Annotated in this window: 88 protein-coding genes and 1 pseudogene (1 of these 89 running past the window's edge); 77 read left to right on the top strand and 12 right to left on the bottom strand. The window is 41.7% G+C overall.

Annotated elements, in window-relative coordinates; translation table 11 throughout:
- The 18 genes from DW650_RS07770 to pdxR all read left to right on the top strand — a co-directional run.
- A protein-coding gene (locus DW650_RS07770; RefSeq protein WP_118209541.1) for a restriction endonuclease subunit S crosses the window boundary here: on the top strand, positions 1-713 show its 3' portion. The gene continues 376 nt to the left of window position 1, outside the view; the window shows 713 of its 1089 coding nt (coding positions 377-1089); its start codon lies beyond the left edge, outside the window; its stop codon occupies positions 711-713.
- A 92-nt stretch (positions 714-805) separates the two neighbouring features.
- Positions 806-1921: a DUF4145 domain-containing protein gene (locus tag DW650_RS07765; RefSeq protein ID WP_243102894.1), complete on the top strand. Its 1116-nt coding sequence runs from the start codon at positions 806-808 to the stop codon at positions 1919-1921.
- A gap of 86 nt (positions 1922-2007) precedes the next feature.
- Positions 2008-2355, top strand: a complete 348-nt coding sequence (locus DW650_RS20015) for a transposase (protein ID WP_243102893.1) — start codon at positions 2008-2010, stop codon at positions 2353-2355.
- A complete protein-coding gene (locus DW650_RS07760) occupies positions 2345-3163 on the top strand; it encodes an IS3 family transposase (RefSeq protein WP_243102892.1) in 819 nt (272 codons plus the stop codon). Before DW650_RS20015 ends, DW650_RS07760 begins: the two co-directional genes overlap by 11 nt.
- A 115-nt stretch (positions 3164-3278) precedes the next feature.
- On the top strand, positions 3279-5522 hold the full coding sequence (locus DW650_RS07755) for a type I restriction endonuclease subunit R (RefSeq protein ID WP_118209540.1): 2244 nt from the start codon (positions 3279-3281) through the stop codon (positions 5520-5522).
- Positions 5523-5569: 47 nt separating this feature from the next.
- A complete protein-coding gene (locus DW650_RS07750) occupies positions 5570-8326 on the top strand; it encodes a M64 family metallopeptidase (protein ID WP_243102891.1) in 2757 nt (918 codons plus the stop codon).
- Positions 8327-8498: 172 nt separating this feature from the next.
- Complete coding sequence (locus DW650_RS07745; RefSeq protein WP_118209539.1) at positions 8499-9503, top strand: helix-turn-helix domain-containing protein; 1005 nt, start codon at positions 8499-8501, stop codon at positions 9501-9503.
- Between the two features lie 51 nt (positions 9504-9554).
- Entirely contained in the window at positions 9555-10484 is a 930-nt protein-coding gene (locus tag DW650_RS07740; protein WP_117919431.1) for a ketopantoate reductase family protein, read from the top strand.
- 402 nt (positions 10485-10886) lie between these two features.
- The gene (gene rho, locus DW650_RS07730; RefSeq protein ID WP_006859132.1) at positions 10887-12392 is read left to right on the top strand and encodes a transcription termination factor Rho; all 1506 of its coding nucleotides are present in this window, start codon (positions 10887-10889) and stop codon (positions 12390-12392) included.
- Positions 12393-12550: 158 nt separating this feature from the next.
- Complete coding sequence (rpmE, locus tag DW650_RS07725; RefSeq protein WP_006859131.1) at positions 12551-12754, top strand: 50S ribosomal protein L31; 204 nt, start codon at positions 12551-12553, stop codon at positions 12752-12754.
- Between the two features lie 75 nt (positions 12755-12829).
- Complete coding sequence (locus DW650_RS07720) at positions 12830-13810, top strand: DUF1385 domain-containing protein (RefSeq protein ID WP_117919427.1); 981 nt, start codon at positions 12830-12832, stop codon at positions 13808-13810.
- The gene (gene prmC, locus DW650_RS07715; RefSeq protein ID WP_117919425.1) at positions 13788-14615 is read left to right on the top strand and encodes a peptide chain release factor N(5)-glutamine methyltransferase; all 828 of its coding nucleotides are present in this window, start codon (positions 13788-13790) and stop codon (positions 14613-14615) included. The genes DW650_RS07720 and prmC overlap by 23 nt, the downstream gene beginning before the upstream one ends.
- 89 nt (positions 14616-14704) lie before the next feature.
- Positions 14705-15778 carry a peptide chain release factor 1 gene (prfA, locus tag DW650_RS07710; RefSeq protein ID WP_006859129.1) on the top strand — a complete coding sequence of 358 codons (1074 nt, stop codon included), beginning with the start codon at positions 14705-14707 and terminating at the stop codon, positions 15776-15778.
- A gap of 456 nt (positions 15779-16234) precedes the next feature.
- Complete coding sequence (locus tag DW650_RS20010; RefSeq protein ID WP_243102890.1) at positions 16235-16603, top strand: hypothetical protein; 369 nt, start codon at positions 16235-16237, stop codon at positions 16601-16603.
- Positions 16604-16931: 328 nt separating this feature from the next.
- Complete coding sequence (locus DW650_RS07695; RefSeq protein WP_118209568.1) at positions 16932-18368, top strand: AlbA family DNA-binding domain-containing protein; 1437 nt, start codon at positions 16932-16934, stop codon at positions 18366-18368.
- A gap of 227 nt (positions 18369-18595) precedes the next feature.
- Positions 18596-20284 (top strand): glutamine--tRNA ligase/YqeY domain fusion protein, encoded by a 1689-nt coding sequence (locus DW650_RS07690; RefSeq protein ID WP_118209538.1) that lies wholly within the window; start codon positions 18596-18598, stop codon positions 20282-20284.
- A gap of 70 nt (positions 20285-20354) precedes the next feature.
- Positions 20355-21206 carry a DUF2225 domain-containing protein gene (locus DW650_RS07685; protein ID WP_118209537.1) on the top strand — a complete coding sequence of 284 codons (852 nt, stop codon included), beginning with the start codon at positions 20355-20357 and terminating at the stop codon, positions 21204-21206.
- 11 nt (positions 21207-21217) lie between these two features.
- Positions 21218-22708, top strand: coding sequence for a MocR-like pyridoxine biosynthesis transcription factor PdxR (gene pdxR / locus DW650_RS07680; protein ID WP_118209536.1), 1491 nt, complete (start codon positions 21218-21220; stop codon positions 22706-22708).
- Here pdxR and DW650_RS07675 read toward each other — a convergent pair.
- Positions 22701-23342 carry a peptidase C39 gene (locus tag DW650_RS07675; RefSeq protein WP_118209535.1) on the bottom strand — a complete coding sequence of 214 codons (642 nt, stop codon included), beginning with the start codon at positions 23340-23342 and terminating at the stop codon, positions 22701-22703. The genes pdxR and DW650_RS07675 overlap by 8 nt on opposite strands.
- Positions 23343-23593: 251 nt before the next feature.
- On the opposite strand from DW650_RS07675, the gene DW650_RS07670 reads away from it, so the two are divergent.
- From DW650_RS07670 to DW650_RS07645, 6 genes are all read left to right on the top strand, one after another.
- Entirely contained in the window at positions 23594-25255 is a 1662-nt protein-coding gene (locus DW650_RS07670) for an ABC transporter substrate-binding protein (protein WP_118209534.1), read from the top strand.
- A gap of 15 nt (positions 25256-25270) precedes the next feature.
- Positions 25271-26239, top strand: coding sequence for an ABC transporter ATP-binding protein (locus DW650_RS07665; protein WP_118209533.1), 969 nt, complete (start codon positions 25271-25273; stop codon positions 26237-26239).
- A 5-nt stretch (positions 26240-26244) separates the two neighbouring features.
- Positions 26245-27252, top strand: coding sequence for an ABC transporter ATP-binding protein (locus DW650_RS07660; protein ID WP_118209532.1), 1008 nt, complete (start codon positions 26245-26247; stop codon positions 27250-27252).
- Between the two features lie 54 nt (positions 27253-27306).
- Complete coding sequence (locus DW650_RS07655) at positions 27307-28254, top strand: ABC transporter permease (RefSeq protein ID WP_117919500.1); 948 nt, start codon at positions 27307-27309, stop codon at positions 28252-28254.
- 15 nt (positions 28255-28269) lie between these two features.
- A complete protein-coding gene (locus DW650_RS07650) occupies positions 28270-29145 on the top strand; it encodes an ABC transporter permease (protein WP_118209531.1) in 876 nt (291 codons plus the stop codon).
- Between the two features lie 250 nt (positions 29146-29395).
- Positions 29396-30529: an amidohydrolase gene (locus DW650_RS07645; RefSeq protein ID WP_243102889.1), complete on the top strand. Its 1134-nt coding sequence runs from the start codon at positions 29396-29398 to the stop codon at positions 30527-30529.
- Positions 30530-30609: 80 nt separating this feature from the next.
- Here the strand turns inward: DW650_RS07645 and DW650_RS07640 are convergent, their stop codons facing one another.
- Positions 30610-31842, bottom strand: coding sequence for an argininosuccinate synthase (locus DW650_RS07640; RefSeq protein ID WP_117919406.1), 1233 nt, complete (start codon positions 31840-31842; stop codon positions 30610-30612).
- Positions 31843-32229: 387 nt separating this feature from the next.
- Between DW650_RS07640 and argC the strand changes: the two genes are divergently transcribed.
- The 12 genes from argC to holA all read left to right on the top strand — a co-directional run bounded on the left by argC (position 32230) and on the right by holA (position 46105).
- Positions 32230-33285, top strand: coding sequence for an N-acetyl-gamma-glutamyl-phosphate reductase (gene argC, locus DW650_RS07635; RefSeq protein ID WP_117919404.1), 1056 nt, complete (start codon positions 32230-32232; stop codon positions 33283-33285).
- Positions 33286-33380: 95 nt separating this feature from the next.
- Positions 33381-33842, top strand: a complete 462-nt coding sequence (locus DW650_RS07630) for a GNAT family N-acetyltransferase (RefSeq protein WP_118209529.1) — start codon at positions 33381-33383, stop codon at positions 33840-33842.
- A 100-nt stretch (positions 33843-33942) separates the two neighbouring features.
- Positions 33943-35166: a bifunctional glutamate N-acetyltransferase/amino-acid acetyltransferase ArgJ gene (gene argJ / locus DW650_RS07625; RefSeq protein WP_118209567.1), complete on the top strand. Its 1224-nt coding sequence runs from the start codon at positions 33943-33945 to the stop codon at positions 35164-35166.
- Between the two features lie 102 nt (positions 35167-35268).
- Positions 35269-36171 carry an acetylglutamate kinase gene (gene argB, locus DW650_RS07620; protein WP_117919400.1) on the top strand — a complete coding sequence of 301 codons (903 nt, stop codon included), beginning with the start codon at positions 35269-35271 and terminating at the stop codon, positions 36169-36171.
- Complete coding sequence (locus DW650_RS07615) at positions 36164-37357, top strand: aspartate aminotransferase family protein (RefSeq protein ID WP_117919398.1); 1194 nt, start codon at positions 36164-36166, stop codon at positions 37355-37357. The genes argB and DW650_RS07615 overlap by 8 nt, the downstream gene beginning before the upstream one ends.
- 109 nt (positions 37358-37466) lie before the next feature.
- Positions 37467-38672 carry a hypothetical protein gene (locus DW650_RS07610; protein ID WP_241070704.1) on the top strand — a complete coding sequence of 402 codons (1206 nt, stop codon included), beginning with the start codon at positions 37467-37469 and terminating at the stop codon, positions 38670-38672.
- Positions 38673-38789: 117 nt separating this feature from the next.
- Entirely contained in the window at positions 38790-39443 is a 654-nt protein-coding gene (locus DW650_RS07605) for a helix-hairpin-helix domain-containing protein (RefSeq protein ID WP_117919396.1), read from the top strand.
- A 1-nt stretch (position 39444) separates the two neighbouring features.
- Complete coding sequence (locus DW650_RS07600) at positions 39445-40137, top strand: response regulator transcription factor (protein ID WP_006858401.1); 693 nt, start codon at positions 39445-39447, stop codon at positions 40135-40137.
- Between the two features lie 12 nt (positions 40138-40149).
- The gene (locus DW650_RS07595; RefSeq protein WP_118209528.1) at positions 40150-41592 is read left to right on the top strand and encodes a sensor histidine kinase; all 1443 of its coding nucleotides are present in this window, start codon (positions 40150-40152) and stop codon (positions 41590-41592) included.
- A gap of 34 nt (positions 41593-41626) precedes the next feature.
- Positions 41627-42574: a GerMN domain-containing protein gene (locus tag DW650_RS07590; RefSeq protein WP_241070703.1), complete on the top strand. Its 948-nt coding sequence runs from the start codon at positions 41627-41629 to the stop codon at positions 42572-42574.
- A gap of 1 nt (position 42575) precedes the next feature.
- The gene (locus tag DW650_RS07585) at positions 42576-45068 is read left to right on the top strand and encodes a DNA internalization-related competence protein ComEC/Rec2 (protein WP_243102888.1); all 2493 of its coding nucleotides are present in this window, start codon (positions 42576-42578) and stop codon (positions 45066-45068) included.
- 50 nt (positions 45069-45118) lie between these two features.
- Positions 45119-46105, top strand: a complete 987-nt coding sequence (gene holA / locus DW650_RS07580) for a DNA polymerase III subunit delta (protein ID WP_118209527.1) — start codon at positions 45119-45121, stop codon at positions 46103-46105.
- An 89-nt stretch (positions 46106-46194) separates the two neighbouring features.
- Here holA and rpsT read toward each other — a convergent pair whose 3' ends face one another.
- Positions 46195-46458: a 30S ribosomal protein S20 gene (gene rpsT, locus DW650_RS07575; RefSeq protein ID WP_022112069.1), complete on the bottom strand. Its 264-nt coding sequence runs from the start codon at positions 46456-46458 to the stop codon at positions 46195-46197.
- A 230-nt stretch (positions 46459-46688) separates the two neighbouring features.
- Here rpsT and gpr point away from each other — a divergent pair, with 230 nt between their 5' ends.
- From gpr to DW650_RS07560, 3 genes are read left to right on the top strand one after another with little or no spacing between them, the layout of a single operon-like run.
- Positions 46689-47648: a GPR endopeptidase gene (gene gpr, locus DW650_RS07570; protein WP_118209526.1), complete on the top strand. Its 960-nt coding sequence runs from the start codon at positions 46689-46691 to the stop codon at positions 47646-47648.
- Positions 47649-47697: 49 nt separating this feature from the next.
- Entirely contained in the window at positions 47698-48999 is a 1302-nt protein-coding gene (gene spoIIP, locus DW650_RS07565) for a stage II sporulation protein P (RefSeq protein WP_118209525.1), read from the top strand.
- A gap of 48 nt (positions 49000-49047) precedes the next feature.
- On the top strand, positions 49048-49599 hold the full coding sequence (locus DW650_RS07560; RefSeq protein WP_117919384.1) for a phosphatase PAP2 family protein: 552 nt from the start codon (positions 49048-49050) through the stop codon (positions 49597-49599).
- A 68-nt stretch (positions 49600-49667) separates the two neighbouring features.
- Here DW650_RS07560 and asnB read toward each other — a convergent pair whose 3' ends face one another.
- On the bottom strand, positions 49668-51515 hold the full coding sequence (gene asnB, locus DW650_RS07555) for an asparagine synthase (glutamine-hydrolyzing) (protein ID WP_118209524.1): 1848 nt from the start codon (positions 51513-51515) through the stop codon (positions 49668-49670).
- 184 nt (positions 51516-51699) lie between these two features.
- On the opposite strand from asnB, the gene DW650_RS07550 reads away from it, so the two are divergent.
- The 5 genes from DW650_RS07550 to DW650_RS07530 all read left to right on the top strand — a co-directional run bounded on the left by DW650_RS07550 (position 51700) and on the right by DW650_RS07530 (position 57928).
- Complete coding sequence (locus DW650_RS07550; RefSeq protein WP_158576219.1) at positions 51700-54093, top strand: histidine kinase N-terminal 7TM domain-containing diguanylate cyclase/phosphohydrolase; 2394 nt, start codon at positions 51700-51702, stop codon at positions 54091-54093.
- A 139-nt stretch (positions 54094-54232) separates the two neighbouring features.
- The gene (locus tag DW650_RS07545; RefSeq protein ID WP_118209522.1) at positions 54233-54931 is read left to right on the top strand and encodes a DUF975 family protein; all 699 of its coding nucleotides are present in this window, start codon (positions 54233-54235) and stop codon (positions 54929-54931) included.
- A gap of 78 nt (positions 54932-55009) precedes the next feature.
- A complete protein-coding gene (locus tag DW650_RS07540; protein WP_118209521.1) occupies positions 55010-56848 on the top strand; it encodes a S8 family peptidase in 1839 nt (612 codons plus the stop codon).
- A gap of 28 nt (positions 56849-56876) precedes the next feature.
- Entirely contained in the window at positions 56877-57290 is a 414-nt protein-coding gene (locus tag DW650_RS07535; protein WP_243102887.1) for a DUF3592 domain-containing protein, read from the top strand.
- A 125-nt stretch (positions 57291-57415) separates the two neighbouring features.
- On the top strand, positions 57416-57928 hold the full coding sequence (locus DW650_RS07530; protein WP_186899160.1) for an NUDIX hydrolase: 513 nt from the start codon (positions 57416-57418) through the stop codon (positions 57926-57928).
- On the opposite strand, the gene DW650_RS07525 is transcribed toward DW650_RS07530, so the two are convergent.
- On the bottom strand, positions 57925-59280 hold the full coding sequence (locus tag DW650_RS07525; protein WP_118209519.1) for an MATE family efflux transporter: 1356 nt from the start codon (positions 59278-59280) through the stop codon (positions 57925-57927). The genes DW650_RS07530 and DW650_RS07525 overlap by 4 nt on opposite strands.
- A gap of 251 nt (positions 59281-59531) precedes the next feature.
- Here DW650_RS07525 and feoB point away from each other — a divergent pair, with 251 nt between their 5' ends.
- The 3 genes from feoB (at position 59532) to DW650_RS07510 (ending at position 63697) form a co-directional block, all read left to right on the top strand.
- A complete protein-coding gene (gene feoB / locus DW650_RS07520; RefSeq protein ID WP_118209518.1) occupies positions 59532-61868 on the top strand; it encodes a ferrous iron transport protein B in 2337 nt (778 codons plus the stop codon).
- 28 nt (positions 61869-61896) lie between these two features.
- The gene (locus DW650_RS07515) at positions 61897-62535 is read left to right on the top strand and encodes a polysaccharide deacetylase family protein (protein WP_118209517.1); all 639 of its coding nucleotides are present in this window, start codon (positions 61897-61899) and stop codon (positions 62533-62535) included.
- Between the two features lie 208 nt (positions 62536-62743).
- Positions 62744-63697: a DnaJ C-terminal domain-containing protein gene (locus DW650_RS07510; protein WP_118209564.1), complete on the top strand. Its 954-nt coding sequence runs from the start codon at positions 62744-62746 to the stop codon at positions 63695-63697.
- Positions 63698-63703: 6 nt separating this feature from the next.
- Here the strand turns inward: DW650_RS07510 and DW650_RS07505 are convergent, their stop codons facing one another.
- On the bottom strand, positions 63704-65041 hold the full coding sequence (locus DW650_RS07505; protein WP_117919363.1) for a polysaccharide biosynthesis protein: 1338 nt from the start codon (positions 65039-65041) through the stop codon (positions 63704-63706).
- A 71-nt stretch (positions 65042-65112) separates the two neighbouring features.
- Between DW650_RS07505 and DW650_RS07500 the strand changes: the two genes are divergently transcribed.
- From DW650_RS07500 to DW650_RS07490, 3 genes are all read left to right on the top strand, one after another.
- Complete coding sequence (locus DW650_RS07500; protein ID WP_118209516.1) at positions 65113-66273, top strand: cysteine desulfurase family protein; 1161 nt, start codon at positions 65113-65115, stop codon at positions 66271-66273.
- A gap of 219 nt (positions 66274-66492) precedes the next feature.
- The gene (locus DW650_RS07495; protein WP_118209515.1) at positions 66493-67143 is read left to right on the top strand and encodes an HAD family hydrolase; all 651 of its coding nucleotides are present in this window, start codon (positions 66493-66495) and stop codon (positions 67141-67143) included.
- A gap of 159 nt (positions 67144-67302) precedes the next feature.
- Entirely contained in the window at positions 67303-68172 is an 870-nt protein-coding gene (locus DW650_RS07490; protein WP_118209514.1) for a hypothetical protein, read from the top strand.
- Positions 68173-68223: 51 nt separating this feature from the next.
- Here the strand turns inward: DW650_RS07490 and DW650_RS07485 are convergent, their stop codons facing one another.
- The gene (locus DW650_RS07485; protein ID WP_117919354.1) at positions 68224-69864 is read right to left on the bottom strand and encodes an ABC-F family ATP-binding cassette domain-containing protein; all 1641 of its coding nucleotides are present in this window, start codon (positions 69862-69864) and stop codon (positions 68224-68226) included.
- A gap of 238 nt (positions 69865-70102) precedes the next feature.
- On the opposite strand from DW650_RS07485, the gene DW650_RS07480 reads away from it, so the two are divergent.
- The 9 genes from DW650_RS07480 (at position 70103) to DW650_RS07440 (ending at position 85369) form a co-directional block, all read left to right on the top strand.
- Positions 70103-73252 carry a bifunctional diguanylate cyclase/phosphodiesterase gene (locus DW650_RS07480; protein ID WP_118209563.1) on the top strand — a complete coding sequence of 1050 codons (3150 nt, stop codon included), beginning with the start codon at positions 70103-70105 and terminating at the stop codon, positions 73250-73252.
- Between the two features lie 163 nt (positions 73253-73415).
- A complete protein-coding gene (nifJ, locus tag DW650_RS07475) occupies positions 73416-76961 on the top strand; it encodes a pyruvate:ferredoxin (flavodoxin) oxidoreductase (protein WP_117919352.1) in 3546 nt (1181 codons plus the stop codon).
- Positions 76962-77376: 415 nt separating this feature from the next.
- Positions 77377-78990, top strand: coding sequence for a phosphoenolpyruvate--protein phosphotransferase (gene ptsP, locus DW650_RS07470; protein ID WP_117919350.1), 1614 nt, complete (start codon positions 77377-77379; stop codon positions 78988-78990).
- Positions 78991-79013: 23 nt separating this feature from the next.
- Complete coding sequence (locus DW650_RS07465; protein WP_117919348.1) at positions 79014-79271, top strand: HPr family phosphocarrier protein; 258 nt, start codon at positions 79014-79016, stop codon at positions 79269-79271.
- 237 nt (positions 79272-79508) lie between these two features.
- Positions 79509-80342, top strand: a complete 834-nt coding sequence (gene licT / locus DW650_RS07460) for a BglG family transcription antiterminator LicT (RefSeq protein WP_118209513.1) — start codon at positions 79509-79511, stop codon at positions 80340-80342.
- A 35-nt stretch (positions 80343-80377) separates the two neighbouring features.
- The gene (locus DW650_RS07455) at positions 80378-80860 is read left to right on the top strand and encodes a PTS sugar transporter subunit IIA (protein WP_022112008.1); all 483 of its coding nucleotides are present in this window, start codon (positions 80378-80380) and stop codon (positions 80858-80860) included.
- Between the two features lie 143 nt (positions 80861-81003).
- Entirely contained in the window at positions 81004-82473 is a 1470-nt protein-coding gene (gene nagE / locus DW650_RS07450) for an N-acetylglucosamine-specific PTS transporter subunit IIBC (RefSeq protein ID WP_334294384.1), read from the top strand.
- A 247-nt stretch (positions 82474-82720) separates the two neighbouring features.
- Positions 82721-83587 (top strand): hypothetical protein, encoded by an 867-nt coding sequence (locus DW650_RS07445; protein ID WP_118209512.1) that lies wholly within the window; start codon positions 82721-82723, stop codon positions 83585-83587.
- 123 nt (positions 83588-83710) lie between these two features.
- Positions 83711-85369, top strand: a complete 1659-nt coding sequence (locus tag DW650_RS07440; RefSeq protein ID WP_118209511.1) for a putative manganese-dependent inorganic diphosphatase — start codon at positions 83711-83713, stop codon at positions 85367-85369.
- A 66-nt stretch (positions 85370-85435) separates the two neighbouring features.
- Here DW650_RS07440 and DW650_RS07435 read toward each other — a convergent pair whose 3' ends face one another.
- Positions 85436-86284, bottom strand: coding sequence for a helix-turn-helix domain-containing protein (locus DW650_RS07435; protein ID WP_118209510.1), 849 nt, complete (start codon positions 86282-86284; stop codon positions 85436-85438).
- A 207-nt stretch (positions 86285-86491) separates the two neighbouring features.
- On the opposite strand from DW650_RS07435, the gene DW650_RS07430 reads away from it, so the two are divergent.
- The 9 genes from DW650_RS07430 (at position 86492) to DW650_RS07385 (ending at position 101296) form a co-directional block, all read left to right on the top strand.
- Positions 86492-87676, top strand: a complete 1185-nt coding sequence (locus DW650_RS07430) for a trans-sulfuration enzyme family protein (RefSeq protein WP_118209509.1) — start codon at positions 86492-86494, stop codon at positions 87674-87676.
- Positions 87677-87690: 14 nt separating this feature from the next.
- Positions 87691-88545 carry a diaminopimelate epimerase gene (gene dapF, locus DW650_RS07425; RefSeq protein WP_117919334.1) on the top strand — a complete coding sequence of 285 codons (855 nt, stop codon included), beginning with the start codon at positions 87691-87693 and terminating at the stop codon, positions 88543-88545.
- Between the two features lie 75 nt (positions 88546-88620).
- Positions 88621-90135, top strand: coding sequence for a UDP-N-acetylmuramoyl-L-alanyl-D-glutamate--2,6-diaminopimelate ligase (locus DW650_RS07420; protein ID WP_117919332.1), 1515 nt, complete (start codon positions 88621-88623; stop codon positions 90133-90135).
- 26 nt (positions 90136-90161) lie between these two features.
- Entirely contained in the window at positions 90162-91313 is a 1152-nt protein-coding gene (locus tag DW650_RS07415) for an ATP-binding protein (protein ID WP_118209508.1), read from the top strand.
- Positions 91314-91647: 334 nt separating this feature from the next.
- Positions 91648-93972 (top strand): endoglucanase, encoded by a 2325-nt coding sequence (locus tag DW650_RS07405; RefSeq protein WP_118209506.1) that lies wholly within the window; start codon positions 91648-91650, stop codon positions 93970-93972.
- A 150-nt stretch (positions 93973-94122) separates the two neighbouring features.
- A complete protein-coding gene (locus DW650_RS07400) occupies positions 94123-96192 on the top strand; it encodes a glycoside hydrolase family 31 protein (protein ID WP_118209505.1) in 2070 nt (689 codons plus the stop codon).
- Between the two features lie 300 nt (positions 96193-96492).
- Entirely contained in the window at positions 96493-98304 is a 1812-nt protein-coding gene (gene lepA / locus DW650_RS07395; RefSeq protein ID WP_117919324.1) for a translation elongation factor 4, read from the top strand.
- A 2-nt stretch (positions 98305-98306) separates the two neighbouring features.
- Positions 98307-99542, top strand: a complete 1236-nt coding sequence (gene hemW, locus DW650_RS07390; protein WP_118209504.1) for a radical SAM family heme chaperone HemW — start codon at positions 98307-98309, stop codon at positions 99540-99542.
- Between the two features lie 179 nt (positions 99543-99721).
- A complete protein-coding gene (locus DW650_RS07385) occupies positions 99722-101296 on the top strand; it encodes an N-acetylmuramoyl-L-alanine amidase (protein WP_243102886.1) in 1575 nt (524 codons plus the stop codon).
- 101 nt (positions 101297-101397) lie between these two features.
- On the opposite strand, the gene DW650_RS07380 is transcribed toward DW650_RS07385, so the two are convergent.
- Complete coding sequence (locus tag DW650_RS07380) at positions 101398-102126, bottom strand: alpha/beta hydrolase (protein ID WP_118209503.1); 729 nt, start codon at positions 102124-102126, stop codon at positions 101398-101400.
- A 111-nt stretch (positions 102127-102237) separates the two neighbouring features.
- Positions 102238-102642 carry an LptM family lipoprotein gene (locus DW650_RS07375; RefSeq protein WP_117613823.1) on the bottom strand — a complete coding sequence of 135 codons (405 nt, stop codon included), beginning with the start codon at positions 102640-102642 and terminating at the stop codon, positions 102238-102240.
- Positions 102643-102901: 259 nt separating this feature from the next.
- On the opposite strand from DW650_RS07375, the gene DW650_RS19715 reads away from it, so the two are divergent.
- From DW650_RS19715 to cbiB, 7 genes are all read left to right on the top strand, one after another.
- Complete coding sequence (locus DW650_RS19715; RefSeq protein ID WP_199654216.1) at positions 102902-103111, top strand: hypothetical protein; 210 nt, start codon at positions 102902-102904, stop codon at positions 103109-103111.
- Positions 103112-103355: 244 nt separating this feature from the next.
- The gene (locus DW650_RS07365) at positions 103356-103994 is read left to right on the top strand and encodes a class I SAM-dependent methyltransferase (RefSeq protein WP_118209502.1); all 639 of its coding nucleotides are present in this window, start codon (positions 103356-103358) and stop codon (positions 103992-103994) included.
- Positions 103995-104091: 97 nt separating this feature from the next.
- Complete coding sequence (locus DW650_RS07360) at positions 104092-105774, top strand: AAA family ATPase (RefSeq protein ID WP_118209501.1); 1683 nt, start codon at positions 104092-104094, stop codon at positions 105772-105774.
- A 333-nt stretch (positions 105775-106107) separates the two neighbouring features.
- Positions 106108-107361: an ATP-binding protein gene (locus DW650_RS07355; protein WP_118209500.1), complete on the top strand. Its 1254-nt coding sequence runs from the start codon at positions 106108-106110 to the stop codon at positions 107359-107361.
- Between the two features lie 21 nt (positions 107362-107382).
- Complete coding sequence (locus tag DW650_RS07350; protein WP_118209499.1) at positions 107383-107763, top strand: bifunctional adenosylcobinamide kinase/adenosylcobinamide-phosphate guanylyltransferase; 381 nt, start codon at positions 107383-107385, stop codon at positions 107761-107763.
- Positions 107736-108473, top strand: a complete 738-nt coding sequence (locus DW650_RS07345; protein ID WP_118209498.1) for a histidine phosphatase family protein — start codon at positions 107736-107738, stop codon at positions 108471-108473. The genes DW650_RS07350 and DW650_RS07345 overlap by 28 nt, the downstream gene beginning before the upstream one ends.
- Before the next feature lie 4 nt (positions 108474-108477).
- Positions 108478-109455: an adenosylcobinamide-phosphate synthase CbiB gene (gene cbiB, locus DW650_RS07340; RefSeq protein ID WP_118209497.1), complete on the top strand. Its 978-nt coding sequence runs from the start codon at positions 108478-108480 to the stop codon at positions 109453-109455.
- Between the two features lies 1 nt (position 109456).
- Here cbiB and DW650_RS07335 read toward each other — a convergent pair whose 3' ends face one another.
- Entirely contained in the window at positions 109457-109657 is a 201-nt protein-coding gene (locus DW650_RS07335) for a winged helix-turn-helix transcriptional regulator (RefSeq protein WP_330414611.1), read from the bottom strand.
- Positions 109658-109660: 3 nt separating this feature from the next.
- Here DW650_RS07335 and DW650_RS20600 point away from each other — a divergent pair.
- Positions 109661-110035: pseudogene (locus DW650_RS20600) on the top strand (ROK family protein); the annotation flags it as partial.
- 31 nt (positions 110036-110066) lie between these two features.
- Here the strand turns inward: DW650_RS20600 and DW650_RS07325 are convergent.
- Positions 110067-110420 carry a helix-turn-helix domain-containing protein gene (locus DW650_RS07325; protein ID WP_118209495.1) on the bottom strand — a complete coding sequence of 118 codons (354 nt, stop codon included), beginning with the start codon at positions 110418-110420 and terminating at the stop codon, positions 110067-110069.
- 151 nt (positions 110421-110571) lie between these two features.
- Here DW650_RS07325 and DW650_RS07320 point away from each other — a divergent pair.
- Positions 110572-115343 (top strand): leucine-rich repeat protein (locus DW650_RS07320; protein WP_147403009.1); only part of this gene is annotated, 4772 nt, incomplete at its 3' end.

Here is a 115343-nt window from a genome sequence, read left to right as displayed (position 1 = left end):
AAATTCCTTTACGAACATTAGAAGAGCAATCACATATTGTTGATGAATTGAATCGAATAGTAAAAATAAAGAAACTGCGGCAACTGGAATTGGAAATATTAGACAACCTCATCCAAGCCCGATTTGTCGAGATGTTTGGTGATCCAAAACTTAACGATAAGGGATGGAATGCGGGTATTATATCCGACTATTATGAAGTTAAAGGTGGTAAGCGTATTCCTAAAGGTATGGGATATGCTGATGGTGCAACTGCTCATCCATATCTGAGAGCAACAGATATGAAAAACGAGACTATTCTTGATGATGATATTCATTATATTGATGAAGAAGTGTATGAGCATATCAAAAGATATACGGTCAAAAGTGGCGATATTTATTTGACTAATGTTGGTGTAAATCTTGGTATGGCGGGAGTTATTCCAGAAAAGTATGATGGTGCAAATTTGACTGAAAATGCAGTTAAGTTAGTTCCTAAAACAGAGAAGGTCATAGATGGCGTTTTTTTTGCTCATTACATTAATTCACCAGGTATTCAGGATTACATTAACGAGAGAAAAATGTCTGTTGGTGTACCTAAGTTGGCTATTTTTAGAATAGAAACTATGCCTTTATTATTACCACCGATGGATATACAGATGCAGTTTATTGAGTTTCACAAACAAGTCAACAAATTGAAACTTGCAACCTCCCCACAAACCACTCTCGCTGCTTGATATTAAAATTGTAATACTAACATCATCATCCAACAATAAATAAACGAAAAAGGACTTAATCACTATCCACACAAGAAAAAGGAGCATCAGCCATGGAAACTAATTTTGATTATCTTTTAGAAAAAGAAGAGTATTCCGATTTTGCAAAACAGGCGATAGAGGCAGAAAAGAGCATCAGCATATCGCCTGCGACATGTGCGATTCTCTCCAGAAGAGCGTTAGAACTCGCGGTTCGATTTGTGTTTTCCTATGATGCGGAACTGACACTTCCGTATCGGGATAATGTGTCGAGTCTGATCCATGAGCCTACATTTCGCAGCATCATTGAACCAAGACTGTTTCCGATGCTGAAATATACGATCCATCTTGGAAATGTCGCAGTCCATACGAACAGTAATATCAAAAGAGATGAGGCAGTCATAGCCCTGCGTGATCTGTTTGAATTTTGTGACTGGATTGATTATTCCTATTCGAAAGAATATACGGAACGTTTTTTTGATGAGTCTATACTGCCATCCGGGGATGAAAAAAGGGTAAAAGCGGAGGAGTTAAGACGTTTATATGAGAGTCTGTCCAGCAAAGATAAAAAATTAGAAGAAATTTGCAGGGAAAATGAGCAGCTGCGAAAACAGATGCAGGCACAGCGTACACTTCACAGCCAGACCAGAGAGTTCCATGTAGATGAGATCAGCGAGGCAGAGACGCGAAAGAGATATATCGATGTGGAATTACAGAGAGCAGGATGGATTATGGGACGGAATTGTACGGAGGAGGAACCGGTTACCGGTATGCCCAATGCCTCAGGAAATGGCTTTGTGGATTATGTTTTATGGGGAAAAGACCATTTGCCGTTGGCAGTGGTAGAGGCAAAAAAAGCATCGGCAGATCCAATCGTTGGAAGCCAGCAGGCAAAATTATATGCGGACTGTCTGCAGAATCAGTATAAGCAGCGTCCACTGATTTTTACCACAAATGGATTCGAAATTTTTTATACAAATGATAATGAGGGATATCCAAGGCGTGAGGTGTCCGGTTTCTTTACGCAGGAAGAATTACAGATTGAGATAGACAGAAGAAAGTTAAGAACTCCGTTAGAAAACATTGAAATTCGGGATGATATTACAAACCGTCCTTATCAGAAAGAAGCGGTAACAGCAGTCTGTGATGCAATTGCAAAAAAGCATCGGAAGATGCTGATCGTGCTATAATGGTCTCATAAATTAAGACACTTTTCAGGACAGATTTTAATGAATCTGATATACTAAAACCAGTATGAAAGAGAGGATTCATTATCATGTCCAGACAAAGAAGAAATTTTAGTGCAAAATTCAAATCAGACCTTGTGATCGAACTGTTAAAGGGTGAGAAGGATCTCAATACCCTGGCAGTTGAAAATAATATTCAGCCAAATCTGCTCCGAAATTGGAAGAAAGAGTTCCTCGATAATGCATCCGTTGTGTTTGATGACAAGCGTGAGGAAAAACTTAAAGAAAAGCTTGCCGAAGAGCGCAAGGAAAAATCGGAGTATGCCAAAAAGGTTGGTCAGTTAACCATGCAGGTCGACTGGCTCAAAAAAAAATCTAAAGAAATTTGCGGATCTGACTACGAGAGTAAATTTAGTCCAAAACCTTTTGACGACTAAGGAATTACCCATTTCTGTCGGAGCAAAGCTGCTTGATATCAACCGTACAAGCATTTACTACAAGGGGATGCCTGTATCAGAAGCCGAACTTGCCTGCAAAGAGATTATTGATCATCTTCATACCTATAACCCTGCATGGGGTGCAAGACAGATGTCCGCACAGCTGAAGGCACGTGGTTATCATGTCGGTCGACGCAAAACCAGACGTTACATGAATGAAATGGATATTTATCCGATTTATCCAAAGATGAACCTTTCCAAGCGGATGCAACAGGCGAAGGTGTGTCCTTATCTTCTTCGTAATGCTGTCATTGACAAGCCGAATCAGGCATGGTCAATTGACATTACATATATTCCAATCAAGCGTGGATTTCTGTACCTGACCGCTGTGATTGACTGGTACAGCCGCTGTATCGTTGGTTGGGAAGTAGATGACACACTTGATACCAGAATGGTTATCAACGCTCTTAAAAAAGCTTTCAGAGTGGCAAAACCACAGATTCTGAATTCTGATCAGGGATGCCAGTTTACAAGCCAGCAGTACATTGACTTTGTAAAGGAAAATGGAATCCGTCAAAGCATGGATGGAAAAAGCCGCTGGGCGGACAACATCATGATTGAGCGCTGGTTCCGCAGCTTCAAATATGAGGAAGCTTATCTGACACAGTACAACAACATCAGGGAAGCCAGAACCGCCATTGGACAGTATATCCACACCTACAACTTTGAGCGGAGACACTCCGCACTTGACTATCAGACACCGGCTGAATGCTACTATCCAGCAATGCTGCTGCCATATGTAGCTTAGCATAAATGGTTCAGGGGAGAGTTACACTATCCTACCCATGTTCCCTTGTAACTTATCCACAATATCAGTTCATTATAAAAATCTTAGATTTTTGTCTTGACAACTGAGCCACTATATGCAGGCTACCGGTTCGGGAAAAACCAGAGTCAGCATCAGCATTGTGGATGTGCTGCGGAAACATAATTATGTAAAAAATATTTTGTTTCTTGCAGACCGGACGGCGTTGGTAAAGCAGGCGAAAAACAGTTATACAAATTTACTGGATGATTTATCCTGCTGTAACCTGGTAGAAGGAAAAGATGATCCGGAAGCCTGCCGCATGATTTTTTCCACTTATCCTACTATGATGAATGCAATTGATGAGACGAAAAATAAATATGGAGATCGTCTGTTTACACCGGGATATTTTGACCTGATCATCTGTGACGAGGTGCACCGCAGTATTTACAAAAAGTACCAGGAAATTTTTGAATATTTTGATGCAATGCTTCTTGGCATGACAGCAACGCCGAAAAATGAAATTGATAAAAATACATACGGGGTATTTGATCTTGAACGCGGCGTTCCGACATTTGCTTATGAATTAGAAAAGGCGGTAGAAGAGGGATATCTGGTCACTTACTCGACACTGGAATACAAAACGAAGATCATGGAAGAAGGAATCCATTATAATGAGTTATCTGAGGAAGAGAAGGAGAAGTTTGAGGAAACTTTCAAAGATGACGAGACGGTGGAGGAGGATATTTCCAATACCGCAGTTAATACATGGCTCTTTAATGACGACACGATTGATTTGGTATTAAAAGAGCTGATGGAGAAAGGCTTAAAGATCGAAGGTGGGGATAAAATTGGAAAAACGATTATTTTTGCAAAAAACACTCCTCATGCGAAAAAGATTGTGGAGCGTTTTAACACGTTATTTCCGGAATATTGTGGAGATTTTATCAAACAGGTCGATTATAGCATCAAATATGCAGATACACTGATTGATGATTTTGGCACAAAAGAACGAATGCCGCAGATTGCAGTATCTGTGGATATGCTGGATACGGGAATTGATGTTCCGGAGATTTTAAACCTTGTATTTTTTAAAAAGGTGCGCAGTTATGCAAAGTTCTGGCAGATGATAGGAAGAGGAACGCGTTTATGCAAAGATCTGCTGGGCGAGGGAATTGATAAAGAGCGTTTTCTGATTTTCGACTTCTGTAATAATTTTGAATACTTTCGGGTGAATAAAAATGGTTCTGAGAATGGAATTCAGGAATCACTTTGTGAAAAAATATATAATGCAAAGGCACAGATATGCAGGGAACTGCAGGCATCACAGTATGTCATGGATGCGGATTATGCAGTGTACCGAAAAGAGCTGGTAATGGGGCTGAATCAGGCAGTGATAGAATTAAATGATGACAGCTTTGTGGTAAAAAGGCATCTCAGATATGTAGAGATGTTTCGGAAGCTGTCAAGCTGGAATCAGTTAGAGACGATTGAAATATCCGAGATTAAAGAACATATCGCACCGTTAATGAAACCCAAAAAAGAAAATGAACTTGCCCGGAGATTTGATTATCTGATTTACAGCATTGATCTGGGATTATTACAGAGCAAAAGCGTCCAGAAACCAATTCAAATTGTGATGACAACAGCCGAACAGCTCTCGAAAGTATATCGGCTTCCACAGGTCGCAGCAAAAAAAGAAATGATTGAAAAAGTTCAGGAGACAAATTTCTGGGATGATGTAACGGTTGTGGAATTAGACAAAGTGAGGGAGGCTTTGCGTGATCTGCTTCAATATCTGGAACATGCAGGAAGAAGAATTTATTATACCGATTTTACGGATGAGATTACAGATAGGAACGAAGGAGAACCTATCTATGCAAGCGTGGATCTGAAAAATTACCGGAAAAAAGTGGAGTTTTACCTTCGGGATCACAAGGGTAAAATTTCAGTATTTAAACTGAGACATAATAAAAGACTTACAGAGGCTGATTTAAAAGAGTTAGAAGAAATTCTCTGGAAAGAACTGGGAACAAAAGCAGATTATGAAAAAGAGTATGGAGATACACCAGTTGGACGTCTGGTACGGCAGATTGTAGGAGTTGACAGGGAAGCAGTCAATGAAGCATTTAGTGAATTCCTGACAGAAGAGCGTTTAAATGTAAATCAGATCCGGTTTGTAAGGCTGATCGTTGACTATATTGTTGCAAATGGAAATATTGATGACAACAGGGTACTGATGGACGAACCGTTCCGGTCGGCGGGTAGTATCACAGCTTTGTTTAAAGATGATATGGATTCGGCAAGAAAGATTATGAGCATTGTGGACAGCATCAAGCGCAATTCCGAGGAAACTGCGTAAAAAATCTGATAGCAAAGAGAAAACTTATTCAACAAAAGGTGAAGTACATGAAAAGAAAAACAAAACGAATACAAGCAGTATGTATCTATATGATGTTATTGTTACTGCTGCTTTTGCCACAAACAGTAATGGCAAAAAATACAGAAAAATCCAAAACCACATTTCCGGTTCAGGTAATTCATAAGACTGGTGATGATAAAGAAAACTTTGTGATCGTGATCATGGGAGATGGCTATACCGCCGGTCAGCAGGATCAGTTTTTGGAAGATGCCACTCAAAAGGCGCGTGGAATGCTGACATGGTCACCATATAGGGAATATTCTGACCGTATTAATATTTACGCTGTGCAGGCAGTTTCTAACGAGTCAGGCATTGGAGTGTATGGCGGCAAGAGTCCGGATACATATTTTCATGTCAAAGTATATGGAAAGGCAGCCGGATTTACCAATGGCGGGGATGAAAGGGCGAAAGCGTTAAGAACGGAACTGGAAGAAAATTATCTGGATGAAGGCGCAAATGTTGGAACGATTCATATACTTTGTAATGATACAGGAAGCTATGGTGCATCAGTAAATCCATTATTTTCTTTTTCTACAAATTCTGAGGATAATAGTGATGGAATGGTTATGGCTCACGAGACTGCCCATAGTATAGGCGGACTCGGCGATGAATATGAGAGATATACCAACAAACCAAATATGTCCGACACTACTGATCCGGAGAAAATCAAATGGAGCAAAATGTTAGGATTTCGCGGGATCGGAATCACGAATGCGGGAACGGATACCGCATTTGCGCCCAGTCGTGAATGTATGATGCGGTGGCTCGGACAGCCGTTTTGTGAGGTCTGCAAAATGGAACTGGCAAGAAAGCTGAATAACACGGATTATGTCAGTAAACCGGCGGCTCTTTATATCAGTGATCCTGAAGTTTCTATTCCTCATAACAAAACCGCGACACTTGACAGAGACAGTGAAAAATACAGAATTACCGAGTCTAATATCACAAAAGCCAATGATCATGATTTGGAATTTCGCACGGTTGTACAAAATATGGTGAATAAAGAACAGCATCTTAAGATGAGTTTTCGCATTATCGGCGCAGATGGAATAACGGTAAAATATAGTGCAGAAAAAGAATTTACCATCCAAGCCCTTACAAATTTCTATGACCCGGATGCTGCAAGAGAGTCTCTTTCCGTTGTACTTAATGATGTGTATGGTCTGACAAACGGTGACAGACTGGATGGAAAAATCGTGGACATGGATACACAGGAAGTTTTAGCGACAGATAAAACAGGTAATCAGGCATGGAGTACCGTCAACATTCATTACCGGTTAAAGAACGAAGACGGAACAGAAACAGATATTCCGAATACAAAAGCATCGATTGTCCATGTACCACGCAATTCTACATATACCTTAAGAAATCCTGAGTTATCCGGTTATGCCTGTGTGGGAAACAGTGTGGATCAGGATAAGATGACGATCACGGAAGACAGCATGGACATTGTTTATTATTATCAGGAGAACAATGATTCCTCCGGAGACGAAGATCAGGAGATAGCAGAGTGTACGACAAGACCGGTTACAGTGCCGTATGATTCAAACAGGCATACATTTGACATTAGACCAGGGGAGGGTGTGAATCTTCGATACAGTATGAAGGAGGACGGACCTTATACAATAGAAGAACTTCCGGCTTATACAGACGCAGGTAAATATACAATTTATTTTGAAGCATCTTCTGATTCTGCAAAATCCTGTTATGGGCAGGCATTTTTGAAAATTACAAAGGCTGTTACAGAACTAAAGCTTCTTGCAACGCCCGCAGGATCAGAGGGTGCTGGCAGCGTAACACTTAAAGTTATAAAACAGGGAATCAGCGCAGATGAACCGGTGGATATTACTTGCAATGATTCCAGCATTACACTGGTTAAGAAGGAAAATGATCAGTGGACGGTATCACTTCCGAACAAGACAAAGACGTATCTATTTACTGCCAGATATAACGGTAATGCAAACTATGCGGGGAGTAAAGCTGCCTGTCAGGTTACTGTGAAAGAAAAGAAGTCACAAACTGGGGGAGGGACATTGATTCCCCCGGAAAAACCGACACCAGAAGAACCAACCCCGGAGAAACCGGCACCAGAAGAACCGACCCCGGAGAAACCGGCACCGGAGAAACCAACACCAGAAAAACCGGCACCAGAGAAGCCGAATCCGGGAGAAACAGAAGTGGTTCCAAATGTAACACCTGTGCCAGAACTTGAAAGCAAGACAGATAAAACAATAAAGAATAAGACCGTCACAATAAAATGTAAATCCAGGAAAGGGAAAAAACAGGTTTTAAAACTTGATAAATCAACGATTAATTACCTTATCAAAAAAGAGGCAAAAGCACTGCAATTGGAATTTGGAAATGTTGCAGTTATCATGGACCGCAATGCCTTAAAAGAAATAAAAAAACAGATGAATTCAGATGTGTATTTTCATGTTAAGAAATTAGATAAACGCATTCTTTCTTCAAAGGCAGGTAAAATTGTCAAAAAACGTCCAATGTATGAAATTTCGGTTACAGGTGCAAAGAAAAAAACGTTAGGAAAATTGAAAAAGGGAAAGGTTACCGTAAAGATCCATTATAAGATTTCTAAGAAAGAAAAAAAGAAAGATCTTTTTGCGTACACCATCAACAAAAAAGGAAATGTCAAAAAGATTTCAAAATCTTATTATGATTCTAAGAAACAGACAGTGAACTTTACAACAAAGAGCTTTTCTAAATTTGCAGTGGGCGGTCGTTTGTGAGAGTGATAAAAAGTTCCTGGATCAAAAAATACAGGAAAATGCTTAAATTGCGGGAATTGCAACCATCAATTGACAGATTGACAGGCACATTTGGTAGCCTGCAACCGGTCAAAATGGGTATGATGGAGGCGTAACAAAGATCACATCATTGAAAAAGAAAAGAGGATGAGTTATGATTTTAGCTGAAAAAATTATGGAAGAGCGAAAAAAGAACGGATGGTCGCAGGAAGAACTAGCAGAGAAACTTTCCGTCTCCAGACAGGCGGTATCAAAATGGGAGAGTGCCCAGTCAATACCGGATCTGCAGAGGGTGATCCAGCTGTCAGAGATTTTTGGGGTGAGTACAGACTACCTTTTAAAAGATGAATGTGAGACACCGCAGCCCATTGAGGGAGTGGAACCTTCCGACAAAGATTTTCCATTAAAAAAGGTTTCGGTGGAAGATGCAAATGATTTTATGGAAGTCCGGAAGAAAAATGCACCGAAGATCGCAGCTGCAGTTGCAGCCTGTATCGTCAGTCCGTCAGTTCTGATATTTTTGGCAGGATTATCGGAGGCGCAGATTGGAAATATTTCCGAGGGTGTGGCTGCATCGGTTGGACTGGTATGCCTGCTTGGATTTGTGGCTGCAGCGGTATTTACATTTATTTTCTGCGGTATGCAGACAAAAAGATTCGAGTTTCTGGAAAACGAATGTTTTGAAACCGCCTATGGGGTAGAAGGGCTTGCAAAGGAAAAATTAAAAAATTATGAGGGAACCTTTACCAGAGGAATCGCCGTTGGCGTGGTGCTCTGCATCGTTGCGGCAATCCCGCTTTTGGTGGCAGCATGTATGGATGCATCGGATGCTGTATGTACCAGCTTTGTATCGCTGCTTTTAATTCTGGTAGCATGTGGCGTGTATATGATAATCCGTGTCGGTATAATAAAAGGAAGTTATGATATTCTTTTGCAGGAGGGAGATTATACTATTTCAGAAAAGAAACTGAAAAAGAAGTTAGATGCATTTAGCGGAGCGTACTGGTGTATTGCCACTGCAATTTATCTGGGATGGAGTTTCTGGACAATGCGTTGGGATTTTACATGGATCATCTGGCCGGTGGCAGGGGTACTTTTCGCTGCAGCATCAGGTATTTTCCGTGCGGTCATGCAAAATGAAAAGAAAAAAATAGAATGAAAACAGGCTAGTGTGAAAAATAAGATTTTTCACACGCAGGAATGGAGTAAAATGAAATATCAGTCAGTTGCAATACTTGGAGCAGGAGCAGTAGGTTCCTACATCATCTGGGGACTTACCCAAAAGAAAGATATTGATCTGTGTGTGGTTGCGTCAGGAGAACGCAGAGCACGTTATGAAAAAGAAGGATTTTTTATCAATGATAAAAGATACGATCCAGTCATAAAAACACCTGAGGAGGCACACGGCGTAGATCTTTTGATCGTAGCAATGAAATACAATGCACTCCGCCCGGCATTAAAGGATATCCGGACGGTGGTGGGAGAGAAAACAACCGTTATCAGCCTGATGAACGGCGTGGACAGTGAGGAGATCATCTCAGAGGTGATCTCTTCTGATAAAATCGTACATTCACTGATCAAAGTGGCATCGGAGAGAGATGGCAACCATGTAAAATTTGAGCCGGAGACAACGATCGGCATTATCTACGGGGAAGCAGATCTTAGCAGAGGGACAGAGAGAGTTGAAGCATTAAATGATCTTTTTGTGGATACAGGGCTTCATTACAGGGCAACTGATGTGATCCTTACGGAAATCTGGAGCAAATTCCGGCTCAATGTGCCAAATAATCAGGCGCAGGCTATGGTTGGCTGTGGCGTCGGAGCCTATAAAGACAGCGAACATATGGCATTTTTGCGGGACAGACTCAGGGAGGAAGTGGATCTGATCGCAAAGGCAAAAGGAATTGATTTTGACAAATCGGATACATCCTCAACCTTTGGCAGCAAAGTCATGGACCGCGCTAGATATTCCACGCTTCAGGATCTTGATGCAAAGCGTCACACAGAGGTAGATATGTTTGCCGGTGCAGTCGTTCGTATGGGGAGAGAGTTAGGCATTCCTACACCGTATAATGAGTTTACTTATCATATGATCAAAGCCTTAGAAGAAAAGAACGACGGGAAATTTGATTACAAATAAGAAAACAGAATGGGAATAAAGTCAAATTGCGGTGCAGTGCTGCATTTCTTACAGCTTTCATTTTGATGTCATCTGCCTGTGTAAATGGATTAATCTACAAGAAAGTGGTATTTGACAAAGCCGGTTTTACAGACACGCCGAAATCGATCGATGAGTTTCTGGGCATTAAAGGCAGATTTTACTGTTTCCGGTTATTACAGTGTATATTATTATATGTAGGAACAGGGATTTGAACATTTTCGTAGTATCTGCTTTTTTGCGATTAGGGAGAAAAATCAAGAATTAGGACTTCCTATTTAGAAAAAGATGTAGTATAATAGCCACATCGAAAAATTCAATTGTCACATCAGACATCATTTCCGCAGACGATTCCAACAGGTGAAAAAAGTAAGGAGTTTATGAATGAGAGAAAAATATGAGAGTTTATCATTAGTCGTTTTGCGTGATCTGGCAAAGGCACGGGGACTGAAGAATATTTCTTCCATGAAGAAGAGCGATTTGGTCAATCGTATGCTTGAAGAAGATGCACGCAAACAAAAAGAGACGGAGAGTATGCAGACGCAGGAAGAGCGCGGGGAGCGTGTGAAAGCAAAAGAGGGCACAGAGCGTTCGAAAGATCATGCACAGCCGAAAGAATATTCCAGAAAAAGGACGGAATATGTACCAAGGGAACGCGGAACAGATGCAGATCGTCAGACAAAAGAAAAGGCAGAAGAGCCGGTAGAAACACAGGAAAATCAGACGGCATCTGCAGCGGCAGATGATACCATGATGAGTCTTGACAGTGGAATTACGGCAAATGGTATTTTAGAGGTTATGCCGGATGGATACGGATTTATCCGCTGTGAGAATTATCTTCCGGGTGAGCATGATGTGTATGTTTCACCATCACAGATCCGAAAGTTTAATTTAAAAACGGGAGATATTGTCTGTGGTAATACAAGAATCAAGACACAGCAGGAAAAGTTTTCGGCACTTTTATATGTGACTACAATTAACGGCTATCACCCGAGTGTAGCCCAGAAGAGAAAAAGTTTTGAAGATCTGACACCGATTTTTCCGAATGAGAGGATACGTTTAGAACGCCCGGGATGCAGTGTTGCGATGCGTATTGTAGATCTTGTTTCCCCAATTGGTAAGGGACAGCGTGGTATGATCGTTTCCCAGCCTAAGGCAGGAAAAACAACACTTTTAAAAGAAATCGCCAAATCAGTAACATCAGGAAATCCGAATATGCACCTGATCATCCTTCTGATCGATGAGAGACCGGAGGAGGTTACAGATATCAAGGAAGCCATTGCGGGCGATAATGTTGAGGTAATTTACTCTACTTTTGATGAACTCCCGGAACATCACAAACGTGTATCGGAGATGGTGCTTGGCCGTGCAAAACGTCTGGTAGAGCACGGCAAAGATGTCATGATCCTTCTTGACAGTATCACAAGACTTGCAAGGGCATATAACCTTACGGTTCCACCAAGTGGACGTACCTTATCCGGAGGTCTTGATCCGGCGGCACTCCATATGCCAAAAAGATTCTTTGGTGCAGCGAGAAATATGCGTGAGGGAGGAAGCCTTACAATCCTTGCGACAGCGCTGGTTGATACCGGAAGCAAGATGGATGATGTTGTATTTGAGGAATTTAAGGGAACCGGTAACATGGAACTCGTGCTCGACAGAAAACTTTCGGAAAAGCGTGTATTTCCGGCAATCGATATCGTGAAATCGGGAACCAGAAGAGAAGATCTGCTGCTTGATTCCGAAGAACAGGAAGCAGTTGACATCATGCGAAAAGCAATCAATGGAATGCGCAAAGATGATGCCGTGGAGAATATTTTGAATATGTTTGCACGTACCAAAAATAATCGCGAATATATTAATATGGTAAAAAAGAACAGAATTATTTAAAAATATCTTGATTTTTTTGAAATCGTATGTTACACTGATTAAGCTGTTTATCGGGACTTTCCTTTGGAGTAAGTACCATATGCGGATCGGGCATACGGGTATAAAAGGATTGAACAGGCGAAACTAAATAACGATAAGAACATAAAGAGGTGAAAATCATGAGAGAAGGAATCCATCCAGATTATTATCAGGCAACAGTTACATGTAACTGCGGTAACACATTCGTAACAGGTTCTACAAAAGAGGATATCCACGTAGAAATTTGTTCCAAATGCCATCCGTTCTACACAGGACAGCAGAAATCTGCAAGAACTGACGGACGTATCGATAAGTTCAACAAGAAGTACGGCATTAACAAATAGTACGCAAGTGAACATGGTTAAAGATAAGGTTGAGGTTTATTTAATCTCAACCTTTTTTTAGAGCAGAGGATTAGTATGAGGTATTCCGGTATTGGCGGGCAGGCAGTCATGGAAGGCGTAATGATGAAAAACCAGGAAAAATACGCCGTAGCTGTCAGAAAGCCTGATGGGGAAATCACACTTAAGATTTCCGAATATAAAGGTATAATAAAAAATAAGAAAATCAGAAACATGCCGATCTTACGCGGTGTGTTCAGTTTTATAGAGTCGTTGTATTTAGGCGTTTCAACATTGACATTTTCCGCTTCTTTTTTTGAGGAAGAGGAGCCGGAGCATGAAAAGAAGCAAACAAAAAAACGTGAAAAAAAGGCATTGACAGAAGAGCAGCAGAAAAGACAGGATAGCCTGATGATGGGTGGTACGGTTGCATTTTCCATCGTGCTGGCGGTTGCGATTTTTATGATCCTTCCGTATTATATATCTGTGTTTTTCCAGAAATTTACAGATTCCTATATGCTGATTGCTGTATTAGAAGGGATTATCCGCCTGGCGATCTTTATCGGGTATGTGGCAGCAATTTCATTGATGCCTGACATAAAAAGAGTTTATATGTATCATGGTGCGGAGCATAAGTGTATTAACTGTATTGAGCATGGAATGGATCTTACCGTTGAGAATGTGAGAAAAAGTTCCAGATTACATAAGCGCTGCGGGACCAGTTTTTTGTTGATCGTTATGATCATCAGTATTTTCTTTTTTATGTTTATCCATGTGGATTCGAGAGTATTAAGACTGGTACTTCGTCTTGTGCTGATCCCTGTGATCGCGGGGGTATCTTATGAATTTATAAGACTGGCAGGACGCAGTGATAATGCAGTTGTCAATCTGCTCAGCAAACCGGGACTTCTGTTGCAGCACATTACAACGAAAGAACCGGAGGATGACATGATCGAGGTGGGTATGGCATCTGTTGAGGCTGTGTTTGACTGGAAGGCTTATGTGAAAGAAATAAAGCAAGAGGACAGTAAGGAACATGACATATCGGGAAGCAATTAATCTCGGTGAGAAAGTTTTAAATATGGCAGATGTGGCAGATGCTAAAATCGATGCATGGCTGCTGTTAGAGATGGTCTGCAAGATTGACCGCAGTTTTTATTATCTGCATATGGAGGACGAGGTAGCTGAGGAACAGTTAAGTGAATATGAGATCGCACTGAGAAAACGCGCAGAACATGTGCCGTTACAGTATATTGTCGGTGAGGCTGAATTTATGGGATTGAAATTTAAAGTCAATTCCAATGTGCTCATTCCAAGGCAGGATACGGAAACTTTAGTGGAAGAAGCATTAAAAGTTGTAAAACCGGGAATGAATGTGCTTGACATGTGTACCGGTTCCGGCTGTATTATTGTCAGTATTGTGCATAATATACCGGAGGTGGAGGGAACAGCGACGGATATTTCCAAACAGGCGCTTCTTGTGGCGAAAGAAAATGCAAAGCTGAACCAGGTTTCGGTTACATTTGAACGCAGTGATCTGTTTGATAATGTGACAGGAACTTATGATGTGATCGTATCAAATCCACCTTATATAAGAACAGAAGAAGTACTTAAACTTATGCCGGAAGTACGGGATTTTGAACCGATGGAGGCATTGGATGGCAAAGAAGATGGTTTATATTTTTACCGGAAGATCATGGAGAAATGTCCATCGTATTTAAAACCGGAAGGGCACATTCTGTTCGAGATCGGTTATGACCAAGGCGAGGCGGTATCCGGGCTTTTAAGAGAGGCGGGATTTAAGAATGTGGCGGTCATCAAAGATTTAGCACAAAATGACCGTGTTGTGACAGGAATGCTTTAGCGTGGAATGTGGTGTGTTTGTTAGAAAGATGGTATGTGAAAACAGGGAATGTGTAAAGGTATTCTTTGATACACAGGAATGGAGGATTTATGTTTGATAAATTAGAGGATTTACTGATCCGTTTTGAAGAATTAATGAGTGAGTTAAGTGAGCCGGATGTTGCAAATGATCCGGTGCGTTTCCGTAAACTGATGAAAGAGCAGAGTGACCTGACTCCGATCGTAAACGCATACAAAGAGTACAAACAGTGCAAACAGAATATTGAAGATTCTCTTGCATTGCTTGAGGAAGAGTCAGACGAGGAAATGCGTGAGCTTGCAAAAGAAGAATTAAACGATTCTAAGGCAAGAGTGGAAGAGTTAGAAAAAGAGTTGAAAATTCTTTTACTTCCGAAAGACCCGAATGATGACAAAAATGTTATCGTTGAGATCCGTGCGGGCGCCGGTGGTGACGAGGCAGCTTTATTTGCAGCTGAGATCTATCGTATGTATCTGCATTATGCAGAAAGCAGAAACTGGAAGACAGAGATTATGGAAGCAGATGAGACAGGCATCGGCGGTATGAAGAGTGTTACTTTTATGCTGAGTGGTCAGGGCGCGTATTCTGTTATGAAATATGAGTCCGGTGTACATCGTGTACAGCGTGTGCCGGAGACAGAGTCCGGCGGACGTATCCATACTTCCACCATCACAGTTGCCGTGATGCCGGAGGCCGAGGAAGTGGATGTACAGATCGATGACAAAGATATCCGTATCGATGTCTGCCGTGCATCCGGTGCCGGTGGACAGTGTGTCAACACGACAGACTCTGCCGTGCGTCTGACACATATCCCAACCGGAATCGTGATCTACAGCCAGACAGAAAAATCACAGATCCAGAACAAGGCAAAGGCATTTGCCCTGCTGCGTACCAAATTATACGACTTAGAGCAGCAGAAAGCCCACGATGCGGAAGCAGAGCTTCGTAAGAGCCAGGTCGGAACAGGAGACCGTTCTGAGAAGATCCGTACCTACAACTTCCCACAGGGACGTGTGACAGATCACAGGATCAACCTCACACTTTACAAACTTGATAAGATCATGAACGGAGATATCCAGGAGATTATTGACGCATGTATCGCAGCAGACCAGGCAGCGAAACTTGCGAAGATGAATGAGAATTAAGGATAGATGTTGTAAATATAGTTGGTATTTTTCACCAGTTAGAGAATTATCAGAGTAAATTATAATATGATTAGAGTGGAGCAGAGTCAGTCGGAAGGCTGGCTCTGATTTTTGCCCTTTTTTGCAGACTGGTGTGAATAACGGTGTAGTTTATGTAACTTTCTACGAAGATTTCATTGTTTCTGATGTTTAAATGGAAAATGTAAAAATGTTCTTGATATGAGAACTGGAGTATGATATTTTATAAATAGAACGTGCGTTCGTGTTCGAGAATAGGGGAAACATAATTGACGAGTGGGGGAAGATAATGAAAATTGAAAACATTATGAAAATGTTAGAAGTGTTTTGACCAATTGCTATTGTAATTTATGGTTTTTTTATTTACAAATTTATTCCATATATGAAAACAAAAATTTTTATAAATGAATATCATAATTTTGAAGAATCATTTTTTTGATGGAATACGAATTAGTAGGAACTATTGTAGCACAGGTATTGGTTATATTTTTAATTGTAGCATTTGGAAAATCGACGTGGTCTAATATTATAATAAATGAATATTTTTTTGCTTTAAGTGTCATTGGATTAATATATAGTTTTGGTATAAGTTTAATTGTAAAATTAAAAACAAAAAAACAAAAAAAGAAATATGTCGTCAATATGTTTTTTGGAATAGTGGTTTACTTTGTAATTTCAATGCAAGGTTTAGCAATCTTAAAAAATTTATATAACAAACAGTATGATAGAGATATTTATTTTGTAGTTATTAGTTGCATTATTCTTCAAGTTTTGGCAAATATTAAGGCTGAAAAGTACGGAATGTAAAGTATATAGTTATAACACAAAAAGAAACATATAAAACATTATTTGAACCAGTAAAAAGAGGAAAGTATTATTTTATAAGGATTACAGATAAAAATGAAGTTGAGAAGAAAAGAGTACAGATAGCAGAAGAAAGAATTGAGAAAATAGAGTATATTATTGAAAAAGTAGAAGAGCATGAATAATAGAATGGTAACAAAAACATAGTGAAATTGAATGATATAGACTATGTAGAGATATCAGATATATTAGGAGAAGTTATGATACTATTAGCTAAATGATTTAAGGAAAGTCAGTGTAATGGATTTGGTCTTGGAAAGGTGGTATGCGTATGACAGCAGACGAGTTGAAAAAGATAATTCAGTCCGGCGAAAAAATAGATGTGGAATTCAAACAGTCAGAAAATGATCTGACAAAGGATGTGTATCAATCGGTCTGTTCGTTTAATAACCGCAATGGAGGACATATTGTTCTTGGTGTAGTTGATAAGACAAAAGAGATTCGGGGTGTTAATTTCCAAAAAGTAGATAAGATACTCAAAGATTTTACGACATCTATTAATAATGCAAATAAGCTGAATCCACCGATGTATCTTACACCAGAGGTTTTTGAGATAGATGGAAAGATACTTGTCTATATCTGGGTGCCTGAGGGAACACAGCTTAGACGTTTGAATGGCAGAATCTGGGATAGAACACATGAAGGTGATATTGATATAACAGACAATGCAGAATTAGTGTATAAGCTGTATGCGAGAAAGCAGAGCACTTATTTTGCGAATAAAGTTTATCCAAGACTTGGACTGGAGTATCTTGATCTTGACGTGATCCGAAGAGCGAAGCAGATGGCACTTTCAAGAGTAGACAATCACCCATGGGCAAATATGGATGAGAAAGAAATACTTGGAAGCACAGGACTTATTCTGACTGACCCGGATACGGGAAAGGAAGGAATAACACTTGCTGCGATTCTATTATTTGGAAAAGATAATACGATTATGTCTGTGTTGCCACAATATAAGACAGACGCTATTTATCGTGTGAAAAATCTGGACCGCTATGATGACCGCGAAGTTATTATCACGAATTTAATAGATAGCTACCGCAGATTGATGGATTTTGGAAAAAAACATTTGAATGATACTTTTGTGTTGGATGGAGATCAGAGCGTGAGTGCTAGAGATAAGATTTTGCGTGAAATTATATCAAATATTCTGGCACATCGGGATTATTCCAATGCATATACGGCACAATTTGTGATTGAAAGTAACCGAATCTATACGAAAAACAGTAATCTTCCACATGGTCATGGAGAACTGAAATTGAATCAGTTTGAGCCATTTCCAAAGAACCCGCCGATTTCGAAAGTGTTCCGGGAAATTGGATATGCGGATGAATTGGGCTCTGGGATGAGAAATACGAATAAATATACGAAATTATACTCTGGTGGAACCCCCATTTTTTTGGAAGACAATATTTTTCAAATAGTGATACCGATGGAATCCGTTGCTGATTTGCAAGTTGGACCAGACAACGTTAAAAAGGTGACTGAAAAGGTGACTGAAAAGGTGACTGAAAAGGTGACTGAAAAAGAGCAGGAGGTTCTTGCATTGCTATTAGAGAATGCAAATTATACCATGCCTCAACTTGCAGAAAAATTAAAGATAAGCAGAAAAACAATAGCGGTGCGGTTGAAGTCATTGAAGGAAAAAAAAGTGATAGAACGAGTGGGATCAGACAGAAAAGGTTATTGGAAAATAAATAAATGATACAGAAAAGTTTATATCAGGGGAACGAATCGAACGAAAAAATATTTTCTTACCCAAAACCGCTAATTCATGCTATATTATACTTGCACCCAAGCGGTGTATCATGTATGATATAATGAGCGTAAGTGAGTCAACATATTTGAATGATTGACGAGCGGCGAATGTTTATCATGTGCTGATTTTGCACATGATATAGCATGAGTTGTTATATGAGGAGGACAGACATCATGGAAAACGAGAATGTCTCAAAGAATTTTATCGAACAGTTTATTGATCAGGATATAGAGGAAGGACATTGCAAAACCGTCCATACAAGATTTCCACCGGAGCCGAACGGATATCTTCATATCGGACATGCCAAGTCCATACTTTTAAATTCAGGTCTTGCGCAGAAATATAATGGAAAATTCAATTTACGATTTGATGATACGAACCCGACAAAAGAGAAGACAGAGTTTGTTGAGGCAATCAAAGAGGATATCAAATGGCTTGGTGCTGACTGGGAGGACAGACTGTTCTTCGCATCCGACTATTTTGATCAGATGTATGAAGCAGCAGTAAAGCTGATCAAAAAAGGAAAAGCATACGTTTCTGATCTGAGTGCAGATGAGATCCGTGAGTACCGCGGTACACTGACAGAACCGGGAAAAGAAGATCCTGCGGGCAGCAGAAGTGTGGAAGAGAATCTTGCTTTATTTGAAGATATGAAAAACGGTAAATTTGCCGACGGAGAGAAAGTGCTCCGCGCAAGAATCGATATGACATCTTCAAACATCAATATGAGGGATCCGGTTATTTACCGTGTGGCGCATATGACACACCACAGAACCGGAGACAAATGGTGCATTTATCCGATGTACGATTTTGCACATCCATTAGAGGATGCCATCGAGGGAATTACCCATTCGATCTGTACACTTGAGTTTGAGGATCATAGACCGCTGTACAACTGGGTGATTGATGAGGTTGGCAAAGATATGATCCCTGACAAGGATGAGATGCCTCCAAGACAGATTGAGTTTGCAAAATTATATCTGACCAATGTTGTAACCGGAAAAAGATATATCAAACGTCTTGTAGAGGAAGGGATCGTAGACGGCTGGGATGATCCGCGTCTTGTATCGATCGCAGCACTCCGCAGAAGAGGATTTACACCGGAATCTTTAAAAATGTTCGTAGAACTCTGTGGTATTTCCAAGGCAAACAGTTCCGTGGATTATGCAATGTTAGAATACTGCATCCGTGAGGATCTAAAGATGAAACGTCCGCGTATGATGGCAATCTTAGATCCGGTCAAAGTGGTGATCGATAACTACCCGGAGGGAGAGACAGAGTATCTTGAGGTAGTTAATAACCTTGAGAACGAGGAACTTGGTGTGCGTAAAGTTCCATTTTCACGCGAACTTTATATTGACCGTGAAGATTTTATGGAAGAGCCGCCAAAGAAATATTTCCGTATGTTTCCGGGCAACGAAGTACGTCTGATGAACGCATACTTTGTGACCTGCAACAGTTTCGTAAAAGATGAAAACGGCGTGGTGACGGAGATCCACTGTACTTATGATCCGGCATCCAAAGGTGGAAACAGCCCGGACGGACGTAAAGTAAAAGGAACGATTCAGTGGGTATCGGCAGCACAGGCAGTTCCGGCTGAAATCCGTCTCTATGAAAATATTGTGGATGAGGATAAAGGCGTGTATAATGAAGACGGAAGTCTGAATCTGAATCCGAATTCCCTTACGATTTTGAAAAACTGTGTTGTTGAGGAAAACTTAAAAGATGCAAAAGCATATGACAGTTTCCAGTTTGTAAGACAGGGATTTTTCTGTGTGGATGCAAAGGATTCAACCGCAGATCATCTGGTATTTAACAGAATTGTGTCATTAAAGAGCTCATTTAAATTACCTAATGCATAAGCATTAGCTGCACCGGGATGGTGTATTTGCACCCGGAAACGGGCGTATCAGGAAAGGATATGAAATACATATGAATTTATTTGCAGGATTGGAAAAATTTGGTATCAAAGCGGATAACACAACGGATCTGTTTGAAGAAGAGAAAAAGCCGGCAGCATCTGCTAATGGAGGAAAAACAGAAGCTGCTCCGACAGAAGACAGTTTTCTGTTAGACAAAGCGATCCGCTGTACTGTATGTGATAAGGTATTTAAGACCAAAATGATTAAAAACGGACGAATCAAACGATTAGAGCCGGATCTGGATCTGCGTCCACGTTTTGAATATATTGATACATTAAAATATGATGTGGCATCCTGCCCGTATTGCGGATATACAGCGATGAACCGCTATTTTGAGCATGTAACATCAGGACAGATCAAACTGGTCAAAGAACAGGTTTGTGCGAACTTCAAACCAAGTGGTTCTGATGAACCAATGGTTTTAGACTATGACCAGGCGATTGAGCGTTATAAACTGGCACTGTTTAACACGATCGTGAAAAAAGGAAAGACGAGTGAGAAAGCATATACCTGTCTGAAACTTGCCTGGCTGTATCGTGGAAAAGGGGAAGAGTTAAAAGGAACTGATCCTGAAACATTAGGGAAGAAAAAAGAGGTAAAAGAGCAGGAAGAAGCATTTTACCAGCAGGCATATGAAGGATTTATGAAAGCAATGTCTACAGAGATGTTCCCGATGTGTGGAATGGATCAGTGTACCGTAGATTATCTTCTTGCAGCAATGGCATATCATTTTAAAAAATATGATGTGGCATCTAAGTGTATTTCAAGGATTCAGGCTGCGCCTTCCGCATCAAAGAAGATGAAAGACCGCGCATATGATTTAAAAGAAAAGATCGTTGCAGAAATCAAAAAAAGCAAATAGGCAAAATTATAATGATTGAAATAATGATTGATCTACAGGGGGGAGCGAAAGCTCCCCTCTATGAGAAAATATATGAGTATATCAAACGGGATGTCATTGCGGGAAAGATTCCCGTCGGGGAAAAACTTCCATCAACAAGACTTTTGTCAAAACATTTGTCTGTAAGCAGAAGTACCGTGGAAATGGCATATGAACAGCTCCTGGCAGAGGGATACATCAAAGCAGAACCTTGCAGGGGTTTTTTTGTATGCGATATTACGGAATTATATGAATTTGGTCATGCAGAAAAAGGATCAAAAGATATAGCTCCATTTGGGAAAAAGGGACAGAAAGAGAAAATGGGGGAAGATATCATTGACTTCTCACCATATGCGATCGATACCGAACATTTTCCATATAATGTGTGGAGAAAATTAAATAAAAATGTGCTGTTAGATGACCGGGAGGAATTGCTTTTATCCGGAGATGGACAGGGAGATTATGGACTCAGAAAGGCGATTGCGGCTTATCTTCATCAGGCGAGAGGGGTTAACTGTGAGCCGGATCAGTTGATTATCGGAGCCGGAAATGAATATCTTGAGATCTTACTGACACAGATTTTGGGCAGAAATAAGCGTGTCCTGATGGAGAATCCGACTTATCTGCAGGCATATCATACATTTTTAAATATGGGATACCAGATGTCACTGGTTATCGTGGAAGAAGATGGAATAGATCTCTGGAAAGTCAGAAAATATGATCCGGATATTGTCTACATTATGCCTTCCCATCAGTTTCCGCTAGGAACGGTCATGCCGTTAAAGCAGAGACTGGAGCTGCTGAAATGGGCTTCTGAAAAAGAAAACAGGTATCTGATCGAAGATGATCACGACAGTGAATACAGGTATCGTGGAAAGCCGATCCCGTCCCTGCAGAGTGTGGATCATTTTGATAAGGTTATTTATATTGGAACTTTTTCTAAGAGCATTGCACCGTCACTTCGAATCAGTTATATGGTGCTTCCGCCGGAATTGTTAAATCGTTATCATGAAAAATGTGGATTTTACTCTGCGACTGTTCCTAAAATCCAGCAGGAGGTATTGCGTGCGTTTATTGAAGAGGGACATTTTGAACGTCATCTGAATAAGATGAGAGGAATTTACCGTGCAAAACATGATTTCCTCCTTGCGGAACTAAAAAAGAGAAACTGGGTGGAAAAAGTTTACGGAGATCATGCAGGACTGCATGTTCTGGTGCAGATACGTACAGAAAAAAAAGAAGCGGAGATATGTGACCTTGCAGGAAAGCAGGGAATACGTATCTATGGAATCAGTGAATACGTTGTTCCGGAAATGGCTTCGAACGGATATGAGAATACAAAATACAGCAAGTATTCCATAGAAAGTGAAAAAATCGGATCTGCCGAAACTGCACCGGACAAACCGATTCTTTTACTTGGTTATGGAAGACTGTGTGAAGATGAGATCCGGAAAGGACTTTTGATATTAGATACAATTATATGATGTATTCAATACTGTTTTCGGGCGTTTTCCTGGTATTTGTGTTGAACAGGATCACAGCCTCACGTTCCTCATATGGTCCCATTTCATAAAAGCCGACACCGGTACTAGAAAGCCTGTCGATTGAAATCATGCGGTTAGCACGCTTTGGCTGATCGGTGATAAAGGTGATGCCATCTTCAAAGAATTCTTTGTCGAGTTCAGGGTCATCTATCTCTTCATAATATGGATCAAACACATAAATATCATTGTCCGAAACGCCAGTCAGCAGAATATAATGCGGTACTTCTAAGTAGACACGGAGCAAAACAGCACCACCCTGCTGCAGGGCACCGATAATACAGCTGTTTTGGGATAATACGACATCTTGTTTAGATAGAAAATTGCAGGAAATAGGAAAATTTTTCACTTGTCCAAACTGGGTGAGCCAGTTGCTTAAAAACATCATGGCAGATGCGGAAGTACCGCGTTTTCCTACCTCACCGGCTTCATTATAAGAATCGAGACAATAGAGCATAATATATTTGACAATATCAGGATAAATTTCTTCACGGTCAAACAGATATCGGATTGCATTTGTCAAGGTGGTCGGACCACAGTCATATTCAGTGGATTGATAGATTAACAGGTTTTTCATGTGTATTGCCTCTTTTCTTTATTCTAAGGAATACTATAATAAGCCGTAATTTTTTTGTCAATCTGAAAGATGCTAAGTTGTGAATCACCTTTTGACACCTGGATATTCTGAAAAAATGATTGACAATTTAAAAAAGAAAAAATATAATTTACCTAATTCCTAGTGGATTACTAGTAATAATGCGCAAAAAGTACTGGTTTATGTGCGAGAAGCGGGCATAATACAGTTTTTTGTCAGAAAGTGAGGAAATTATGAGAAAAGAAAGAAGATGGAAAAAAGTCCTGTCGGCGCTTATGCTTACGGCTGCGATGGGGATTACTGCTGTTGGATGCGGGACTTCTGGCGGCAATACAGGCAGTCGGCCGCAGGGGGAAAATGCTGCAGCAACAGAGATGGCAGAAGTTTCAGATGATATTGTAAACATTGGTGTTACGGATACACTTGGAACATTAAATCCGCTTTTGATGGATGGCGGTGAGATCAATAAATATGCGACCAGCCTGATGTTTCTTCCACTGGTGGAATTAAATTCCAAACTGGAATTTGAAGGTGAGATCGCTGATTCTGTCACAACGGAAGATAATAAAAATTTTATCGTGCATATCGATGAGAAAGCAACCTGGTCAGATGGCGAGAAGATCACTGCAGATGATGTGGTATATACAGCACTTCGTCTGACTTCCCCGGTTATTGGAAATACCTCCATGATGTATTATGTGTTTGAAGGTGTCGGAGATGACGGTTTTACGGAAGAGGGAGCGGAGAGTATCGACGGTATCAAAGCGATTGATGATGCAACAGTACAGTTTACTACAAAAGATGAGATGTCATTAACCACATTTGAAAATTCCTATGCACGTTATCTGATGACACTTCCAAAACATGTGATCGAGCAGTACAGTGAGGAAGAATTAAAGACGGCTGACTGGTTTAATCATCCGGATGTGGTCAGCGGACCATATATGGTGACGGATTTTGATGTCGATCATTATATTTCTTATAAAGCGAATGAAAATTACTGGAAAGGTGCACCAAAGATCGCGAAACTCAATATCAAGATCGTAAGCGGCAGTCAGCTTTATGCCGGATTACAGTCCGGGGAGATCGACATTACACAGCCGACAATGAGTGTTATCCCACAGGAAGATTATGACAGCATTGAAGGACTTTCCAATGTGAATGTTGTATACGGAGAACCGGTAACAAACCAGTCCGTGTTTATCCAGACAAAGAATGTTCCTGATGTGCGTGTGCGTCAGGCAATGTTATATGCAATTGACCGTAAGATGGTTTTAGAGCAGCTTTTAAAAGGAAAAGGTGAAGTTGTAGACGGATTTCTTTCTTCTGCAAGTCCTTTTTATGACGATGGCATCGTTCCGGTAGAACAGGATGTGGAGAAAGCGAAAGAACTTTTAGCAGAGGCCGGATGGGACGGATCACAGACTTTACGTTTTTATGTGAATTCCGGAGACGGCGCATTCGTAAATGCAGCAAATGTGTTTGTGGCACAGTGGGCTGCAGTTGGTATTAAGGTGGAAGTGCAGACAGTGGATTTTGCAACCCTGATGTCTGTAGCAGGTACAAATGATTATGATATTTTGGCGGTACAGTATACTTATGCGCCGGTTGATCCATACCCGGATGTAGCATGGCTTTTAGGTGGCGAGGAGAGCTGGACCGGATACGGAGATGACAGTGTAAATGAAGCACTTGCAAAGACACAGACGACAAGTGATATTGATGAGATCAAAGGTCTTTATTCAGTAGTGGATCAGAAAGTGCAGGAAGATGTGCCGATGTTCTCTGCTTATATTGTCAGTGCGCAGGCGGCTGTTAACAAACGTCTGGTAAATGCCACACCAAGTGTGTATGGTTTCTTTAATAATGTAGAACAGTGGGAAATTACGAAATAAGGAACGGGAAAATCAATGTCAAAATTATTACAGGTAAATGATCTGACGACAGCGTTTACCGGAGATTTTGGAAAAAAGATCAGTGTGGATCATGTCAGTTTTGAAGTTGCAGAAGGAGAAACGGTTTGTATCGTTGGTGAGTCCGGCTGTGGCAAGAGTGTGACATCACTGTCTATAATGGGATTATTAGGAAAGGGCGGAGCTGTTATTGACGGCTCTGTCCTCTTTACAAACAAAAATCTGCTAGATATGGATGAAAAGCAGTTAGATATGATCCGCGGAAATCAGATGACGATGGTTTTTCAGGACCCTTTAACGTCGTTAAATCCGGTGTTTACGATTGGAAGTCAGATTACGGAGAGTATACGCATCCATCTGCATCTTTCAAAAAAAGAAGCAAAAGAGAGGGCTGTTACGATTTTAGAGAAAGTCGGGATGCCGGATGCGCGTGCAGCAATGAAAAAATATCCGCATATGTTATCCGGAGGGATGCGTCAGCGTGTGATGATCGCGATGGCACTTTGCTGCAATCCAAAGCTTCTCATTGCGGATGAACCGACAACGGCGCTGGATGTGACGATTCAGGCTCAGATCATGGAGCTGATGAAAGAACTGCAAAAAGAGATTGGGATGTCAGTGATCCTGATCACACATGATATTGGACTTGTGGCGCAGATGGCGGATCGTGTGCTTGTTATGTATGCGGGACAGATTATAGAGATGGCATCAGTGAAAGATCTTTTTTATCATCCGGCACATCCGTATACGAAAGCACTGCTTGATACGGTTCCGGGTATTTATGATGAGAGTGGAAGGACACTTGCATCAATTCCGGGCATTGTACCGGAAAATTATGACCAGATCACAGGGTGCCGGTTTGCAGACCGCTGTGCATTTGCCGGAGAAGGCTGCGTGGAAAAGCAGGAGATGAAAGAGACAGAAAAGGATCATTTTGTACGCTGCCATAAGGCTTGCAGGAGTTAAATGGAATGGATAAAGAACTGATCAGAGTAGAAAAATTAAAAAAATATTATGACATCAAAGGTGGTATCATTACCCATACTGTCAGTCAGGTACAGGCAGTTGACGGTGTTGATTTTTCAATAAAAAAGGGCGAGACACTTGGTCTGGTTGGAGAGTCCGGATGTGGAAAATCCACGATCGGACAGCTTTTAGTCGGGCTGATTTCACCGACGGACGGAGCGATTTACTATCATGGAGAAAAAATCGCTGCAAAATCACTTACCCACAATGAAAAAAAGGCACGAAAACAGGCAGGAACCGGTCTTCAGATGATCTTTCAGGATTCCTATTCCTCTTTAAATCCCCGGAAACGTATCTATGATATTTTGGCACAGCCAATGTTATATCATGGAATTTCGGATAAGAGAACAATTGACACTGATATAAAACAGCTTTTAGATATGGTCGGACTGCCCCAGAGCACACTTTTAAAATATCCGCATGAATTTTCGGGTGGACAGAGACAGCGTATTGGAATAGCAAAAGCGTTGTCATTAAAACCGGAGTTCATCGTGTGTGATGAACCGGTCAGTGCACTTGATGTGTCGATACAGGCACAGATATTAAATCTGATCCGTGAGTTACAAAATGAACTGGGACTGACAAGTCTGTTTGTGGGGCATGGTCTTGGAGCTGTCCGTTACGTGAGTGACAGGATCGCGGTTATGTACCTTGGGAAGATCGTTGAGATCGCAGATGCCAGTGAAGTGTTCTTACATCCTGCACATCCGTATACAAAAGCGCTGACACATGCAGCACCGGTTGCAGATCCGGGACACCGGGAAGAAAAGCCTGCAGTTTTAAAAGGCGAGGTTGCTTCCGCGGTGCATCCTCCAAAAGGATGCCGGTTTCATCCGAGGTGTCCGTATGCGAGAGACGACTGCCGGCTGAGTGAGCCGGTGCTTTTACCGATTGCCGGAAAACCGGATCATCTGGTGGCATGTCCTTATTATGAGGGGACAGAAAATGCGTAAAATGCGGTGATGCACAAAAGCAGTGATGCAAAAGTGCAGGAAATGAGGAATCATATGACAAAATATATTATCAAACGTATCCTGATCGCGATTCCGGTATTGCTCGGTATTACTGTGATCGATTATGCGATCATGTGTATGGCGGGGAGTCCGCTTGAAATGCTGCAGGGACCGCGTGTTTCGGAAGCTGCAGTACAGGCAAAAGCAATAGCACTTGGACTCGACAAACCATTTTATGTGCAGTATTTTGTGTGGCTGGGACAGCTTCTGCATGGGAATATGGGATATTCCATTAAAAATTACCAGCCTGTTGCAGATATGATCGCAAGCCATCTGGGACCAACATTGCTTTTGATGGGGGTATCACTGTTTGTCAGTATATTGCTTGCTGTTCCGTCAGGAATTTACAGTGCAATCCATCAGTATTCAAAAGGTGATTATACGGTAGTGACATTATCATTTCTTGGCAGCAGTATTCCGGGATTTTTCCTTGCCATGCTTCTCATCTATCTGTTTACAGTCAAATTGGGCTGGCTGCCTTCCGGTGGAATGACAACGCTTGGCACGTCCGGTGGTGCAGCAGATGTGGCGGCACATATGGTTATGCCGGTCATTGTCCTTGCGGTGTCCATGGCAGGAACAAATATCCGCTATATCCGCAGTGCAGTGCTTGAAATCTTACAGCAGGATTATCTGCGTACAGCACGGGCAAAGGGAATCGGACATTTTCTTGTCATCAATAAACATGCACTGCGCAATGCCTTAGTTCCGATCGTGACGGTCATTGGAATGGAAATACCGGTATTGTTTGGAGGTTCTATTATTGTGGAGCAGGTATTTTCCTGGCCGGGACTTGGTCTTATGACGATGAGTGCGATCACAAACCGTGATTATCCGGTTATTATGGGAGTCTGTCTGCTCTCAGCGATCGTTGTACTGCTCGGTAATCTTCTGACAGATATTTTATATGCGGTAGTAGATCCGACGATAAAACTTCAGTAAAGAGGTTGAATTTGTATGATAAAAAAGAAAAAAGAAAACTTAAATGAAACATATATGCAGATGGTGCTGCGTCGTTTCCGTGCACATCATCTTGCAAAGATCAGCCTTGGGATACTGGTTGTTGTCGGACTGGCGGCATTGTTTGCACCGGTTGTTGCGCCTTATGACCCGGATGCAATTGTCGGAACGTTTAGTGGAGCACCGTGTAAAGAGTTTATTCTTGGAACAGATCAGATCGGCAGGGACGTATTCAGCAGGCTTTTATATGCAACAAGGATATCACTGCTTGTGGGAATCCTTGCTACAGCCATATCGACGGTGATTGGTGTGGTACTTGGCCTGATCGCGGGATATTTTGGCGGAGTGGCAGATATGATACTGATGCGTTTTACGGATATGGTCATGTCTTTTCCTTATATCCTTCTGGTACTTGTTGCAGCAGCGATCTTTAAACCGGGATTGTGGAGTATTATTCTGATTCTGGGATTTGTAGACTGGCCTGGGGTAGCAAGACTGGTACGTGGAAATGTGCTCAGCTTACGTGAAACAAATTTTGTCAAAGGAAATGTAGTAGCAGGCATGCCGCTTCGTCATATCCTGTTTTCCGAGATTTTGCCAAATACGGTTGCGCCGATCCTCGTATATGCAACTTCTGTTATGGCAATCTCCATGTTAGATGAGGCGGCGTTAAGTTTCCTTGGCATGGGTGTGCAGCCTCCAATGGCAAGCCTTGGAAATATGTTAAACGGAGCACAGTCTATTACGGTACTGACGTCACAGCCCTGGCTCTGGCTGCCTCCGGGGATCATGATCGTTGTGCTGGTTATTTCCATCAACTTTGTTGGGGATGCACTGCGTGATGCATTTGATCCGTCTGGTGGGCGCAGATAGGTGCCCATGGATCATGAACTTCCCTGTGTAGGGTGGTTCTGGAGGGTTACGATTGGCAAATTGCATCAAGCCGGGACTGTTTTGTTTCCGTTGTCCGAAAATAAGAAAGCGATTTCACTCTGATAATAATCAGAGTGAAATTAGTATGCCTGATTCAGGTTGGGGCGGAGTGACGTGTGCCTCAACAAACCAGCATTTGCCGGGCGGCTTATGATATTATATTATGCAGAAAAGCAGAATGGAGAAGTATATGGAACAGAAAGTATTAGAGCAGAAACTTACGGATTTCTTTGAGGAACTTCACAGTCACCCAGAGCTATCCTATGAGGAATATGAGACGACAGAGCGGATCAAAAGAGAACTTCATGCAGCAGGAATCGAAATTTTACAGACACCATTAAAAACCGGCGTGGTTGCCATAATACGAGGCGCACAACCGGGAAAAACATATGGATTGCGTTGTGACATTGATGCACTGCCGATCATGGAGGAGACAGAGCTGCCTTATAAGTCAGAAATTCCGGGAAAGATGCATGCCTGCGGACATGATTTCCATACGGCAGCAGTAATTGGAACAGCATTACTCTTGCAGGAGCGAAAAGAGAAACTGCATGGAAATGTAAAAATTCTGTTCCAGCCGGCAGAGGAGTCGTCACATGGAGCAGAGACGGTTCTGCAGACAGGGATACTTTCTGATGTGGAGGCGATTTTTGGTCTGCACACAGCAGCATATCTTCCGGTTGGCACACTTGGAATCCGTGCCGGAAGTGTTATGGCGGCGGTAGACCGGTTTGAATTAAATATTACGGGTACAGGCTGCCATGGCGGTCATCCGGATGAGGGAGTGGACACGATACTTGTGGCGGCATCTGTGATACAGGCATTGCAGAGCATTGTCGGCAGAAACTTAAATCCGTTTCATACGGGGGTGGTCAGTGTGACAAGGATTCATGGCGGTAATACCTGGAATGTGATTCCGGATAAAGTGGAATTAGAGGGAACAGTTCGTTCCATGGACAAAGAGGATCGTGTTTTTATAGAAAAACGCATGCGCGGGATTGCAGAAAACACAGCCGCAGCGTATGGTGCGAAGGCAGAATTACTATGGTATCCGGGACCTCCTGCAACAGTCAATGAGGAAACATGGAGTGCGTTTGCAGAAGATGTGGCAAAAGAATGTGGCTATGAGGTTGTTCCACAGCGAAATTCAACAGGTGGAGAGGATTTTGCATTTTATCTGGAAAAGATACCGGGATGTTTTATCAATGTCGGGACAGGGGTTGGTTATCCAAACCATCATCCACAATTTTATGCGGATGAGGCTGCACTTGCACCGGCGGCAGAGTATTTTGCAAGACTGTTAGAAGAAGCACTTGGTAAATAATACAAAAACAGGAGTCCTTGCGGGCTCCTGTTTTTTGATCTCAGATCATGAACTGTCTGAATTGAAATCAGAATTTCTGATTAATCCTCGTATTTGTTTTTCTCGCCGATCTCCTGCATTTTCATAGCACGAACTTTTAATGGAAGTCCGAACAGTGTGATAAATCCGGAAGCATCATGATGGTCATAAAGATCACCGGTTGTGAAACTTGCGAGTGACTCACTGTACAGAGAATATTTTGAAGTAGTTCCGGCTTTGATGATGTTACCTTTGTATAATTTGAATTTTACTTCACCGGTTACATATTCCTGTGTGGAAGTAACGAAAGCTCTGACTGCATCACATAAAGGTGTGAACCATTTTCCTTCGTAAACGATCTGGGCAAGTTTGTTTCCCATATCTTTTTTAACTTCCATGGTAGCACGGTCTAAAACAAGCTCCTCTAACTGCTGATGAGCTTCCATTAAGATCGTTCCGCCAGGAGTTTCGTATACACCGCGGGATTTCATACCAACAACACGGTTTTCAACGATATCAATGATGCCGACACCATGTTTGCCGCCGAGACGGTTTAATTCACGGATGATATCGGAAACCTTCATCTCTTTTCCGTTTACGGAAGTCGGAACACCTTTCTCAAATGTCATAGTTACATATTCGCCTTCTTCCGGAGCTTTTTCCGGGGAAACACCGAGAACTAAAAGGTGGTCGTAGTTAGGCTCGCATGCAGGATCCTCTAATTCAAGACCTTCATGGCTGATGTGCCAGATGTTACGGTCACGGCTGTAGCTTGTGTCGGCAGAGAATGGAAGATGAATGCCGTGTGCTTTGCAGTATTCGATCTCTGATTCACGGGAATCCATAGTCCACTTCGGATCTCTCCATGCAGCGATGATCTTTAAGTCAGGAGCAAGTGCTTTGATGCCAAGCTCGAAACGGATCTGATCGTTTCCTTTACCGGTAGCACCGTGGCAGATTGCAGTAGCGCCTTCTTTTCTTGCAACTTCAACTAATTTCTTAGCGATCAGAGGACGTGCCATAGAGGTTCCGAGTAAATATTTGTTCTCGTAAATGGCATTTGCCTGAACACATGGCATAATGTAATCATCACAGAACTCGTCGATGATATCTACAATGTATAATTTGGAAGCTCCACAGGAGATAGCTCTTTCTTCAAGACCGTCTAATTCTTCTTCCTGACCGCAGTCGATACAGCAGCAGATAACTTCGTAATCATAATTTTCCTTTAACCATGGAATAATGGCGGTGGTATCAAGTCCGCCGGAGTACGCTAAAATAACTTTTTCCTTCATGTGATACAGCCCTTTCTGTTATGTATATTTGATCCATTTGTTCCCGGATCATTGACTAAAAACAATATACAACAAAAAATATAGAAACGCAAGTGAAAATTTATACATTCATTATTCATAAAAATGCATAAAGATTATACAAAATGCAGAAAAAGGCTTAATATATAGTATGCTAAAGAAAAAAGATAAAAAATGGTATTGCATAAAAAATAAAACGAATGTATAATTATGCAATATCAAACAGCGTATGAAAAAAGATACTTTACGACTGCGATGAGGTGTATTAATATAGGAAGAAAGATGCTTATGCAGGTATGCCTGTATACAATGACAGATAAGAAATTTTAAAAGGCATATAAAATAAGGATAAGCAGAAAGGACGAAAAAATGATAAGAGCAGGAATTATCGGAGCAACCGGTTATGCAGGAAATGAACTGGTTCGTATTTTAATGGGACATAAAGAAGTGGAGATCAAATGGTATGGATCCCGCAGTTACATAGATAAAAAATATGCAGAAGTTTATCAGAACATGTTTGAGATCGTGGATGATGTGTGCTTAGACGATAACATGGATGAACTTGCAAGCCAGGTGGATGTGATCTTTACAGCAACTCCGCAGGGATTTTTAGCAGGGGTGCTGACAGAAGATATATTAAATAAGGTAAAGATCATAGATTTGAGTGCTGATTTCAGAATCAAGGATGTATCTGTTTATGAGAAATGGTACAAGATCGAGCACAAGACTCCGCAGTTTATTGAAGAAGCTGTTTATGGACTCTGTGAGATCAACCGTGATAAAGTAAAAGGAGCAAGATTGATTGCAAATCCGGGTTGTTATACCACTTGCTCTATTCTGACAGCGTACCCGCTTGTAAAAGAGGGCATGATCGATCCTAATACGCTGATCATTGATGCAAAATCAGGAACTTCCGGTGCGGGGCGTGGCGCGAAACTGCCAAATCTGTTCTGTGAAGTCAATGAAAACATGAAAGCATATGGAGTGACAAATCACCGTCATACACCGGAGATCGAGGAACAGCTTGGTTATGCGGCAGGAAAAGAGATCGTTGTTAATTTTACACCGCATCTGGTTCCGATGAACCGTGGTATTCTTGCAACAGAGTATGCGACACTGGTGAAAAAAGCAGATGGCAGCCTTCCTTCTTATGAAGAAGTAAAAGCAGTCTATGATAAATATTATGCGAAAGAAAAATTTGTCCGTGTACTTGAGAAAGATGTCTGCCCGGAGACGAAATGGGTAGAGGGCAGCAACTATGTGGATGTCAACTTTAAGATTGATGAGAGAACCGGCCGTATCGTGATGATGGGAGCACTTGATAATCTGGTAAAAGGTGCAGCAGGTCAGGCGGTACAGAACATGAATCTGTTATTTGGTTTTGATGAGGCAGAAGGCTTAAATATGGTTCCGATGTTCCCATAAAGTGGATGGACGATTACATTGGAGTCTGTGACTACAATTTTATGTGGTAAAAAATAACTGGATGAGACAGTTATGCTAGAAGAGGAATAAAAGACATGAAAGAGAACAAGGTAAATATCCGTGAGATGACAATGGAGGATTTTGAGGAGGTACATGCGCTGTGGATGGGAATCCACGGGTTTGGAATCCGGAGCATTGACGATTCGAAAGAAGGTGTGGAACGTTTTATCAGACGTAATCCGACTACCAGCATGGTGGCGTGCGAAAATGGCAGGATCGTCGGTGCGATTCTGTGTGGTCATGATGGAAGACGCGGATGTTTATATCATGTCTGCGTTCACGAAGATTACAGAAAGCAGGGCATTGGACAAAAGATGGTGGAGGCCTGTCTTGCAGCTTTAAAACGTGAACATGTCAATAAAGTAAATCTGATCGCCTTCAAAAAAAATGATGTTGGAAATCATTTCTGGCAGGGGATGGGATGGACATTCCGTGAGGATGTTAATTATTATGAATATGTCACAAATGAAGAAAACCAGACGGTATTTAATCCGTAAAAATACAATTTTCACACGCAGGATTTGAGCTACGCACAAACTTGAGATGCAAAAGAAAACTTTGTCTGCATTAGAAAGCAGTGCAGGAATGGAGGAAACGATGAAACAGATCAAAGGCGGAGTTACCGCAGCAAAAGGATTCGAAGCAGCAAGCACAGCAGCAGGAATCAAATATAAAGACAGAACAGATATGGCAATGATCTACAGCGAGGTTCCGTGTGCAGTGGCAGGTACATTTACCACAAATATTGTAAAGGCCGCTCCGGTAAAATGGGATCAGCATGTAGTCTATGACAGCAAAATGGCGCAGGCAGTTGTTGTCAATGCAGGTATCGCAAATGCATGTACCGGAGAAGAGGGAATGAGCTACTGTAAAGCAACCGCAGAAAAAGTAAACAATCTGCTTCATATCCCGACGGATGAGGTACTTGTGGCATCAACCGGAGTCATTGGTATGCAGCTTCCAATCGAACGTATCTGTGCGGGAGTTGAAACGATGGTTCCACAATTAAATGGCGATATCGAAAGCGGACATAAAGCTGCACTTGCGATCATGACAACGGATACGCATGAGAAAGAAGTGGCAGTTGAGATCGAACTTTCCGGTAAGACGGTCACGATCGGCGGCATGTGCAAAGGTTCCGGCATGATCCATCCGAATATGTGTACCATGTTAAGTTTTGTGACAACGGATGCTGCGATTTCACAGGAGTTGTTATTAGAAGCATTAAAAGCGGACGTGGAAGATACCTATAACATGATCTCTGTAGATGGCGATACATCCACAAATGACACCTGTCTTCTGCTGGCAAACGGAACGGCAGAAAATACAAAGATCACAGAGAAAAATGCGGATTATGAGACATTTACAAAAGCACTCCGTTTTGTCAACGAGACACTTGCAAAACAGATGGCAGGAGACGGAGAAGGTGCAACTGCATTGTTTGAAGTGAAAGTAGTCGGAGCTGAGACAAAAGAACAGGCAAAGATCTTAAGCAAATCCGTCATCACATCAAGCCTTACCAAGGCAGCTATCTATGGACATGATGCAAACTGGGGCAGAATCCTCTGTGCCATGGGCTACTCCGGTGCACAGTTTGATCCGGAAAAAGTAGACTTATTCTTTGAGAGTGCCGCAGGAAAAATGCAGATCATCAAAGACGGTGTCGCCGTCGATTACAGCGAAGAAGAAGCAACCAAAATCTTATCCGAGCCGGCAGTCACCGCCATCGCCGACATCAAAATGGGAGATGCAGAAGCTACCGCCTGGGGCTGCGATCTGACTTACGACTATGTAAAAATCAACGCGGACTACCGTTCATAAAAAGGCGTGCCTTCATTTTATCTGGCAGGTGGTCACAGCAAACAAAATATGGATAGAGTTTCGCACTGCAATATCAACATTTTATAGAGGAGAACCAAAGCAATGGAAGAAAATAACAATATGAAAGAAATTTTGCAGAAAGCCGAAGTGCTCATTGAAGCGCTCCCTTACATACAGCGTTTTAACCGTAAGATCATTGTGGTAAAATATGGTGGAAGCGCCATGGTAGATGAAGAATTAAAAAAACATGTCATCCAGGATGTTACCCTGTTAAAACTGGTTGGATTTAAACCAATTATTGTACACGGCGGTGGAAAAGAGATCAGCAAGTGGGTCGGAAAAGTCGGTATGGAGCCTGTATTTGTCAACGGACTGCGCAAAACAGACGAAGCGACCATGGAGATCGCTGAGATGGTGCTAAACAAAGTCAATAAGTCACTTGTGACACTGGTACAGGAACTTGGAGTAAATGCGGTCGGTATCAGTGGAAAAGATGGTGGACTTTTAAAAGTAGAGAAGAAATATTCAAACGGTGAGGATATCGGTTACGTTGGTGAAATCACTGAGGTAAAACCGCAGATCTTATATGATCTGTTAGAAAAAGATTTCCTGCCGATCATCTGTCCGGTCGGAATGGATGCAGAATACAACAGCTACAATATCAATGCGGATGATGCTGCATGTGCGATCGCAAAAGCAGTAAAAGCTGAAAAACTGGCATTTTTAACCGATATAGAGGGTGTTTACAAAGATCCGGAAGAGAAAGATACCCTGATCTCTGAACTTCGTGTATCAGAAGCAAGAGAATTGATCGGGGATGGATTTATCGGTGGCGGCATGCTTCCGAAGTTAAATAACTGTATTGATGCAATCGAGAACGGTGTTTCAAGAGTCCATATCTTAGATGGACGTATCGCACACTGCCTGCTTCTTGAAATCTTTACAAACCGCGGAATCGGAACTGCTATATTAGGAGATAAGGAGACGAAGTTTTATCATGAATAAAGAAGGATATATAAGTGAAGCAGAGGAGAATATCCTCCATACATATAACCGGTTTTCATTGGTATTAGACCATGGAGAGGGAGTGTATCTGTACGATACAGATGGCAAAGAATATCTGGATTTCGCGGCAGGTATTGCTGTGCAGGCATTCGGATATGGTAATAAAGAGTATGGGGATGCATTAAAAACACAGATCGATAAAATTATGCATACGTCAAATCTTTATTATAATGTGCCGATCATCCATGCAGCAGAGCGGGTAAAAAAGGCAAGCGGTATGGACCGTGTATTCTTTACTAACAGTGGCACAGAAGCAATCGAAGGTGCGATCAAGGCTGCAAAAAAATATGCCTATACGAGAGATGGTCATGCAGGTCATGAGATCATTGCAATGAATCATTCTTTCCATGGAAGAAGCATCGGAGCGCTTTCCGTCACCGGCAATAAACATTACCAGGAACCGTTTGAACCACTGATGCCGGGTGTGAAATTTGCAGATTACAATGATCTCGACAGTGTGAAAAAGCTGATCACGGATAAAACCTGTGCGATCCTGTTTGAAACAGTACAGGGTGAGGGCGGTATTTATCCGGCGACGAAAGAGTTTATGGAAGGTGTAAGAAGCCTTTGTGATGAGCATGATATTTTACTGATATTAGATGAGATCCAGTGTGGTATGGGACGAACAGGAGAAATGTTTGCATGGCAGCATTATGGTGTGAAACCGGATATCATGACAAGTGCAAAAGCCCTTGGCTGCGGTGTACCGGTCGGAGCATTCATGATGACAGAGAGAGTAGCAGAAAAGTCCTTAAAACCGGGCGATCATGGAACAACTTATGGTGGAAATCCATTTGTAGGGGCTGCAGTTGACAAGGTGCTTGAGATGATGGAGCGCGACCATATCACGGATCATGTCAAAGAGATCGCACCATATCTGGAAGAAAAATTAGATGAACTGGTTGATTCTTATGATTTCTTAACGGCACGCAGAGGACTTGGACTGATGCAGGGCGTTGTATCCGAAAAACCGGTCGGACAGATCGCCGCAAAAGCACTTGAGGAAGGTCTGATCGTGATTACGGCGGGGGCGGATGTACTTCGTTTTGTACCGCCACTTATCATTGAGAAGAAACATGTAGATGAGATGATCGGAAAACTGAAAAAAGCCCTGGATCAGATGTAAGGATCATGGAATAGCTGACCTGTCTGCATGATTGATGAATGGATGAAAATAAGACTGCACACGGATGTGTGCAGTCTATTGTCGTAAAATGAGGAATAGGAAAGAGATTATGAAGAATGTACAGAAAAGAAGTGTAATTGCAGCCATAGTGGTATGTGCAGGAGCAGCCATTATGGCTGGTGTCGTTTCAAAACAGCCTGAAAAAGAAGCGGCATTTCGTTTGCCGGAAAAACAGACGGATGCAGAAGAACAACAGCCGGGTGCAGAAACAGATCCATATGATGCCGCAGAAACAGATCTGACGGTGTGGTATGAGGATGCATCTTATATGGATTTCTTTGAATATGCAGCAAGACAGTATTTTGCAAAGACCGGTGTTAAGGCAGTTTTTAAATGTCAGGATACATTAGATTATATCGGAATGATCTATGATGACACCATAAAAGGAGAGGATTATCCGGATGTTTATCTGCTGAATGGTGACGGACTTGAGGAGGCATATTTATATGGACTTGCCGCATTAAATGAGACACAAAAAGCATATGAAGGTGCATCACAAAAGGCATTGGAGGCTTCCTCTTACGAAGAAAAGCTGCTGGGATATCCGCTCAGTTATGATGCAAATGTGTTTGTTTATCAGAATGGATATTTTGAAAATCGGCCGGAATCACTGCAGGCAATTATTGATTATTCGAATGAGAATGAACCGGGTGAAAATGTGGAATACCTATTGGAGTGGGATGTAAATGATGCATTTTATGATTTCCCATTCATTGGCAACAGCGTGACATTTGAAAAAACAGCACCGGAAATGATGAATGTAACCTATGATGAGGATTTGTATCAGAAAGATCTTGAGTATTTTGAGACGATTCTTGGCTCATTTTCCCTGGATATCAATACAGTTTCCATGGACAGTATATTAGAACATTTTAAAGATGGAAAAACACTCTGTGCATTTGTGAACACAGATTCCCTGCAAAAATTAGATGATATATCTTATTCTGTGATGGAGATTCCGGCATTGAATGAGGAACTTCCATCTGTTGCATGTGCATCTACGGATATGCTGGTTGTTAATGATTTTTCAAAGAATGCGTCCGATGCAGCAGATTTTGCAGAGTTTGTGACTGTACAGCTTGCAGACGTGCTGCACGATATGAGTGGTCATTATTCCGTATTTTTATCGCAAAATGCGTCTGATGCGGAAAAAACTGCATATCAGGCATATGAGGATGCCATTTTACTGCCGGATTCCCAGGATGCAAAAGACTTCTGGGTAGGTTTAAAGGAAAAAATTGCCGAGTATTTTTAAATTTTATAAAAATAAATGAAATAAATTTTATACACTCTTGTAATAAATGAAAAATTTCGTTAAAATATAGAGAGTGGGCATTGAGGACTCCTTCTAATATAAGAGAAGGAGATGCTTATGATTAAAAAAATTATAAAAGTACTATGTTTTTCATGTTTCTGCCTGTTGGCAGCAGCATGTGGAGAAAGAGAAAACGTCTATTTTCAGACAGAAACATCTGTGGCTGGAACACAGCAGAACGAGGATGTGGCGGCGACAGAGATTATGGCAGAGAATAACGCGGATGATACACAGACGGCGGGGTCTGATAAAAAACGCTTTGTGTATATATGCGGAGCTGTAAATGTGCCAGGTGTTTATGAAGTGGAACAGAATGCAAGACTCTATGAGGTGGTTGAAGCTGCCGGTGGTCTGAGGGAGGATGCGGCAGAAGAGTCTGTCAATCAGGCACGTCAGATTGAGGACGGAGAGATGATACGCATCCTGACACAGGAAGAGGCAGCGCAGGCTGGTGATGAAGAAGCAGGGGAAGGGGCAGAGAATGACGTGAAAGCAGAAACAGCAAATGATTCAGACGGCAGGATCGATCTGAATCTTGCAACTGTGGCAGAACTCATGACGCTTCCCGGAATTGGTCAGGCAAAAGCGGACAGTATTGTCCGTTACCGCGAGAAGAATGGTGCTTTTTCTTCTATAGAGGAGATCAAGCAGGTAGAGGGAATCAAAGAGGGCGTTTATAATCGAATAAAAGATAATATAAAGGTGAAGTAAAATGGCAAAAAAGGTTCTTGTTGTAGATGATGAAAAGTTAATTGTAAAGGGTATCCGGTTCAGCCTTGAACAGGACGGAATGGAAGTAGACTGCGCATATGACGGGGAAGAAGCATTAAAAATGGCAACCGAAAATGCTTATGATATGGTGCTGCTTGATATCATGCTTCCGAAGATGGACGGATTTGAAGTATGCCAGCACATCAGGGAGTTTTCTAATATGCCGATCGTCATGCTTACCGCAAAGGGAGATGACATGGATAAGATCTTAGGTCTGGAGTATGGCGCAGATGATTATATCACAAAACCATTTAATATCCTTGAAGTAAAAGCAAGAATTAAGGCGATCATGCGGCGTACAGCAGCAAGTCAGCCGAAAAAAGAGGACAGCAAAGTCATAGAAGCGGGAGATCTGAAATTAGACTGTGAGAGTAGGAGACTCTTTATTTTAGGAAAAGAAGTGAATCTTACTGCAAAAGAGTTTGATCTGTTAGAACTTCTTGTCAATAACCCAAACAAAGTCTACGGCAGGGAGAATCTTTTGAATCTTGTGTGGGGATACGAATATCCGGGAGATGTGCGTACAGTGGATGTTCATGTGAGACGTCTGAGAGAAAAGATCGAGAGTAATCCGAGTGAGCCGAAGTATGTGCATACCAAATGGGGTGTTGGATATTATTACTCTCAGAATTAGTAAGGTGCAGCCATGACGAAATTAAAAAAATTTACCGATTTTCTGAACAGCCTGAGATTCAGGCTGATTCTTTTACTTATTCTTATAGGTGTGATACCGTGTGTTCTGTTACGGATTGGGATGCTGAATTCATATGAAAACAGGGCTGTTTCACTTCGAACCAGTGAAATCTTAAGTCAGGCGAAAATTTTAGCAAATCAGATCGTGTCAAATGATTATCTGGAAAATTCCGGTTCTCCTACTATCAATGCGCAGTTAGAGCAGCTTTCTACTATTTATGACGGACGTGTCATGATCATCAGCGACACGTTTCAGGTAGTGAAAGATACTTATAAGCTCGATGAAAAAAAGACGATCATTTCAGAGGAAGTCATTAAGAGTTTTTATGGAGAAGAGATTACAAAATATGATTCGAAATATCGTTATATTGAGATGACGATACCACTTGTGCGCACAGATCAGGAAAACGAAAGCAGACAGGTGATCGGTGTCATGATGGTAAGTGTATCGACGGACACAATCAGTCTGAATTTAGAATATCTTGCAACCAATACAAGGATTATTGAATTGATCTGTATTTTTTCGGTTGTTTTTGCGAGTGTAATCATTGCAGGGCAGATGGTGAAACCATTTCATAAGATGTCAAAGTCGATCGATGAGATTCAGACAGGTTATGGAGAGGATGCACTTTCTGTCAATGATTATACAGAAACCAGAATGATCAGTGAGAAGTTTAATAAAATGTTGGGAAGAATGAAGGTGTTAGACGATTCGAGACAGGAATTTGTATCGAATGTGTCGCATGAATTAAAAACACCGCTTACTTCCATGAAGGTGCTGGCGGATTCCATCAACAGTATGGAGGATGCTCCGATAGAGCTTTATAAAGAGTTTATGGGAGATATCGGTAACGAGGTGGATCGTGAGACGAAGATTATCAATGATCTGCTTTCCCTGGTCAAGATGGACAAGGCAGCAGGGGATTTAAATATCACGAATATTAATATTAATGAATTGTTAGAGCAGATTTTAAAACGCCTGCGTCCGATCGCAGATAAGCAGAAAGTGGAGCTTGTGCTTGAGAGTTTCCGACCGGTCAGTGCTGATGTCGATGAGGTCAAGATCACGCTTGCCTTTACCAACCTGATTGAAAATGCGATCAAGTATAACAAAGAAGATGGCTGGGTACATGTTTCGCTGAATGCTGATCATCAGTATTTTTATCTGAAAGTTGAGGATTCCGGAATCGGAATACCGGAAGATTCCTTAGAACATATTTATGAACGTTTTTACCGCGTGGACAAGTCACATTCCAGAGAGATCGGTGGAACAGGACTTGGTCTTGCCATAACGCGAAATGCAGTGCTGATGCATCGTGGTGCGATCAAGGTATTCAGTACAGAGGGAGAGGGAACGATCTTTAATGTTCGTATTCCGCTCAACTATATTTCATAACAGATTGGATCTATTGAAAATGAAAGGTCAGATTATGGATAAAAAAATAATTATCCTGTTGTCAGGATTTATTCTGGCAGTTATTTTGCTGACAGGATGTGGAAACAATGAGGTAGCCAGTGAATATCATATTGAATATCTGAATAAAGAAAAAACAAAAATCGTAGATGTTCCTTATGAGCCACAGGCTTCCGATACGCAAGGTTTGATCGAAGAATTTTTAGCAAAGTTAAGCTCGGATTCTGACAATGTTGAGTACCGTAAACCGATACCAAACGGGGTGGAGGTTACCGATTATTCACTTGACGGTGTAATGCTTTCGATTCATTTTGATGCAGATTACAGCAGTATGGCAGAGGTGGAGGAGGTATTGTGCCGGGCAGCAGTTGTTCTTACAATGACGCAGATTCCTGGGGTGGACTGCGTATCATTTTATGTGGCGGACGCACCACTTACGGATGTCAGAGGCAATATTGTCGGAAGTATGAATCAGGACAGCTTTATTGAGAATCCGGGGGAACAGATTAATTCCATTCAGTGTACGACATTAAAACTTTATTTTGCAAATGAAGCCGGTGATGGTCTGGTAGAAGAGACAAGAAGTGACGTATATTACAGCAGCAATGTGTCAATGGAAAAACTGATCATGGAACAGCTTCTGGAGGGACCACAGACAGAGGGGGCGAAGTCTGCAATCCCGGCAGGAACGAAACTGATCAATGTATCAGTGGTGGATGGTGTCTGCTATGTGAGTCTGGATGAAAACTTTAAAAATCAGGATTATCAGGTAAATGAGGCAGTTGTCATTTATTCAATCGTGGATTCCCTGACAGAATTGTCTACGATCAGTAAAGTACAGATCTCAGTCAACGGAGATACCAGTGGCACTTACCGTGATAATTTTAAATTGAGCGACATGTATGACAGGAATCTTGATTATGTCGTTACACTGGAGGAGACAGGAACAACAGAGGAGGAGTAGATTGGGGAAAAGACCATTTTTGGAAATGGCGGCCGGGTTTATCTGCGGTATTTTCATTGCAGTATATGGAAAACCGTGGATGATCGTGCCCGGATGTATTGGAATTTTGTTATGGACGGCAATCCTGGCGGGATATGGTCTGGGGTGGCCGGAGAATGACAGATATCCTGCCTGGAAGCGGCGATGCTGCGTGGGGGTGTTATGTGCGGCATTTTTTTCCCTGGGCTGGTATCATTGCCGGGCGGTGCAGGCGGCAGAAAATCAGTATTTGCCGTATTTAGAGGATGGAAAAGAAATCTTCTTGAAAGGAAAGATTGCAGGCAAAGAGCAAAAAAAGGAACAGTACTTATACTATATGTCATCCTGTCAGATCAGACAGGATCTTAAAATCAAAGAATGGCAGAGGGTATCTGCAAACGTCATTATCTATTGTGAGTCCGACACATATTCTATCGGACAAACGCTTGTATTACATGGGAAAACAAAATTATTTAACCGGGCACGCAACGAGGGAAACTTTGATCAGGCGGCTTATTATAAAGCGCGGGGAATCTCATTTGCTGTAAATGATGTGGATGTAAAGAATGCATACGGAAAAAGGGATCGCATTGCAGAGACAATGTATGGATGGAAATATTACCTTGCTGGTGTGTATGAGTGCGCACTTGGAGCACGGGAGGGTGGAATTTTAAATACGATGCTTCTGGGAGAGAAAAATCTTTTGGATGCAGAGATAAAACAGCTTTACCGTACGTCCGGAATTTCACATATTCTGGCGATATCAGGTCTGCATATATCTATGATCGGTATGACATTTTACCGTTTTTTGCGAAAGAGAAGTCTTGGTTTCTGGGGAGCGGGAATTTTTGCAGCAGTTTTTATGGTTTCATATGGTCTGATGACAGGAATGGGATATTCGTCTTTCCGGGCAGTCAGTATGTTTTGTATTCTTCTGCTGGCACAGGCAGTGGGACGAAGCTATGATTCGTTAAATGCAATGGGTTTTGCAGCACTGCTCATTCTGTGGAAACAGCCGTTTGCACTATGTGATGCAGGTTTTCAGTTTTCGTTTATTGCGGTATCTGGTGTGGTCTGGGCTGGAAAAATCGTTCAAAGTGCATACCAGGGGTATGTATTGTTACAGAAAATTGCTATGGGATTCGTACTTCAGCTTGTAATACTGCCGGTCACAGCGTGGTACTTTTTTGAAATTCCGGTATATGCGATGCTGATAAATCTGCTTGTACTTCCATTTGTCGGTATTGCGCTGGCATCAGGGATAGCGGGAGGCCTGCTGGGAAGTGTCGTGATACCAAAGACGGCAGTGTTATCCGGGGAATCACTGGTTTCTGCTATAGAAACCCTGCCGCATATGTACAACGGTATGGGATGGAAATGGAAGATGGTACGTATCGTATTGTTACCATGTCATGTGATCTTAAGCGGCTGTGAAAAAATCTGTACGATCGCATCGGATCTGCCAAAAGCAATGGTAATTACAGGAAGACCATCCGCAGTAAGAATAGTGCTATATTATCTGTTGCTGCTTGGAGGACTTTTTTTACTTTTCTGTGTGACAAAACGACAGGAAAAAGAGTCACATGGGTGGATACCTTTTATCTGTGGTTTTGGTCTGCTTGTTTTTTTGTTTGTACCATTTCAAAAAGACATGAAACTCACTGTGCTTGATGTCGGACAGGGTGACGGAATTTATCTGCATACGGACAATGGATATGATGTTTTTATAGACGGTGGAAGTACGGATGTGCAGAGTGTGGGAAAATACCGCATCTTACCATATTTAAAGTCAAATGGTGTAAAAGAAATCGATTATTGGTTTGTATCCCACACGGATCAGGATCATATATCCGGTCTGTCGGAACTTTTTGAAGAAAGATACAGGATCAGAAATCTCGTATTTTGGAGGGGAATGGTACAGGATGAAAGTTATAAGAAGCTGGTTTTGCTTGCAAAAGAACATGGAACAAATATATGTACAATGAACCGTGAGGATATATTATTCCTTGGAGAAGGAAAGATAACAGCCATTTCACCGGAATACCATGCAGGAGATGAAAAAAGGAGTGATACATCTGCGGATAAAAATGAGGAATCACTTGTGCTATTATATGAGGAAAAAAGTTTTTCGGCACTGTTTACCGGCGATATAGGGGAAATGCAGGAAAAAAAGATTTTAAACTGGTTAAAAGTTTCGGATATCGATTTTTACAAGGCAGCTCACCATGGCTCAAAATATTCAAATACAAGATCATTTTTGAACGCAGTATCGCCGCGGATTTCTGTTATTTCCTGTGCGAAAAAGAACCGGTATGGTCATCCGGGCAAAGAAGCGGTTGAAAATATAAAAGATACGGGAAGTTCCTTGTTTTATACGATGGAAGATGGTCAGATCACTGTGACACGGTCAAAGAAACATGCGCTTACAGTACAAAAATATCTGGTGCCGGATAAGCAGTTTGTATTTGTAAGGTAATGTATGCTATACTGTGATAAAGCGAAACGGACAAAAAGGGATGGAATAAAATGAAAACGATTGATGAGGATATTAAGAGCGGAAATTTCAAACAGATCTATCTGTTGTATGGAACGGAAGCATATTTAAAGAAACAATACAAAGATAAACTGAAAAATGCAATGGCAGCGCCGGATGATACCATGAATTTTACGAGGTTTGAAGGGAAAAATATCAATCCGAAAGAAGTGATCGATCTTGCCGAGACACTGCCTTTTTTTGCGGATAAAAGAGTCATACTGATCGAGGACAGTGGCTTTTTTAAAAGTTCCTGTGAGGATCTTGCCGAATATCTGTCACAGGTGGCGCCAGCGACACATTTTATCTTTGTGGAGGAGGAAGCAGATAAGCGTTCGAAAATGTATAAAGCGGTTAAAAATAATGGAAAAATCGTAGAATTTTCGGCACAGAGTGAGGAACTTTTGACACGCTGGATTCTGACGAGACTAAAGAAAGAGGGGAAAAATATCACCGGTTCTGTGATGCAGCTATTTTTAAGCAGGACAGGAACGGACATGGGAAATATCGACAGGGAATTAGAGAAGCTGATCTGTTATGCTCTGGATCGGGATGTGATCACAGCGGAAGATGTGATGGCAGTTACGACAGAACAGACCACCAATAAGATATTTGAGATGGTCAATGCGATAGCGGAGCATAACAAACGCAGAGCACTGGATCTTTACTATGATCTTCTGACGTTGAAAGAACCGCCGATGCGTATCATGTTTCTGATCACCAGACAGTTTCAGATCCTTTTGAATGTGCGTGATATGGCAGGACGAGGGATGGACAACCAGACAATCGCGAAAAATGCAGGAATACCTCCGTTTGCAGTAAAAAAGAATATTTCACAGGCAAAAGGATTTACGATGGCACAGTTAAAGATGGCGCTTTATGATGGAGTGGATTTAGAAGAGTCTGTAAAAACAGGGCGGATGAATGACCAGATGGCAGTGGAACTTTTTATCATGAAGTACAGCAGTACGAAGAGATAAGTCAAAAAAACACCAGTATGACGGTACTGGTGTTTTTTATTATGTGGTCGGGTTAAAACCACATATAAGTTTTATCTATGTTTCAAAAATTAAGCTAATCCGTTAACAAGTTTTGTTAAACGGGAAACTTTTCTAGCAGAATTGTTCTTGTGGTAAATTCCTTTAGAAGAAGCGCTCTCGATGGTTGAGATAGCAACTGTTAAAGCAGCTTTTGCAGCCTCTTTATCATTTGCAGCCACTGCAGCCTCAACTTTTTTAATAGAAGTCTTAACTTCGCTTCTGATCGCTTTGTTTCTAGCAGCTCTTGTCTCTGTTACTAAAATTCTTTTCTTTGCAGATTTAATGTTAGCCAATCCGTACACCTCCAATTTGTAATCGTTATTGTTCATGATTGTTACATTAAAGCCGGACACGGACAGTTCAATGTAAACATACTGGTATATTATAGGTCAGTATATTTTTGTTGTCAAGTATAAAACAGCAAAATAATGAGAAATTATGGATATTTTTTTCGCAGATTTGAAATAATATAGGCAGAGATAACAGATGCCGGGAGCAGGGCATTGGGATATAGGGGGAATTTATGTATCAGATCCGGACAGATTTAGCACTTGAAACGCAGGAAAAAATGCAGGAAGATCATGTTGATTTAAAGGGAGTCCGCTTTTTAGAAGAGAAAGTAGATAAAAATATCACGATCAGCACAGTGGTCATTGAAACAGAAAACGGTGCAAAGACGATGGGAAAACCAAAGGGAACCTATATTACGATCGAGGCGGGAAATATGGATGAGGAGGACGAGGATTACCACAGAGAGATATCTGTGCAGCTTGCACAGATCATTCGTAAGCTGATACGGGACAGAAAAGAAGAAATGTCAGTGTTGGTTGTAGGACTTGGAAACCGTGAAGTTACACCAGATGCGTTAGGCCCCCGTGTGGTGGACAACCTGTTTATCACAAGACACATTATAAAAGAGTATGGAAAATATGCATTCGGGGAAAAAAATGTAAACCGGATCAGCAGCATCGTACCGGGAGTTATGGCACAGACGGGGATGGAAAGCCTTGAGATCATTCACGGGATCATTGATGAGACAAAACCGGATATTGTCATTGTTATTGATGCGTTAGCTGCGCGGAGTACCAAAAGGTTAAACCGGACGATCCAGGTTACAGATACCGGAATTAACCCAGGCAGCGGAGTTGGAAATCACAGACACGGCCTGAATAAAAAGAGTCTAGGGGTTCCGGTGATCTCAATCGGGATACCGACGGTTGTGGATGCTGCGACCATCGTCAATGACACGATGTTTAATCTGATCGCAGCTATGAGCCAGAGCAGAGCTTTTGATAAGCTGGGAGATTCGTTAAAGGAACTGAATGATGGGGAAAAATATGAATTGATCAGGGAACTGCTCTCACCGAATTTAAATGCGATGTTTGTGACACCAAAAGATATCGATGAGTCAGTGAAAAGATTAAGTTTCACGATCTCTGAGGGCATCAATATCGCATTTATGGGTGAAATGCTGCCGGTATAAATGGATGGGATACTGACATAATGAAAATTGAAAGAGCATACAGTGTAGTATGTATGCTTATCGTTATCGGTCTTTAAAAAAGAAAAAAATAAAAGCAGCCGTCTGGCTATGGATATTGTTATCGGCTTTCATTGCGCTGCTGATACAGACAGATAAATCCTTTCTGACAAAACTGGGAGAGGAGGGGGCAGAAAGCTGTTGTGAAAAAGTACTTGAATTTTATCTTCCCGGCCTGTCATACAGCATAAAGGATGAAAATGAGTGGTCTTTGGTGGAAAAAGTGATCGGTGTACTTTTTTCGGAGGAGGATGTCAATACAGAAAGTGAATCATATAAAACCCAGATCGAGAGTGATCTGTCTTATGAGACAATCTTAGCGCGGGAGGCTGCAGATGAAAACTATGTGGATGAAAAGACTGGGAAAGTGATACCATCTGTCGGAAGCGCAGATGGTACGAGCCTGCCAGATGATGAAAAAGAGGTTGAGAATACAAAAGAGAATGTGGAAGAACAAGACATGGCACAAGATCAGACTTTGAAAGATACAGACAGTAAAGAAGCGGCAGCAGTGGCAGATGGTAAAGTGGTCACGTTTGCCAGGGAAAAGCTGGATGATTTTGATTATCTGATCCAGAATTTTTATCAGGTAGATAATACGACAACAATCGGGAGCGCACAGCTTAATGCAGATGCCCTGCTTGGAAAGGATGTGCGTTTAAGCCATGATGCATCCACACCGCAGATTCTGATCTATCACACACATTCACAGGAAGGATATGCAGATTCTGTCCCTGGTGATGCTTCCATGACGGTGGTGGGTGTCGGAGATTATCTGACAGAGCTTCTGACACAAAAATATGGTTTTTCTGTTATCCACCACACGGGGCAGTATGATGTCGGAGACAGAGATCATGCTTATGCAAAAGCGGGGCCTGCGTTAGAACAGATTTTAGCGGAGAATCAGAGTATTGAGGTTGTGATCGATCTGCATCGTGACGGCGTTGGGAACAATACAAGGCTGGTGACAGAACAAAACGGTGTGCAGATGGCACAGGTGATGTTTTTTAATGGGTTAAGCCGTACGACGAAAACAGGTGATATCGAATATCTGTATAATCCTTATATCGCAGATAATCTGGCGGTATCGTTTCAGATGCAGCTAAAGGCGGCGGAATATTATCCGGGATTTACCAGAAGAATTTACCTGAAAGGGTACCGCTACAATATGCACTATTGCCCGAAAACGCTCCTGATTGAGGTTGGGGCACAGACGAATACACTCGAAGAAGCAAAAAATGCAATGGTGCCGCTTGCTGATCTGCTCAATAAAGTATTGACGGGACCACAGTAGAAAAGTAAAATATTCGTAAAAATGTAAAAAAATGGGGTAATACATAAGATGGATGCTTTGTTACATTTAGATGGCAATATTTTATTATGGATACAGGAGCATGTGAGAAATGATATGCTGACACCTGTGATGAAATTTATCACACATTTGGGAGACGCCGGATGGATCTGGATCGCACTCACAGTTTTGTTTCTGCTTTTAAAAAAGATGCGAAAGACCGGGCTGCTTATGACGTGTTCACTGATTGGATCTTTGATCATTAATAACCTTATTCTCAAAAATCTGGTTGCCAGAACAAGACCTTATGAAGCAGTGGATGGATTGCAGCGTATCATAGAAGCGCAGAAGGATCTGTCATTTCCATCTGGTCATACCGGCAGTTCGTTTGCGGCAGCAGTTGTTATTTTTCTCACATGTCCGCGAAAGATCGGAGTACCGGCTCTGATCCTCGCATTCCTGATCATGTTCTCAAGGCTTTATGTCGGGGTTCATTATCCGACGGACGTTCTTGCCGGAATGGTCACAGGAACACTGATCGCGGTGCTGGTATGTGCGGTATACCGGAGAAAGTTTCCGGACAATGATGTGCAGAAATTCTGAAATATTTTGTTATATGAATTGGAAAATGGCTTGAAAAGTCAAAAATAAAAGACTTTTCAAGCCATTTTTTATATGGAAAGATGATATTTTTCCATCCAGTAATTTAGCTGTATAAAGTAAGCTAAAAGCTGGGGACCTGCCATGAGCTGTCCAAACCAGGGCTTTCCATATTCTTTTGGAGATTCCATAAATTTTTTAACTTTCTTTTTGTCAATAAGCGGAAGAATGGGAGCATTGCTGTCCGCTAAAATATCCGTCATTCGTGAGATCAGAATTTTTTCATAACCCGGATGATAGGTCTTGGGGTAAGGGCTTTTTTTGCGGTGCAGCAGTTCAGGCGGCAGAAGATCACAGAAGGCATCGCGTAAAAGGGATTTTTCTACACCGCCCTGGTATTTCATTTCCCAGGGGACGTTGTATACATAATCGATAATGCGATGGTCTGCAAATGGAACTCTCGCTTCAAGACCGGAATACATACTGGTGCGGTCCATGCGGTCGAGCAGTGTCTGCATAAACCATTTGATATTCAGGTAGGCGATCTCTCTGCGTCTGTATTCTTCGGCAGTTTCGTCCGGAAGATGTGGTGTCTTTTTTAAAGATTCTTCGTATCTGGCATGGGAATAAGAAGAAAGATCAAGATTCTTTACGACATCATCGGCAAGAAAAACAGTACGGGCATTTGTATCTGCAGACCATGGAAAACCGTCCTGATGCATCAGCTCTTTGCGGTAAAACCATGGATAGCCGCCGAAAATTTCGTCAGCACATTCTCCGGTCAGTGTTACCTTGTTCTGTTTTTTTACGAGTGAACAAAAATAAAGCAAAGAGGCATCCACGTCCGTCATACCAGGCATATCTTTCGCATCTACGGCAGTATAGAGCATGTCGGCAAGTGTTTCCTGTGTACATTCCAGATAGGTATGGTTTGTTTTACAATGCTTTAACATGCAGTTTACATATGGAAGATCGCGTTCCGGCTGAAAGGAATTGGACTGGAAATAAATATCATTTTCCGTAAAATCGAAGGAAAAAGTATTTAGGGTTTTGTCATGTGCGCTCTGGTAAGATGCGGCAAGGGCAGTAACGATGCTTGAATCAATGCCGCCGGATAAAAATGTACAGACCGGTACATCGGATACCATCTGCCGTTTTACAGTATCGCGTATGAGGAAAGATACATGTGCTACTGTATCTTTATAGGAGTCCGTATGAGGCAGACATTTCAGATCCCAGTAGATGGTGTCGGAAAGACCGGAGGTGTTAAAACACATGTAATGACCGGGCAGAACTTCGCAGATGCCGCGGAAAATCCCATAGCCGGGTGTGCGTGCAGGACCAACCGCAAGCAGTTCCCTTAAGCTGTTTTTGTCGATGGAAGGTGTCAGATCCGGAAAACAAAATAAGGCTTTGGGTTCGGAAGCAAAAACCAGTTCGTTGTCTTTTACAGAATAAAAAAGAGGTTTTGTTCCTACCCTGTCGCGATAGAGTAAAAGCTGTCCGGTGGCACCATCCCAGATGGCAAAAGCAAAAATTCCGTTTAAGTGAGAGACAAAGGAAGCACCGAAATGCATATAGGCATATAAGATCACTTCTGTATCAGAGGTTGTAAGAAAGTCAAATCCTGCAGCGGTAAGTTCTGGTATCAGTTCATCGGTATTATAGATTTCTCCGTTGTAGGCGATAGCATAATCAGCACCGTTGTGGTGGCGTATCATAGGCTGGGCACCGTGCGTAATATCACGGATGGAAAGTCTCTGATGTGACAGGCCGGCATGCGGTGCCAGATAGATACCGGAAGCGTCGCCGCCACGGTGTATCAGTTTTTGATGCATGGAGATCAGTACATTCTCCCAAAAGGACTGTCTGTCCGTATAACAGCGTTTCAGACTGCAAAATCCTGCAATTCCGCACATAAGTTCACTCCATTTTTTGAAAACAGATTTATTCCCTGTTAGTATATGCAGACCCATTATATTTATGATAAATTGCTATCCAAAAAATGATAAAAACAGTCGGATTTCCCGGAAAAACTTGGAATTATATATTGGAGTATGTTATACTTAATAAGTTAATTTTTTTAATTTGGAGGAAACGGCTTTGACGCTGGATAGTTTATATATTGGAGTTCCGATCGGAGCGTTTTTCTGCTTCCTGTTTATATTCTTTTCCTTCCTGAATGCGGCGGATGCAAAAGCAGTCAGGTATTTCAGACAGATTCTTTTATCCTGCCTGATATGGACAGGCGGCATGGTAATGATGCGTATGCAGATCATGCCTGGAATACGGTTCTGGTTTCATGTGTCGGTATTCGGACTGTTGACGGTGCCGATTTTTATGTATGCCTTTTTGTTTTATATGCTGGAGATCAGAAAGAATGGATTCCTGATCGGATTTTGTATCGCTACTGCAGCAGCAATGGGGATCAATATTGCTACAGAGGTATTTATCCCGGAACCGGATATCGTCAGATATACGGATGGAAGTATAGGATATACTTATCATATATCGTGGGGAAGTTATCTGTTGGCAGTTGTGGAGGCAGGCGTGATCGTATATGCGACCGTTCTGGCACACAGGGCGATCGGCAATAAACTGGAAAAACGAAAGAAATTATTTCCTTTGCTGCTTGGGACAGTTTTGGTTTTGACCGGCAATCTTTTGGATGCACTGCCGGGCAATCAGTTCCCTTACGATATGCTCGGTGGCATTTTTATGGCGTTGTGTCTGTTGTATATCATGTGGCACAAGTATCTGTTTGATCTGTCAAACCGTATCGTGATCGGATGCATCTATTCTGTTGCACTGGCAGTCAGCCTTCTCCCGGTATTTAATTTTAATCATAATGCACAGAGGTATCTTGGCAGTGTATTGCCGGAAATGCAGCAGAAGATCATAGTGATCGTGCTTGGATTTATGGGATGGTCGTTGTTTATATTTTATCTGGCAAGAAAAATGGCAGAAGGAGTCATGCAGGGACAGAACAGAAAACAGATTGAAGTATTGCGTTGTTTTCAGAATGAGTCGGCATCCGTATTTCGGCAGGAAGAACTGTTTGATAAAATGATCGGTGTGGTAAATGAGATGTTTCCAGTAATTGATGTTTTTATCTTTACCAGAAATGAAAATAAATTTACACTCGCAAAAACAGGCAGTGGACAGATGCCGGGGCAGGAAGAACAGGATGAGATCGCAGCTATGCTGGAGGAACCGGGAATAGGCGAACGTTCTGAGATTTCCCTGATGAAGTATGACAATGAGATACAGGGGTTTATTTATATAAAACTCGAAAGGCGGACCAGACTCAATTATTTAGAGAGAGATTACTATTGGAGAATTGGATTATATGCCGGTGTATGTCTGAAAAATATCCGTACATATCAGGAAGTATATCAGATATCGATCCATGATGAACTGACAGGACTTTATAACCGGGGATATTTTAAAAAATTTCTGATGGAAAACTGGAAAGTGGGACAGCCGGTGGCTCTTTTGTATCTTGATCTGGATGATTTTAAGCTCTTTAACGAGCTGTATGGAGAAGAGTGTGGAGACCGTATCTTAAAATGGTGCGGGCATATCATAGAGAATACGGTAGGATGTCAGGGAGAAACGTTCCGGTTTGGATCAAATGAATATGTTGTTTTGATCAATTCGGGGGAAAAGAGAGAAGTTTCGTTGATCGCACAGAAAATACAGAAGAATTTCCTGATCGAGGATAAGGAAAAGCCGGATGTACTCCAGCCGGTCACTGCAAGTATCGGTATTGCATTTTATCCGGATACAGCTTCCGGAGAGGATGAGCTGCTCAGTCAGGCAGAACGTGCAAATTTTTATGCAAAACGGGATGGAAAGAACTGTATTAAAATTTATGGAGAACGCACGGAAGATGAGATCGAGGATCAGAAGGCAGAAAAACATTATGAACAGATCGCACCGACCATCTATGCACTGACTGCAGCAATTGATGCGAAGGATTCGTATACATTTGAGCATTCATGTCATGTATCGGATTATGCAGTTCTGCTTGCAAAGAAAATAGGACTTTCACCAGATGATATTGAAATTGTAAAAGAGGCGGGACTGCTTCATGATATCGGGAAAATCGGTATTCCGGAAAGTATCCTGAAAAAACAGGGAAGACTAAATGCTGAGGAATATGAGATCATGAAAACACATGTCACAAATTCGATTGAGATGATCCATTTCCTGCCTAATATGAACTATGTGATACCGGCTGTATTATCACATCATGAGAGATACGACGGAAAGGGATATCCGAGAGGTCTGAAAGGAGAAGATATCCCTTTGCTTGGACGTATACTTGCAGTGTGTGATTCGTTCGATGCGATGACAACAAAGCGTTCTTACAAGGAAGCAATGCCGGTAGATTATGCGATCAGTGAGTTAGAACGTAACAAGGGAACACAGTTTGATCCAAAGTTGTCAGAGGCATTTGTTGAACTGCTGAAAGAAGGAAAGATAGAGGTATAACTGCAGCCTGATTTAAAAATTAAGATTTATGAAAAATTTTTAAAAATTTTTTAAGATTGCGCTGTTTATGATGACAATGAAACGTTAATATGTTAAACTGACGAAGTGAAAAATGTTTTTATTTAAGGAGGAGTTTAATATGTGGAACAGAAGTGATTTAAAAAGCAATGCAAAACTTGCATTGAAAGCGAATTACTGGAAAGCGGTATTAGTTGGGTTGATCCTGTCGCTTATTTTGGGATCAGGTTCGACAGCTACCAGAAATTCAGCAAAGTCATCAACGGATGGAATGGCATACATGGACCCGGCAGTTTTATTTTCCGTGATCGGAATTATCTTAGCAGCGGTATTCGTTGCCATGGTGATCAGTATACTGCTCAGTATTTTTATCTGGAATCCGCTTGAGGTAGGATGCCAGAAATTCTTTGTAAACTGTAAATATGGCAATGCACAGTTAGGTGATCTGGCACACGGATTTAAAAACGGATATGCAAATATCGGTGTGATCATGTTCCTTCGCGGACTGTTTACCGCACTTTGGAGTTTGCTGTTTATCATTCCTGGTATTGTGAAAAGTTATGAATATATGATGATCCCATATCTTTTAGCAGAGCATCCGGAAATGACCAGACAGGAAGCATTTGCAGAGAGTAAGCGGATGATGGATGGAAATAAATGGAATGCATTTGTTTTAGATCTTTCATTTATCGGCTGGACATTGTTAGGCATCTGCACAGTCGGTATTCTTCTGGTATTTTATGTAGAACCATACATATATCTGACACATGCAGAGTTATATCATGCATTAAAAAACAATAATAAGTCGGTAGAATTTTAAAAATAAAAACAATAAGTCATAAAATCCCCCGCAGCCGCATTTCTAATAAGTAAAGGAGTGCGATCGCGGGGGATTTTTATGTCCAATGAGAAAATAGAAAATCTGTTGAATCTTGCACTCGATGCGACAGAGCAGGAACGCGAAAAGTCGTTAGATCTTGATACAGGATACGACAAGGAGGAACGAACCTGGGAAGTGATCGTGAAGTTTGGAGAAACGGAGGAATCGTTAAAAAGACTACTTGCAGAAAATTTTCCAAAGGAATATGACCGGATAAAAATTACGAATCTGCGGAATGAGTATGCGATCCTGCTTTTGCCGGAGCACATTGTGGAGCTGGTGGCGGCGCTGACAGAGATCGAATACATGGAGAAACCGAAACTTTTGTTTTTTGCAGTGAATAATGGCAGACGTGTGTCGTGCATCAATCCTCTGCAGACCGGACAGATGCGGGGAGGAACAGCCGGAAGGAATGATTTAAGTGGAACCGGCGTAATCGTGGCAGTGATCGATTCCGGGATTGATTATGCACATCCTGATTTCCGGAATGCGGACGGAACGACCAGAATCTTAGATCTCTGGGATCAGACAATTCCAGCAGGCAGTGTGGCAGATCCATTGTCTGAAGAAAACGTGGAACAGTCATTTTTAGGGGCCCCGGCAGGGTATTTTCTTGGAACAGAATTTCCGCAGGAAGTGATAAACCGTGCATTAGAGCAGACGACGGAAAGAGAGCGGTATGCGGTATGTCCCAGCCGTGATATTTCAGGACACGGCACCCATGTGACGGGGATTGCAGCCGGAAATGGTATAGCCTCGCAGGGACGGTACAGGGGAGTAGCATATGAGAGTCCGCTTCTGATCGTTAAATTAGGAACACCGGGTGAGCGGTCTTTTCCAAGAACGACAGAACTGATGCAGGCGGTAGATTACTGTATCAGAAAAGCACAGGAGTATGGGATGCCTGTCGTTTTAAACTTAAGTTTTGGAAATAATTATGGTTCACATTCCGGCAATTCCCTGCTGGAAAGTTATCTTGATGATATGGCAGATTACTGGCGCACATCAATTATTACCGGCAGCGGGAATGAAGGGGCATCGGCGGTGCATGCAGCAGGAACCCTGCGCGAAAATGTTACGGAAGAAGTTGAGGTTGCAGTGAGCGGATATGAAATATCACTGAATCTGCAGATCTGGAAAAATTACGCGGATGAGATTGCAGTTTCTTTAATCCATCCTGACGGAAGCAAAGCCGGACCGATCCAGCAGATTTTAGGGGCACAGCGTTTCCGGCTGGGGAATACAGATGTTTTGCTTTATTATGGGGAACCGAGTCCGTACAGTCCTTATCAGGAAATTTATTTTGAACTGCTTCCGGCAGACGATTTTATTGACAGTGGTATCTGGACAATACAGTTGCTGCCACAGAAAATCGCAGTTGGAAATTATGATATGTGGCTGCCGGCAGGCGGTGTTTTAAATGAAGGTACCGGATTTGTGCTGCCGTCGGTGGAAACGACTTTAACCATTCCATCGACAGCAGCGCGGGTGATCACAGTTGGAGCTTACGATGGCTATTTTGACCGCGCAGCAGCGTTTTCAGGGCGTGGTTATACGCGTGAGACAAATCAGGTCAAACCGGATCTTGTGGCACCTGGTGTGGATATTACTTCCTGTGCACCGGGGGGCGGGTATGTGGTAAGGAGTGGGACATCGATGGCAACTCCCTTTGTGTCAGGTGGGGCAGCACTGCTGATGCAGTGGGGAATCGTGAATAAAAATGATCTGTATCTGTATGGTGAAAAAATGAAAGCATATCTGATCAAGGGGGCAAGGAGACTTCCTGCGATGCAGTACTATCCAAATCCGGTGTTTGGATGGGGAGCACTCTGCGTGGCACAGAGTCTGCCGGATTGAAACCAGAAGTTGTGGAATGGAGACCAGTATGAATATAGGATTTATGTTACTGGGGATAACAGGAATAGCATACGGGATACTGTTAATACGGATCGGATTTGGCAAATGGAGAAGGCGCATCCGTTGTAAAGTACCTGTTGAAGCAGTGTTTGAGCGGACTGTGACAAAGAAAACAGGGGATCATGTCAGAACATATGCGGTGTTTTCTTATGTCTATCATGAAGAAAAATTTCGCCAGTGTACGATGGAGCGGCTTTCACGCAGAGAAAAAAGTTCACTGGAAAAAGGAAAAACTTATGTGATCCGGATCAATGAGGAAAATCCAAAAAAACTATGTTATCTGCGGAAAAATTTTCAGGTGGAAGATCTGTTTACATTTTTCTTAGGTGTTGCATTTTTATTAAGCGGTCTTTTTTATCTGCTGCAGGGAATGTTTTTTTAAAATCAGTTGCCGAAAACATATTTTTGATTATAATAGAAATAAGAACACTTTGCTGTGCTAATGTGTGACAGTGCAAGAAGCTATCACACAACAGTTTGAAAAAATAGGAAATGAGGAAGATACGAATGGCAGAAAAATACGAATTATGGGATATTTATAATGAGAAGAAAGAGCGCACAGGCAGAACGATGAAACGAAATGACTGGTGCTTAAAAGATGGCGAATATCATCTTACCGTACTTGGCGTGATAAAAAGAACGGATGGGCGTTTCCTGATCACGAAGCGTGTTATGACAAAAGCATGGGCACCGGGCTGCTGGGAAGTTTCCGGTGGTGCTGCGATGGCGGGAGAGGATTCTAAGACCGCGGTACTTCGGGAGATTAAGGAGGAAACCGGACTGGATGTCTCTGCGTGGGACGGCGGATATCTGTTTACCTACCGCAGGGATAATCCGGGAGAAGGAGATAACTATTTTGTGGATGTATACCGTTTTTCCGCAGATTTTGATGAGTCGGACATCAGCCTCCAGGAGGAAGAAACAGATGGGTATATGTTTGCTTCCACGGAGGAGATTAAAAAACTTGGGGAAGAAGGAAAATTCCTCCATTATGACAGCATCAGACAGGCTTTTGCCTAATCAATAATGTGATGGTTTAACCATTTTCTTCCGTGGAAGCGGAGTGAAAATACAATTCCACGGATCGTCCAGTCGGCAAACATACCGATCCAGACGGCGATCGGTCCAAAGCCCCATACACGGCAGAGATAAATGCAGAGGCTTACACGGCACAGCCACATCGTGCAGCAGGAAGTGATCATGGAGAATTTTACATCTCCGGCTGCACGCATTCCATATGCGGGGATAAAAGAAAGCACCCAGGAGATTGGTTTTGTGATCGTGATAAAAATGACCATTTTAAAACAAAGGCTGGCACTTTCTGCTTCCATACCGCCTAAGAGGGTGATCGGTTTCGTCAGTGCGAGCACGGTAAGACAACTGATCACGATCGCTGCTTGGGCAAGCCAGGACAGCTTTTTAATGTAATAGATGACTTCATCTTTTCTGCCGGCACCGAGACACTGACCGACTACGGTCATCAGACCGATACCGATACCGATCGCGGCGACACCGTTTAGATTTTCCAGAATATTTGTCATTGCCTGTGCTGCGATCGCGACGGTTCCAAGGGTGGAAACTGTGGACTGGATGGCGAGTTTACCGAACTGAAACATACTGTTCTCGATTCCGGATGGGATACCGATGAACAGTATTTTCTTTATGAGAGAAAAATCAGGACGGATGGAGGCATAATTTTTAATAAAGATTGGCTCATCTTCACTGTGCAGCTTATAGATCACGACAATAGCGCAGAAAATACGGGATGCAAGAGTTGAAATTGCAGCACCTTCCACGCCCATTCCGAAAACAAAGATCAAAAGGGCATTTCCACCGATGTTTAAAAAGTTGGATATGATGGAAATGATCATCGGTTCACTGCTGTTATTCTGTGCACGCATGATCGAAGCACCGGCGTCATATAATCCGATAAAAGGAAAGGACAACAGCGTGAACAGAAAATAAATCTGTGAGTTTTCCATAACATCTGCTTCTACGGCACCGAAGATTGCACGGAGTAGTGGACCGCGGAACAAAAGGCAGATGACGGATAAGGTCACCGATAAAACAGTCATGACAAAGAGTACCTGTCTGGCAGATTCATTGGCGGCTTTTTTATTGCTGCTTCCAAGATACTGGGAACAGAGGATCGCACCTCCTGCCGCGAGTGCGGAGAGTGCCTGGATCACTAAGATATTGATGGAATCTACGAGAGATACTGCAGAAATAGCTGCAGATCCGACATTGCTGACCATCATTGTATCGGCAGTTCCCATCAGGGAGGAAAGCAGCTGCTCTACAATGATCGGAACTAAAAGTTTCCGCAGATCCTGGTTGCTGTATAAATGAGTAATGGATGTATTTGTTTTCATAAAAATTCCTATTTCTGCTTGTGAAAATTTATTTTTACGAAAGTTATTCTAGCACCTTAGTCATAGTTTTTCTACTTGTTATAAAATATTTTTCATGAGAAAATGGCACTGTATTTTTTCTGAAACACGGCACTGTATTTTTTGGGGGAAATTGTACTATATTTTTCGTGGAAAAATTGTACTATATTTTTCCATGGAATAAGTGTATAATCGATAAAGATTATCAATATCAATACAAAGGATAAAGAAAAATGACGCTAAAAGAGTTAGAAATCGGAAAAAGTGCTGTGATCAAAGTAGTCGGGGGAGAAGGGGCACTAAGACAGCATTTTCTGGATATGGGAGTAATACCGGGGGCAGAAGTTACGGTTATCAAATTTGCACCTATGGGAGATCCGATGGAGCTGCAGATTCATGGATATGAGCTGACACTGCGGCTTTCGGATGCAGAGCAGATTGAGATTGAACTGATCAGTGAGCGTTCGCGCAGACATGAGGGCGCAAAAAATATCAACAAATCGGTACATCCGGGACTTGGGGAAGAAGGAAAGTACCATGTGAAGGGAGACGGAAAGCCGCTGCCGGAGCAGGAAAAGCTGACCTATGCACTTGTCGGGAACCAGAACTGCGGAAAGACAACACTGTTTAACCAGTTGACCGGTTCTAACCAGCATATAGGCAATTTTCCGGGAGTGACGGTCGACAGGAAAGACGGAGCGATAAAAGGTCATCCAAACACGTCGGTAACCGATCTGCCAGGCATTTATTCAATGTCACCATACAGCAGTGAGGAGATCGTTTCGAGAAATTTTGTGCTTGAAGATAAGCCGAAAGCGATGATCAATATTATCGATGCAACCAACATCGAGCGCAATCTGTACCTGACGATGCAGCTTTTGGAGATGGATATTCCGATGGTCATTGCATTAAATATGATGGATGAGATGACCGGAAACTCCGGTTCTGTGGATGTCAATGGCATGGAGGCAATGCTTGGTGTGCCGGTTGTCCCGATCTCAGCGGCAAAAAATGAAGGTGTGGATGAGCTGGTACGTCATGCGCTTCACATTGCAAAATATCAGGAACGTCCAGGAAGGCAGGATTTTTGTGATGAGAGTGACTTTGGAGGAGCCGTGCACCGCTGTATCCATGCAGTTTCGCATCTGATCGAGGACCATGCGAAAGAAGCGCAGATACCGATCCGTTTTGCAGCTTCGAAAATCATTGAAGGGGATCATCTGATCTTAGAAAAACTGCATCTGGATGAAAATGAAAAAGAGACGATCGAACATCTGATCGTTCAGATGGAAAAAGAGCGTGGACTTGACCGGAGTGCAGCGATCGCAGATATGCGTTTTACCTTTATTGAAAAAGTCTGTGAAAAGACAGTAGTAAAACCCAAAGAGAGCAGGGAAAGGATACGAAGCGAGAAAATTGACCGTATCCTGACCGGAAAATATACGGCAATCCCTTGTTTTATCGGTATCATGCTGATCGTGTTTTATCTTACGTTTCATGTAATAGGAGCAGGACTACAGAATCTTTTACAGATGGGGATTGATGCGCTGACAGCAGCAGTGGATCAGCTCCTTTCTGCTGCAGGTGTCAATGAAGTGTTGCATGACCTTATAATTGATGGTATTTTTACAGGAGTTGGAAGCATTTTAAGTTTTCTTCCGATCGTTGTGACGCTGTTTTTCTTCCTGTCTCTGATGGAGGACAGTGGATATATTGCCCGTGTTGCATTTTTTATGGATAAGTTATTACGAAAGATCGGACTCTCTGGAAGAAGTATCGTTCCGATGCTGATCGGTTTTGGCTGTACGGTTCCGGCAGTAATGGCAACTCGTACACTGCCAAGTGAGCGTGACCGTAAAATGACGATCTTACTGACACCGTTTATGAGCTGTTCGGCAAAACTGCCGATCTATGCGTTTTTTGTCAGTGCATTTTTCCCGGAATATGGAGCACTTGTGATGTGCGCACTGTATCTGGGGGGAATCGTAATTGGTATTTTAGTCGCACTGCTTTACCGCAAGACACTGTTTCGCGGTGATGCTGTTCCGTTTGTCATGGAATTGCCGAATTACCGTCTGCCGGGGTTAAAAAATGTCATGCAGCTTTTGTGGGAAAAAGCAAAAGACTTTTTGCAGAAAGCATTTACGGTTATTTTCCTTGCAACGATCTGCATCTGGTTCTTGCAGAAATTTGATATTCATTTTAATATTGTAAATGATTCGAAAGACAGCATGCTTGCACTGATTTCGAATGGATTAGTTCCATTATTTGCTCCGTTAGGACTTGGGGACTGGCGTATCTGCACTTCCCTGATCAGCGGTGTGATGGCAAAGGAGAGCGTGATCTCTACACTTGAGATCTTATTTAATGGTAATGTACATGCAGCATTGTCAAATGCGGCTGCAGCGTCTCTTCTGGTGTTTAGTCTGCTCTATACGCCTTGTGTTGCGGCACTTGCAGCAATCCGGCGCGAACTTGGCAGAAAATGGGTGGCAGGCGTGATCATCTGGCAGTGTCTGGTTGCGTGGATCGCAGCATTTTTAGTACACGGGATTGCTCTGCTTTTCTAAAAAAAGTGTATTGTAAAAGGAGATTGGTATGGTGGAGAAAAAATTAGTGGCATTGACCTTTGATGACGGACCGACGCCGGGGATCACAGATCAGGTTCTGGATGTATTGGAAACAAATCAGGTTGTGGCAAGTTTTTTCCTGATCGGGCAGAAGATTACGGAAAAGTCCGAATATCTTGTGAGACGGGCATATGAGATGGGATGTTCGATCGAGAATCATTCCAGGACACATCCGGGGATGCCGGAACTTAAGGATCAGGAAATTTTAGACGAAGTCAGTTATACGACAGAACAGATCGTGCGTATTACCGGGGAACAACCAAAGTTTTTCAGACCGCCATACATCAGCTATAACCAGAAAATGTATGATCTGATCGATCTTTATTTTATCTGCGGATATGGATGCGAGGACTGGGAACCTTCCGTGACAGAACAGGAACGGATAAAACGGATTCTTCATGATGCAAAGCCGGGATTTATTATCTTGCTGCACGACATGGAAGATAATGTGCAGACGGTTGAAGCGATAAAGACAATTATTCCGGCATTAAAAGAACAGGGATATGAATTTGTCACAGTAAGGGATCTGTTCCAAAAGAGTGGTATTTCACCGCAGAAAAATGTGATCTATATGGGAGCGGACGAAGTAAGAAAAAATTATGAATAAAATATTTGTAAAATGTTAGCACTCTGGCTTGACGAGTGCTAAAACAAGTGTTATAGTATATCTGCAATAAATGTAAAACCAAGATCCCAGACAGAAAAGCGAAGCACATCGCCATGGGAGAGATAGATTGCCGGGAGAACCGGAGATAAAACAGAGAGGCGATGTAAGAGGTCTCTCTGTTTTTGTTTTGATTGGAGGTAGTGCAATCATGAAAAGAGATTACTATGAAGTACTTGGAATTGATAAAAATGCGGATGCGTCTGCGATAAAAAAGGCGTATCGGAAACTTGCAAAAAAATATCACCCGGATACGAATGCGGGCGATCCGAAAGCAGAGCAGATGTTTAAGGAAGTCACGGAGGCATATTCTGTATTAAATGATCCAAAGAAAAAGAAATTATATGATCAGTATGGAATGGCTGCGTTTGAGGAAGGATTTTCTGAGGAGCAGGCAGGGCGTGCTGCAAATGGAGGTGGATTCTCAGAATTTCATTTTGAAAATGGCAATGCAGGAGATTTCTGGGATGATATGTTTGGCAAGTTCTTTGGCGGCGGCAGCAGAAGAAATGCAGCAGGAGAAGGCGGTTCCTACGGCAGCGGATTTTATCAGGAATTTACCGGAGGAAGCAGCGGGCACTTTAGCGGCGGGCGCGATGTGGAAGCGGAAGTGGCTGTAGATTTTGATGAGGCAGCATTAGGCTGTGAAAAAGTCATAAGATTAAGCGGAAATGATGGAAAGATCCAGTCGTTTAAAGTGCGTATCCCGGCGGGGATGGATGATGGAGAGCAGTTAAGGCTGAAAGGAAAAGGACATGCCGGCACAGACGGTACCACAGGAGATCTGTTTTTGAAGATAAAGATCCGCCCAAAGAATGGCTGTGAGAGAAAAGGACTCGATATCTATACGACTGTCACAATACCATATGCCACGGCTGCACTTGGAGGAAAAGCCAGAATCCATACGCTCTACGGGGATGTAGACTGCAATATTAAGAGCGGAACGCAGGATGGCAGTAAGATCAGGCTGCGTGGAAAAGGAATCGTTTCCAGAAAGAATCCGTCCGTGCATGGAGACCAGTATGTAAAAGTACAGATCCAGGTACCAAAATACTTAAGCCCTGAGGCAAAGAAAAAACTACAGGAATACAGTGCAGTGTGTTAAAAATAATTATTGATTTAAAGATGTTTTACGCAGCAGTATAAGAATGGAGAGAAGTGCCGTGGCTGCCTGGCTGACAAGGATTCCCCAGAGATAGCTTCTGATCCCGAAGGTGGGGACAGCAAGCAGAACAAACAGAATTCTTATAGTGCAGGAAATCAGGTTTAATTCAAATGTGATGCCGGGATGTCCGAGACCATGCAGGATACTGCTTAAGGTAGAACTCAGATACAGAAATGGACAGAGCCAGCCGAGAGTTGCAATGAATGTTCCGGCAAGAGCATTTTTGAATAGAAAATTGCCGAGAAAATTTCCGGTGATAAGAAAGCCGGCGGTTGAGATAAAACCAAGCAGAAGGCAGGATTCAATTGTTTTTTTTATGGTGTAGAGGATTTTGTCTCTTTTGCCGGCAGCCTGTGCTTCCGATATCGTAGGGAGCAGTAAGACGGAAACGGAATTTGTGAGAACGGAGGGAAACATGATGACAGACATTGCCATTCCAGTGAGAATGCCATATACGCTGAGTGCTTCTGATTGTGTATAGCCAAATGCCAAAAGACGGTTTGGCAGCATAACATTTTCAAACCCTGCAAATAGATTTAAAACGATACGGTTTGAAGTTAATGGAACTGCCATGGAGAGCAGATTTCTGGTGCAGGTATACAGATAGTTCCTGTTTTTTCCGGCTGTATGCTGATTTGTACCTGAAATGCGGAAAACACTTACAGATACCAGTGTGCTTGCCATCTCACCACAGACGATGCCCCAGACGACCATGGAAAGTGTTAGAGATCTTCCTTCACTGATAGCGATCTGATACATCAGATAAACGCTTCCAACGCGTGCTAATTGCTCTGTCAACTGGCAGAGTGAAGGGACGGCAGTTTTTTTCAGCCCATAATAGTAGCCGTTGATGCAGGCATGGATGCAGCAGGGGATAAAAGAAAAGGAAAGAACAGAAAGAAGAGGGATACACCGTTTATCCCCCAGCCAGGAGACGGCAATGAAATCTGCATAATGATAGAGAATAAGGCCACAGAGCGCAGAAAGGCACAAGGACATGACAAGCCCGATCGAGAGATAGGTTTTTGCCCCTGTGCCGTTTTTTTTACCAATTTCCATGGAAACAAATTTGGATATGGAAGTCTGGATTCCGGCGGCGGTGAATGCAAAACAAATAGCGGTTACTGGTGCGATGAGCTGATAAATACCCAGACCTTCTGCACCAATGGTACGTGATAAGAATATTCTATAGAAGAAACCTATGATGCGGGTAAGGATTCCGGCAAGGGTGAGAAAGAGGGTTCCGGTTAAGAGCGTACTTTTGGTGGAAGATAATTTTTTCAATAGAAACCTCCAAAGTCAGCCGGAAAATCCGGACTTAGTTCATTTTAATATATGAAGGAAGCGGGGAGAAAATGAATCAAATTGAAAATAAAGAGAAGGTAATTTATTTAGATAACGCTGCAACTACAAGGATGTCAGAAGAAGTAAAAGAGGCGATGAATCCGTATCTGGAAGAAAAATTTGGAAATGCGTCTACAATGTATGGATATGGGGAAAAGTCGAGACAGGCAATGGAAAAGGCAAGGAAAACCATTGCTGATACACTCGAGGCAAAGCCGTCAGAGATTTTTTTTACATCAGGTGGCTCGGAATCGGATAACTGGGCAGTAAAATGTATTGCCGGAGAGTATAAACATAAGGGAAAACATATTATCACAAGTAAGATCGAACATCATGCGATATTAAATTCCTGTAAATATTTAGAGGAACTTGGATATGAGGTGACCTATCTGGATGTGGATGAATATGGAATGGTATCACCGGAAGCGGTGTATCGTGCAATCAGGGAGGATACGACACTGATCACGATCATGTTTGGAAATAATGAGGTTGGGACGATTGAACCGGTTTTTTCAATTGGCAAAATTGCAAGAGAAAAAAATGTACTGTTCCATACGGATGCTGTGCAGGCATATGCGCAGGTTCCGATCTCCGTGCGTTATTATCCGGTAGATCTTTTAAGTGCGAGTGCCCATAAATTTCACGGGCCAAAAGGTGTTGGATTTTTGTATATCAGGGAAGGCGTGAAGATTCCGTCATTTATTCATGGAGGATCACAGGAAAAAGGAAAACGTGCCGGGACAGAGAATATTGCCGGAATCGTTGGGATGGGAAAAGCAGCAGAGATCACCGCGAAAAATATGCGCACGGGAATGTACCGTGAAACAATGCTGCGCAATTATCTGATCGAAAAGATCATGCATGAGATCCCGGATGTCCGTGTCAATGGACACAGAACAAAAAGACTTCCGGGAAATGTATCTGTCAGTTTCCGGGGGGTAGATGGGGCATCCCTATTAATCCTTCTGGATGAAGACGGAATCTGTGCATCCGGCGGTTCTGCATGTAATACGGGAGAGAGCAGGATATCCTATGTGATAAAAGAACTTGGGGTTCCGGAAGATTATGCTGCGGGAACCGTCCGTATGACGCTTTGCAGGGATACGAGGCGTGCGGATATTGATGCGGCAGTGGAGTCCTTAAAACGTAATATCGAAAGACTGAGAGACTGAGGATTGGATGTTTATAAAATTTGATATGCAGTGTGAAAAATAACATTTTTCACATGCAAGATTTGTGCTTATGCACAGACTTGATATGCGCAAAAGATAGCGTAAAAATGGGGATTTTATGAAAATATGTGCGATAAAAATAAAATATCAGGAAAATAAACGTACAGAAAAAAGAATGGTATGTTACAATAGAAAAAACAAAAGAAAATGGAGAAAACAATGAGACCGGAATATATTTTTATGGATCTGGATGGAACGATTTCAGATCCGAAAGAGGGAATCACAAAGGCGGTGGCACATGCACTTTCGTATTATGGAATCCAGGTTGAAAATTTAGATACATTAGAGAAGTTTATTGGACCACCGCTTCTGGATTCTTTTCAGGATTTTTATGGATTTTCAGAGGAACAGAGCCGGGAGGCAGTCGGAAAATACAGGGAATATTTCAGCAGGCAGGGTCTTTTTGAGAATGTTTTGTATGATGGAATGAAAGAATTACTTGCGGAAGTTGCTTCACTGGGAAAAAAGATTGTGATCGCGACATCAAAACCGGAAGTATATACTGTACAGATCCTTAAGTATTTTGAAATTGAGCAATATTTTTATTTTGTTGCAGGAAGTACATTAGACGGCAGCAGAAGTAAAAAAGGTGATGTGATCCGCTACGCTCTGGATTCACTTAAAATCACTGCTGATCAGGCAGTAATGGTGGGAGACAGAAAACATGATGTGATTGGTGCAAAAGAAAATGGCATGTATGTGATCGGTGTTTTGTATGGTTATGGTGACAGAATGGAACTTGAAACTGCCGGGGCAGACTGTATTGTTGCGGATATGAATGAATTGAAAGTAAAATTAAATAATATATAAGTAAAATTAACTAAAATTAACTAAAATTAACTAAAATCACAACTAAATATATGGGAAAATGGTACTAAATCATATAAAAGAACTTGATGGCAGCAGAGTACTGTGGTAAAGTAAAAATGGTTATTTACAAAACAAGGAGGAAAACAAGGAGGATTGGTTATGAAAACCAGAAAAACAATTTTTCACAGAGCTGTTTGCATGTTTTTGACAGCAGTTATGGCAGTTACGTTATTTACAGTGGCAGCTCCGACAGAGGCACAGGCAGCCGGATTTTCTTTTAAGGGGAATGGAAAGTCTACAGTTACAATTAAAGATACACAGTGTTATAGCGGACGGAATTTGAAGGTAAATTATATCAAATTCAAACCATCCGTGACTGGTACGGTAACTTTAAAGTTTAACTGCAGTTCTTCTTATTACAATAATTCCCAGGGGTATGTTACATTTTGCAATAAAAATAAAAAGACGATCGGTCAGCAAAATGAAATCTGGAGAAATGATTATGCCGGCAAGATTTACAATACCACAACGTATGGTGTAAAGAAGAATACTACATATTATTTTGCAGTGCAGTGTAATGCAGGTACAAAAATCACAGCTACTGTAAAAGCTATTAAAGATTCATCTGCAAGTTCAAAATCAAAAGCAAAAACACTTTCAAAAGGAAAGAAAGTGACAGGTGTTATTGCATACGGTGACAGTAAGGCAGACTGGTATAAAATCAAACTGACTAAGAGTGCTAAATTGGATCTGTATTATCTCGCAAACACAAACGGAACAAATGAGAAAAATGGTTTTAAGATAACTTTCTATAATAAAGATGGAAAAGTATTTTCTGGTAAAAACAATGGAAAAAAAGTTTCTGCTATTTCAAAAGTTACCAGATTATATCCGGAAGATGGATGGTATATCAGTTTGGCAAATGGTGGAACAAAATTTGATCTGCCGTCTGGTACATACTACATCAAGGTAGAGCGTATGAGCAAAGCGTCATCTGGTTCTTATACATTAAAATGGACCACATTTTAGGAAAAATTAAAAACAGCACTGCCAGATCTTATTCTGGTCAGTGCTATTTTTTTAGTTATCGTTCTCGTCGTCAGAAGACATACTGTATACCTGACGTTTTCTTGCCATCTCATCATTTTCAAGATATTCATCATAAGTAGAAACTTTATCAATAAATGTTCCGTCCGGCAGAAATTCGATGATTCTGTTTGCAGTGGTCTGTACAACCTGATGGTCACGGGAAGCAAAAAGGACAACTCCCGGGAATTTGATCAGACCATTATTTAATGCAGTGATAGATTCCATGTCCAGATGGTCAGTCGGCTCATCTAAGATCAGAACGTTTGTAGCCATGATCATCATGCGGGAGAGAAGTACACGTACTTTTTCACCACCGGAGAGAACACGCATTTTTTTGGTTCCATCTTCTCCTGCAAAAAGCATACGGCCGAGGAATCCGCGTACGTAAGTTGCATCTTTGATCTCGGAGTACTGTGTCAGCCAGTCAACGATCAGAAGATCTGTATCGAAAATCTCTGTATTGTCTTTTGGAAAATAGGACTGACTTGTGGTGACACCCCATTTATAAGAACCGGAATCCGGTTCCATTTCTCCGGTAAGTATTTTAAAGAGTGTGGTTTTTGCCAGTTCGTTACCGCCGACAAAAGCGATCTTGTCATCATGTCCTACGATAAAGGATACATTGTCGAGCACTTTCACACCGTCGATGGTTTTCGTGATGCCTTCTACCGACAGAACCTCATTACCGATCTCACGGCTTGGACGGAAATCAATGTACGGATATTTACGGCTGGAAGGACGGATCTCATCTAACTGGATCTTCTCTAAAGCACGCTTTCTTGAGGTAGCCTGTTTGGATTTGGAAGCATTTGCAGAGAAACGGGAAATAAAGTCCTGTAACTCTTTGATCTTTTCTTCTTTCTTCTTGTTGGCTTCTTTCATCTGTTTTACGAGAAGCTGGCTGGATTCATACCAGAAGTCATAGTTACCTGCATACAACTGGATCTTACCGTAATCGATATCTGCAATGTTTGTGCAGACTTTGTTTAAGAAATAACGGTCATGGGATACCACGATAACAGTATTTTCAAAGTTGATCAGAAATTCTTCCAGCCAGTTGATCGCATCAAGATCTAAGTGGTTAGTCGGCTCATCGAGAAGCAGAATGTCAGGATTGCCGAACAGCGCCTGTGCAAGTAAGACTTTTACTTTTAAAGGACCAGGCATGTCAGCCATTTGTGTGTAATGTTCCTCTGTCGGGATACCAAGACCATTGAGGAGCGTTGCAGCATCGGATTCTGCATTCCATCCGTCCATGTCAGCAAACTCTGCCTCAAGTTCGCTTGCACGGATACCGTCCTCATCCGTAAAATCCTCTTTCATGTAAATTGCATCTTTTTCTTTCATAATATCATAGAGGCGTTTATTACCCATGATGACAGTATCAAGAACCGTATATTCATCATATTTGAAGTGATCCTGCTGCAGGAAAGAAAGACGCTGTCCCGGTGTAATGGTAACGTCACCTCCGGTCGGTTCTAACTGTCCGGATAAAATTTTTAAAAAGGTAGACTTTCCGGCACCGTTTGCACCGATAAGACCGTAACAGTTTCCTTCAGTAAACTTAATATTGACGTCTTCGAACAGGGCTTTTTTACCAATTCGAAGCGTAACGTTATTTGCACTGATCATAGTTGTTATTCTCCTGATTTGTTAATATTGAGTGTGCGGATGCTGTTGCAAACCGCTATAATACCGTAATTGCACCAATTCGTATCATACTAGAAAAGTGTGGAGATTGCAACCGAAACTTCCTAGAAACACTTTTATTTCTGACAAAATTTGCTATAATGGAAAATAGAATGTGTATACAGAATCGGAAAAGAAATTGTATGGAAAAGTCAGATTTACATACTTGAATGGAGAAAAAATGGAGAAGGCAAACGTAAAGGGACTGATATATGAATTTCCGATGGGGGTTGCAGTATTAAAAGGTGGAAATTCATTACAGGTTGAGATCGCAAATGCAGAATTTATGAAAGCAGTCGGTCATGGAGAATGTACGGAAGCAGACAGAAGCAGGGATTTCTATGACTGTATTTATGGGCAGGATGCAGGTGCTTTTGAGGACATGATCGAAAAATGCAGGGAGAAGAAAAAGGCAGAAGAGATCGAAATAAGAATCATTTCGGGACAGGGGCAGATCTGCTGGGTAAAATTCTGGTGCAGTATTTATTATTATAAGGATGCGGTGCCATACTATCTTTTGATCTGTAAAGATACCAATGACCAGAAAGCACTCGAAGATGAGCTGTTTTTATTAAATGAGCAGTATTCCATGTTAGAGGAAGTGACGGATGATGTGCCGTTTGAATACGATGTGGAGGGAAAACGATTCAGAGTCCCACATAAATATCATATAAACGGACGCCTGAAAAAAGATGGTCAGGATTATATGGGAATTGAAGAGTGGCTTGATTTTATACATAAAGAGGAACAGCCGCTATATCGGGAAGTAATTCAGAATGCATCCGCAAAGGAAATGTCTGGATCGTTTGATTATCGGATGAATACCGCCCTTGGAGGGGGAGTGCCACAGTACTGCTGGTATCGGACTGTGTACCGGAGTATAAGGGGAACAGATGGAAGAATTTTAAAGATTATCGGGAGAAGTTATGATATCAGTTCCGACAGAAAGATTCAGGAACAGCTTTCCGAAGAGATGCGGAGAGATCCACTGACACATCTTTATAATAAAGTGGCGACCGGTGAAGAGGTGGAACGGATATTAAATAAGTATCCGGAAGAAACACATGTATTGTTTCTGATCGATATCGATAATTTTAAGAATATTAACGATACGTTTGGACATACGGTAGGCGACACCGTGATTTCAGATATTGCATTAACTTTAGAGGAACAGTTCCCGGATAATAAACTGGTGGGAAGAGTCGGCGGAGATGAATTTCTGGTTCTGATGGATAATACGACAATAAAACAGGCAGAACAAAAAGCAAAGGAACTCTGCCGGCATGGAGATAAAAAGCTGGTTGGAGATGATGCGGTCATCTATGTGACGATGAGTGTGGGACTGGCGGTATCGGGACAGGATGGAGACAGTTATACAGATCTGTTTGATCAGGCGGACCGTGCCATGTATGAGATCAAGCGGAGTGGAAAAAGTAATTACGCATTCGCCGGAAAAAATAAGAACAGTCATACGAAACGCGAAATAGATACCTGTGGAAAAGACATGGACTTTGAAAAAAAGCAGGGAATGGACAAAGAATTTTTAAATACTGCATTCCTGCTTTTATCACATGCGAAAGATCTGAATGGTTCCTTAAATGTGCTGCTTGAGAGGATTGGCAGACGGTATCACCTGGATATGGCAGCTGTTTTTGAATATGATGAAGAACTTTCAAAAATGACGCTGACAAACTATTGGAGCACCTTCGGACAGATTTATGAAAAAAATGTCATAAAACCGATCCGGACTGAAGTGGCAGAGGCAGGCAGCGGGGATTTTGTAATATTGAATGATACAGATGAGACACACTATCAAAGGCTGTCACTTGAAAACTGGAATACGGGAGAAGAACGTATCACACAGATCGCTGTGGCAAAATTTGAATGTTCCGGTAACCGGACCGGGGGATTGTATTTTGGTGTGCGGAACAGACAGAACTATTTTGAAAACGCAGACCGCACAACGTTTTGCGAACTTGCAAGGATAACGTCTGTGTTCGTGTCGCTGAGAAATAAGTTAAGGGATGATCAGAAGGAGATCCGCCATTTACAGAATATAGACCAGCTGACGGGATTATATAATTTAGAAGCGTTTAAAAATAAAATGAACAATATTCTGAGTGAGACCTGGAATACCGGAAAAGAACAGGAACACTATGCGCTTATACATGCAGATATCGACAAATTTTCTTATGTCAATGAAAATTATGGGCAGCAGACAGGGGACACTATTTTGAAAGATTTTGCGGCGCGGCTTATGAAAAATAGCAGGATTCTTCTGGCATGCCGGATGTATTCCGACTATTTTATCCTTCTTTTAAAAGGAAAAGATCAGGCTGAAATCGAAAAATTGGTGGCATGGGGCACAGAATATTATGAGCAGAAATTAAAGAAAAAATATCCTTTCGGAACGCTCAGGCTGTCGGTTGGAATCTGTCACATTGAAAATCTGAATGAAAAATTTGACACGATATTAGAGAGTGCAAATATGGCACGCAAACTGGTAAAGGAACAGGGCGGTGCAGGAATCTGCGTTTATAAAGAAGAGATGCGTGCAAAACGTGATGATGAGATACAGATCACAGGACGCTTTTATGGAGCCATGCAGCAGGGGGAGCTTGAAGTTTACTTACAGCCCAAATTTAATTTAAAAGACCGGAAAATATACGGTGCAGAAGCACTTGCAAGATGGCGGACGAAGTCCGGGGAGATGATCATGCCGGGAAGATTCGTTCCCCCACTTGAAAATACAGGCTATGTGGTGGATCTTGACTTCTATATTTATGAACAGCTTCTTAGGGCAATGCGAAGATGGAAACAGGCAGGAAAAGAGCTGTTTACAATATCTACCAATTTTTCGCGGCGCAATTTTGAAAATGGAAGCAGAAATTTTGCAGACCGTTTAAAACGCATGGCGGATCATTATGGCATTGATCCAAAATATATTGAAGTGGAAGTTACCGAGAGCGTTGTGGTGGAAAATGTGGATGAATTAAAGGTGGTGCTCGCAGAACTTGAAAAATCCGGATTCCGTATCGCGATCGATGATTTTGGAACAGGGTATTCTTCACTTGGTGTTCTGCTTGAGATACCCGCTGATGTGGTGAAGATCGACAAAACTTTTACAGACCGGATCAATCTGGAAGAACAGCGCAACTTTGTTTCGCAGATGGGGAATTTTATACATTCGGCAAAAGAAGAAGTAATATTTGAGGGGATTGAAACGGAAGAACAGCTTCAGTTTTTGTGCAGCTGTGGCTTTTTGTATGGACAGGGATATTTATTTGACAGACCGATCCCGCTAAAAGAATTTGAAAGGAAATATATGTGAGATTGCACTTGTTTTTGTACAGTCAAAGACCTTTTCTTTTGATAAATTCTATGCTAAAATATGACTTAAGTCGATAAATTGTATCATTTTGTGCTTTTCACACAGGAGCATAAGAGAGATACAGTATGACATTTTATTTTTTTAAAATAAGGAGGAATAAGTAATGTCCAGAGCAAAACAGTCAATGGACGGTAATACCGCCGCAGCTCATGTAGCTTATGCGTTTACAGATGTTGCAGCTATTTACCCAATTACACCATCCAGCCCGATGGCAGATACCGTAGATCAGTGGTCTGCAGCAGGACAGGAAAATATTTTCGGTAATCAGGTAAAGGTTGTGGAGATGGAATCTGAGGCAGGTGCAGCAGGTGCCGTTCACGGTTCTCTTGCAGCAGGTGCTTTAACAACCACCTTTACAGCTTCTCAGGGTCTTTTATTAATGATCCCGAACATGTACAAAATCGCAGGTGAGCAGCTTCCATGTGTATTCGATGTATCTGCACGTACAGTTGCTACACAGTCTTTAAATATTTTTGGTGATCACAGTGATGTATATGCCTGCCGTCAGACAGGTTTCGCTATGTTATGTGAGACCAACCCACAGGAAGTTATGGACTTAAGTCCGGTTGCTCATCTTGCAACAATCGAAGGAAAAGTTCCATTCATCAACTTCTTTGATGGTTTCCGTACATCCCACGAGATCCAGAAGATCGAGAAATGGGATTACGCTGATCTGAAAGAAATGTGCAACATGGACGCAGTTGCTGCATTCCGTGCACATGCATTAAATCCGGAGCATCCGGCTATGCGTGGTTCTCATGAGAACGGAGACGTTTTCTTCCAGCATCGTGAGGCTTGTAACACAGCTTACAACGAGTTACCGGCAATCGTTGAGAAATACATGGCTAAGATCAACGAGAAGTTAGGAACAAACTACGATTTATTCAACTACTACGGAGCAGAAGATGCTGACCGTGTTATCGTAGCTATGGGTTCTGTAAACGACGTAGCAGAAGAGGTAATTGATTACTTAACAGCTAAGGGTGAGAAAGTCGGACTTATCAAAGTTCGTTTATATCGTCCATGGGTATCTGAGGCATTCTTAAAAGTTCTTCCTAAGACAGCTAAGAAAGTTGCTGTTCTTGACAGAACAAAAGAGCCAGGTGCACTTGGTGATCCGTTATACTTAGATGTAGCAACCACACTTCGTGAGGCAGGTCTTGATACAATCGTATTAACAGGCGGCCGTTACGGATTAGGTTCTAAAGATACACCACCTTCAAGTTTATTCGCAGTATACAAAGAGTTAGAGAAAGATGCTCCAAAGAGCAGATTCACCATCGGTATCGTTGATGATGTTACTAACTTAAGTTTACCGGAAGTTAAACCGGCTCCTATCACTGCAGCAGAAGGTACAGTTGAGTGTAAATTCTGGGGTCTCGGCGGAGATGGTACTGTAGGTGCTAACAAGAACTCTACCAAGATCATTGGTGACCACACAGATAAATACATCCAGGCATACTTCCAGTATGACTCCAAGAAAACTGGTGGTATCACAATTTCCCACTTAAGATTTGGTGACAAACCAATCAGAAGCCCGTATTACATCAACCAGGCAGACTTCGTAGCATGCCACAACCCATCTTATGTAACAAAAGGATTCAAGATGGTACAGGATGTAAAACCAGGCGGAGTATTCATGATCAACTGCCAGTGGTCAGATGAAGAATTAGAGCATCATTTAAATGCTGCTGCTAAGAAATACATCGCTGACAACAACATTCAGTTATATACCATCAACGCTATCGATAAAGCTATCGAGATCGGTATGGGTAAACGTACTAACACAATTTTACAGTCTGCATTCTTCAAATTAGCAAACGTAATGCCAATCGAAGAGGCTGTAGATTTCATGAAACAGGCTGCTAAGAAATCCTATGGTAAGAAAGGTGATGCAGTCGTAGAGATGAACTACAAAGCAATCGACGCTGGTGTTGATGCAGTTCATAAAGTAGAGGTTCCGGCTTCCTGGTCTAACCCGGCAGCAGATCCGGCTCCTAAGAAATTAACAGGTCGTCCAGAGACAGTTAAGATGGTAGAAGATTTAATGAACCCGATCTCCTTAATGGATGGTGATTCATTACCAGTTTCTGCATTCATGGGCAACCCTGATGGACAGTTCGAGCATGGTGCAGCAGCATACGAGAAACGTGGTACAGCTGTAACAGTTCCTACATGGAATGCAGAGAAATGTATCCAGTGTAACCAGTGTGCATTTGTATGTTCTCATGCAACAATCCGTCCGTTCATGTTAAGTGAGGATGAAGTAAAAGCAGCTCCTTCCAATATCAAAGTTGCTGATACAAAACCAAAGGCAAGCGAGTACAAATACACAATGAGCGTATCTCCATTAGACTGTATGGGATGCGGCGAGTGTATCACAGTATGTCCGGTTGGTGCTATCGAGATGGTTCCACAGGAATCTCAGGCAGACGAGCAGCCAGTATTCGATTACTTAGTTGCTAACGTAAGCAAGAAACCTGGTATGCCGGCAGACAACACTGTAAAAGGTTCTCAGTTCAACCAGCCATTACTTGAGTTCTCAGGTTCTTGTGCAGGATGTGCAGAGACATCATACGCTCGTTTGATTACTCAGTTATTTGGTGAGCATATGTATATCTCCAATGCAACAGGATGTTCCTCTATCTGGGGTGGTCCGGCTGCTACATCACCATATACAGTAAACAAAGACAGTAAAAAAGGACCGGCTTGGGCTAACTCCTTATTCGAGGATAACGCTGAGCATGGTTTAGGTATGCAGATTGGTCAGGAAGTATTACGTGATCAGGCTATCGCAAGCGCTGAGAAATGTGCTGCTTCTGACAAAGCAAGCGCTGAGTTAAAGGCTGCATTTGATAAATTTGTTGAGACAAAGAACGATACAAAAGCAAATACACCTGCAACAGAAGCTCTTGTAGCAGAGTTAGAGAAAGCTGCAGCAGCTGGATGCCCAGACGCTAAGGCAGCTCTTGATAAGAAAGATTACCTCGCTAAGAAGTCCGTATGGATCTTCGGTGGTGATGGTTGGGCATACGATATCGGATTCGGCGGATTAGATCATGTTCTTGCTTCCGGACATAACGTAAATGTTATGGTATTCGATACTGAGATGTACTCCAATACAGGTGGTCAGGCTTCTAAAGCTTCCAACATCGGTGAAGTTTGTCAGTTCGCTGCTGCTGGTAAAGATATCGGCAAGAAGAGCCTTGCAGAGATCGCTATGAGCTATGGTTATGTATACGTAGCACAGATCGCTCTTGGTGCAAACATGGCTCAGGCTGTTAAAGTTTTAGCTGAAGCAGAAGCTTACAACGGACCTTCTTTAATCATCGGTTATGCTCCATGTGAGTTACACGGTGTTAAAGGCGGAATGAACCACTGCCAGGATGAGATGAAGAAAGCAGTAGCTGCTGGTTACTGGAACTTATTCTCCTTCAATCCTGCACTCAAAGCAGAAGGAAAGAACCCATTTACATTGACATCTAAGCCAGGTGATGGTTCTTACCAGGATTTCCTGAACAACGAAACACGTTACAGCCGTCTGACAAGATCCTTCCCAGAGAGAGCACAGAAACTCTTTGCTGCATCTGAGGAAGCTGCAAAGGCTCGTTATGAGCACTTACAGAGACTGGTTGAGCTTTACAAATAAGCTGCAGATCTTGTCTGAATTGATGTAAATTTCCAAAGCCCGGAAAGGTATAAGCCTTTTCGGGTTTTTTGTAAGTCAGAAGCTGGTGATAAAATAAACTTTTGGTTACAGGATTATAACTGGAGCATGGAACAGATAGCAGGCGGTCCAATAGATAAGATGTATCTGTGAAAATATGTCGAAAATTATATCATAATTGTATACAAAGTATATAATTAGCATAATACGAAATTGTGTATTGACAAAAACAGGGTAAAAACGTATAATAAAAATACATATAGAGGGTAGTTCACATGCAAATGTACTAAACCGAAAAAGTAAGACGCTTATGATTGCGTGTGCTTTTTCGGTTTTTTTGATTTTGAATGCAGATGTGGTAGAGTAATGTGACTTGTTGTTTAGAGGGGGGAAACAAATGCAGCAAATTAATGGAAAGATTGCATTCGGAGGAATTGCGATTGGAAAAATCAAAGAAGTTTTTAAAGAAAACAATGTGGTAAGACGTGTGAAAATTGATGACACACAGGCAGAAATTTCACGTTTTAGAGCAGCCAAAAATCAGGCAACAGAAGAATTAAAGGCACTTTATGACAAGGCAGTCAAAGAAGTTGGTGAAGCAAATGCAGCAATTTTTGAAGTACATCAGATGATGTTAGAGGATGAAGATTATCTGGATTCTATTCGTAATATCATAGTAGCGCAGTCTGTGAACGCAGAATTTGCTGTAGCGACGACGGGAGATAATTTTGCAAGGATGTTTGCGGATATGGATGACGATTATATGAAAGAACGTGCAGCAGATGTAAAAGATATTTCTGAACGTGTGATCCGTATTTTATCCCGGAAGGAAGAAACTGTGCATGCGGCCGATGAAGAAAAATATATTATAGCAGCGGACGACCTTGCTCCGAGCGAGACAATTCAGTTAGAACGGGAGAGAGTGCTTGCATTTGTGACAAGACAAGGCTCTACAAATTCTCATACAGCCATTCTTGCCAGAACGATGAATATTCCGGCATTGGTATCAGCGGCAATTCCAAAAGAAGTGAATGGAAAGTATGCAATTATAGATGGATTTAAGGGTATTTTGATCCTTGATCCAGAGGAAGAAATATTAAAAGAATACGAGAAAAAACAGCAGAATGAGAAGAAACGTCAGGAATTATTACAGCAGTTAAAGGGAAAACCGACTGTTACAAAAGATGGAAAAGAGATCAAACTCTATGCTAATATTGGTGAGGTAAAAGATTTAGGAGCTGTTTTACAGAATGATGCAGCCGGAATCGGACTTTTCAGAAGTGAGTTTTTATATTTGCAGAGTGATCATTTTCCAACAGAGGAAGAACAGTTTCAGGCCTATAAAACAGTTGCAGAAGTGATGGCTGGAAAAAAGGTGATCATCCGAACATTAGATATCGGAGCAGACAAGCAGATAGATTATTTTGGACTTGATCGTGAGGATAATCCGGCATTGGGATATCGTGCAGTAAGAATCTGCCTGAACCGACCGGAAATTTTTAAAACACAGTTAAGAGCGTTGCTGCGTGCAAGCATGTTTGGCAATATTTCCATTATGGTTCCTATGATCGCATCTGTATGGGAAGTGAAAAAAGTAAAAGAAATCATGGAGGAAGTGAAAGCGGAATTGTCTGCAGAGGGATTGCCATATAAAGAAGTTGAATTTGGAGTTATGATCGAGACTCCTGCAGCGGTTATGATCGCAGATGATCTCGCAAAAGAGGTGGATTTCTTTAGTATTGGAACCAATGACCTGACACAGTATACGCTTGCTATTGACAGGCAGAATGCAAAACTTGACCGTTTCTATGATTCACATCATCCGGCAGTACTCAAAATGATCCAGATGGTCATTGACAGTGCCCATGAAGAAGGAATCTGGGCAGGAATTTGCGGAGAACTTGGAGCAGATCTGACTTTGACAGAAACATTTGTGAAAATGGGCATTGATGAATTATCGGTATCACCTGCAATGGTGCTGCCTGTAAGAAATAAAATAATAAATGCATAATCTAAGCATAGGAGGAAATTAAAATGAAATCATTCAGTTACACAGTAAAGGACGAATTGGGTATTCATGCAAGACCGGCGGGAATGCTCGTAAAAGAGGTTAAAAATTTTAAAAGTAAAGTAACTCTCGAAAAAGACGGAAAAGTAATTGATGCAGCCCGTCTGATGGCAGTTATGAGTATGGGAGTAAAAAAAGACCAGACTGTGACTATAACAGTGGAAGGTACTGACGAAGATGCGGCATATGATGCATTAAAATCTTTCTTTGAAACAAATTTGTAAGATAATAAGTTATTGTGTACAGGTTTTTGAAAAAAACATGGTGGATATTAACAAAAAAACAAAAATAATAAGAATAAAACTTGACATAATAAACAATGAATGCTACAATTTATTTAGATAGAAACAGAGCACATTGGATTGTTACTGGTAAGCAGGCAAAACCAAATTTTACATATCTGGCTTGGATTTTGTAAAATTTGGTTTTTTTAATTATTAGGGACAAAAACGGAGTGGAATATGGTTATCCAGAAAGTGATTAATAACAATGTAATATCAGCATATGATGTGAATCAGCAGGAAATTGTTATCATGGGTAAGGGAATCGGGTTTAAGGCGCATACGGGAGAACTGATTGATGAAAGCAAAATCGAGAAGGTTTTTCGTATTGAGAATGAGAAGCTTTCCAGACAGTTTCAGGAACTTTTAGAAAATATTCCATTAGAGCACATGCAGCTTACCAGTGATATTATATCCTACGCAATAAAGAATCTGAATGTACAACTGAATCAGAATATATACATCACTTTGACAGATCATATTAATTTTGCAATCCAGAGACAGTCGCAGGGGATTCAATTGAAGAATGCATTACTTTGGGAGACTAAGAGGTTTTACCATCAGGAATATCTGATGGGAAAATATGCAGTTGATCTTTTGAATGAGAAGCTGGGTACAGAGTTTACGGAAGATGAAGCAGGATTTATAGCCCTGCATTTTGTGAATGCAGAATACAACACGACGATCAATGATACATTTGAAATGACGAATATGATTCAGAAGATTTTAGAACTGGTCAGGCTGGAAATGGGAATTGAGTTTGATGAGGAATCCCTGCATTATGAGAGATTTATCACTCATCTTAAGTTTTTGGTACAGCGCCTTTACCGGCATGAATTGTTGAAAGATGAGGAGATTGAATTTGCAAGGATGATGGAAAATAAGTATCCGAAGGAATATGAATGCAGTAAACATATTGCTGAATATATTGAAAAGGAATATGGCAGCGGAATTGCCAGCGAGGAAATCATGTTTCTGGCGATACATATAAAACGTGTGTGTATGGCAGGATAAACCTGACAATAATACAGCAGAAAAGAGGTATGGAAATGTTTGATTTTTTTAAGAAAAAAGAAAAAGGGATTGAGATAGGTTCACCAGTAAAAGGAAAAACGGTTGCGATCAGTAATGTAAGTGATCCAACTTTTGGAGAGGAGATTTTAGGAAAAGGTGTTGCAATTATTCCTGCGGAAGGCAGGATATATGCACCGGCCGATGGTACGATTGAGATGTTATTTGATACGATGCATGCAGTAAGTATGACGACTTCAGAAGGTGTAGAACTGCTCATACACATAGGACTTGATACGGTTGCATTAAAGGGAGAACATTTTACTGCATATAAAGGCAATGGTGATTCTGTGAAAAAGGGAGAACTGTTGATAGAGGCTGATCTTGACGCAGTAAAAAAAGCCGGTTATGACGTGATCACACCTGTGGTTGTGTGCAATACATCAGATTATCAGACAGTGGAAACAGTGACAGATCAGGAAGTAGAACCTGGCGACACAGTATTGATCCTAAATAAATAAAGCACAAACTTGAGATGCAAATGAAAACGTTGTTTTCATTGAAAGACAGCGCAAGAATGGAGATTAAAATGTATTTTAGCCGTACTTATAACGGCATAAAATAAAATGAAAAGGGATAAAAAAAAGGAGGAGCTTTTATTATGATGAAGTATTTACAGAAATTGGGAAAAGCATTAATGCTTCCTGTAGCGTGTCTTCCAATCTGTGGTATCTTAATGGGTATTGGATATGCGCTATGTCCATCTACCATGCAGGGGGGCGATGTTTCCGGTATCGTTCAGATGATCGGTTTCTTCCTTGTAAAAGCAGGAGGAGCTTTGATCGATAACATGGCAATTCTTTTTGTTATCGGTGTCGGCGTTGGTATGGCAGATGATAATGATGGTACAGCAGCTCTTGCAGCTTTGGCATCATGGTTAATGATGACAAACCTTCTTTCTACAGGGGTTGTTACAACGTTAATGCCGGTAATTGCAGAGAATGAGACAAAAGTGCTTGCATTCAGTAAGATTGCAAACCCATTTATCGGTATCCTTGCCGGTATCATCGGTGCAACATGCTACAACAAATTCAAAGGTACAAAATTACCTGATTGGTTATCATTCTTCAGTGGTAAGCGTTGTGTAGCAATCGTTGCAGGCGTTGTTTCTATCATTGTATCCGCAATCTTATTATTCATCTGGCCTTTATTATTTGGAGCATTAGTTTCAATCGGTGAAGGAATTGTTGGATTTGGTCCTGTTGGTGCAGGTATTTATGCATTCTTAAACAGATTGCTGATTCCAACCGGATTACATCATGCACTGAACAATGTATTCTGGTTTGATACGATCGGACTTGGGGATTTACAACATTTCTGGGCAGGCGAGACGTCGGCAGATGTAACATGGGATTTGGGTATGTATATGTCTGGATTCTTCCCATGTATGATGTTCGGTATTCCGGGTGCAGCTCTTGCTATGATTCAGACTGCTAAGAGTAATAAGAAGAAAGTTGCAATCGGTCTGGTAGCCTCCGCAGCTGTTTGTGCATTTGTCTGTGGTGTTACAGAGCCATTTGAGTTTGGTTTCATGTTCCTTGCACCGGCACTTTATGTTGTATATGCATTATTATATGGTATCTTCACAGTGATTACGGTATTAGTTGGATTTAGAGCAGGTTTTAGTTTCTCTGCTGGAGCAACAGACCTTCTTTTCTCTGCAACCCTTCCGGCAGCAAAGAATACCTGGATGATCATTCCACTTGGTATTGCAGCATTTATTGTATTTTATGTTGTATTCCGTTTCGCTATCACAAAGTTTGATCTGAAAACTCCTGGTAGAGAAGACGATGATGTGGAAGCAGAGAAAAATGTCGACCTTGGGAGCAGTGATTACACAACTGTAGCGGCAACAATTTTAGAAGGTGTTGGTGGTGCAGCAAATATTAAAAGTATTGATAACTGCATTACAAGACTTCGGCTTGAGGTAAAAGACAGTTCTTTAGTAGATGAGAAGAAAATCAAATCAGCAGGGGCTGCTGGTGTTATCAGACCAAGTAAAACAGCTGTTCAGGTTGTCATTGGAACAAAAGTCCAGTTCGTAGCTGATGAGTTCAAAAAATTATGTAGATAATCAAAAACATACTATTTGTGAAATGAAATCATATTGAAGAAAAAATAATCCCTTTTTTGACAGAGGCGGTTCCAGTTGGAATCGCTTCTTTGTCATCTATGCGATCCTTAATGAAAATATAAAGTTTCACAGTCCACATGTTTAACATAATGGAAAATAATTTATTGTTTACAAAGAAAAACGATAATGATAGAATAACCATGATATATTGCGAAAAAAATCAGAAAGGGGGAAGAAGTGGACACAGATGGCAGGTTTATGGCAGATGGTATTCAGACAGCTTCAACCCCAGAAAAAGCGGGTCATACCGCAGAATGTACGTCATTTGGACCGGAAAAAGCCGGAAGAGAGCGGACAAATGAACAAACAGGAACAGGAAAGGACACAAAAGGACGTGGAAAATGAAGATTTACTGATCAGTCAGATCGATGAGTTTCGTGAAAAAGCAAAACAACTTCAGGTGCTTCTGGCAGCAAAAGAAAGTAAAGCGGCGGAACTGCAGTCACTTGTGGATGAGAGAGCGGACAAGGCACAGGAGTTAGAACATATTTTAACAGAACGTCAGGAAGAGGCGGACAAGATTGTTACCGAGTTTGGACGGAAAGTAGATGCGCTTGCTGATAAAGTGACGACGAAAATGACAGAGATTGAGGCAGGTCTTACCGGACAGGTGGCTGATATCAGGAAAACCAGTGAGGAACAGATTGCCTTAAATCGTCAGATGAATGAGGAGCAGACGGCTTCTAACCGGAAATTAAACGAGGAACAGATTGCGGCGAACAAGCAGTTCTTAGAGGAACAGGCAATTGCCAACAAAAAGCTCAGTGAAGGACAGATTGCGGAGGTCAAGGAGCTGTTAGAGAATGCAACGTCACAGTTAGAGTCTATTAAGACGGATCTTTCTGAAAAAGTACACACGGAAAATGTCAAATGTTATCGTAACATACAGGATCTGTTCAATGAGTTTGATTCTAAAATTGAAAAAATGGATGAGATGGAAGGCGGCGTTGATTCGGTGAAAGGATATGTGAAGCTGCTATCCTGGTTTTCAATTTTAAATTTTGTGGTATTGATCGTATTTATATTATATTCTATGGGAGTATTTCGCTTTTAACAGTACACATGACGCCGGCGCTGCCAGCGTCTGTTTCTTTCTTTTTTAGAAATAAAAAAGAAGAGTCCGGCAGTAATAAATCAGAGAAATAGCTGCTAATTTTTAGGTAAAGAGAGGAATTTCATGAGCGCAGAAAAGAGAAAAGTTTGGGTTGTAGGGCATAAAAATCCGGATACGGATTCTATTTGTGCAGCTATCTCTTATGCATATTTAAAAAATCAGACAGAAAACGATAAAACCTATGTGGCAAAACGTGCCGGAGCAGTAAATGCAGAGACACATTATGTGCTCGATTATTTTGGGGCACAGGAACCGGAGTTAGTTACTTATGCGGGAACCCAGATCAAGGATATCAATTTCCGGAGAACGGCGGGAGTGAGCAGTCAGATTTCCTTAAGACGGGCATGGGAGACAATGAAAAAATTAGAAGTTGTAACGCTTCCGGTAACCAATCAGTTTGGAAAACTCGAAGGAATTATTGTAACAAAGGATATTGCAACGTCTTACATGGACGTTTTTGATAATCATGTGTTATCCCAGGCACGAACACAGTATAAAAATATTGCGGAAACGTTGGATGGAACGATCATCGTTGGAAATGAGCATGCATATTTTGTAAGAGGAAAGGTAGTGGTAGCGACCTCGAATCCGGAATATATGGCAGATTATATCGAAGATGATGACATGGTAATCTCAGGGGACCGGGAAGAGGCGCAGAAACAGGCTATCGAGTCAAATGCAAGCTGTCTGATCATCGGTGGGGGAATTGAAGTCAGCGAGGATGTACGCGCCCTTGCGGAAAAACATGACTGCATCATTATTACAACACCGTTTGATACATTTTCGATAGCGCGTCTTATCAATCAGAGTATGCCGATCAAACAGTTTATGACACGAAAAAATATTATTACGTTCGGAATCGAGGATTATGTGGACGAAGTGCGGGAGACAATGTCAAAGATCAGACATCGTGACTTCCCGATTTTGAATGAAAATGGTAATTATGCCGGAATGGTTTCACGCCGTAATTTGATGAATATGCAGAAAAAACAGGTAATTCTTGTTGACCACAATGAGAAGGCACAGGCGGTAGACGGAATTGATGAGGCAGAGCTGTTAGAGATCATCGATCATCATCGTCTTGGCAGTCTTGAAACAGTTTCGCCGGTTTATTTTAGAAATCAGCCACTCGGCTGTACCTCAACGATCATTTATCAGATGTATCAGGAAAAGGGCGTGGATGTGCCAAAACAGATTGCAGGACTTTTACTGTCTGCCATTATTTCTGATACGCTGATGTTCCGTTCACCAACGTGTACACCGTTAGATAAATCTGTGGCGGAGGCGCTTGCAGTGATCGCGGAAGTAGACATTGAGACTTATGCGAAAAATATGTTCCAGGCGGGCAGTAATTTCAGCGGAAAGTCCACGGAGGAGATCTTTTATCAGGATTTCAAGATATTCCATACCGATGACTGTGATTTCGGAGTGGCACAGATCAGTGCTATGAGCCGGGAAGAACTAGACAAAGTGGCAGAGCAGATACGTCCGTTTATGGTACAGGTGCTTGCAGAAAAGAAGATAGATATGGTCTATGTCATGCTGACGGATATTTTAGAGGAATCCTCAAAAATTATTTTTGACGGGGAGAATGCAGGCAGGATTTTAGGAGCCGCGTTCCGCAAAGAAGAGCGGGCTGATGGTATTTTGTTAGACGGAATTGTTTCCAGAAAGAAACAGTTCATACCGACGCTCATGAATGAAATGGCAGAGCGTCAGTGAGAAGCAGTGTCAAAATAGGATGAGAATAACAGAATGTGTGTCCTGCGAACATTTTATTATCATAAATTAAGATTTCAGGTTTTGGAGAGAGTCCCTTGGGGCTTCTCCAAAACTTTTTTTATATGCACGCGAAAAAGTTGAATAATTTTTAAAACCGCAGGCATAGCAGACTTCGGTGATCGGCATTCCTTCTGCAATCAGATCTTTTGCTAAAAGCAGCCGTTTGGTCGAGAGATAATTGCCGATCGTGTAACCGGTCTGATCTTTAAACGTATGCATCAGATAAGAGCGGCTTAAGAAAAACCTCGCAGACAGTTTGTCGATGGAGATATCCTCGGTCAGATGTTCACTCAGATAATTTAATACCGTGATGATTTTTTCGTCGGAGGCAGTATCATTGATAAATTCGATGCCATCGTGCATGGCAGCACGGTTTAACTGTATCATAAATTCTAAAAATAAAATTTCCTGATGCAGGGAAGCTGCAAAATCTTTATCATTTACAGACTGGTCAAGTGCCTGTATCGCAGTTTTTAACTTTGCAGCACGCGAACCCTGAAAACGCAGCACGTGTGACTGTTCTGTGGCAGCCTGGCTCAGACAGTGTGAAAGATCAAAATCGGACTTTTCATATTTTTTCAAATAATCCGGTGAAATGTAGATGATGATACGTTCATAAGGAGATTCTGACTGAATGATCGGCCGGTGAACCTCCCCGGCGTGAACTAACACGATATCATTAGGGGCAAGCTGATAAGAATGTCCCTCGATGCAATAAGTGATATCACCGTTTAACAGGATTAAAATCTTGTGAAAATCGTGATAATGATAAGAAAAATCTTTTTTATTCTGGTCTTTCAGATGAAATAATTTAAAACTGGATGTCAGATAACCGACTTTTTTATATTCCGGCATACAGGTACTCCTTCCGAATCAGATTAATAAAATGCTTTTCAAATCCAACCCTAACACAAAAAAGCACAATTTGCAATATACACAGCACTAGACGAGTATATATTTTAAAAAGTGTTTTATATAATAGAACCATATGAAAGAAAAAAGTTATAGGAAATAAATGTAAAAAAACTTGAAATAATAAGAATGAAAAAGAAGGAGAACGGCATGAAGAATTTCAGCAATTACAATGATTACAGTACAAAAGAAGAATTACATTTTGAATCAAAGGCAGTACACGGAGCACTTGGAACGGAACCGCTTACCGGAGCAGTCAGCATGCCGATCTTCCAGACAGCTACTTTCCGTCATCCGGCACTTGGAGAATCCACAGGATTTGCATACAGCCGTCTTGAGAATCCGACCAGACAGGAATTAGAGCGTACTATGGCGATTTTAGAGGGAGGTATCAAAGGATTTGCATTTTCCAGCGGACAGGCGGCAAATATGGCAGTATTTTCCCTGTTAAATCCGGGAGAGCATGTGATCTTATCTGACGATATCTATGGTGGAACATTCCGTATCATCGGTGATGTTTTTGGAAGATACGGCATCGAGCACACTTATGTGGATATGTCAGAACTTGATGAGGTAAAGGCAGCCATCCGTCCGAATACAAAAATGTTATTTATCGAGACACCGACTAACCCGATGATGAAGGTGGCAGACATCCATGCACTTTCTGAGATCGCAAAGAGTATCGGAGCACTCACGGTTGTTGATAATACATTTTTAACACCATATTTCCAGAAACCATTACAGCTTGGTGCAGATATCGTAACACACAGCTCCACAAAATATTTAGGCGGACATAACGATACGATTTCCGGTATCGTGGTTGTAAAAGATGACGAGGAGATTGCAGAAAAGATCCATGTCCATATCAAATCTCACGGCAGTCAGCTTGCACCGCTTGATAGCTGGCTGATCTTAAGAGGAATCAAGACATTGCCGGTTCGTATGGACAGACACAACGAGAATGCGAAGAAAGTTGCAGAGTGGCTCAGAACACAGCCGAAAGTACAGAAAGTGTATTATGTAGGTTTTGAAGATCACAAAGATTACGCAGTGACGAAAAAACAGACAACTGGTTTTGGCGGAATGATCTCATTTACTGTTGACAGTTTTGAGACAGTAAAGAAAATCTTAAAAGGTGTTGATATGATCATGTTTGCAGAGAGCCTTGGAGGAACAGAGACACTGATCACATACCCGACAACACAGACACATGAGGATACACCACTTGACATCAAAGAGAAACTTGGTATTACAGACTGCTTCCTTCGTATGTCAGTCGGAATTGAAAATGCAGATGATATCATTGCAGACCTTGACAGGGCAATGAATGCATAAAATGGAGGATTACCATGAAATTTACAAAAATGCAGGCATTTGGAAATGATTATGTATATATTGATGCCGTTCACCAGGATATTAAAAATTTACCGGAGCTGGCACGGTTTGTCAGCGACAGACATTTTGCCATTGGATCAGACGGAATGGTTTTGATCTGTCCATCCGATAAGGGAGATTTCCGGATGCGGATGTTCAATCCGGATGGTTCAGAAGGAGAAATGTGCGGCAACGCACTCCGTTCTGTCGGAAAATATGTTTATGACCACAGGCTGACCGATAAGACAGAACTTGTGATCGAGACACTTGGTGGAATGCAGCATCTGAATCTGACGGTAACGGATGGTCTGGTATCAAACATCCGAGCAGATATCGGGGAACCGAGACTGGATACGAAAGTAATTCCGGTAAATACAGATTTAGAGCAGTTTGTAGAGCAGCCGGTGGAGGTGCTGGATAAAACATTTCATATCACGGCAGTATCCTGGGGCAATCCACATTGTGCAATGTTTGTGGATTCTGTCGCAGACCTTGATGTGGAGCGTTACGGAAAGACAATCGAGCATATGACATCGTTGTTTCCAAATAAAACCAATGTTACATTTGCAGAGTTTGTAAAGCGTGATTATATCAAGATCCGTGAATGGGAACGTGGGACCGGTGAGACGATCGGATGTGGGACAGGCTGTTCGACAGCGGTTGTTACAGGTGTTCTGACCGGACGTACAGACCGCAAAGTTACTGTGGAGCAGATTGGTGGACCTCTTCTGATCGAGTGGGATGAGAAAACGAACCATTTATTTATGACGGGACCGTCACACACTGTGTTTGAAGCGGAGATTGATGCATCACACATTTTAGAAAAATAAAAAGATATTATACAGGGGCTGCCGTGCAGAATGTACGGCGGCTTTTCGTGGTCTTGAACAATATAGGGAGAAAAAATGAAGTTAAGTAAGATCTGTGAAAAGATAAAATACGAATGTTTACAGGGCAGCATGGAAGCAGAAGTCAGAGACATTATCTATGATTCAAGAAAGATTGCAAAGGAAACCATGTTCGTCTGTATGGTTGGAGCAGTGACGGATGGTCACAAATATATCCCGGATGCAGTGGAAAAAGGAGCAAGTGTCATTGTTGTGGAGCGGGCGGAGGAAGCCACGCAGATTCCTGATACGATCACCGTGTTAAAAGTGGAATCTGCACGTTATGCACTCGCATTGATGTCGGCTGCATTGTTTGACTACCCTGCAGAAAAGCTGATCACGATCGGACTGACCGGCACCAAAGGAAAGACAACCACGACATACATGATCAAAAATGTGCTGGAAGCAGCAGGCAAAAAAGTCGGACTGATCGGAACGATCGGAGCGATGATCGGAGATGAGAAGATTCCGTCAAAAAATACGACACCGGAATCTTACGAACTGCACCGCATGTTTGCTTCCATGGTAGAAGCAGGCTGTGAATATGCAGTGATGGAGGTGTCCTCGCAGGGACTGAAAATGGACCGAACAGCAGGAATCCTGTTTGATTATGGTGTGTTTACCAATCTGTCCCCGGATCATATCGGACCAAATGAGCATGCATCGTTTGAGGAATATTTAGAATGTAAGAGCATGTTATTCCGCCAGTGCAAGATCGGTATTTTAAATGCAGATGATGAGCACAGCGAAGCAGTTGCGGCAAACCATACCTGTGAGATCCACAGTTTCGGGGTGGAAGATGGCAGTGAAAAAACGTTTCTTGGCAAACCGCTTGATCTGGTTGCAGCGGATCTTGGATTTATCAAGGAAAACGGAAAACTCGGTATGCATTTCCATGTGAAAGGATGCATGGACTGCGAGGCAAGAGTGCATATTCCGGGAAGATTTTCAGTATATAATTCACTGGTAACAATGTTAGTCTGCCATCTGGCAGGAATTTCAGATGAGGCAATCTTAGACGGTCTGGATAAAGTGCAGGTCAAAGGACGTGTGGAAATGCTTCCGGTATCGAAAGATTATTATCTGATCATTGACTACGCACACAATGAAGTCAGCACCAGAAGCGTGCTTACGACATTGATGGAATATCATCCGAAACGTCTGATCTGTGTCTATGGCGGCGGCGGAAACCGTTCAAAGCTGCGCCGTTATGATATGGGTGAGGTAACCGGTGAGATGGCAGATCTGTGTGTACTGACCTGTGATAATCCGAGAGATGAAGACATCCGCGATATCAATAAAGATATTAAAGTCGGACTTGCAAGAAGTAACGGAAAATATATCGAGATCGACGACCGGAAAGAAGCGATCGCATACTGCATGGTAAATGCCCAGCCGGGAGATATGATCGTATTGCTTGGAAAAGGCCACGAAGATTATCAGGAGATCCGCGGTGTGAAATACCATTTTGATGAGCGCGAGGCAGTTGCGGAAGTTTTAGATGAGATCAAAGAGGGAAAGCGCACAAAATAAAAGAATACGAAATTGGAGGAAATATTTTGAATACAATTACCGTAGAAGAACTGGCACAGAAAGGAACAGAAGGTCTGCAGCTGATCGACGTCCGTCCGGAAAATGATTTTTCACGCGGGGCGATCGACGGTGCCATCAATCTTCCGTTAGAAAAGATCGAAGCGGGTGAGACAGATATTTTAAAGAAAGACCAGCCGGTTTATCTGTACTGCCATGTGGGGGAAAACAGCAGGGATGCAGCAGAGATACTGGATAATGAAGGCTATGATACCATCAATTTAGAGGGTGGTTACCGTGCCTGGTTAAGATACCAGCTCACGCGTGTGACGATGGAGGATGATTCAAGAAAAGAGCGTACCGAGCAGATTGAAAAAAGCCTGATCAAAAAATTCAGAAAGCCGGTCTGGAGCCGTTTTACCAAGGCACTTCATGATTATGAAATGATCCAGGATGGCGATAAGATCGCGGTATGTATTTCCGGTGGAAAAGATTCCATGCTTTTGGCAAAACTGTTTCAGGAATTATACCGTCATGGAAAACGCAATTTTGAACTTGTTTTCCTGTGTATGAATCCGGGCTATAATGAGGAAAACTGGCGTATTATCCAGGAAAATGCAAAACTGCTTGATATCCCGCTCACGACATTTGAAACACAGATTTTTGATTCTGTTGCGGAGGTAGATAAGAATCCGTGTTATCTGTGTGCGAGAATGCGGAGAGGATATCTTTATTCAAAGGCAAAAGAGTTAGGATGTAATAAGATCGCACTTGGACATCATTTTGATGACGTGATCGAGACGATCCTGATGGGAATGTTATACAGTGGAAAAGTTGAGACAATGATGCCAAAACTTCACAGCCAGAATTTTGAGGGAATGGAACTGATCCGTCCACTTTATCTGGTAAAGGAAGAGGACATCAAGGCATGGCGTGACTATAACCGCCTGCAGTTTATCCAGTGTGCCTGCCGTTTTACGGAAAACTGTACAAGCTGTGGCGGGGCAAAAGGCTCCAAGCGTGAGGAAATGAAAGATCTTGTCACCGAACTGCGCAAAAAAAGTGAATTTATTGACAGCAATATTTTCAACAGCGTCAGCAATGTGAATTTAAAGACTATCATTGGATATAAAAAAGATGGAGTGTACCATAACTTCCTGGATGATTATGATGCAGATTAAAGCGGATTTTTCGTGTATAAGTAGGCGAATAAATGTGGTAGAAAATTGAGACGAAAATCCTTACTTTTAAAGTAGGGGTTCGTCTGGTGTTTAAGAAGGAATCCTGTTGGCGGGGTTCCTTTTTTCGATTCATAGGAAATTACGTCCTATGAATCAAAAAGCCCTCCGGGCAGGATGCGCATCTCGCGGAGAAGAAGTTAGCTGTAAACAGCACCGCTCGAGCGCGAAAGAGTCGCGAGCGACTCTTTTTATCAGCACTGCGAATCTGCTTACTCGCAAACGGGAATCATCGTTACACTGAAAAAAATATCCGCGAAAGGAGTTCACCTATACAATGAAAGCCCACAAAACAATCAACTACGAATACAAAAATGCCCCAATCCCAGGCGGCGGATACGTCACCGGACTGTTATACCATCCCAGACAGCCCGGCATCCTCTACGCCAGAACAGACATCGGCGGTGTTTACCGGTATGATTACGAAAAAAAACACTGGAAAAGTCTGATCGATGGCGTGAGCATGGAGGATATCTCTGAAACATTTCCAATCGCATGTGCACTCGACGAAAATCATCCGGAATATTTATATATTATGAGCGGTATCAACGGGCAGGGCTATGGAAAATTTTCTATTTCAGAGGATTATGGAGAGACATTTATCCATAAAAAGATACCTGTGACTGTCCATGGCAACCTGTGCGGAAGAGGAACCGGATATCGTCTGGCAGCAGATAAAAAGGATGAGAATATACTTTATTTTGCAAGCCAGTTAGATGGTCTGTGGAAAACCACGGACAGAGGAGATACCTGGAAAAGACTTACTTTAGAAGAAAATTACATGACATGTGTCTGGGTGTCAGATGATGCAAAAACGATCGTCGCAGGGACAGCAGGCTATACGACGAGAGAAAATGATAAACTGCGTGGTCACAGCCTGTATGTTTCCTATGATGCAGGCCAGTCATTTGAAAGGCTGATGCAGCCAGAAAATGTTTTAGTCAGTGACAGCAAAATGAATGGTCTGGTGGCATCACGTTATGATTATGATGGAACTTATCTTTATGTGACGATGAATGTTACCGGAAGATGGAATTATGTGGTCGATCTCGGATACAGCTGCGATTCCGGGGATGTGATCGGTGGAAAAGTACTCCGTTATTATTTTTCGGAAGGGAAAATTGCAGGATATGATGATATCACGCCGGATGCGGATGGTGTATTGACAAAAAAATTTTTAAATTATGGATTTGGCGGGATTTCCTCCTGTAAAGCGATGCCCGGACTTTTGGTCTGCTCGACACTTTGCCGGGAAAAAGAGGGTGATGAGATCGTATATCTTTCCAAAGATTATGGTAATAGTTGGAGTGTGAGCCTGTGCGGACTTGAAAAAGGAGATCTGTATTTTAATACTTCCTATATGAAGCCGGAGTACAATGGCAATCATTGTCTGCTGCACTGGATGAGCGATATTAAGATCAATCCATTCGATCCGAATGAGGTATGGTTTAATTCCGGAACCGGTGTTTTTATGACGGATGCACTGCTTGGTGAACATCCGCGTTATCATGATGCATGTGCAGGAATCGAGGAGACGGTTCATCTGAATGTATATGCCCCGGTCGCCGGAGAAGCAGAACTTATTGATATCGTCGGGGATCTTGGCGGTTTTGCGTTCCGTAATCTCGATGAACCATGTAAAAATTCATTTGACGACAGGGAAGGCAACCGCTATATTACCTGTATCAATGCAGATATTTCCGATGCAGACAGCAATCTTGGCATTGTGACGGCACGGGGAAACTGGAAAGGGAAAACAAAAGGCGGTCTGGTGCGCACCCGTGATAATTTTAAAACATTTGAGCGGATCAGCATGCCGTTTGGCATCAATGCAGAGATTGACCGAAAACTGCATGAGATTGAAAATCCGAATGTAAATGCCGGCTGGGTGGCAATGTCACCGGACGGTACAAATATTGTCTGGTCTGTGGCAGATGGCATCAGGCTACCGGTGGAACTGGTGATCATCAGCAATGACGGTGGGAAAAATTTTCAAAAAGCAGGCGTATTTGATCTGAAAGGAAATCCTGTCAAAAAGGGTTACCTGAAAGTCTTTTCTGACCGTACTGGTAATGATTTGTTTTACGGTTTTGGCGGTGCGTCTGAAATCTATGTGAGCAGGGACGGCGGTAAAAACTTTTACCAGAAGCAGCCGGAAGAAACATTTCCTATCTGCGATTTTGGTTATATTGATACTGCAAATAAGACGGAAGTGCGCGGTGAGGGTGGAAAAAGCGGTGTATTTTACATGGCATTAGGTGACGCGGGACTTTATAAATTCTGCTATGACACCGGAACAGATGAAATTCATGTAAAAAGGCTGACAGATGCGAAAGATGCATGTTACCGCATGGGACTTGGTGTGATCGGCGAAGGAAGGGAGTATCTGACAGAGGAAAAGGCGATTTATTTCTGCGGACGTCTTGATGGGGAATATGGATTTTACCGTACCCTTGATGAGGGAAAGTCGTATGAGCGGCTGAACCGGGATGATCAGATGTATGGTGAGATCAACAGTATCGATGGCGATAAGAGAAAGTTTGGCAGATTTTTCCTTGCGACAGGGTCACGCGGTGTTCTGTATGGAGAGATGTTGAAATAATCTGACAGGGCAGAATGTTTTGCAAATTTGTATCAACTGGAAAAAGGACGGAAAATTTTACAAATTTATATCAACTGGAAAAAATGATAAATACAGGAAATAGCGAGTTATATTAATTTTGAATGATTCATATAAGAGAGGAAAAGTTAGATGAGAGTTTACGAAGAAAATAACAGACTGGTAATTGCAGATGGAACATCGACATTGTGGTTAGAACCATGGGGAGAAAATTCTTTCCGTGTGCGCATGACGAAGGAAGCACAGATGGATGCACATGACTGGGCGCTGACCGAGGAAGTAAAAAAATGCCCTATTCAGGTGGAATGCAGGGAAGTTGACACGACAGATCCGTGGTATCGCGGAGAAGAATTTGCAAAATATCATCAGACCGGAAACGTATACACGGTAAAAAACGGAAAGATCACGGCGGTGATCTCCCCGGAGGGATGGATCAGCTATTTTAATCAGAAGGGAGAGCTTCTGACCAAAGAGTACTGGAGAAACAGAAACCGGATCAACCGCTATTGCGTGCCACTGCGTATTGATGCAAGAGAATTAAAACCGATTCCAGGAAGTACAGATTACGAACTGACCATGCGTTTTGAAGCATTTGATGATGAAAAAATATTTGGTATGGGGCAGTATCAGGAAAAAAATCTGAATAAAAAAGGTGCGATATTGGAACTGGCACACAGAAACAGCCAGGCGAGTGTACCATTTATGGTTTCAAACAGAGGTTATGGATTTTTCTGGAATAATCCGGCGATTGGGACAGCCATTTTCGGAGCAAATAAGACTGAGTGGCATGCAAAGAGCACAAAGAAACTGGATTATTTTATCACGGCGGGAGATACACCGTTTGAGATTGAAGAACAGTATTCTGCGGCAACCGGAAGAACACCGATGATGCCGGAATATGGTATGGGATACTGGCAGTGTAAGCTGCGTTACCGCAATCAGGATGAGATACTTGCAGTTGCAAGGGAACATAAAAAACGCGGACTTCCGATGGATGCGATCGTGATCGACTTTTTCCATTGGACAATGCAGGGTGAATTTAAGTTTGAGCCGAGAGACTGGCCAGATCCAAAAGCAATGGTGGATGAATTAAAGAGTATGGGAATCGAGACGGTCGTATCTGTCTGGCCGACGGTGGATGAGCGCAGCGAAAATTATGGGGAGATGAATGACAGGGGATATCTTGTCACACCGGATCGAGGACTGTCCTATCATATGAGCTGGATGGGTAATACGGTATTTTATGATGCGACAAATCCGGGAGCACAGAAGTTTGTATGGGATAAATGTAAGGAAAACTACTATAAAAACGGAATCCGCTGTTTCTGGTTAGATGAGGCAGAGCCGGAGTATGGTCCTTATGATTTTGACAATTACCGCTATTATGCGGGACCTGCATTACAGTGCAGTAATATTTATCCGGTCGGTTATGCAAAAGGATTTTATGATGGCTTAAAAGCGGAGGGAGAGAAAGACGTCATGAGTCTGGTGCGCTGTGCATGGGCTGGCAGCCAGAAATACGGTGTCCTTACCTGGTCCGGGGATGTGTATTCTTCGTTCCGTTCTATGAGAGAACAGCTTCAGGCAGGAATTAACATGTGTGTGGCAGGCATTCCGTGGTGGACATCAGATATCGGAGGATTTCTTGGTGGGGATATCAAAGATCCGGCATTTAAGGAGCTTTTAGTACGCTGGTTTGCATGGGGTGCATTCTGTCCGGTATTCCGTATGCATGGAGAACGTTCCCCGTGGTATGAGAGAGAACAGGAGTTTATCGATGGTGTGCGCCAGCTTACCTCCGGTCAGGATAATGAGGTATGGAGTTTTGGAGAGGATAATTATGAGATATTGAAAAAATATCTGTTTATCCGTGAGTGCCTCCGCCCGTATATCCGTTCCTGCATGGAACAGGCAAGTAAGACAGGGGCACCGGTGATGCGTCCGCTGTTCTTTGATTTTGCAGAAGATAAGGAGAGCTGGAACGTGGAAGATGCATACATGTTTGGCCCGGATCTTTTGGTGGCACCAGTCATGGAAGCCGGAGCGACAGAACGCAGGGTTTATCTTCCGTCTGGTACAAAGTGGACAGATGCATATACGAAAAAAGTATATGAGGGTGGAAACTATGTGACAGTACCGGCACCGATCGATGTGATTCCGGTATTTATGAGAGAAGGAACTTCTTATCCAATTTATGAATGAGCAAAAAATTCCCAACACAGCGTTTGCAGCCGCTGTGTTGGGAATTTTCATATTAAGAAGGGGGTTTAAGTCATAGTGACTACGGAAACCCAACTGTTAAATATTTAACAGCAAATTTATTATGCACCCAAAAGTACTAAAAATCCAGTGAACATATTGTGAATTTTTGTATTTTAATTGTTAATAAATGAAAGAGAACCGCGAAAGTGGACTGTGGACGACTTGACGTTTCCTTTGCTTTTCCCGTATAATAAAAAAGTATGGGTAAATGCCTGATTATTTTTTGGAATGGAGAATAAAATGTCAATAGATCAGAGTAAAATCAGAAATTTTTGTATTATAGCACATATCGATCACGGCAAATCAACGCTTGCTGACCGTATTATAGAAAGAACAGGAACACTGACCAGCAGGGAGATGCAGGCACAGGTTCTTGATAATATGGATTTAGAGCGTGAGCGTGGAATCACGATCAAGTCACAGGCGGTTCGTATCATTTATAAGGCAAATGATGGGGAAGAATACATTTTTAACCTGATCGACACACCTGGACACGTCGATTTCAATTATGAAGTGTCACGAAGCCTTGCAGCCTGTGATGGTGCGATTTTGGTTGTAGATGCTGCACAGGGCGTGGAGGCACAGACACTGGCAAATGTATATCTTGCATTAGACCATGATCTTGACGTGATGCCGGTTATTAATAAGATCGACCTTCCGAGTGCACAGCCGGATGAGGTGGTAAAGGAGATCGAGGATGTGATCGGTATTGAGGCGGAGGATGCACCGCGTATTTCCGCTAAGACCGGTTTAAATATCGATCAGGTGTTAGAGCAGATCGTGACAAAGATCCCGGCGCCGACCGGAGATAAAGATGCTCCGCTTCAGGCGCTGATCTTTGATGCACTTTATGATTCCTATAAAGGAGTCATCGTATTCTGCCGTATCAAAGAGGGAACGGTAAAAGTGGGAGATACCATCCGTATGATGGCAACCGGTGCACAGTCCGAGGTCACAGAGATCGGATATTTTGGTGCAGGACAGTTTATCCCATGTGATGAGCTTGCGGCGGGAATGGTAGGTTATATCTGTGCAAGCATCAAAAATGTCCGTGATACCCGTGTCGGCGATACCGTGACGAATGCCAACCGTCCATGCAGTGAACCGCTTCCGGGTTACAAAAAAGTCAACCCGATGGTGTACTGCGGTATGTATCCGGCAGACAGTGCAAAATATCCGGATCTCAGAGATGCACTGGAAAAATTGCAGATCAATGATGCTTCCCTGCAGTATGAACCGGAGACATCTTTAGCACTTGGTTTTGGATTCCGCTGTGGATTTTTAGGATTACTTCATTTAGAGATCATTCAGGAACGTTTAGAGCGTGAGTTTAATTTAGACCTTGTGACAACGGCACCGGGAGTTATTTATAAAGTGCATAAGACAAACGGTGAGGTCATTGACCTGACAAACCCGTCAAACCTCCCGGATCCGTCTGAAATCGAATACATGGAAGAACCTGTTGTATCGGCAGAGATCATGGTGACGAGTGAATATGTCGGCGCAATCATGAAGTTATGTCAGGAACGCCGCGGTGTTTATCTGAGTATGGAATATTTAGAGGAGACGCGTGCACTCATCAAATATGATCTGCCGTTAAATGAGATCATTTATGATTTCTTTGACGCATTAAAATCACGTTCCAGAGGTTACGCATCTTTCGATTATGAATTAAAAGGATATGAGCGTTCCGAGCTGGTAAAACTTGACATTCTGATCAATAAAGAGCAGGTGGATGCCCTTTCCTTTATCGTATTTAAAGACAGTGCCTACGAGCGCGGAAGAAAAATGTGTGAAAAGTTAAAGGAAGAGATTCCGAGACATCTGTTTGAAATACCGATCCAGGCGGCTGTCGGCGGTAAAGTTATCGCGCGTGAGACAGTCAAGGCAATGCGCAAGGATGTGCTTGCAAAATGTTATGGTGGTGATATTTCCCGAAAGAAGAAACTGTTAGAGAAACAGAAAGAAGGAAAGAAACGTATGCGTCAGGTCGGAAATGTTGAGATTCCGCAGGAAGCATTTATGAGTGTTTTAAAACTGGATGAGGATTAAAAATGGAAAAAAAGGAACTGGAATTATATATCCATATCCCGTTCTGTGTCAGGAAATGTAATTATTGTGATTTTCTTTCTTTTCCGGCGGATGAAGATACACAGAGACAGTATGTGAAGGCACTTTGTAAAGAGATTACCTACTATGGAGCCCATTGCAGGGATTATGTGGTCTCGACCGTATATATTGGCGGCGGTACACCGTCATGGCTTTGGGAGTCGGATATGGCAGCAATCATGGATGCTATGCATCAGAGTTTTTCCCTGCTGCCGGGTGCGGAAGTTTCCATTGAGTGCAATCCGGGAACTGTCACGGCACAGAAGTTTGCAGTATACAGACAGACCGGGATCAACCGGATCAGTCTGGGGCTGCAGTCTGCACAGAATGTTGAATTAAAAATGCTGGGACGTATCCATACCTGGGAGCAGTTTTTAAAGACCTATGAACTTGCAAGGGCAGGAGGATTTTCCAATATCAATGTGGATCTTATGAGTTCTCTTCCGGGGCAGCATATAGAAACCTATGCGGATTCCCTGCAGAAAGTATGCCGTCTGAAACCGGAGCATGTTTCTGCCTATTCGCTGATCATTGAAAAAGGAACACCTTTTTACGATCTCTATAAATTTGATGCGGTCAAGCAGCGTGCGGGAATGGCAACGGATGCACTGCCGACGGAAGATGAAGTCTACGAGATGACGCAGATGACGGAACAGGTACTGAAAGAAAATGGCTATGTGCATTATGAGGTGTCAAATTTTGCGCAGCCGGGATATGCATGCAGACATAATATTGGTTATTGGACACGTGTCAACTATCTCGGAATGGGACTCGGTGCATCTTCTTTGATGGAAAACATACGTTACACCAATACATCGGATCTATATACTTATTTAGAACAGATACAAGCAATCCGCGAAGGTATCTGGGAAAATCATCATGAAGATGGCACAGTGGAACAACTTCCGGCAACCAATCTACATGCCTCGGCAGAATCTGTAAGCAGGTATGCCCAGATGGAAGAGTTTATGTACTTAGGACTCCGTATGATCGATGGAATTTCCAGAGATGATTTCTTTCATGACTTTGGAATACCGATTGAGGCAGTGTATCAGGAAGTTTTAAATCATCTGCAGGAAGAGAGACTCTTAGAGCGCCGTGCAGGCAGAATTTACCTGACACCGAAGGGGCAGGATGTCAGCAATTATGCACTGGCACAGTTCCTGTTTGACGAAACATAATAAAATATTAAGAAAATGTTTTATGGTCATTTAAAGGTGGATGGGATATAATGTGGTAAAGCAATGAGCACATGCACTGCGGACTAAAGTATTAATATCGCAGTACCTGAAATATGCACTGTGGACTAAAATATTTATATAAATGAATGAAAAAGAAAAAAGATAGAGAGTGAACGGATTTGAATGCAGAGAAGCGAAGAAAAAAACGACTGAGAAACCTGGTATGCATAGTATATTGTTCGCTGCAGCTTCTGATCGTTCTTGCGTTATTTAAAGGGATGGGGAGTTTGCTGCACAAGCTGGTTCCGGCAGGCATTGACCTTTCACAGATCGAAGGGAAGATCGTGGCGGTTAATGACGAGCAGGAGAAGCAGGATGAGATAGACGAGAATAAACTGATCGTATGTTTAGATGCCGGGCATGGCGGAAAAGATAATGGATCTGATTACAGGCTTCGTTATGAAAAAAATGACAATTTAAAAATAACACAGGCAGTGGCAGCATATCTTACTGACAAGGAAAATGTGCAGGTTATCATGACACGTTCGGATGATACATTTTTGTCGTTAGAGGAGCGGACAACCTTTGCAAACCAGAATAATGCCGATTATTTTGTGTCGCTGCACCGAAATACCGGTGAGGGAAATGGCGTAGAGACCTGGATCCGCAGTGATGCAGATGATAAGGCACAGTCACTTGCCCAGAATATCATGGACAATCTGGATGCTGCAGGAGTTTCAAGAAACCGCGGCGTAAAGAAAGGAACACAAAAGAGCGAGAGCAAAGATTATTATGTAAATCTGCACACAAACATGCCGGCATGTATCGTTGAACTTGGTTTTATGAACAGCCCGACGGATAACCAGTTGTTTGATGCAAACCTTGACAGTTACGCGAAAGCAATCGGGGATGCTGTATTAAAAACGTATGAGTCCTATGGAAAAGACGGAACAGACGCTACAGAATCGGTAGAGGATGTTCCGAGTACGGAAGACCAGACATCTACGGAAACAGGCACAGGCACGACCGGACAGGTGCTGCAGAATACGCAGATTGAAAACGTAGCTTCTTTAGATGCGACCAGTCATGACTGGGGACTTGGCAGCCACACGGATGACGAAAACCGTCCGCTTGACGCCATCAATGCACAGGAAACTTATGGAAAATATAATGCGTACTTCATCGGTGAAGATACAAAAGATATTTATCTGACATTTGATGAAGGTTATGAATACGGACAGACCGAGAGCATTTTAAATACCTTAAAAGAAAAAGGTGTATCTGCTACATTTTTTGTAACGGAACCATATGCGAAGGACAATCCTGATCTGGTAAGACGTATAATTGATGAAGGTCATGTGCTTGGAAACCACAGTGTGACACATCCATCTGCGGGTATGCCATCATTGACTTTAGATAAGCAGGAAAATGAGGTAACAGAGAATCATGCCTATATCAAGGAAAACTTTGGGTATGACATGTACCTGTTCCGTTATCCGACCGGAAGATTCAGTGAGCAGTCGCTTGCACTGTTAAATAACTGTAATTATAAGAGTATTTTCTGGAGTTTTGCATATCTTGATTATGATGTCAATAACCAGCCGGATCATGTATCAAGCCTGCAGAAGATGAAAGATAAACTCCATCCGGGTGCGATTTATCTGCTCCATGCGGAGTCGGAGACGAATGCAGCAGTGCTGGGTGATTTTATTGATGCTGTGAGAGCTGCGGGATATGGATTTAAGAATTTTTAGATGGTAAAAAATAATATAGTTTAAAAATGGAGCTGTCGCACTAGCTGATTAAAATTAGCAGTATCTCAGCTCCTTTTTAGAGTGTTTGGATTACATTTCTATTACTTTTTTAGCACTGATGTGCAGATGGATACGGTTTCTCTCCATTGTTCATCATGGGAAATCGATGCATCATGGTCACCTTTTTGTGCACCGTAACTTCCAAAACCGGCATGATTTCCTCCTTCGATCACATGTTCCGAATAGTCAGCGGGCATAAGGTCACGGCTGGTTACAACTTTGTCCATGTTTAAGACACCGTCATTGCTGCCATATATGGAAATAACCGGAAAAACAGCTTTTGTAAGATCACTGGTGGAATAGGAAGCAAGCAGGATCAGTCCGTCTAAATCATTTAAATGCTTCCCTGCATAGCTTGCAGCCATGGCACCACCGAGGGAATGACCAGCCAGATACCAGTGTTCATAGGAATAATCCGCCACGAAGTCATCCGCTTTATTCATACCAAAGAAAGCAAGGTTGCAGGGCATTTTGACAAGAAAACAGTCGATGCCGTTTTCCGCGATCAGCTTTAGCAGAGGGGCGTATGCGGCTGCTTCCACTTTTGCACCGGGATAGAAAATAAGCGCATCTTTCGTACCTGGTCCGTTAAAAAGCATGCCGGTATCCGTGGAACTTACCGTTACGGTATCGGAGGAGGTTAAAGCCTCATCTACATCAACAGCGTGATAGTAGTCATTGACATACCAGACGCTGATACCGCAGAGTGTAAGAATCACGGCAAGCAGTATAATAAGGATAATTTTTGATTTACGTTTTGTGTTAGTCATTTGAAGTTCTTTCTTAAGTTGTATGTTTGAAGGAGGGCCAGAAGGCAGCTGCTCATTATTTTACCTTCTTTTGAGAATCATAAACCTATGCACCTTAAACAGGAATTTATTTTAATATCCATGGTCAACATGTTGCCATTGTCCGCCGTTTGTTCTAACTAAAATCCACTTCCAATCATTGTATGTACTATTTGGATTCAGAGAACCATCTCCTCCAGATGAATCAACATCGAATGAAGATAGCAAAACAATGACTTCATCTGCATTGTTCCTATCTGCCCAATCTTGATGGTCTTTAGAGCTGTCATCCCCTGCATAATAAATTTCTGTAAGAGTACATCCATTCCAGTTGCTCTTAAACTCTTTTTTTATGGTGTCAATAGCAGCTGCAATGTCCTCTTCAGAATATATTTCAGATTCTACATTATGCGTATTTACTTCATTAACATTTCCGCCACAAGCACTCAAACTAAATACAAGCAGAATACATAGCATTGCACATACAATCTTTTTCATAATTCACACTACCTCCATCAATTCCGATTTGTTACGTTGAAATTATAGCCGATGCAGGGAGCGTTTTCAAGCAATCCTGATTTATCTGACTATATTATGCCAGACTTCATAATATGTGTGGACTGCAGTCAGGGACATTCCAGTGGAGAAAGTGATGGTATTTGAAGATAGAAAGCATTGGGAATATGTGATAAAATTTAAAAGCAGCATATCAAATGATGATACCTATTTAGAAACGATAGTATAAGGATTAAGGGGTATGGAAATAAGAAAAAGCACAACAGAAGATACAAAGCAGGTTATGGCAATTTTTGAAACGGCAAAGGTATATATGATTGCGCATGGGAATAAAACGCAATGGGGAGAAGGATACCCTGATGAGAAAATATTAAAAACGGATATAGATGCCGGAAACAGCTATGTAAAGGAATCGCCAGAGCATGTTTTGAATATTGCATTGAACAGATAGACTATATTCGTATTGATACACACAAAGATAATATTTCTATGCAGACTGCAATTGAACGGTTTGGATTCCGCAAATGTGGAAATATATATGTCAGAGATGGAGCTGAACGGATAGCGTATGATTATTTGAATGAATAGTATTAAGATACTTTCTTTTTCAGGGTTGGTATGGTATCATGATTATGGTTAGTTAATGCTAACTATGAGATTTGACAAATCACCAGACTGTAAAGGAGAAAACGGAAATGTTTACAGAACAGAAATATAAGGATTTATCGATAAAAGAATTTACCAAAGCTGCGGAAGTATATGATTCCGGGCATGCGGGTGTGTATGAAATGTGTAAGGACGATTATCCGCCGGTTCTTGAAGAATTAAAAAAATATCCATTTCAGGAACTTTTAGATGTGGGGTGTGGAACAGGTCCAATGATAGAACTTTTGGTGAAAGAATTTCCTGACAGGAATTATACGGGAATCGATCTGACGCCCCGCATGATCGAAGTGGCACAGGAGAAAAAACTTGTCCATACCAAATTTTTAGTCGGAGACAGTGAGAATCTTCCTTTTGCCGAAAACACGTTTGATGCAGTGATCTGTACGAACAGTTTTCATCATTATCCGAATCCCCAGGCGTTTATAAATGGAGTGGCACGGGTGTTGAAGAAAAGCGGAAAACTGGTATTGCGTGATTACACGAGTAATAATTTTATGATATGGTTAATGAATCATATCGAGATGCCGTTGGCACATCTTGGCGGGCATGGAGATGTAAGAATTTACAGTTGCATGGAAGTGCGTAAAATGTGCGAAACAGCAGGTTTAAAAGTGATAAAATTAGAGAGACAGAAAGGGTTTCGTATGCATCTTGTAGCAGAAAAGTAATGAGGCTTCGTTTATAGTCAAATATTGTTTTTTGGATATTCATCCGCTATACTAATGGTTAAGTGTAGCGGATTTATTTTCAGGGAGGTTTCCATGCATGGATAACAGATTAAAATTACCAGTAGGAATTGAAGATTTTGAAGAGATCCGGAAAGAGGGATTTTATTATATCGATAAAACAAAACTGATAGAGCAGCTTTTGATGAGCTGGGGAAAGGTAAACCTCTTTACGCGTCCGCGGCGTTTTGGCAAGACTTTGAATATGAGTATGTTTAAAACATTTTTTGAAGCTGGTACAGATAAGTCTGTTTTCGACGGACTATATATTTCCCGCAACAGAAAAATATGTGAGGAATATATGGGAAAGTATCCGGTTATTTTCCTGTCACTTAAGGGCGCAGATGGATTGACTTTTGATGCAGCCTTAAAACGTATCATTACTACCATAAAAAATGAAGCCCGCAGACATTATTATCTAAAAAACAGTGAAAAACTGGTAGATGAAGAACGTATGCAATATGATAAACTTTTATCAGGACAGATGGAAGATTTGTCAGACAGTATTCGTCTGCTGTCAGAACTTTTATGCAGACATTACGGAGAAAAAGTGATCATTATCATAGATGAATATGATGTACCGCTGGATAAAGCATTCAGTAATGGCTATTATGATGAAATGGCAGAACTTATTCGTGGACTATTAGGGCAGGCATTGAAAACGAATGATTTCCTGCAATTTGCCATCTTGACAGGATGTTTAAGAGTATCGAAAGAGAGTATCTTTACAGGAATTAATAACTTTAAGGTGTTATCTGTCATGGATACAAGATTTGATGAGCAATTCGGATTTACCGATGAAGAAGTAAAAAAAATGCTTCTGGATTATGGATTATCGTCGCATTTTGAGGAAGTAAAGGAATGGTATGATGGTTACAGATTCGGTAATGCAGATGTATATTGTCCGTGGGATGTTGTAAATTACATTGATTTATTGTGTGCTGATCCCAATGCCACACCACAGGATTTCTGGTCAAATTCCAGCAGTAACTCTATCGTACGCAGGTTTATTGACAAGGCAAACGTCCAGACAAAATCGGAAATAGAGCAGTTGATCGCAGGAGAAAGCATTGAAAAGGACGTTTCGCAGGAACTGACGTACAATGAGATAGACAGAAGCATAGAAAATTTATGGAGTGTACTTTTGACTACGGGATATCTGACACAAAATGGCCGTACAGTAAGTGGAAAATATTTGTTGAAAATTCCAAATAGAGAAATAAGAAATCTGTTTACCAGACAGATAAAGGAATGGTTCAGTGAGGTGTCAAAAAGTGATGGAAAAACGCTCGAAGAGCTTTGTGAGGCATTCGTAAAGAAAGAACCGGAAAAGATAGAAAAGATATTTGGAAATTATCTGTGGAATACCATAAGTATCAGAGATACTGCGGTCGCAAAGGAAAAGAAAGAAAATTTTTATCACGGTGTTCTTTTAGGACTGTTAGGCTATAAATCCACATGGCGCACAATATCCAATGCAGAGTCAGGTATTGGTTACAGTGACATACTTATCGAGATTGGAGAAAACAGGATGGGTATTGTAATCGAATTAAAATATGCAGAAGGCGGAGATATGGATGCAGCATGTGAGGAAGCACTGCAGCAGATCGAAGAAAAAGACTACATTGCAAGATTAAAGCAGGATGGTATGCAGAATTTTATAAAATATGGCATAGCCTGTTTCCGGAAAAATTGTAAGGTGGTTATGGCAGACTCCATTTAGATATTGTAGAAGAGGGAAAGATATTGAGCCATTTTTCAAACAAAAGAAGGAAGTAACATTGCAACACATTCCCCGTTTATGCTTGGAACGTTGAATGCAAAAATCTATAATATCGATACGGAAGACTACCGTATCTGTGAATGGTATGAGCTTGAAAACTCAATAATAACTGGCATAAAAATAGCATGAAACCATCTGGTTTTCTTCTATAAGTGCTACATAAAAAAGTGCAAATGTACAAAAAATAGTAATGGCTATGGAAATAAAAATAATTTAGTAGTAAAATAATACTACCAAAATTTGTGCAAAGCACAAAAATAAGGAACGGATACTATGGAGATTAAGAGAGATTTATATCTTGAACAGTTAAAAGTAAAAAAAGATAACGGAATGATTAAGATTATCACGGGAATCAGGAGATGCGGCAAATCATTTCTGTTATTTGTGTTGTTTAAGAAATACTTATTGGAAAGTGGTGTAGATAATGACCACATTATTGAGATTGCTTTAGATGGCATTGAAAATGAGGAGTTGAGAGATCCAAAGAAGTGTTATCAGCATATTAAAGATATAATGAATGATGATCAGAAATATTATCTGCTCTTGGATGAAGTACAGTTTATGCCACGATTTGAAGAAGTGTTGAACAGTTTGCTTCGTATCAGTAACATTGATGTGTATGTAACTGGCAGTAATTCTAAATTTTTATCCAGCGACATTGTAACTGAATTTAGAGGCAGAGGAGATGAAATCAGAATTTATCCGTTGTCCTTTGCAGAGTTCTATGCGGCTTTTAACGGAGATTATGATGATGCGTGGGAGGAATATATGATATATGGTGGTTTACCGCAAGTGGCACAATTCTCTGCGGAACGCCAGAAAACGGAGTATCTTAAAAATATTTTTACCAATGTTTATATCAAGGATGTAGTAGAGCGAAACAGGATTCAAAATGTTGATGAAATCGGAACTTTGGTAGATATACTGGCGTCTGTCATTGGGACTCCTACCAACCCAACTAAAATATCAAACACCTTTAAAAGTGAACGAGGAATCAATTATAGCAATAAAACTATATCTAACCATATTGATTATTTGGCAGAGGCATTTTTGATTTCTAAAGCGAACCGGTATGATATTAAGGGCAGAAAATATATAGGAGCCAATCTGAAATACTATTTTTCGGATGTTGGACTTAGAAATGCAAGACTGAATTTTAGACAGCAGGAGCCGACTCATATTATGGAAAATATTGTTTATAATGAGCTGCTTGTGCGTGGTTACAATGTGGATGTTGGAATTGTGGATGTATTTGCAAAAAATAGTGAAGGAAAGAGAGTGCATAAGCAGTTAGAGGTTGATTTTGTAGTAAATCAGGGCAGTCAGAGATATTACATTCAGGTCGCTTATGATATGACTACAGAGGAAAAGCAAACACAGGAACTTAATTCGTTTCGAAATATTCCGGATTCATTTAAGAAGATTGTTATAGTGAATGGAACGAAAAAGCCATGGAGAAATGAAGAAGGATTCGTATTCATGGGCATGAAATATTTTCTGCTCAATGCAGATAGTTTGGAGTTTTAGTGTGGCAAATTGGAGGTTAAGATGAGACTGGTTTTAGGTGGAATAGCACAGGGAAAACGCGATTATGTAAAAACTGCATATCAGATTTCAGAGAATGACATTTTTTCCGGTGAACAAACAGAACTTGAGCAGTTAAGCGGTGTAGTGGCGGTAGATCAGTTCCATCTGTGGGTCAAAAGAAAAATAAAAGAAGGCGCAGATGTACCGGAACTCACAGAAATATTTATAAAGCAGAATCCGGACTGTATCGTGATCTGCGATGAAGTCGGATGTGGTGTAGTACCGGTCGAAAAAGAAGAAAGAGAATACCGGGAGCAGGTCGGAAGGATGCAGATCGTTCTTGCAAAAGCCTCGGAGAGTGTGGAGCGTGTGATATGCGGGATAGCGCAGAAAATCAAATAGAAATGGTCTTTATCCGGCATGGCGAGACAGAATCAAATCAGAGAAAAAGTTATCTTGGCTGGACGGATGAGCCACTTTCTGTGGAAGGACGTGAAGTGATTGCACAGAACAGAAAAAAATATCCGGATGCAGATTTTATTTTTACAAGTCCGATGTTAAGGTGCAGACAGACAAAAGAGATTATATATGGCAATCAGTCCTGCCAGATCATAGAAAAATGGAAAGAGATGAATTTTGGCAGTTTTGAAGGGAAAACTTATCTCGAATTAAATGGAAATAAAGATTATCAGAGATGGATCGACAGCGGTGGAACGCTGCCCTTTCCGGATGGGGAGAGCCGGGAAGAATTTATCCTGCGGTGCAGAGCCGGGCTCATGGATTGCCTGACCAGATTGACAGAAAAAAAGAGCGATACCTTTCGTTCGGAAGATCAGAGTAAAAAGATAAATAAGATCTGTTTTATAGAGCAGGAAAATGAGCCGAAAAAAGCATCGCAGCAAAAAAAAGTACAGGGAAAAGTTGTCTGCGTCGTACATGGCGGCACGATCATGGCATTATTTGACAGCTATGGAAAGGGTTCCTATTTCGATTATCAGTGCAGGTGCGGACAGGGGTATGAATGTACATTGTCTTATACCACAGATGAAAATGGAGCAGTGGATGAGACTTCGATTTTTATAACAGATGAAAAATTAATTTTGGGAGAGTAACGATATGTATTACCATATGATTGCATTTCTGGCAGGATTTCTGTTAGATCTGCTGATGGGAGATCCGCACTGGCTGTATCATCCGGTGCGCCTGATCGGAAATCTGATCGTTGCAATAGATCATAAAATGCTTGATGTATCAGGCATAAGAAATGAAAAAAAAGAATGGCGTGCAGGCATCTGGCTTGTAGTGATCGTATTATCTGCTACAGGTCTGGTAAGTATTTGCTTACTTCTGGGGGGGTATGTACTCAATCCCGTAGCAGGCTGCATTTTAGAGAGTATCATGACATATCAGATTCTTGCGACAAAGTGTCTGAAAGTCGAGAGTATGAAAGTGTACGAACGTCTGAAGGCAGAGGATCTTGACGGTGCAAGAAAAGCAGTGGCAATGATCGTGGGACGTGATACGCAGAATCTGAATGAAGCAGGTGTTGCAAAAGCAGCAGTGGAGACGGTAGCGGAAAATACATCGGATGGTGTGATCGCACCGATGATCTATTTAGCGATCGGCGGACCGGTTCTGGGATTTTTGTATAAGGCAGTCAATACGATGGATTCGATGGTGGGATATAAAAATGACCGCTATCTGAATTTTGGAAGAACGGCGGCAAAACTTGATGATGTGGTAAATTATATTCCGGCACGTATCAGTGCGGCACTGATGATCGCTGCAGCTTATCTGCCGGGAAAACAGTTTTCCGGGAAAGATGCACTGCGCATTTTTAAACGTGACCGTTATAACCATGCAAGCCCCAATTCTGCCCAGACCGAGGCAGCCTGTGCAGGTGCCTTAAATCTTCGTCTGGCAGGGGATGCAAGTTATTTTGGAAAAATCGTGAAAAAGCCATATATCGGGGATGATATCAGACCAGTGGAAGCAGAAGATATTGCGCGGGTAAATGTGCTTTTATATCGGAGCGCAGTGATTGGGGAATGTTTGTGTCTGTTAATTCTTATGGGAATAACGTTGTTCATTTAATCTAAATTTTCTTCCCCCCCCATTTTAATATTTCAAAAAATACCGGCAGCAGTGCTTTTCCTTTTTCGGTTAAGGAATATTCCACATGGGGTGGAATCTCATTAGACTGCTTTCTGTGAATGATCCCAAGCTCCTCTAAATCTCTTAAGGTGTTCGTAAGCATGGTATTTGTGATGCGTGGATATATAAGTCGTACTGTCATGCAATGGGGATGCTCATCACCGCAAACCATATAGAAATGGTGCTTGTCAATCTGGGCGATGAGATTATAAAAAAGGAACGTATCCGCTTAAAATTTACAACAGAATTATCTTATTGTACAGAAGCTGCAAAAAAGGTAAAAATTTTTTTGGCTGGTGAGTCTGCAGAGAAAACATTGCTTGGAATTGGGATTGCGATTTCGGGAATCGTTGACCAGAAAGAACGGATCGTTTTAAAATCCCATGCGCCTGTTCTAAAAAACTACAGTCTGCGTTTTTTAGAACAGGCGATCGGAATCCCGGTATATTTTGAAAATGATGCAAATGCGGCGATGCTGGCGGAAAAAACAGGGGAGTACTCCAATGTAATCTATCTGTCTTTGAATCACACATTAGGGGGTGCATTCTGCATCAACGGAAAGCTGTTTTTGGGGCAGAACCATTTTCAGCTGTTTCGTCTGCGAGTGCCTGAACCAGAGCCTGTACTTTGGGCGAGAGCCGTCTGTAATATTCTAAAACACGCTGTTCACTCTGCGTGATGGAATCTTTCGGATATACTTCATACCGGAAGGGAACATCTGTGTAACCGATCAGATAATCAACAGAAGTATCAAAGAAATCTGCCATGTGAAGAATTACATCAAGATCCGGTTCCGCAAGAGCATGCTCATATTTAAAGATTGTCTGCTGTGTGACATGAAATACATCAGCGACAGCCTGCTGACTCATATGTTTTGATTCACGTAGTTCTTTTAATCGTACCATGCAATAAATCTCCTTATCGTTCTACTTTATCAATAAAAAATGTAACTATATAAAACATACAGGTTGTATTGATAACAGCTAATAAGTGTTATATAATGGATGAAAAGAATCTGAACTACAGAAGAAACATATCTGTGAAAGGAGAACAGTTATGAAAAAACGAATGATCGCATGGCTGCTTTGTGCCTGTATGACATTGACCGCAGCACCGGAGATGCTGCTGGCGGATGTGGCAGGAAAAGAGCATCAGCAGACACAGGAAGAAAACAGTTTTAAAGAGAAAGAGACTGTGGAAACACAGACTGCAGAACAGGATGATGAAAAGTCGACAGTGACAGAGAAAAAAGAAACAGACCAGGCAGATGAAGAAGATCATAATGCCGGAAGTCTGGCAGAGGAAGAATCTGGGATGGCTGAGACGAAGATTGTCACGGAAGAAGCAGAAGATTCGGACGCGGAGATTGTTACGGAAGAGACGGAAATAAATGAATCAGAGTCAGCTGGGAATGTCTGGACAAGCGAATCGGAGGTGATGGAAGATTCAGAGACGGGGATTGTCACGGAAGAGACGGCAGAAACAGAGCAGGTTGAAACCGAGACAGTTACGGAAGAAACGGAAAGTATCGAATTGACCGCAGAAGAACAGGAGCAGATCGAACAGGAGGTTATGGATGAGATCTCATTTTTTTCTGCGTCTGACTCGTACAGTCTTACAGAAGAACAGCTTTGCATGTTAGCACCATCATATCTGAATAATCAATCATATGATGATATTATTGCAAAATGTGGAGATATGTCTTTAGAGGCAATCAACAGTGTCTCTGCTACCGATGAGACAGTTGCGTCATTTATGTACAGCATAAAGACAGGCAGCAGCGTTTTGTGGAGTGAATTCTGGTCAAAATGCAATCTTGGCGATAACACTTATGAAAGTTTTGAAAAACAGGCTGCAAGGAAGGTTGTATATGAATATTTGCAGGCAAATCAGAACCTTACCAAAACAGCGGGAGAGGTAGAGAAAAACTTAAAGGTTGTCAATAAAGTATACGATTTTTTGAAAGACAAGGATAAAGAGGCATATCGGAAAACTCTGGTGGAGAATAATAAAAATAAATTGATGTCAGATGAAAAAATCGGGGAAATGGTGGACGGTTTATATGAAAATATGGACATGTTCATGAAATTCACAAATGATACAAATGAAATTTTCCTGATGGTCAGCGGTATGATCGAAATACAGGAGATCGAAGTTCAGGCAATCGACGATCTTATGATCGTTCATGAACATGTCAAAGATCCGTCTATCTATAATGAACTGATTGCATTGCGCAATGAAATTGTGGAAAACCCGGCGCAGTATATTGTAGATAATTATCTGTCAGATAAAGTACTCAGTGCCTTGCAGAAAGAGGCAAAAAAAGCAGCTGGAAGTATTGTTTCTGGCGTGTTTGATTACAGCAACCTGCCATGGGGAATCGTGAATAAAGCGGCTGGGATGATCGCTTCTGTGTATGAACATTACAATCCATCTGTTTCGGATATCGTCTATTCATCATTGTTATATCAGTACTGGATGGATTCGAACCGGGCAGTCGCACATTACCAGCATTTGTTTTACACTGGAAAAGGAACAACAGATGATATGCGTTATCTTGAGGCAGCAGTTAATTTTAATGCAGCATGCACGAAAATGCTGCTTTCAAAATCGAAAAATCTGGTAAAAAGCAGGGATAAAAGGTTATATTCGAAGATGGACTGCTGGGAAAGCAGCATGGGTTCGGAAGTAAATTATGAACTCTACATTAATAGCTGTCTTTCCAATGCCACAAAGGCAGTGCAGGATGGCACATTGACGATCAAAGACGATTCTGTAACGATCAGGGATAATAATGGAAATGTCATTGACGAAAATTATGACAGCACAGCCAGTATCAAAGCAAAGTTTGCAGCCATTCAGAGCCAGTACAAACCGAATGTGGGGCAGACCTGGAACGGTGACTGGGGTGGAGCGATTCAGTGTTTTGGATTTGCAAGAATGGTATTTTATCAGTTGTTCGGCTGTAATATGCCAAACCGTTATTATGGAAACGCAAAGTATAAATACCAGAGTGAAGAAAATGTAGATCTGGTGGGACAGATTTCGGGAAGCAGTGTGACAACAGACAGTGCAAAAAATCTGTTACAGCAGGGAAAACTCGGTGATATCATACAGGCATGTGGCAGTGGTAACGGCGGACAGCATACGATGGTGTTTGTCAGTGCGGATGATAACGGTGTCACGGTATATGACTGTAATGCAAGGTTAAGTGCGTCAGAACCGGCATGTGTGATCCATCAGTGGACGATAAAATGGAGTACCTGGGCATCATATTATGGCACCAGTGACAGCTCCAGTGAAAATGGAATTTCCCTGTACCGTGCATCTAATTATGCCCAGATCTATGGTGACGGGGATGGAATGTTTTATGATGATTCCGTTAATTTCGTCATTGAAAATGGTGTGCTGAAAAAATATAACGGATGGCAGACTTTCGTGGAAATACCGGATACGGTAACATCAATCGGGGATGAAGCATTTAAAAATAATACAAGTATGGTATCGGTCAGCATACCGGATAGTGTAAAAAGCATTGGAGACAGTGCGTTTTACGGATGTACGTCACTGCTTGGTGTTGTGATACCGGACAGCGTGGAGAAGACAGGCAGATGTGCATTTCAGAAGTGCAGTAAACTGGCGAGTGCGTATTTGCCGGTGAATGAGAAGTTTACATATATGAATGTATATATGTTTGAGTCATGTACGTCATTGAAGAAGATAGAGATACCAGATAATGTGACAGATATTGATGGAAATGCATTTGCAGAGTGCAAAGAATTGACGGACGTAAAATTATCAAAAAATTTAAAAACGATGGGTTGGCAAGTATTTGGAAATGATAATAAGTTAAATGAGATAGAGATACCAAAAAGTTTGGAAGAATGTCGGTATTCCGTGAATAGTGCTGGCATTGATGGAGGAGCATTTGATAACTGTGCAAATTTAAAAACGGTAATGTTTGAAGAGGGAACAACTGAAATAGCGGAAGGGTTATTTGCAGGCTGTACAGGAATTGAACAGATAAGAATACCAGATACCGTAACGGTAATTGAGAGTGGAGCATTTGGAGGCTGTATTAATCTGAAAGAGATTACTGTTCCAGATAATGTAACAGAGATTCAGAGATCTGCGTTTGAATATTGCAGTTCACTAAAAACAGCAAAATTATCGGAAAATCTGAAAAGTATTGGTATTTGGGCATTTGGAGACTGTAATGTTTTAAAGAGTATAAAAATACCAGACAGTGTGACAGATATTGACGGAAATGCATTTGCAGAGTGCAAAGAATTGTCGGACGTAATATTATCGAAAAATTTAAAAACGATGGGCTGGCAAGTGTTTGGAAATGATAATAAGTTAACGGAGATAGAGATACCAAAAAGTTTGGAAGAATGTCGGTATTCCGTGAATAGTGCTGGCATTGATGGAGGAGCATTTGATAACTGTGCAAATTTAAAAACGGTAACTTTTGAGGAAGGAACAACAGAGATAGCGGAAGGGTTATTTGCAGGCTGTACAGGAATCGAGCAGATAACAATACCAGATACCGTAACGGTAATTGAGAGTGGAGCATTTGGAGGCTGTATTAATCTGAAAGAGATTACTGTTCCAGATAATGTAACAGAGATTCAGAGATCTGCGTTTGAATATTGCAGTTCACTAAAAACAGCAAAATTATCGGAAAATCTGAAAAGTATTGGTATTTGGGCATTTGGAGACTGTAATGTTTTAAAGAGTATAAAAATACCAGACAGTGTGACAGATATTGACGGAAATGCATTTGCAGAGTGCAAAGAATTGTCGGACGTAATATTATCGAAAAATTTAAAAACGATGGGCTGGCAAGTGTTTGGAAATGATAATAAGTTAACGGAGATAGAGATACCAAAAAGTTTGGAAGAATGTCGGTATTCCGTGAATAGTGCTGGCATTGATGGAGGAGCATTTGATAACTGTGCAAATTTAAAAACGGTAACTTTTGAGGAAGGAACAACAGAGATAGCGGAAGGGTTATTTGCAGGCTGTACAGGAATCGAGCAGATAACAATACCAAATACCGTAACGGTAATAGAGAGTGGAGCATTTGGCGGATGTATCAATCTGAAAGAGATTGATGTTCCAAATAGTGTAACAGAAATTCAACGATCTGCATTTGAATATTGCAGTTCACTAAAAACAGCAAAATTATCGGGAAATCTTGAAAGTATTGGAGTATATGCATTTGATAACTGCACCAGTCTGACAGAGGTGCATTTGTCAAATATCCTTAAAGAGATACCATCAAGCACTTTTTCCGGCTGCAAGAAGTTAACCACCATCAACTTCCCATCCACCCTGACCACGATCGGGAACTCCGCATTCTCTGGCTGTGAATCCCTACCGGAAGCAATACTTCCATCCGGGGTAGAAAAAATAGAAAGCAACGCATTTAAAAACTGTAAATCCCTGAAAAAAGCAGTGGTGCCGGACACGGTATCATCCATCGGAAGTTCTGCCTTTTACGGCTGCGAAGCCTTGACCGACATCACGCTAGGCAGCAAGTTAAAGAAAATTGAGAGCCAGACATTCTACGGCTGTACAGCCCTGCCATCCATCATGATCCCTTACAATGTGACCACGATCGGTGACAGTGCCTTTGTCAACTGCACGAAGCTGACGCAGATCACAGTCCCGCGCAACACAACTTCGATCGCATCAAATGCATTTTCTTATCCAAAGAAAATGACGATGTACGGTCCGTCTGATTGCTATGCCCAGACTTATGCAAGCGGAAAAGGAATCAAGTACGTCACACAGGATATTCATGCAACCTCAGTCAGTCTGGA

Source organism: Roseburia sp. AM23-20 (assembly GCF_003470905.1).
Lineage (GTDB): Bacteria > Bacillota > Clostridia > Lachnospirales > Lachnospiraceae > Roseburia > Roseburia rectibacter.
This window is presented reverse-complemented; position numbering and strand designations above follow the sequence as displayed.

Coding starts and splice junctions, on each gene's coding strand:
- DW650_RS07765 (WP_243102894.1), top strand. CDS start 806: ATGGAAACTAATTTTGATTATCTTTTAGAAAAAGAAGAGTATTCCGAT.
- DW650_RS20015 (WP_243102893.1), top strand. CDS start 2,008: ATGTCCAGACAAAGAAGAAATTTTAGTGCAAAATTCAAATCAGACCTT.
- DW650_RS07755 (WP_118209540.1), top strand. CDS start 3,279: ATGCAGGCTACCGGTTCGGGAAAAACCAGAGTCAGCATCAGCATTGTG.
- DW650_RS07750 (WP_243102891.1), top strand. CDS start 5,570: ATGAAAAGAAAAACAAAACGAATACAAGCAGTATGTATCTATATGATG.
- DW650_RS07745 (WP_118209539.1), top strand. CDS start 8,499: ATGATTTTAGCTGAAAAAATTATGGAAGAGCGAAAAAAGAACGGATGG.
- DW650_RS07740 (WP_117919431.1), top strand. CDS start 9,555: ATGAAATATCAGTCAGTTGCAATACTTGGAGCAGGAGCAGTAGGTTCC.
- rho (WP_006859132.1), top strand. CDS start 10,887: ATGAGAGAAAAATATGAGAGTTTATCATTAGTCGTTTTGCGTGATCTG.
- rpmE (WP_006859131.1), top strand. CDS start 12,551: ATGAGAGAAGGAATCCATCCAGATTATTATCAGGCAACAGTTACATGT.
- DW650_RS07720 (WP_117919427.1), top strand. CDS start 12,830: ATGAGGTATTCCGGTATTGGCGGGCAGGCAGTCATGGAAGGCGTAATG.
- prmC (WP_117919425.1), top strand. CDS start 13,788: ATGACATATCGGGAAGCAATTAATCTCGGTGAGAAAGTTTTAAATATG.
- prfA (WP_006859129.1), top strand. CDS start 14,705: ATGTTTGATAAATTAGAGGATTTACTGATCCGTTTTGAAGAATTAATG.
- DW650_RS20010 (WP_243102890.1), top strand. CDS start 16,235: ATGGAATACGAATTAGTAGGAACTATTGTAGCACAGGTATTGGTTATA.
- DW650_RS07695 (WP_118209568.1), top strand. CDS start 16,932: ATGACAGCAGACGAGTTGAAAAAGATAATTCAGTCCGGCGAAAAAATA.
- DW650_RS07690 (WP_118209538.1), top strand. CDS start 18,596: ATGGAAAACGAGAATGTCTCAAAGAATTTTATCGAACAGTTTATTGAT.
- DW650_RS07685 (WP_118209537.1), top strand. CDS start 20,355: ATGAATTTATTTGCAGGATTGGAAAAATTTGGTATCAAAGCGGATAAC.
- pdxR (WP_118209536.1), top strand. CDS start 21,218: ATGATTGAAATAATGATTGATCTACAGGGGGGAGCGAAAGCTCCCCTC.
- DW650_RS07675 (WP_118209535.1), bottom strand. CDS start 23,342: ATGAAAAACCTGTTAATCTATCAATCCACTGAATATGACTGTGGTCCG.
- DW650_RS07670 (WP_118209534.1), top strand. CDS start 23,594: ATGAGAAAAGAAAGAAGATGGAAAAAAGTCCTGTCGGCGCTTATGCTT.
- DW650_RS07665 (WP_118209533.1), top strand. CDS start 25,271: ATGTCAAAATTATTACAGGTAAATGATCTGACGACAGCGTTTACCGGA.
- DW650_RS07660 (WP_118209532.1), top strand. CDS start 26,245: ATGGATAAAGAACTGATCAGAGTAGAAAAATTAAAAAAATATTATGAC.
- DW650_RS07655 (WP_117919500.1), top strand. CDS start 27,307: ATGACAAAATATATTATCAAACGTATCCTGATCGCGATTCCGGTATTG.
- DW650_RS07650 (WP_118209531.1), top strand. CDS start 28,270: ATGATAAAAAAGAAAAAAGAAAACTTAAATGAAACATATATGCAGATG.
- DW650_RS07645 (WP_243102889.1), top strand. CDS start 29,396: ATGGAACAGAAAGTATTAGAGCAGAAACTTACGGATTTCTTTGAGGAA.
- DW650_RS07640 (WP_117919406.1), bottom strand. CDS start 31,842: ATGAAGGAAAAAGTTATTTTAGCGTACTCCGGCGGACTTGATACCACC.
- argC (WP_117919404.1), top strand. CDS start 32,230: ATGATAAGAGCAGGAATTATCGGAGCAACCGGTTATGCAGGAAATGAA.
- DW650_RS07630 (WP_118209529.1), top strand. CDS start 33,381: ATGAAAGAGAACAAGGTAAATATCCGTGAGATGACAATGGAGGATTTT.
- argJ (WP_118209567.1), top strand. CDS start 33,943: ATGAAACAGATCAAAGGCGGAGTTACCGCAGCAAAAGGATTCGAAGCA.
- argB (WP_117919400.1), top strand. CDS start 35,269: ATGGAAGAAAATAACAATATGAAAGAAATTTTGCAGAAAGCCGAAGTG.
- DW650_RS07615 (WP_117919398.1), top strand. CDS start 36,164: ATGAATAAAGAAGGATATATAAGTGAAGCAGAGGAGAATATCCTCCAT.
- DW650_RS07610 (WP_241070704.1), top strand. CDS start 37,467: ATGAAGAATGTACAGAAAAGAAGTGTAATTGCAGCCATAGTGGTATGT.
- DW650_RS07605 (WP_117919396.1), top strand. CDS start 38,790: ATGATTAAAAAAATTATAAAAGTACTATGTTTTTCATGTTTCTGCCTG.
- DW650_RS07600 (WP_006858401.1), top strand. CDS start 39,445: ATGGCAAAAAAGGTTCTTGTTGTAGATGATGAAAAGTTAATTGTAAAG.
- DW650_RS07595 (WP_118209528.1), top strand. CDS start 40,150: ATGACGAAATTAAAAAAATTTACCGATTTTCTGAACAGCCTGAGATTC.
- DW650_RS07590 (WP_241070703.1), top strand. CDS start 41,627: ATGGATAAAAAAATAATTATCCTGTTGTCAGGATTTATTCTGGCAGTT.
- holA (WP_118209527.1), top strand. CDS start 45,119: ATGAAAACGATTGATGAGGATATTAAGAGCGGAAATTTCAAACAGATC.
- gpr (WP_118209526.1), top strand. CDS start 46,689: ATGTATCAGATCCGGACAGATTTAGCACTTGAAACGCAGGAAAAAATG.
- spoIIP (WP_118209525.1), top strand. CDS start 47,698: ATGTATGCTTATCGTTATCGGTCTTTAAAAAAGAAAAAAATAAAAGCA.
- DW650_RS07560 (WP_117919384.1), top strand. CDS start 49,048: ATGGATGCTTTGTTACATTTAGATGGCAATATTTTATTATGGATACAG.
- asnB (WP_118209524.1), bottom strand. CDS start 51,515: ATGTGCGGAATTGCAGGATTTTGCAGTCTGAAACGCTGTTATACGGAC.
- DW650_RS07545 (WP_118209522.1), top strand. CDS start 54,233: ATGTGGAACAGAAGTGATTTAAAAAGCAATGCAAAACTTGCATTGAAA.
- DW650_RS07540 (WP_118209521.1), top strand. CDS start 55,010: ATGTCCAATGAGAAAATAGAAAATCTGTTGAATCTTGCACTCGATGCG.
- DW650_RS07535 (WP_243102887.1), top strand. CDS start 56,877: ATGAATATAGGATTTATGTTACTGGGGATAACAGGAATAGCATACGGG.
- DW650_RS07530 (WP_186899160.1), top strand. CDS start 57,416: ATGGCAGAAAAATACGAATTATGGGATATTTATAATGAGAAGAAAGAG.
- DW650_RS07525 (WP_118209519.1), bottom strand. CDS start 59,280: ATGAAAACAAATACATCCATTACTCATTTATACAGCAACCAGGATCTG.
- feoB (WP_118209518.1), top strand. CDS start 59,532: ATGACGCTAAAAGAGTTAGAAATCGGAAAAAGTGCTGTGATCAAAGTA.
- DW650_RS07515 (WP_118209517.1), top strand. CDS start 61,897: ATGGTGGAGAAAAAATTAGTGGCATTGACCTTTGATGACGGACCGACG.
- DW650_RS07510 (WP_118209564.1), top strand. CDS start 62,744: ATGAAAAGAGATTACTATGAAGTACTTGGAATTGATAAAAATGCGGAT.
- DW650_RS07500 (WP_118209516.1), top strand. CDS start 65,113: ATGAATCAAATTGAAAATAAAGAGAAGGTAATTTATTTAGATAACGCT.
- DW650_RS07495 (WP_118209515.1), top strand. CDS start 66,493: ATGAGACCGGAATATATTTTTATGGATCTGGATGGAACGATTTCAGAT.
- DW650_RS07490 (WP_118209514.1), top strand. CDS start 67,303: ATGAAAACCAGAAAAACAATTTTTCACAGAGCTGTTTGCATGTTTTTG.
- DW650_RS07485 (WP_117919354.1), bottom strand. CDS start 69,864: ATGATCAGTGCAAATAACGTTACGCTTCGAATTGGTAAAAAAGCCCTG.
- DW650_RS07480 (WP_118209563.1), top strand. CDS start 70,103: ATGGAGAAGGCAAACGTAAAGGGACTGATATATGAATTTCCGATGGGG.
- nifJ (WP_117919352.1), top strand. CDS start 73,416: ATGTCCAGAGCAAAACAGTCAATGGACGGTAATACCGCCGCAGCTCAT.
- ptsP (WP_117919350.1), top strand. CDS start 77,377: ATGCAGCAAATTAATGGAAAGATTGCATTCGGAGGAATTGCGATTGGA.
- DW650_RS07465 (WP_117919348.1), top strand. CDS start 79,014: ATGAAATCATTCAGTTACACAGTAAAGGACGAATTGGGTATTCATGCA.
- licT (WP_118209513.1), top strand. CDS start 79,509: ATGGTTATCCAGAAAGTGATTAATAACAATGTAATATCAGCATATGAT.
- DW650_RS07455 (WP_022112008.1), top strand. CDS start 80,378: ATGTTTGATTTTTTTAAGAAAAAAGAAAAAGGGATTGAGATAGGTTCA.
- nagE (WP_334294384.1), top strand. CDS start 81,004: ATGAAGTATTTACAGAAATTGGGAAAAGCATTAATGCTTCCTGTAGCG.
- DW650_RS07445 (WP_118209512.1), top strand. CDS start 82,721: ATGGCAGGTTTATGGCAGATGGTATTCAGACAGCTTCAACCCCAGAAA.
- DW650_RS07440 (WP_118209511.1), top strand. CDS start 83,711: ATGAGCGCAGAAAAGAGAAAAGTTTGGGTTGTAGGGCATAAAAATCCG.
- DW650_RS07435 (WP_118209510.1), bottom strand. CDS start 86,284: ATGCCGGAATATAAAAAAGTCGGTTATCTGACATCCAGTTTTAAATTA.
- DW650_RS07430 (WP_118209509.1), top strand. CDS start 86,492: ATGAAGAATTTCAGCAATTACAATGATTACAGTACAAAAGAAGAATTA.
- dapF (WP_117919334.1), top strand. CDS start 87,691: ATGAAATTTACAAAAATGCAGGCATTTGGAAATGATTATGTATATATT.
- DW650_RS07420 (WP_117919332.1), top strand. CDS start 88,621: ATGAAGTTAAGTAAGATCTGTGAAAAGATAAAATACGAATGTTTACAG.
- DW650_RS07405 (WP_118209506.1), top strand. CDS start 91,648: ATGAAAGCCCACAAAACAATCAACTACGAATACAAAAATGCCCCAATC.
- DW650_RS07400 (WP_118209505.1), top strand. CDS start 94,123: ATGAGAGTTTACGAAGAAAATAACAGACTGGTAATTGCAGATGGAACA.
- lepA (WP_117919324.1), top strand. CDS start 96,493: ATGTCAATAGATCAGAGTAAAATCAGAAATTTTTGTATTATAGCACAT.
- hemW (WP_118209504.1), top strand. CDS start 98,307: ATGGAAAAAAAGGAACTGGAATTATATATCCATATCCCGTTCTGTGTC.
- DW650_RS07380 (WP_118209503.1), bottom strand. CDS start 102,126: ATGACTAACACAAAACGTAAATCAAAAATTATCCTTATTATACTGCTT.
- DW650_RS07375 (WP_117613823.1), bottom strand. CDS start 102,642: ATGAAAAAGATTGTATGTGCAATGCTATGTATTCTGCTTGTATTTAGT.
- DW650_RS19715 (WP_199654216.1), top strand. CDS start 102,902: ATGGAAATAAGAAAAAGCACAACAGAAGATACAAAGCAGGTTATGGCA.
- DW650_RS07365 (WP_118209502.1), top strand. CDS start 103,356: ATGTTTACAGAACAGAAATATAAGGATTTATCGATAAAAGAATTTACC.
- DW650_RS07360 (WP_118209501.1), top strand. CDS start 104,092: ATGGATAACAGATTAAAATTACCAGTAGGAATTGAAGATTTTGAAGAG.
- DW650_RS07355 (WP_118209500.1), top strand. CDS start 106,108: ATGGAGATTAAGAGAGATTTATATCTTGAACAGTTAAAAGTAAAAAAA.
- DW650_RS07350 (WP_118209499.1), top strand. CDS start 107,383: ATGAGACTGGTTTTAGGTGGAATAGCACAGGGAAAACGCGATTATGTA.
- DW650_RS07345 (WP_118209498.1), top strand. CDS start 107,736: ATGCGGGATAGCGCAGAAAATCAAATAGAAATGGTCTTTATCCGGCAT.
- cbiB (WP_118209497.1), top strand. CDS start 108,478: ATGTATTACCATATGATTGCATTTCTGGCAGGATTTCTGTTAGATCTG.
- DW650_RS07335 (WP_330414611.1), bottom strand. CDS start 109,657: ATGACAGTACGACTTATATATCCACGCATCACAAATACCATGCTTACG.
- DW650_RS07325 (WP_118209495.1), bottom strand. CDS start 110,420: ATGGTACGATTAAAAGAACTACGTGAATCAAAACATATGAGTCAGCAG.